Origin of the sequence: Nitratireductor indicus C115, assembly GCF_000300515.1 — a bacterium.
Lineage (GTDB): Bacteria > Pseudomonadota > Alphaproteobacteria > Rhizobiales > Rhizobiaceae > Nitratireductor > Nitratireductor indicus.
In genome coordinates this window covers 169431-282824 of sequence record NZ_AMSI01000005.1, presented here as the reverse complement: position 1 = coordinate 282824, position 113394 = coordinate 169431, and the positions used below count along the sequence as shown (strand labels likewise).

The 113394-nt window shown below is 60.7% G+C and carries 110 protein-coding genes, 3 tRNA genes and 1 pseudogene (1 of these 114 cut by a window edge); 51 read left to right on the top strand and 63 right to left on the bottom strand.

What is annotated here, in order from left to right; translation table 11 throughout:
- Positions 1-275 precede the first annotated feature (275 nt).
- Positions 276-1769 (top strand): leucyl aminopeptidase, encoded by a 1494-nt coding sequence (locus NA8A_RS09585; protein WP_009450239.1) that lies wholly within the window; start codon positions 276-278, stop codon positions 1767-1769.
- 1 nt (position 1770) lies between these two features.
- Entirely contained in the window at positions 1771-2220 is a 450-nt protein-coding gene (locus tag NA8A_RS09580; protein WP_009450238.1) for a DNA polymerase III subunit chi, read from the top strand.
- Positions 2221-2253: 33 nt separating this feature from the next.
- Here the strand turns inward: NA8A_RS09580 and NA8A_RS09575 are convergent, their stop codons facing one another.
- From NA8A_RS09575 to NA8A_RS09560, 4 genes are all read right to left on the bottom strand, one after another.
- Positions 2254-2946, bottom strand: a complete 693-nt coding sequence (locus tag NA8A_RS09575) for an HAD family hydrolase (protein ID WP_009450237.1) — start codon at positions 2944-2946, stop codon at positions 2254-2256.
- Positions 2943-4820, bottom strand: a complete 1878-nt coding sequence (locus NA8A_RS09570) for an ABC-F family ATP-binding cassette domain-containing protein (RefSeq protein WP_009450236.1) — start codon at positions 4818-4820, stop codon at positions 2943-2945. Before NA8A_RS09570 ends, NA8A_RS09575 begins: the two co-directional genes overlap by 4 nt.
- Before the next feature lie 244 nt (positions 4821-5064).
- Positions 5065-5679 carry a hypothetical protein gene (locus NA8A_RS09565; RefSeq protein ID WP_143087965.1) on the bottom strand — a complete coding sequence of 205 codons (615 nt, stop codon included), beginning with the start codon at positions 5677-5679 and terminating at the stop codon, positions 5065-5067.
- Between the two features lie 161 nt (positions 5680-5840).
- A complete protein-coding gene (locus tag NA8A_RS09560; RefSeq protein WP_009450234.1) occupies positions 5841-6353 on the bottom strand; it encodes a DinB family protein in 513 nt (170 codons plus the stop codon).
- 104 nt (positions 6354-6457) lie between these two features.
- Here NA8A_RS09560 and NA8A_RS09555 point away from each other — a divergent pair, with 104 nt between their 5' ends.
- Together NA8A_RS09555 and ndk are read left to right on the top strand one after the other, a co-directional pair.
- Complete coding sequence (locus tag NA8A_RS09555; RefSeq protein WP_009450233.1) at positions 6458-7150, top strand: glutathione S-transferase family protein; 693 nt, start codon at positions 6458-6460, stop codon at positions 7148-7150.
- 160 nt (positions 7151-7310) lie between these two features.
- Complete coding sequence (gene ndk, locus NA8A_RS09550; protein ID WP_009450232.1) at positions 7311-7733, top strand: nucleoside-diphosphate kinase; 423 nt, start codon at positions 7311-7313, stop codon at positions 7731-7733.
- A 221-nt stretch (positions 7734-7954) separates the two neighbouring features.
- Here the strand turns inward: ndk and NA8A_RS25650 are convergent, their stop codons facing one another.
- The 6 genes from NA8A_RS25650 to NA8A_RS09520 form a co-directional block, all read right to left on the bottom strand.
- Positions 7955-10207, bottom strand: coding sequence for a putative bifunctional diguanylate cyclase/phosphodiesterase (locus NA8A_RS25650; protein WP_009450231.1), 2253 nt, complete (start codon positions 10205-10207; stop codon positions 7955-7957).
- Positions 10208-10338: 131 nt separating this feature from the next.
- A complete protein-coding gene (locus NA8A_RS09540) occupies positions 10339-10806 on the bottom strand; it encodes a molybdenum cofactor biosynthesis protein MoaE (RefSeq protein ID WP_040672200.1) in 468 nt (155 codons plus the stop codon).
- Position 10807: 1 nt separating this feature from the next.
- Entirely contained in the window at positions 10808-11059 is a 252-nt protein-coding gene (gene moaD / locus NA8A_RS09535; RefSeq protein WP_009450229.1) for a molybdopterin converting factor subunit 1, read from the bottom strand.
- Between the two features lie 4 nt (positions 11060-11063).
- Positions 11064-11663 carry a CDP-diacylglycerol--glycerol-3-phosphate 3-phosphatidyltransferase gene (pgsA, locus tag NA8A_RS09530; protein ID WP_009450228.1) on the bottom strand — a complete coding sequence of 200 codons (600 nt, stop codon included), beginning with the start codon at positions 11661-11663 and terminating at the stop codon, positions 11064-11066.
- A 97-nt stretch (positions 11664-11760) separates the two neighbouring features.
- Complete coding sequence (uvrC, locus tag NA8A_RS09525) at positions 11761-13734, bottom strand: excinuclease ABC subunit UvrC (RefSeq protein WP_009450227.1); 1974 nt, start codon at positions 13732-13734, stop codon at positions 11761-11763.
- Positions 13731-14495: an SDR family oxidoreductase gene (locus NA8A_RS09520; RefSeq protein WP_009450226.1), complete on the bottom strand. Its 765-nt coding sequence runs from the start codon at positions 14493-14495 to the stop codon at positions 13731-13733. Before NA8A_RS09520 ends, uvrC begins: the two co-directional genes overlap by 4 nt.
- Before the next feature lie 278 nt (positions 14496-14773).
- On the opposite strand from NA8A_RS09520, the gene NA8A_RS09515 reads away from it, so the two are divergent.
- Positions 14774-15439, top strand: a complete 666-nt coding sequence (locus NA8A_RS09515) for an outer membrane protein (RefSeq protein ID WP_009450225.1) — start codon at positions 14774-14776, stop codon at positions 15437-15439.
- Positions 15440-15492: 53 nt separating this feature from the next.
- Here the strand turns inward: NA8A_RS09515 and NA8A_RS09510 are convergent, their stop codons facing one another.
- The gene (locus NA8A_RS09510; RefSeq protein WP_009450224.1) at positions 15493-16434 is read right to left on the bottom strand and encodes a calcium/sodium antiporter; all 942 of its coding nucleotides are present in this window, start codon (positions 16432-16434) and stop codon (positions 15493-15495) included.
- 326 nt (positions 16435-16760) lie between these two features.
- Between NA8A_RS09510 and NA8A_RS09505 the strand changes: the two genes are divergently transcribed.
- Complete coding sequence (locus tag NA8A_RS09505; protein WP_009450223.1) at positions 16761-17432, top strand: outer membrane protein; 672 nt, start codon at positions 16761-16763, stop codon at positions 17430-17432.
- Between the two features lie 273 nt (positions 17433-17705).
- On the opposite strand, the gene NA8A_RS09500 is transcribed toward NA8A_RS09505, so the two are convergent.
- The 4 genes from NA8A_RS09500 to NA8A_RS09485 form a co-directional block, all read right to left on the bottom strand.
- Positions 17706-18377, bottom strand: a complete 672-nt coding sequence (locus tag NA8A_RS09500; protein WP_009450222.1) for a ribonuclease T2 family protein — start codon at positions 18375-18377, stop codon at positions 17706-17708.
- A 93-nt stretch (positions 18378-18470) separates the two neighbouring features.
- Positions 18471-18914 carry a hypothetical protein gene (locus NA8A_RS09495; protein WP_338086162.1) on the bottom strand — a complete coding sequence of 148 codons (444 nt, stop codon included), beginning with the start codon at positions 18912-18914 and terminating at the stop codon, positions 18471-18473.
- 34 nt (positions 18915-18948) lie between these two features.
- On the bottom strand, positions 18949-19386 hold the full coding sequence (locus NA8A_RS09490; protein ID WP_009450220.1) for a hypothetical protein: 438 nt from the start codon (positions 19384-19386) through the stop codon (positions 18949-18951).
- Between the two features lie 105 nt (positions 19387-19491).
- Positions 19492-20355: a 23S rRNA (adenine(2030)-N(6))-methyltransferase RlmJ gene (locus tag NA8A_RS09485; RefSeq protein WP_009450219.1), complete on the bottom strand. Its 864-nt coding sequence runs from the start codon at positions 20353-20355 to the stop codon at positions 19492-19494.
- A 108-nt stretch (positions 20356-20463) separates the two neighbouring features.
- Between NA8A_RS09485 and NA8A_RS09480 the strand changes: the two genes are divergently transcribed.
- The gene (locus tag NA8A_RS09480; RefSeq protein WP_009450218.1) at positions 20464-22569 is read left to right on the top strand and encodes a molybdopterin-containing oxidoreductase family protein; all 2106 of its coding nucleotides are present in this window, start codon (positions 20464-20466) and stop codon (positions 22567-22569) included.
- Between the two features lie 108 nt (positions 22570-22677).
- On the opposite strand, the gene purN is transcribed toward NA8A_RS09480, so the two are convergent.
- Together purN and purM are read right to left on the bottom strand one after the other, a co-directional pair.
- Positions 22678-23352 (bottom strand): phosphoribosylglycinamide formyltransferase, encoded by a 675-nt coding sequence (gene purN, locus NA8A_RS09475; RefSeq protein ID WP_009450217.1) that lies wholly within the window; start codon positions 23350-23352, stop codon positions 22678-22680.
- Positions 23349-24416, bottom strand: a complete 1068-nt coding sequence (gene purM, locus NA8A_RS09470; RefSeq protein ID WP_009450216.1) for a phosphoribosylformylglycinamidine cyclo-ligase — start codon at positions 24414-24416, stop codon at positions 23349-23351. The genes purN and purM overlap by 4 nt, the downstream gene beginning before the upstream one ends.
- 277 nt (positions 24417-24693) lie before the next feature.
- Between purM and NA8A_RS09465 the strand changes: the two genes are divergently transcribed.
- From NA8A_RS09465 to NA8A_RS09435, 7 genes are all read left to right on the top strand, one after another.
- Complete coding sequence (locus NA8A_RS09465) at positions 24694-25251, top strand: CDP-alcohol phosphatidyltransferase family protein (protein ID WP_009450215.1); 558 nt, start codon at positions 24694-24696, stop codon at positions 25249-25251.
- The gene (locus NA8A_RS09460; protein WP_009450214.1) at positions 25223-26389 is read left to right on the top strand and encodes an AI-2E family transporter; all 1167 of its coding nucleotides are present in this window, start codon (positions 25223-25225) and stop codon (positions 26387-26389) included. The genes NA8A_RS09465 and NA8A_RS09460 overlap by 29 nt, the downstream gene beginning before the upstream one ends.
- Before the next feature lie 8 nt (positions 26390-26397).
- Positions 26398-27090, top strand: a complete 693-nt coding sequence (gene hdaA / locus NA8A_RS09455; RefSeq protein ID WP_009450213.1) for a DnaA regulatory inactivator HdaA — start codon at positions 26398-26400, stop codon at positions 27088-27090.
- Between the two features lie 77 nt (positions 27091-27167).
- Positions 27168-27374, top strand: a complete 207-nt coding sequence (locus NA8A_RS09450; protein WP_009450212.1) for a hypothetical protein — start codon at positions 27168-27170, stop codon at positions 27372-27374.
- Positions 27375-27521: 147 nt separating this feature from the next.
- Positions 27522-27598, top strand: a tRNA-Pro gene (locus NA8A_RS09445).
- A gap of 87 nt (positions 27599-27685) precedes the next feature.
- Positions 27686-27991: an ETC complex I subunit gene (locus tag NA8A_RS09440; RefSeq protein ID WP_009450211.1), complete on the top strand. Its 306-nt coding sequence runs from the start codon at positions 27686-27688 to the stop codon at positions 27989-27991.
- Positions 27992-28011: 20 nt separating this feature from the next.
- A tRNA-Arg gene (locus NA8A_RS09435) sits at positions 28012-28088 on the top strand.
- Positions 28089-28146: 58 nt separating this feature from the next.
- Here NA8A_RS09435 and NA8A_RS09430 read toward each other — a convergent pair.
- Together NA8A_RS09430 and NA8A_RS09425 are read right to left on the bottom strand one after the other, a co-directional pair.
- The gene (locus NA8A_RS09430; RefSeq protein WP_009450210.1) at positions 28147-29448 is read right to left on the bottom strand and encodes an NAD(P)/FAD-dependent oxidoreductase; all 1302 of its coding nucleotides are present in this window, start codon (positions 29446-29448) and stop codon (positions 28147-28149) included.
- Between the two features lie 31 nt (positions 29449-29479).
- Positions 29480-30136, bottom strand: coding sequence for a helix-turn-helix domain-containing protein (locus NA8A_RS09425; RefSeq protein ID WP_009450208.1), 657 nt, complete (start codon positions 30134-30136; stop codon positions 29480-29482).
- A gap of 114 nt (positions 30137-30250) precedes the next feature.
- Between NA8A_RS09425 and NA8A_RS09420 the strand changes: the two genes are divergently transcribed.
- The 3 genes from NA8A_RS09420 to NA8A_RS09410 all read left to right on the top strand — a co-directional run bounded on the left by NA8A_RS09420 (position 30251) and on the right by NA8A_RS09410 (position 32484).
- Complete coding sequence (locus NA8A_RS09420) at positions 30251-31033, top strand: ABC transporter substrate-binding protein (protein WP_009450207.1); 783 nt, start codon at positions 30251-30253, stop codon at positions 31031-31033.
- Between the two features lie 69 nt (positions 31034-31102).
- Complete coding sequence (locus NA8A_RS09415) at positions 31103-31756, top strand: amino acid ABC transporter permease (RefSeq protein WP_009450206.1); 654 nt, start codon at positions 31103-31105, stop codon at positions 31754-31756.
- Positions 31753-32484, top strand: a complete 732-nt coding sequence (locus NA8A_RS09410) for an amino acid ABC transporter ATP-binding protein (protein WP_009450205.1) — start codon at positions 31753-31755, stop codon at positions 32482-32484. The genes NA8A_RS09415 and NA8A_RS09410 overlap by 4 nt, the downstream gene beginning before the upstream one ends.
- Before the next feature lie 100 nt (positions 32485-32584).
- Here the strand turns inward: NA8A_RS09410 and NA8A_RS09405 are convergent, their stop codons facing one another.
- From NA8A_RS09405 to NA8A_RS09360, 10 genes are all read right to left on the bottom strand, one after another.
- Positions 32585-33403: a phosphodiesterase gene (locus NA8A_RS09405; RefSeq protein ID WP_009450204.1), complete on the bottom strand. Its 819-nt coding sequence runs from the start codon at positions 33401-33403 to the stop codon at positions 32585-32587.
- Positions 33400-34434: an ABC transporter ATP-binding protein gene (locus NA8A_RS09400; RefSeq protein WP_009450203.1), complete on the bottom strand. Its 1035-nt coding sequence runs from the start codon at positions 34432-34434 to the stop codon at positions 33400-33402. Before NA8A_RS09400 ends, NA8A_RS09405 begins: the two co-directional genes overlap by 4 nt.
- On the bottom strand, positions 34434-35222 hold the full coding sequence (locus tag NA8A_RS09395) for an ABC transporter permease (RefSeq protein ID WP_009450202.1): 789 nt from the start codon (positions 35220-35222) through the stop codon (positions 34434-34436). Before NA8A_RS09395 ends, NA8A_RS09400 begins: the two co-directional genes overlap by 1 nt.
- Position 35223: 1 nt before the next feature.
- The gene (locus NA8A_RS09390) at positions 35224-36027 is read right to left on the bottom strand and encodes an ABC transporter permease (protein WP_009450201.1); all 804 of its coding nucleotides are present in this window, start codon (positions 36025-36027) and stop codon (positions 35224-35226) included.
- Positions 36028-36115: 88 nt separating this feature from the next.
- Positions 36116-37132, bottom strand: a complete 1017-nt coding sequence (locus tag NA8A_RS09385; RefSeq protein WP_009450200.1) for an ABC transporter substrate-binding protein — start codon at positions 37130-37132, stop codon at positions 36116-36118.
- A complete protein-coding gene (locus tag NA8A_RS09380; RefSeq protein WP_009450199.1) occupies positions 37129-38241 on the bottom strand; it encodes a LacI family DNA-binding transcriptional regulator in 1113 nt (370 codons plus the stop codon). The genes NA8A_RS09385 and NA8A_RS09380 overlap by 4 nt, the downstream gene beginning before the upstream one ends.
- 319 nt (positions 38242-38560) lie before the next feature.
- On the bottom strand, positions 38561-39364 hold the full coding sequence (locus NA8A_RS09375; RefSeq protein WP_040672196.1) for an amino acid ABC transporter ATP-binding protein: 804 nt from the start codon (positions 39362-39364) through the stop codon (positions 38561-38563).
- Positions 39365-39414: 50 nt separating this feature from the next.
- Positions 39415-40572, bottom strand: coding sequence for an amino acid ABC transporter permease (locus NA8A_RS09370; RefSeq protein ID WP_009450197.1), 1158 nt, complete (start codon positions 40570-40572; stop codon positions 39415-39417).
- A 1-nt stretch (position 40573) separates the two neighbouring features.
- Complete coding sequence (locus tag NA8A_RS09365) at positions 40574-41764, bottom strand: amino acid ABC transporter permease (RefSeq protein WP_009450196.1); 1191 nt, start codon at positions 41762-41764, stop codon at positions 40574-40576.
- 85 nt (positions 41765-41849) lie between these two features.
- Positions 41850-42878, bottom strand: coding sequence for an amino acid ABC transporter substrate-binding protein (locus tag NA8A_RS09360; protein WP_009450195.1), 1029 nt, complete (start codon positions 42876-42878; stop codon positions 41850-41852).
- Between the two features lie 316 nt (positions 42879-43194).
- Between NA8A_RS09360 and NA8A_RS09355 the strand changes: the two genes are divergently transcribed.
- A complete protein-coding gene (locus NA8A_RS09355) occupies positions 43195-44364 on the top strand; it encodes a cystathionine beta-lyase (RefSeq protein ID WP_040672193.1) in 1170 nt (389 codons plus the stop codon).
- 249 nt (positions 44365-44613) lie between these two features.
- Here NA8A_RS09355 and NA8A_RS09345 read toward each other — a convergent pair whose 3' ends face one another.
- Both NA8A_RS09345 and NA8A_RS09340 read right to left on the bottom strand, forming a co-directional pair.
- On the bottom strand, positions 44614-45822 hold the full coding sequence (locus tag NA8A_RS09345; RefSeq protein WP_009450193.1) for an FAD-dependent monooxygenase: 1209 nt from the start codon (positions 45820-45822) through the stop codon (positions 44614-44616).
- A gap of 12 nt (positions 45823-45834) precedes the next feature.
- Positions 45835-46077 (bottom strand): zinc-finger domain-containing protein, encoded by a 243-nt coding sequence (locus NA8A_RS09340; protein WP_009450192.1) that lies wholly within the window; start codon positions 46075-46077, stop codon positions 45835-45837.
- 162 nt (positions 46078-46239) lie between these two features.
- Here NA8A_RS09340 and NA8A_RS09335 point away from each other — a divergent pair, with 162 nt between their 5' ends.
- Entirely contained in the window at positions 46240-48459 is a 2220-nt protein-coding gene (locus NA8A_RS09335; protein WP_009450191.1) for an RNA degradosome polyphosphate kinase, read from the top strand.
- Positions 48460-48472: 13 nt separating this feature from the next.
- Positions 48473-49990 (top strand): exopolyphosphatase, encoded by a 1518-nt coding sequence (gene ppx, locus NA8A_RS09330; RefSeq protein ID WP_009450190.1) that lies wholly within the window; start codon positions 48473-48475, stop codon positions 49988-49990.
- Positions 49991-50092: 102 nt separating this feature from the next.
- Here ppx and rnd read toward each other — a convergent pair whose 3' ends face one another.
- Positions 50093-51271: a ribonuclease D gene (rnd, locus tag NA8A_RS09325; RefSeq protein ID WP_009450189.1), complete on the bottom strand. Its 1179-nt coding sequence runs from the start codon at positions 51269-51271 to the stop codon at positions 50093-50095.
- Positions 51272-51326: 55 nt separating this feature from the next.
- Entirely contained in the window at positions 51327-52571 is a 1245-nt protein-coding gene (locus NA8A_RS09320) for an MFS transporter (protein WP_009450188.1), read from the bottom strand.
- A 253-nt stretch (positions 52572-52824) separates the two neighbouring features.
- Here NA8A_RS09320 and aspS point away from each other — a divergent pair, with 253 nt between their 5' ends.
- Positions 52825-54612, top strand: coding sequence for an aspartate--tRNA ligase (aspS, locus tag NA8A_RS09315; RefSeq protein WP_009450187.1), 1788 nt, complete (start codon positions 52825-52827; stop codon positions 54610-54612).
- Positions 54613-54791: 179 nt separating this feature from the next.
- On the opposite strand, the gene NA8A_RS09310 is transcribed toward aspS, so the two are convergent.
- Entirely contained in the window at positions 54792-55982 is a 1191-nt protein-coding gene (locus NA8A_RS09310; protein ID WP_009450186.1) for a hypothetical protein, read from the bottom strand.
- Between the two features lie 187 nt (positions 55983-56169).
- Between NA8A_RS09310 and NA8A_RS09305 the strand changes: the two genes are divergently transcribed.
- The 3 genes from NA8A_RS09305 (at position 56170) to parC (ending at position 59844) form a co-directional block, all read left to right on the top strand.
- Complete coding sequence (locus tag NA8A_RS09305) at positions 56170-57033, top strand: alpha/beta hydrolase (protein ID WP_009450185.1); 864 nt, start codon at positions 56170-56172, stop codon at positions 57031-57033.
- A 61-nt stretch (positions 57034-57094) separates the two neighbouring features.
- Positions 57095-57487 carry a GFA family protein gene (locus tag NA8A_RS09300; protein WP_009450184.1) on the top strand — a complete coding sequence of 131 codons (393 nt, stop codon included), beginning with the start codon at positions 57095-57097 and terminating at the stop codon, positions 57485-57487.
- A 98-nt stretch (positions 57488-57585) separates the two neighbouring features.
- A complete protein-coding gene (parC, locus tag NA8A_RS09295; RefSeq protein ID WP_009450183.1) occupies positions 57586-59844 on the top strand; it encodes a DNA topoisomerase IV subunit A in 2259 nt (752 codons plus the stop codon).
- A gap of 170 nt (positions 59845-60014) precedes the next feature.
- Here parC and NA8A_RS09290 read toward each other — a convergent pair whose 3' ends face one another.
- The 6 genes from NA8A_RS09290 to hemB form a co-directional block, all read right to left on the bottom strand.
- Positions 60015-60917, bottom strand: coding sequence for a DMT family transporter (locus tag NA8A_RS09290; RefSeq protein ID WP_009450182.1), 903 nt, complete (start codon positions 60915-60917; stop codon positions 60015-60017).
- Between the two features lie 56 nt (positions 60918-60973).
- Entirely contained in the window at positions 60974-61720 is a 747-nt protein-coding gene (locus NA8A_RS09285) for an arginyltransferase (protein ID WP_009450181.1), read from the bottom strand.
- 223 nt (positions 61721-61943) lie between these two features.
- Positions 61944-63755 (bottom strand): SLC13 family permease, encoded by a 1812-nt coding sequence (locus NA8A_RS09280; protein ID WP_009450180.1) that lies wholly within the window; start codon positions 63753-63755, stop codon positions 61944-61946.
- 191 nt (positions 63756-63946) lie between these two features.
- On the bottom strand, positions 63947-64486 hold the full coding sequence (locus NA8A_RS24325; protein ID WP_009450179.1) for an RDD family protein: 540 nt from the start codon (positions 64484-64486) through the stop codon (positions 63947-63949).
- A gap of 83 nt (positions 64487-64569) precedes the next feature.
- Positions 64570-65040 carry an RDD family protein gene (locus NA8A_RS09270; RefSeq protein WP_009450178.1) on the bottom strand — a complete coding sequence of 157 codons (471 nt, stop codon included), beginning with the start codon at positions 65038-65040 and terminating at the stop codon, positions 64570-64572.
- Between the two features lie 74 nt (positions 65041-65114).
- A complete protein-coding gene (hemB, locus tag NA8A_RS09265) occupies positions 65115-66161 on the bottom strand; it encodes a porphobilinogen synthase (RefSeq protein WP_040672272.1) in 1047 nt (348 codons plus the stop codon).
- A 166-nt stretch (positions 66162-66327) separates the two neighbouring features.
- On the opposite strand from hemB, the gene NA8A_RS09260 reads away from it, so the two are divergent.
- The 11 genes from NA8A_RS09260 (at position 66328) to NA8A_RS09210 (ending at position 76223) form a co-directional block, all read left to right on the top strand.
- Positions 66328-67365, top strand: coding sequence for an enoyl-CoA hydratase/isomerase family protein (locus NA8A_RS09260; protein ID WP_009450176.1), 1038 nt, complete (start codon positions 66328-66330; stop codon positions 67363-67365).
- A 20-nt stretch (positions 67366-67385) separates the two neighbouring features.
- Positions 67386-67787, top strand: coding sequence for a DUF6163 family protein (locus tag NA8A_RS09255; RefSeq protein ID WP_240532766.1), 402 nt, complete (start codon positions 67386-67388; stop codon positions 67785-67787).
- Positions 67788-68035: 248 nt separating this feature from the next.
- Positions 68036-68551 carry a transcriptional regulator LdtR gene (gene ldtR / locus NA8A_RS09250; protein WP_009450173.1) on the top strand — a complete coding sequence of 172 codons (516 nt, stop codon included), beginning with the start codon at positions 68036-68038 and terminating at the stop codon, positions 68549-68551.
- Positions 68552-68888: 337 nt separating this feature from the next.
- Positions 68889-70139, top strand: coding sequence for a L,D-transpeptidase family protein (locus NA8A_RS09245; RefSeq protein WP_009450172.1), 1251 nt, complete (start codon positions 68889-68891; stop codon positions 70137-70139).
- Positions 70140-70317: 178 nt separating this feature from the next.
- Positions 70318-71634, top strand: coding sequence for a serine hydroxymethyltransferase (glyA, locus tag NA8A_RS09240; RefSeq protein ID WP_009450171.1), 1317 nt, complete (start codon positions 70318-70320; stop codon positions 71632-71634).
- Positions 71635-71789: 155 nt separating this feature from the next.
- Positions 71790-72254, top strand: coding sequence for a transcriptional regulator NrdR (nrdR, locus tag NA8A_RS09235; protein WP_009450170.1), 465 nt, complete (start codon positions 71790-71792; stop codon positions 72252-72254).
- A gap of 1 nt (position 72255) precedes the next feature.
- Positions 72256-73377, top strand: coding sequence for a bifunctional diaminohydroxyphosphoribosylaminopyrimidine deaminase/5-amino-6-(5-phosphoribosylamino)uracil reductase RibD (ribD, locus tag NA8A_RS09230; protein WP_009450169.1), 1122 nt, complete (start codon positions 72256-72258; stop codon positions 73375-73377).
- A complete protein-coding gene (locus tag NA8A_RS09225; protein WP_009450168.1) occupies positions 73377-73991 on the top strand; it encodes a riboflavin synthase in 615 nt (204 codons plus the stop codon). Before ribD ends, NA8A_RS09225 begins: the two co-directional genes overlap by 1 nt.
- A gap of 45 nt (positions 73992-74036) precedes the next feature.
- Positions 74037-74504 carry a 6,7-dimethyl-8-ribityllumazine synthase gene (gene ribH, locus NA8A_RS09220; RefSeq protein ID WP_009450167.1) on the top strand — a complete coding sequence of 156 codons (468 nt, stop codon included), beginning with the start codon at positions 74037-74039 and terminating at the stop codon, positions 74502-74504.
- 1 nt (position 74505) lies between these two features.
- Positions 74506-75003 (top strand): transcription antitermination factor NusB, encoded by a 498-nt coding sequence (gene nusB, locus NA8A_RS09215; RefSeq protein WP_040672271.1) that lies wholly within the window; start codon positions 74506-74508, stop codon positions 75001-75003.
- A gap of 2 nt (positions 75004-75005) precedes the next feature.
- Positions 75006-76223, top strand: a complete 1218-nt coding sequence (locus tag NA8A_RS09210; RefSeq protein ID WP_009450165.1) for an MFS transporter — start codon at positions 75006-75008, stop codon at positions 76221-76223.
- 13 nt (positions 76224-76236) lie between these two features.
- Here NA8A_RS09210 and NA8A_RS25090 read toward each other — a convergent pair whose 3' ends face one another.
- Positions 76237-76431 carry a hypothetical protein gene (locus NA8A_RS25090; RefSeq protein ID WP_143087964.1) on the bottom strand — a complete coding sequence of 65 codons (195 nt, stop codon included), beginning with the start codon at positions 76429-76431 and terminating at the stop codon, positions 76237-76239.
- Positions 76432-76588: 157 nt separating this feature from the next.
- On the opposite strand from NA8A_RS25090, the gene NA8A_RS09200 reads away from it, so the two are divergent.
- Entirely contained in the window at positions 76589-78721 is a 2133-nt protein-coding gene (locus tag NA8A_RS09200; RefSeq protein WP_009450163.1) for a sodium-translocating pyrophosphatase, read from the top strand.
- A gap of 335 nt (positions 78722-79056) precedes the next feature.
- Here NA8A_RS09200 and NA8A_RS09195 read toward each other — a convergent pair whose 3' ends face one another.
- The gene (locus NA8A_RS09195) at positions 79057-79578 is read right to left on the bottom strand and encodes an outer membrane protein assembly factor BamE (protein WP_009450162.1); all 522 of its coding nucleotides are present in this window, start codon (positions 79576-79578) and stop codon (positions 79057-79059) included.
- A 122-nt stretch (positions 79579-79700) separates the two neighbouring features.
- Between NA8A_RS09195 and NA8A_RS09190 the strand changes: the two genes are divergently transcribed.
- From NA8A_RS09190 to NA8A_RS09165, 6 genes are all read left to right on the top strand, one after another.
- Complete coding sequence (locus NA8A_RS09190) at positions 79701-80246, top strand: ubiquinol-cytochrome C chaperone family protein (RefSeq protein ID WP_009450161.1); 546 nt, start codon at positions 79701-79703, stop codon at positions 80244-80246.
- 4 nt (positions 80247-80250) lie between these two features.
- Positions 80251-80832 (top strand): YceD family protein, encoded by a 582-nt coding sequence (locus NA8A_RS09185; RefSeq protein ID WP_009450160.1) that lies wholly within the window; start codon positions 80251-80253, stop codon positions 80830-80832.
- Positions 80833-80942: 110 nt separating this feature from the next.
- Entirely contained in the window at positions 80943-81998 is a 1056-nt protein-coding gene (plsX, locus tag NA8A_RS09180) for a phosphate acyltransferase PlsX (protein ID WP_040672188.1), read from the top strand.
- Positions 81999-82007: 9 nt separating this feature from the next.
- Positions 82008-82979: a beta-ketoacyl-ACP synthase III gene (locus tag NA8A_RS09175; RefSeq protein WP_009450158.1), complete on the top strand. Its 972-nt coding sequence runs from the start codon at positions 82008-82010 to the stop codon at positions 82977-82979.
- A gap of 111 nt (positions 82980-83090) precedes the next feature.
- Entirely contained in the window at positions 83091-83414 is a 324-nt protein-coding gene (locus NA8A_RS09170; protein ID WP_009450157.1) for an integration host factor subunit alpha, read from the top strand.
- A gap of 151 nt (positions 83415-83565) precedes the next feature.
- The gene (locus tag NA8A_RS09165; protein ID WP_009450156.1) at positions 83566-84087 is read left to right on the top strand and encodes a MerR family transcriptional regulator; all 522 of its coding nucleotides are present in this window, start codon (positions 83566-83568) and stop codon (positions 84085-84087) included.
- Between the two features lie 165 nt (positions 84088-84252).
- Here NA8A_RS09165 and NA8A_RS09160 read toward each other — a convergent pair whose 3' ends face one another.
- The 6 genes from NA8A_RS09160 to NA8A_RS09135 all read right to left on the bottom strand — a co-directional run bounded on the left by NA8A_RS09160 (position 84253) and on the right by NA8A_RS09135 (position 89677).
- Entirely contained in the window at positions 84253-84738 is a 486-nt protein-coding gene (locus NA8A_RS09160) for a GNAT family N-acetyltransferase (protein WP_040672186.1), read from the bottom strand.
- Between the two features lie 88 nt (positions 84739-84826).
- Positions 84827-84903: transfer RNA gene (locus NA8A_RS09155), tRNA-Pro, on the bottom strand.
- Between the two features lie 95 nt (positions 84904-84998).
- Positions 84999-86273, bottom strand: a complete 1275-nt coding sequence (locus NA8A_RS09150; RefSeq protein WP_009450153.1) for an O-antigen ligase family protein — start codon at positions 86271-86273, stop codon at positions 84999-85001.
- Entirely contained in the window at positions 86270-87808 is a 1539-nt protein-coding gene (locus NA8A_RS09145) for an undecaprenyl-phosphate glucose phosphotransferase (RefSeq protein ID WP_009450152.1), read from the bottom strand. Before NA8A_RS09145 ends, NA8A_RS09150 begins: the two co-directional genes overlap by 4 nt.
- A gap of 141 nt (positions 87809-87949) precedes the next feature.
- A complete protein-coding gene (locus NA8A_RS09140; protein ID WP_009450151.1) occupies positions 87950-89080 on the bottom strand; it encodes a glycosyltransferase family 4 protein in 1131 nt (376 codons plus the stop codon).
- Positions 89081-89113: 33 nt separating this feature from the next.
- On the bottom strand, positions 89114-89677 hold the full coding sequence (locus NA8A_RS09135) for a polysaccharide biosynthesis/export family protein (RefSeq protein WP_009450149.1): 564 nt from the start codon (positions 89675-89677) through the stop codon (positions 89114-89116).
- A 325-nt stretch (positions 89678-90002) separates the two neighbouring features.
- On the opposite strand from NA8A_RS09135, the gene NA8A_RS09130 reads away from it, so the two are divergent.
- Positions 90003-92156, top strand: a complete 2154-nt coding sequence (locus NA8A_RS09130) for a GumC family protein (protein WP_009450148.1) — start codon at positions 90003-90005, stop codon at positions 92154-92156.
- 81 nt (positions 92157-92237) lie between these two features.
- Here the strand turns inward: NA8A_RS09130 and NA8A_RS09125 are convergent, their stop codons facing one another.
- Both NA8A_RS09125 and NA8A_RS09120 read right to left on the bottom strand, forming a co-directional pair.
- Positions 92238-93434 (bottom strand): GNAT family N-acetyltransferase, encoded by a 1197-nt coding sequence (locus NA8A_RS09125; RefSeq protein WP_009450147.1) that lies wholly within the window; start codon positions 93432-93434, stop codon positions 92238-92240.
- A gap of 81 nt (positions 93435-93515) precedes the next feature.
- Complete coding sequence (locus NA8A_RS09120; protein WP_009450146.1) at positions 93516-93731, bottom strand: DUF2842 domain-containing protein; 216 nt, start codon at positions 93729-93731, stop codon at positions 93516-93518.
- A 145-nt stretch (positions 93732-93876) separates the two neighbouring features.
- Between NA8A_RS09120 and NA8A_RS09115 the strand changes: the two genes are divergently transcribed.
- On the top strand, positions 93877-95001 hold the full coding sequence (locus NA8A_RS09115) for a COX15/CtaA family protein (RefSeq protein WP_009450145.1): 1125 nt from the start codon (positions 93877-93879) through the stop codon (positions 94999-95001).
- A 113-nt stretch (positions 95002-95114) separates the two neighbouring features.
- Here NA8A_RS09115 and NA8A_RS24640 read toward each other — a convergent pair.
- The 7 genes and pseudogenes from NA8A_RS24640 to NA8A_RS09075 form a co-directional block, all read right to left on the bottom strand.
- Positions 95115-95866, bottom strand: a pseudogene (locus NA8A_RS24640) (IS5 family transposase).
- A 77-nt stretch (positions 95867-95943) separates the two neighbouring features.
- Positions 95944-96771, bottom strand: a complete 828-nt coding sequence (locus NA8A_RS09100; protein WP_009450142.1) for an aminoglycoside phosphotransferase family protein — start codon at positions 96769-96771, stop codon at positions 95944-95946.
- Between the two features lie 9 nt (positions 96772-96780).
- Positions 96781-97710: an N-acetyl-gamma-glutamyl-phosphate reductase gene (gene argC / locus NA8A_RS09095; protein WP_009450141.1), complete on the bottom strand. Its 930-nt coding sequence runs from the start codon at positions 97708-97710 to the stop codon at positions 96781-96783.
- Between the two features lie 88 nt (positions 97711-97798).
- Complete coding sequence (speB, locus tag NA8A_RS09090; RefSeq protein WP_009450140.1) at positions 97799-98746, bottom strand: agmatinase; 948 nt, start codon at positions 98744-98746, stop codon at positions 97799-97801.
- Between the two features lie 130 nt (positions 98747-98876).
- Positions 98877-99359, bottom strand: coding sequence for a 30S ribosomal protein S9 (rpsI, locus tag NA8A_RS09085; protein WP_009450139.1), 483 nt, complete (start codon positions 99357-99359; stop codon positions 98877-98879).
- Positions 99359-99823 (bottom strand): 50S ribosomal protein L13, encoded by a 465-nt coding sequence (rplM, locus tag NA8A_RS09080; RefSeq protein WP_009450138.1) that lies wholly within the window; start codon positions 99821-99823, stop codon positions 99359-99361. Before rplM ends, rpsI begins: the two co-directional genes overlap by 1 nt.
- Positions 99824-100074: 251 nt before the next feature.
- Complete coding sequence (locus tag NA8A_RS09075) at positions 100075-100542, bottom strand: PaaI family thioesterase (protein WP_009450137.1); 468 nt, start codon at positions 100540-100542, stop codon at positions 100075-100077.
- Positions 100543-100671: 129 nt separating this feature from the next.
- Between NA8A_RS09075 and NA8A_RS09070 the strand changes: the two genes are divergently transcribed.
- A complete protein-coding gene (locus tag NA8A_RS09070) occupies positions 100672-101493 on the top strand; it encodes an enoyl-CoA hydratase (protein ID WP_009450136.1) in 822 nt (273 codons plus the stop codon).
- A gap of 87 nt (positions 101494-101580) precedes the next feature.
- Here NA8A_RS09070 and NA8A_RS09065 read toward each other — a convergent pair whose 3' ends face one another.
- Positions 101581-101871: a hypothetical protein gene (locus NA8A_RS09065; protein WP_009450135.1), complete on the bottom strand. Its 291-nt coding sequence runs from the start codon at positions 101869-101871 to the stop codon at positions 101581-101583.
- Positions 101872-102112: 241 nt separating this feature from the next.
- On the bottom strand, positions 102113-102445 hold the full coding sequence (locus NA8A_RS09060; protein WP_009450134.1) for a hypothetical protein: 333 nt from the start codon (positions 102443-102445) through the stop codon (positions 102113-102115).
- 147 nt (positions 102446-102592) lie between these two features.
- On the opposite strand from NA8A_RS09060, the gene NA8A_RS09055 reads away from it, so the two are divergent.
- The 6 genes from NA8A_RS09055 (at position 102593) to hupB (ending at position 110252) form a co-directional block, all read left to right on the top strand.
- A complete protein-coding gene (locus NA8A_RS09055) occupies positions 102593-103114 on the top strand; it encodes a CoA-binding protein (protein WP_009450133.1) in 522 nt (173 codons plus the stop codon).
- 226 nt (positions 103115-103340) lie between these two features.
- Positions 103341-104624: an O-acetylhomoserine aminocarboxypropyltransferase gene (locus NA8A_RS09050; RefSeq protein ID WP_009450132.1), complete on the top strand. Its 1284-nt coding sequence runs from the start codon at positions 103341-103343 to the stop codon at positions 104622-104624.
- 199 nt (positions 104625-104823) lie between these two features.
- Positions 104824-105456: an ATP-dependent Clp protease proteolytic subunit gene (locus tag NA8A_RS09045; protein ID WP_040672183.1), complete on the top strand. Its 633-nt coding sequence runs from the start codon at positions 104824-104826 to the stop codon at positions 105454-105456.
- A gap of 313 nt (positions 105457-105769) precedes the next feature.
- A complete protein-coding gene (gene clpX / locus NA8A_RS09040; RefSeq protein WP_009450130.1) occupies positions 105770-107044 on the top strand; it encodes an ATP-dependent Clp protease ATP-binding subunit ClpX in 1275 nt (424 codons plus the stop codon).
- A gap of 269 nt (positions 107045-107313) precedes the next feature.
- Positions 107314-109743, top strand: a complete 2430-nt coding sequence (gene lon, locus NA8A_RS09035) for an endopeptidase La (RefSeq protein ID WP_009450128.1) — start codon at positions 107314-107316, stop codon at positions 109741-109743.
- 236 nt (positions 109744-109979) lie between these two features.
- A complete protein-coding gene (gene hupB, locus NA8A_RS09030) occupies positions 109980-110252 on the top strand; it encodes a DNA-binding protein HupB (RefSeq protein ID WP_009450126.1) in 273 nt (90 codons plus the stop codon).
- Between the two features lie 112 nt (positions 110253-110364).
- On the opposite strand, the gene NA8A_RS09025 is transcribed toward hupB, so the two are convergent.
- The 4 genes in view from NA8A_RS09025 to NA8A_RS09010 are tightly spaced (at most 9 nt apart) and all read right to left on the bottom strand, a layout consistent with a single transcriptional unit that may run on beyond the window.
- Entirely contained in the window at positions 110365-110709 is a 345-nt protein-coding gene (locus tag NA8A_RS09025) for a RidA family protein (RefSeq protein WP_009450125.1), read from the bottom strand.
- Positions 110706-111866 (bottom strand): NAD(P)/FAD-dependent oxidoreductase, encoded by a 1161-nt coding sequence (locus NA8A_RS09020; protein ID WP_009450124.1) that lies wholly within the window; start codon positions 111864-111866, stop codon positions 110706-110708. Before NA8A_RS09020 ends, NA8A_RS09025 begins: the two co-directional genes overlap by 4 nt.
- Before the next feature lie 9 nt (positions 111867-111875).
- On the bottom strand, positions 111876-113261 hold the full coding sequence (locus tag NA8A_RS09015) for an FAD/NAD(P)-dependent oxidoreductase (RefSeq protein WP_009450123.1): 1386 nt from the start codon (positions 113259-113261) through the stop codon (positions 111876-111878).
- On the bottom strand, positions 113258-113394 hold the end of the coding sequence (locus NA8A_RS09010; RefSeq protein WP_009450122.1) for a (2Fe-2S)-binding protein. Its footprint extends 163 nt past the window's final position; 137 of the gene's 300 nt are visible here — the last part of the coding sequence; its start codon lies beyond the right edge, outside the window; its stop codon occupies positions 113258-113260. Before NA8A_RS09010 ends, NA8A_RS09015 begins: the two co-directional genes overlap by 4 nt.

Below are 113394 nucleotides of genomic sequence, written 5' to 3'. Positions count from 1 at the left end.
TAGCGGCCTGTCTTCACAGGCACAATCTGCAATCGCAAGCGCTGGAGAGCGACCCACCAAATCTTGTCCCGCGGCCGACTCTGGTCGCCAATGGTTAGAAAAGCCGCAACAAACGCGGTTAACGCTGTGCTTACGTTTCGATAACCAACTGTCAGGCTGCCGCTGCATGGTCGAAAAATGGATTTGTGCCAACGGGCGGCCCTTGCCAATTCGCATAAAACCTCCAAGATCGTGAATTGTTCGAGTGCACAAATCACGGAAATCTAGGACATATCATGACCGATAGACCCACCGTCGCCTTCGCCAGATTTGCCATGCCTAAAAAAGGCAGTGCCGTCGTATTGGCCGGTGAGGGGGGAGGACTTGGGGAAAATGTTCGTGCCTGCGATCCCGAAAGTGTTCTGCCGCGCGCTTTTGAGGCTGCTGGCTTTTCCGGTGGGCTTGCAAAAAGCGTCGAGATTCTGGCTCCTGCCGGCACGGAGCTGGATCGGCTCTCCGCGGTCGGCACGGGCAAGGCCGATCTTCTTGGCGAGACTTCATGGCTGAGGATTGGCGGCGCTGCGATGGCGGCGGCGCGCTCTGCCTCCGATATCGTTATCGTGGCCGATCTGCCGACAGGCGCGCCGTCTGCGGAAGACGTTGCGAGCCTCGCACTCGGTATGATCCTGCGCGCTTATAATTTCGACAAATACAAGACCACGTCGCGTGAAAACGGCGATGAAAAGCCTTCTGGCAAGGTGAAGGTGACAATCCAGTGCGCCGATCCGGCTGCTGCGAAGAAGGCTTTTGTGCGCGCGGAAGCGGTGGGGGGCGGCGTTATCCTGGCACGCGATCTCGTCAATGAACCCGCCAATGTACTGGGACCGGTGGAATTCGCCGCGAAGGTAAAGGACCTTGAGAAGCTCGGCGCCAAGGTAGAAATCCTGACCGAGAAGGAAATGAAGAAGCTTCGCATGGGCGCTTTGCTCGGCGTTGCGCAAGGCTCCGTTCGCCCGCCGCGTCTGGCCATCATTGAATGGAACGGCGGCAAGGCAAAGGACAAGCCAGTTGCCTTCGTTGGCAAGGGGGTGGTGTTCGATACGGGCGGTATTTCCATCAAGCCCGCAGGCGGCATGGAGGACATGAAGGGCGATATGGGTGGTGCGGCGGCCGTTGTCGGCCTGATGCATGCGCTGGCCGCCCGCAAGGCGAAGGTCAATGCAATTGGCATGATCGGTCTCGTGGAGAACATGCCGGATGGCAACGCCCAACGCCCCGGCGATATCGTCACATCCATGTCGGGCCAGACCATCGAGGTGATCAATACCGATGCCGAGGGCCGATTGGTGCTTGCCGATCTCCTCTGGTACTGCAACGACCGCTATGCGCCTGGCTTCATGGTCAATCTTGCGACATTGACCGGCGCCATCATGGTGGCGCTCGGTCATCATCACGCGGGCCTCTTTTCCAATGACGATGCGCTGGCCGACAATCTGACCGAAGCCGGGATTGCCACCGAGGAGCGCGTGTGGCGCATGCCGCTCGGCACGGAATACGACAAGATGATCGATTCCAAAAATGCGGACATGAAGAACACGGGCGGCCGTATGGCCGGGTCGATCACGGCGGCGCAGTTCCTCAAGCGTTTTGTGAAGGAAACGCCCTGGGCGCATCTCGATGTCGCCGGTACGGCGATGGGATCGCCGCTCTCGGAGATCAATCGGTCATGGGGATCGGGTTTCGGCGTTCGCCTGCTCGACAGGTTGGTGGCCGACCACTACGAAAACTAGCATGGATGTCCTGTTCTACCACCTGACCGAATCGACGCTTGAGGAAGCGCTGCCGCCGCTTGTCGAAAAGAGCCTCGAACGGGGATGGAAGGTGGCGATACAGACCGGCAGCCGCGAGCGTTGCGATGCGCTTGATCAGCTTCTGTGGACCTGGCGCGACGAATCTTTCCTCGCCCACGGCACTGACCGGGAAGAGCATGCCGATCTTCAGCCGGTGCTCCTGTGCGACAACGCGTCGAACGGAAACGGCGCGCAAATCCGCTTTCTTGTCGATAATGCCGTGCCGGATGCGTTGTCGGGTTATGAGCGGGCCGTCTTTCTGTTCGACGGACATGATGTCGAACAGCTCGATTCCGCTCGCGCGCACTGGAAAACGATGAAGGGCGCGGGCCATGCCGTGACCTACTGGCAGCAGGGACCGGATCGCCGATGGCAGAAGAAAGCCGGATAGTCTTGGTACGTATGCTTTCCTAAGCGCCGTATCTCAACCGATCTGCCGCAGCAAATCCTCAACTTCGCCAATATGCGAGAGGCGGCGGAAGCGGGGAGCCTGTGCTGGTTCCTCGGCATGCTCATGCACCCAGGTGAGGTCATGCGGCACGAAAACGCCCCATGATCCTGCCTCGATGGCGGGGATGACGTCCGACTTCAGCGAGTTTCCGATCATCATTGCGCGTTCCGCGCCATCGCCATGCTGAGCGAAAATCCTTTCATAGGTCGCGCGGGACTTGTCGCTGACAATCTCGACCGCATCGAAAAGATCGCCAAGACCGGAGGCGGCAAGCTTGCGTTCCTGATCGAACAGATCGCCCTTGGTGATCAGCACCAGCCGATACTCGCCGGCAAGCCGTTCCAGCGTGTCGGGCACATGCGGCAGTGTCTCGACGGGATGCGTAAGCATCTCGCGACCAGCGTCCAATATGGCGCCGATGGTGGCGGCGGGCACGCGGCCTTCCGTCACTTCGATGGCTGTCTCGATCATCGACAGGGTAAAACCCTTGATGCCGAATCCGTATCGGGCAAGATTGCGCCGCTCGGCCGCCAGAAGGCGTTCCGCCAGATGATCGGCTTCGGCGAAATCGGCAAGCAGCTCGGTAAAGCGCGCCTCGGTCAGCCGAAAGAACTGCTCATTCTGCCAGAGCGTGTCGTCCGCGTCGAAACCGAGGGTCAGGCTCATTCCGCCATGCCTTCCTCATATTCGCCGGAAAGTTTCAGCCAGCGTTCTTCGTGCCGCTCCAGCATGGTGCTTAGATCGGCGCGTTCCTTGGCAAGCGTCGAAACCTTTTGCGGCTCCTTGTCGTAAAGGCTTGTGTCGGCAAGACGCGCCTCGATGGCATCGATGCGCTGGCGGGTACGCTCGATCAGCCCTTCCGTTGCCTTGATCTCCTTGGCAATGGGCTCGAGTGCCGCGCGCCGGCGTGCTGCCTCCTTGCGCCGGTCCGCCTTGGAAGCCTTGTCTGCCTCCCGCTTTTCCTTCGTGCGGCTGGTGCCGCCGGTCATCTGGGCGCGATAGTCGTCCATATCGCCATCGAAGTTCGAAACGCCGCCGTCGCGCACGATCCACAGGCGGTCAGCCGTCGCCTCAATGAGATGCCGGTCGTGGCTGATCAGGATGACTGCGCCGTCATAGCTGTTCAACGCCTCGACCAGCGCCTCGCGGCTATCGATATCGAGGTGGTTGGTCGGTTCGTCCAGAATGAGCAGGTGCGGCGCTTCGAACGTCGCAAGTCCCATCAGAAGCCGGGCCTTCTCGCCGCCTGAAAGGTCGCGTGCCGGTGTTGACATCTTCTCTGTCGTCAGGCCGAACTGGGCGACACGCGCGCGCACCTTGGCTTCCGGCGCCTCGGGCATGAGGCGGCGCAGATGCTGATAGGCGTCCTCGTCGGGCCGCAGGTCGTCGAGCTGGTGCTGCGCGAAGATCGAAACCTTCAGCCCGGGCGCCACCGTCATGGTGCCCTTTTCCAGCGGCAGCCGTCCGGCAATCAGCTTGGCGAAGGTCGATTTGCCGTTGCCGTTGGAGCCCAGCAGCGCGATGCGGTCGTCATTGTCGATCCGCAGCGAAAGATTGCGCAGGACAGGCTTGCCCGGCGTATAGCCGACCGCGCCGCCATCGAGGGCAATGATGGGAGAAGCGACCGCCTTTTCCGGATTGGGAAAGCGGAAGGGCTGTACCGTTTCGTTGACCACGGCGGCAATGGGCGTCATGCGCTCAAGCGCCTTGAGGCGGGATTGGGCCTGCCGTGCCTTCGAGGCTTTCGAGCGAAAACGGTCGACGAAGGATTGCATATGCTTGCGCTGCGCTTCCTGCTTGGTGCGCATCTTTTCCTGCAACTCGGCCTTCTCCGCATACTGCTTGGCAAACTGGTCGTATCCGCCGCGCCAGAAGGTGAGTTTCTTGCGCTCCAGATGGACGATGGAATTCACCGCCCGGTTCAGAAGGTCGCGGTCATGGCTGATAAGCAGAACCGTATGCGGATAGCGCGACAGGTAATTCTCCAGCCACAACGTCCCTTCCAGATCGAGATAGTTGGTCGGCTCGTCGAGGAGCAGGAGATCGGGTTGCACGAACAGCACCGCAGCGAGAGCCACGCGCATGCGCCAGCCGCCGGAGAAGGAGGAGGCCGGGCGCTGTTGCGCCTGCGCATCGAACCCGAGGCCGGAAAGGATCGCGCTGGCTCGTGCTTCCGCCGAATGCGCGTCGATATCGGTAAGCCGCGTCTGGATTTCTGCAATCCGGTGCGGGTCCATGGCCGTCTTGGCTTCCTCTATCAGGGCAGCCCGTTCGGTGTCGGCCTTTAGAACGATGTCGATCAGAGGTTCTTCTGTGCCCGGAGCTTCCTGCGCCACCTGGCCGATGCGCATGCCCTTGGGCAGGCTGATCGTGCCCGTTTCTGGGGCGAGGTCGCCTGTGATGGCACGAAACAGAGTAGTCTTACCGGTGCCATTGCGCCCGACAAGGCCAGCCTTGGCGCCGGTCGGCAGCGAAAGCGAGGCATGGTCGATGAGGAGGCGGCCCGCAATGCGGAGCGAAAGGTCTGATATCGTCAACATGCGCGCCTTGTGGCGCGTTGAGCGGGGCGTTGCAAGGGGGAGGATGTCACGAGGGGATCATAGTGGCCCTGCAACGCTGCCTGTGTTGCTCAAAGCAGACAGCAATCCCGTTTCAGGAGAGAAAAACCGCCCGATGATCGGGCGGTCGGTGGCGTAGCCAATGTCTCCTGGTCCGGCCGAGCCAGCTGATTGCCTTTCACTGCGCCGGGCAATGAAAGGCAATCATGACGGTTGATATCAGGCTCTAGCGGGATGCGGCCTGGCGCAGGGCCTTGCACATCTGCACGAGGTCGTAATCCCAGGCATTGGGGTCCCTGAGGATGCCGACGCAACGTTTCTTGTAGACCGCGATCTGCTTGTTGCTCAGGCCGGATGCGGCTGCTGCGCCGACATTGCCCCCGCCGAAGATGCCTCCGCCGCCGCCAATGCCGCCGCCGCCCGGATTGTTCGGACCTGGCGTGCCGGTTCCGGGTGTTCCAATACCGACATTTGCATTCACACCGCCGCTGCCGATATTCGCGCCGACATTGGCAGTCGTCCCGCCAACGGATGCTGTGGTGTTCGAATCGAGAAGACCGCCGCTACCGCCCACGCTGGTGTTGCTGGTAGCGCTGATCGAGCCACCCACATTCGCGTCAGCATTGACGTCAGCGACGCTGCCGCCGCCAACCGAGGCGCCGACATTGGCACTCGTACCGCCTAAATCGGCACTGACGCCAGCGCTGAGGCCGCTGCTTGTGTCTACGGAAGCAGAAATGCCGCCGACGCTGACATCGAGCGCCGAGGCCGGTGAAATGAGGGCAAAGGCAATAACACTGCCGGCAACCCCTGCAAGAATTTTGTCCCTGAGCCTAATCATCATATTCCTCCTGGATAACGACAAGTCGTTGACCAGAAGAAAGATAGAGCATATTTGCAGAAGTAAAGTGTTTTGATATTTCGAGCGTTTAAGTTTTAAGAATGTAATTTTACATATAAAGGAAAAGTATTTTAAAATTGAAAATACTTTAAGTAGATATCTTATGAGAACATTCCCCCATTGGTTGTTCTTTGGAAATAGGCAAGATCGAGAGCCGGGGGCTCGCTGCCGAGCAGCGAAATTATTGTATGTGCCTGGCCGCGATGATGGGTCTGATGATTGAAAAGATGACTTAAGGCAGGCGCAAGACGTTGTGAAACCGTTCTCACATCTGTCACCGTGACATAGGTGAAACGCCCGGCGAATGCCTCTTCATCGAGGCTCGAAATCCATTCTACGATTCTGCGGTCTTCTGCCTCGCGCGCAATGGTCAATGCGGGCAGGGGCGAGTGGAGAATGGCATCGAGTTTCATCGGCGCGTCGCCTTCGCCGGTGAAACGGCGCATCCAGATCCTGTCTGCCACGAGTATGTGGTTGAGCGTGCCGATCATGGACTTGAAATAGGCACCCACATTGCGCTCGAGCGCATCCTGCTCATGTTCGGTCGCGGCCGCATATATCCGCTCATTGGCCCATTGATTATAGGCCGCCATCATTTCGAAATGCTGTTTCATCAATTCGCTACCGTCTGAAATTGTTTGGGCGCTATCCTGCTTCTTCTTGTGGTTTAAGCCTTCTTCGGCGATTGTCGAACCCCAATCGCATTTCAGGGAAAAAAATGCCGATCACCCTCTATGAACTGGTAGGGCGCGATGAAGGGCGGCCCTTCAGCCCGCATTGCTGGAAGACCGCATTCGCGCTCGCGCATAAGGGCCTCGATTTCACGACTGTCCCGACACGGTTCCTCGATGTTCCGGCAATAGAGAATGGCGTGACGCGCCATGTGCCGTTGATCCGTGACGGTGATCGTCTCGTTTCCGATTCATTCGAGATCGCGCTTTATCTGGAGCAGGCCTATCCGGAGAGGCCGACGCTTTTTGCGGGCGAGGGCGGGGTGGCGTTGTCGCGCTTCGTGGAGCGCTGGAGCACTTCAACCCTGCACAGCTTCATCGGAAAGGCGCTTCTGCTCGATATTCATGATCGCCTCGGCGAGGCGGACCAGGCCTATTTCCGCAAGAGCAGGGAAGCGCGCATTGGCGCAACGCTTGAGGCTGCGTCGCAACAGCGAGAGGAGCGCCTTGAAGCCTTCCGCGCAAGCCTTGCCCCGCTACGCGGCATGGTCGAGGCACAGGCTTTCATCGGTGGCGAGGCGCCGCTTTTTGCCGATCACATCGTTGCCGGTGCCCTGCAATGGGCTCGCGTGATCTCACCCTTCCGCCTGCTGGAGGAAAGCGATCCGGTTGCCGTCTGGTTCGAGCGCTGCCTCGATCTTTATGGCGGGCTCGGGCGGCAGGTCGCGGCTGCTGCCTGAAACATAGATGTCATAAAAGCCGGGCTTGGCCGGCCTTTCGCGAAGATGCGGCCGCTTCTGTCGCTCCGGGGCTTCCCTTGTAGCCTTGGGGCCGCTATAGAGCGCGCCATCTCCGGATTGGGCTGCGTGCCCCGAATTTCATTCAATCGAAGGACTTAAAATGGCGATCGAACGCACTTTCTCTATGATCAAGCCGGATGCGACCAAGCGCAATCTGACCGGCGCCATCACGAAGAAGCTTGAGGATGCGGGCCTGCGCGTCGTGGCTTCGAAGCGCGTGTGGATGAGCCGCCGTCAGGCGGAAGGCTTCTATGCCGTTCACAAGGAGCGCCCCTTCTTCGACGAACTCTGCGAATTCATGTCGTCCGGCCCGACGGTGGTTCAGGTTCTGGAAGGCGAGAACGCCATCCTGAAGAACCGCGAAGTGATGGGCGCCACCAATCCGGCCGATGCTGCCGAGGGCACCATCCGCAAGGAATTCGCCACCTCCATCGGTGAAAACTCGGTGCACGGTTCGGACGCCCCTGAAACGGCGGCTGAGGAAATCCGCTACTGGTTCTCCGACACCGAGGTCGTCGGCTGATCTGAATGATCATAGCGGGCGGGCCGTGTTTCTTTAGAGCATTTTGCAGTCAGGTGGAATCACCTGACGTCTGCATAAATGCGGAAAAACAAAGAGATAGATCGGTTCAAGGTTTCCGATAAACGGTGAACCGATCTAGAAACGATGAACTGCTCGAATATCTTGAAGACTATCTTGAAGACCGGGGCCTTGCGCCCCGGTTTTTTATTGGGCTTGCGGCTTTATGCGCCCTGACGTGTGGAAGGGAAGCGCAGGATGGAGGTGGGGTTGCGTTTCATGACGAAGCCGACGAGCTCCTCCTCCGTCATGGCGGGCGCATAATGCCAGCCTTGGAAATAGGTGCAGCCCGACGCGCGCAGAAATGCTTCCTGCTGGCCGGTCTGAACATGTTCCGCGACAGCTGAAAGACCGAGTGTGGAGGCCATGTCCAGCATGGTTTGCACCAGCGCCCGGTCGGTTTCGCTTTTCTCGATATCGGTGATGAAGCTGCCGTCGATCTTCAGTTCGTCGAAGGGAAGCTTCTTGAGATAGGAGATGGAGGAATAGCCGGTTCCGAAATCGTCGAGCGACAGCCTGATGCCAAGCCCCTTGAGCTCCTTCATGCGCCGGGTGACCTGCATCTGGTCGCCGGCCAGAACGCGTTCGGTCATCTCCAGCGTTAGAAGTTGCGGCTCCACGCCATATTCGTCGAGCTGCTTTTGCAGGAAATCGATGAATTCGATATCCCGAAGCGACTGGATGCTGATGTTGATGGAAAGGCGCAATCCCGCCATTCGCGGATTGTGCTTCCAGCGCGCGAGGGCTTCCAACCCGTTTTCGATGACCGCGCGGCCCAGTGGCTCGGCAAGGCCGAACTGTTCCGAAAGGGCCACGAAGTCGCCGGGGGCGACAGGCCCGCGCGTAATATGGTTCCAGCGCAAAAGGGCTTCAGCGCCCACCACATGTCCCGTCGCGTTCACCTGCGGCTGGTAGTGCAGCTCCAGCTTGTTGCCGTTGAGCGCCGTGCGCAAGTCCTTGAGAAGCTGGAACCGTTGCCGTTCTGTCTCGAGCACTTTCGGATCGAACAGCGCCACACCGTTTCTGCCGGCGGATTTGGCCTGATACATCGCCATGTCGGCATTCTTCATGATGACCTCGGGGCCTGTTTCGTTGCCGTCGAAAACCAGAACGCCAACACTCGCCGATGTGTGGTGTACCATCTGCCCCAGATGGAACTCCTGCCGCAGGGCAGAGAGGACGCGATTGGCGGCCAGAATTGCGTTGCGCGTGGCGCCGGCAAGGCCACTCGCGGCAAGGCACAGCACGATAACGAACTCATCGCCGCCGATACGGGCAACCGTATCTTCCGGCCCGACGGTCGATTCCAGGCGTTCGGCGACTTGTTTGAGGAAGGCGTCGCCCACATCGTGGCCCATCGTGTCGTTGAGTGTCTTGAAATTGTCGAGGTCGATGAAGAGCAGCGCGCCCCTTTCGCCTTTCTGCGCGCAGCGGCGCATCTGCTGGCGTGTGCGTTCGAAAAGCAGGCGTCGATTGGGAAGGTTCGTCAGAGGATCGAAGAAGGCCAGCTTCTCGATCTTGATGTCGCTTTGCTTGCGGGCGGAGACATCGGCAAGGAAGCCGTGCCAGACAATGCCGTCCTTTGTGGCCTCGGGGGATGCGGTGACCCGCAGCCAGCGCTCGGTGCCGGTCATGCCGCCGGAGATGCGGAATTCGCAGTCCCATGAGCTCATCTTCAGGCCGGAATCGCGTAGCGTTTCCAGATAGCGCAGCCGGTCTTCCGCATGGATAAGATGGAGCAGCGAATTGGGATCGTTGGGGGCGGGAGCGTCCCCATATTCCAGAAGCCTTCGAAACCCCCTGGACGCGTAGAGGACGGTGAAACGCCCGTCCTCTCTGCGCATGAGCTGGAAGAGGCCCCCGGGAAGCTGTGAAGTGAGCTTCTCGAACATCTGCTGCAACTCAAGGCGCTTCACCGTTTCGGTGATTTCGCGCACCGACCCCTCGTAATAAAGGGGCTTTCCGGTGCGTCTGTCGGTGACAAGTCGGGCGGATTCGCTGATCCAGATGCGTTCGCGCGTTTTGTGGCGATAGATCTCGGAGATGAAATCCTCGACCTTGCCATCGCGCTCGAGCAGTTCCTTGAAGGCCGTTCGTCGATTGGGATCCACATACCATTCGCTGGCAATGTCGCGCACGCACTGCAGCATTTCGGCCTCGCTCTCATAGCCATTGAGGCGAACCAGTGCCGGATTGGCGCTGAGTTGCCGCCCGTTTGGCAGCGAGCGGTAGATACCTTCCGAAAGATTGTCGATGAGCTCGCGGTGATTACGCTGTTCGTCGCGGATGCCGTGATAAAGCTTTTTGACGTGGAAAAGGCGCCAGCCGAGAACCGTACAGCCTATGCTCCCCGCCGCCGCCAGCGCCAGTGCAAGATTGTTTCCACCCGAAAACACCGTTCCCAAAAGGTCGTACATCAACACCCCGGCGACCCCACTCAGCGAACGTATTTTTACACATCTGGCCTTGAGGAAGACCTCAACGGTGCGAAGAAACGGTACCTATGCTTACCGTAGCGTAAACTTAGCCAACTTTCTTCACAATCGTCTCATTTCCAGCGTTTGATATCTTCCTCGTCGCTGTCTTTTGCGGTCACCCATTGGGTGGCGGTACCGTCCACGGTATGCTCCTTTTTCCAGAACGGAGCCTTCGATTTGAGAAAGTCCATCAGGAAATCGGCGGCCTCGAACGCAGCCCGCCTGTGCTCCGATGAGGCAACGACGAGAACGATGTTGCCGCCGGGAAGAATTTTGCCGAAACGGTGAATGACCGTGAGACCCGTCAGGGGCCAGCGTCCTAAGGCCTCAGCCGCGATCCGGGAGATTTCAGCCTCCGCCATCCCCGGATAGTGTTCGAGTTCCAGCGCAGTCAGTCGACCGTTCTCGTCGCGGCAAAGACCGGCAAAGCTTACCACGGCACCCACGTCGCGACGCCCGGCCGTGAGAGCCGCAACTTCTTCGGAAAGATCGAAATCCTCCTGCTGCACGCGCACTGTCGGGATGCAGGGGGTATTCAATTCATCCCCCCGTCATGGGAGGGAAGAGCGCAATCTCGCCATCCTTCGGCAATGGAGTGTCGTGCTCGACATGCTCCTGGTCGATGGCCACACGGATCGTCTCCGGGCGTTCGAGCGCTGCCGCATAGCCTTCGCCCCGTGCGGCGAGCCAGGCGATGAGGTCTGCCACCGTGGTAATGTTGGTCGGAAGCTCGACCCTTTCCTCCGCGCGGCCGATGCGTTCGCGGACCCAGGCAAAATAGACGAGCTTCATGGGGTTATTCCTCCACGATGTGCTTCAGGCCAGCACGGAAATAATCATAGCCCGTGTAGAGCGTGACAATAGCCGAAATCCACAGAAGAGCGATGCCGGTCTGGGTGGTATAGGGCAGCACCTTGTCGCCCGCGGGGCCTGCAAGCAGGAAGCCGATCGCCAGCATCTGTATCGCTGTTTTCCATTTTGCGAGCTGCGTCACCGGTACCGAAACCTTCAGCGCCGCCAGATATTCCCGCAAACCCGAAACCAGAATCTCGCGGCAGAGGATGATGATGGCTGCCCACAGCGTCCAGCCGGCAATGGTGCGGTCGGTATCGGCGGCCAGAAGAAGCAGGCAGGTCGAAACCAGGAGCTTGTCAGCGATGGGATCGAGCATGCGCCCGATATTGGAGGTCTGCTGCCAGGTGCGCGCCAGATAGCCGTCGAAATAATCCGTGACGCTTGCCGCGATGAACAGACCGAGCGCGGACCAGCGGGCGAGGTCGCTGGATTGCAGCCTGCCTTCCATGAAGAAGCACAGGACGATTGCCGGTACGGCGAGAATGCGCCCATAGGTCAGGAGATTGGGGATATTGAATGCGCGCGATGTGCGTTTGGCCATGAGAATGCGATCCCGCCTGAACTTTCACCTGTCAAATCAGATGGCGGCACGAGCGGTCAAGCTCCTGCATGGTCACCCGCGACGAAACAACGCCCTTTCAGCCCTTTTCATGGAAGTGATTGTAGATTTGCCGCGCAATTGCTTCTGAAATGCCTTCAACGGCTGTCAGATCTTCCATGGCAGCGCGACTGACGGCCTTTGCCGTGCCGAAATGATGCAGCAGCGCCCGCTTGCGGCCCGGCCCGATACCGGCAATCTCGTCGAGCGGGTTTTTCACCATTTCCTTCTTGCGCCGGGCCCGGTGCGAGCCGATGGCGAAGCGGTGTGCTTCGTCGCGCAGGCGCTGTACGAAATAAAGGACGGGATCGCGCGGTGGCAGGGTGAAGGAATTGCGCCCCGCCATGAAGAAGCGTTCGCGGCCCGCATCGCGATCCACTCCCTTCGCCACGCCGATGGCGGTGACCCGGTCGGTGATGCCGAGTTCGTCCAGAATCAGGCTGGCGGCGGCAAGTTGCCCCTGTCCGCCGTCGATCAGGATGACGTCGGGCCAGGCCGGCATGTCCGCGCGATGCCCGGCATCGTCTGCCTCCGCTGCGCCCGCGCTGTCGTCCGGCAGGCCGTTTTCCTTGAGCAGCCTCGAAAAACGTCGCTGCATCACCTCGCGCATCATGCCGTAATCGTCGCCCGGCGTGATGTCGGTCGAGCGGATGTTGAACTTGCGATACTGGTTCTTGGCAAAGCCCTCCATGCCGGCGACGATCATGCCGCCAACGGCATTGGTGCCCATGATATGGGAGTTGTCATAGACCTCGATGCGGCGTGGGGCGCTGTCGAGTCCGAAGGTTTCGGCGAAACCTTCCATGAGACGGGCCTGGGACGAGGTTTCGGCCAGCCGCCGCCCCAGCGCCTCGCGTGCATTCTGCAGCGCGTGTTCGGTGAGGTCCTTCTTTTCGCCCCTCTGCGGCACGAGCACCTGCACCTTGCGGCCTGCACGGGTTGAAAGCGCCTCGGCGAGAAGCTCCTGCTCCTCCACCTCGTGCGACAGAAGAAGAAGAGGCGGGCAGGGCTTGTCATCGTAGAATTGCGCGAGGAAGGCTCCCAGCACTTCCGCTGAACCGAGCGCCGGATCAGCCTTGGGGAAGTAGGCGCGGTTGCCCCAGTTCTGACCGGTTCTGAAGAAGAACACCTGGATGCAGTTCTGCCCGCCTTCCTGATGGATGGCGATGACATCGGCTTCCTCGACACCTTGCGGATTGATGCCCTGGTGGCTTTGCACATGGCTCAACGCCGAAAGGCGGTCGCGATAGACGGCTGCCCGTTCGAAGTCGAGCGCGCTGGATGCTTCCTGCATCGCCTCGGCGATATGCGCTTTCACTTTGCTGGAGCGGCCCGACAAGAATGCCTTCGCCTCGTTCACCAGCTCCATATAGTCGGTCGCGCTGATTTCGCCGGTGCAGGGCCCCGAGCAACGCTTTATCTGGTAGAGCAGGCAGGGGCGGGTGCGGCTTTCGAACACCGAATCCGTGCAGGTGCGCAACAGGAACGCCCGTTGCAGTGAATTGATGGTCCGCCCGACGGCGCCCGCGGATGCGAAGGGACCGAAATAATCACCCTTGCGCGAGCGTGCGCCGCGATGCTTGAAAATTCCGGGCGCAGCATGATCTCCCGTCAAAAGTATGTAGGGAAACGACTTGTCGTCGCGCAGCAACACGTTGAAGCGCGGCCGCAGGCGCTTGATGAGATTGGCTTCGAGAAGAAGTGCTTCGGTTTCCGTCCGCGTGACCACGAATTCCATCGACGCGGTTTCGCGAACCATCCGTCCGATGCGGTTTGTGTGGCCGCGGCCTTGCGCGTAATTGGTAACGCGTTTCTTCAGATTGCGGGCCTTGCCCACATAAAGCACGTCCCCTTCCGCATTCATCATGCGGTAGACGCCTGGCGCGTTGGGAAGCCGCTTCACCGCCGCCTGGATCACCTCGATGCCCACCACCCCCGTAGGCGCATCGCCGGCGTACCAGTCGAGGGCGTTGCCAGCTGGGGTGGAAAGCTCAATGTCGGTCGTATCGCTCATTCGGGAATACCTGCTATATCGGGCGTCTCCCACGCAAGATGCTGACCGCCGTCGAGCGCGATCATCTGCCCGGTGACCGAGCGCGCTTCCCAGAGATACCGCACGGTGCGGCCGAATTCCTCGAGCGCCGGTCCGCGCCGAAGCACGAGCGCGTCGGTCTGCCGGTCGAAATCCGCCTGTTCCTGTCGCTGGTTAGGCAGGGTGGGGCCGGGGCCGATGGCATTGACCCGGATCGAGGGGCCGAGTGCCTGAGCCATGGTCCGGGTTGCCGTCCAGAGTGCCGATTTGGACAGTGTATAGCTGAAAAAGCGTGGGTTGAGGCGCCAGACGCGCTGGTCGATCATGTTCACGATCAGGGCTTCCCGACCTGCGGGAAGCGTGTTGGCCAGCGCCTGCGCGATCAGTGCCGGGGCTTTGAGATGAACAGCGAAATGCTTGTCCCACATGGCTTCATCGAAATCGAACACGGAATCGTCCTCGAAGACGGAGGCGTTGTTGACGATGATATCGGGCAGGCCAAGCGCCGCCTGCGCTTTGCCGATCAGTCCGGCCGCATCTGTGCTTCTGGCCAGGTTCGCCTGCAGCGGTACCGCGCTGCCACCCGCTGCGATGATCTCCGAGACAAGCGTTTCAACCGCCTCGCTTGAACTGTCGTAGTGGATGGCGATTGCAAATCCATTCGCCGCGAGATCGCGTGCAATCGCGGCGCCGATACGTCTTGCGCCGCCGGTAACAAGCGCTGTCTTACGAGCTTCAGTCATGCTGCATCCGTTGTGAGCGTGCGTTGGTCGCGAATCCAATTCATATCCTTCACGGGCAATCTATCATGTAGTCCGAATGCGGCCTGTCTCCAAGTTTTGCATGTGGTGGTCGTTGGATTGAGGATTGAAAGTAAATAGTATTTTTTACATTATAAATATTATACGAAAATCAAGTTGAGGTCATGATTCAAACAATATTTGATGGGATCGCGATGCAGCTGGAAAAATCTAATATGAGTAATCCAGTTGTTATTTAATAATATAATTTGGAGCTTCTAATGAAGACGGAATATTTTCGTGATTATTTTTATATTTCAGCAATTATTCTAGGGATTGGGTATTCCTTTAACGCTAACGCCGCCGATGTTGTCAGGCATGTTCCCGCTGTTGAAATGGCGCCTGTTCCAATCCTGTCTCCATCACCGGTCAAAACCTGGGAAGGGGGCTATGTCGGTATCTCCGGCGGTAAAACCTTCAAGGGGCGAAACCCAGGCGATGGTTTGACCCGTCTGGACGGATATTTTGGTGGGATTTTTGCCGGCACGAACTTCCAGAATGGCAATGTTGTCTATGGTGTCGAGGGAGACCTGGGTTACGATCGATTGAAGGGAAGTCAGGGTGCTTACAGCTTCAAGGGCGGCGTTGATGGTTCTGCACGTGCTCGGCTGGGCTATGCTCTGACTGACAGTGTTCTTCTCTACGGCACTGCGGGCGGCGCAGCCCAGCGCCTGAGTGTGGCAGAGGCAAGTAAATCCGATACCAACACCATGCTTGGTTGGACAGCCGGTGTTGGCGTTGATGCCAAGTTGACCGACAGCGTTTTCGGGCGGGTCGAGTACCGATATACAGATTTCGGCAGCAAGACCTTTTCCACCGGCAGTGGAAATAGTGAATTCGGAGCGCGCGGTGGCAAGATCAAGGTTGGTCTAGGTATCCAGTTCTAGTTACTAGAATTTGGCGGCGCCGGATTCCCCGGCGCTGCTTTGATGCGCTTGTTTCAAAATATGGTAGCAACATAACCTGCAAAACCCGCAAGCATTGCCCCGCCGACCATCTTGCCAACGGGAATGCGCGCAAAACCGATAATGGCGAGGATCACCGCCGCGGCGAGCATCACCCACATGTCTATTGACACGACGCGAGGTTCCACGGGGATGGGGGCGATCAATGTGGTGATCCCCATGATGCAGGCAATGTTGAAGATGTTGGATCCCACGATGTTGCCGAGGGCGACAGAGTTCTGGCGCTTGAGGGCTGCGGTAAAGCTCGTGGCGAGTTCAGGCAGCGAAGTGCCGATGGCAACGACCGTGAGACCTATGGCCGTGTCGCTGACACCGAAACTTTCGGCAATCCGCGTTGCGCCGGCGACCGTCAGTTGTGCGGCGACCGGCAAGCCGATCGCGCCACCGATGAGGAAGCCAAGAACCTTCTTGCGGTTGCGCGGCGCCTGCCCGATATCGTCGTGGAAATCGTGATCGGGGGGAGCGGAGCCGTTTCGCGCGTCGCGAATCTGCCAGGCGATGAAGGCGCACAGGCCTGCAAACAGAATGGTCCCGTCGAGGCGGCCCAGATGGCCGCTCCCCAGCATGACCATGAAAATCGCGGTGGCGGCAAGCATGGCAATGAGGTTTCTGCGCATACCGGGGCCATCAGCCCTCAAGGGCATCAGAAGTGCGGGCAGTCCGAGTACCAGGAGGATGTTGGCGATGTTGGAACCGACGACATTGCCGATTGCAAGTCCCGGCGCTCCTGAAAGGGCAGCCTGAATGGAAGTGAAGAGCTCGGGCGCGGATGTGCCGAAGGCAACGACGGTCAACCCGATGATGAGCGGCGACACGCCTATGCTTTCGGCAAGACCTACCGCGCCGCGCACGAAAATGTCGCCGGCGAAGAAGAGCAGTGCCACGCCGACCGCCAGGATCAAAAAGCTGAAAAGCATGAAAAACCTCGGGTTGGGCGCGAATTGGGCCCGGAGCGGAATCGTGTCGCAGATATAGGTCTGATCCGCTTTTTTCCAAGGTCATGTACCGATGTTGCTGTTCTGCAACATCATTTTTCTGCCGTATTCGCGCCGCCGAAAGACCCTTATTTGGGGCGCGTTCAGCCGCATTTTCCCACCAGATAGAACCATGCGATGCCTCGGCCGTTCCCTCCCCATGCGGCCGGGCGGGTCGCGAGTAAGTAGGTGTGCATTGATGGCGCACGACTTGCCCATGGGGCGCCACGAGTTTCTGCAATTTGCATGTGGCTTAAGGAGTATGGACTATGAAAGCCAACAAGAACCTTTTTCTGTCTGCGGCCGCCGCCGTTGGTATTCTGAGCGCTGCCGGCGTTGCGCAGGCTGCTGATGCGGTGATGGACCCGCCGCCGGCTCCGCCTGCTGCCCCGGTGATTTCCACCCCGATCAACGGTTGGGACGGTGGTTACGCCGGTATTGCGCTCGGCTACGGCTTCTCCGGCACGACGGCTGCCGGGCTTCCGGCTCCAGGTAACGACATCGACACCGATGGTTTCGTCGGCAACGGTTTTGCCGGTTGGAACTGGCAGAACGGCAGCTTCGTCTACGGTATCGAAGGCGATGTCGGTTACAATGGTATCAAGGGTTCCAACGCCGGCGTTGAATCGAAGAGCGGTGTCGATGGCACTCTGCGTGCCCGTCTGGGTGTCGCTGCCACCGAAAACCTGCTGATCTACGGTACGGCAGGTGGTGCCGCTGAGCGTCTGAAAGTTTCCGACGCTGCCGGTTCCGACACCAACACCATGCTCGGCTGGACGGCCGGCGCGGGCGTTGATGCCAAGCTCACCGACAAGATTTTCGGTCGTGTTGAATATCGCTATACGAAGTTCGGTAGCGAAACCTTCAACACCGGCAGCGGTTCGCAGGACGTGAAGGACAGCAACAACAAGATCCTTTTCGGTCTTGGTATGCAGTTCTAGAGCATCACCTGACGTCTGCATAAATGCGAAAAAACAAAGAGATAGATCGGTTCAAGGTTTCCGTGAAACGGTGAACCGATCTAAGTCGCAAGACATATCGCATTGTGGAAAAGCCGGGCCTTGTGCCCGGCTTTTTCTTTCTCAAGCATCCATGGGCTCTTACCGATGCGGGCGCTCCCAAGAGCCTGCACGATGCTCTGTTGCATCGAACCACGCACAATCATGATGCCACGAACTTGAGCTCTTTTCCGGAAGTCGGCTGTCGGGCCGATCCTAACGCCCCCTTGCGGGCGGCATGAGCATTCTGTCGGCGCGGCAGCCCTTTGCGTCGAGTTCATCACAGGCGCGGAACGCCAGATCCTTCGTCATGCAGATGCGCACTTCGCGGAGATAACGGCGGTCGCAGGTAACGGCGAAATCGTGCTTCTCAAGCCCCGGATTAGCGCTGACGAAGCGCTCCTCAACGTCCTTTGGAGAAATCAGCAGAGGAGCGGTGAGCCGTAAGAACTCCGGCGGAATATTGATCTTCGCCCGCGCCTTTCGGGCGAGGGCGAAATATGTTCCCTGCCTTAACCCCGTGCAGCTTCCGTGCTTGCGCCATTGATGTCCCATCAATCCGCCCGATGGCATGATGTCCTGGTAGGAATTTACCAGATTGCCCGGTACGTGGCCCGATTGCTGCAGCCGGCAAAACTCGGGATAGCCAGCCTCATATTGAGGCCAAAGCCCATGCACGACGAACGCATAGGGGCGCGCGCTGCCGCATTGCTGGCGGTTGGCTTCAGCACCCTCGGCCGCGCAATAACTGGGCGACCAACTGAGCGACAGGACATAGAAATCGAATTTGCCGGGCTCGGCGCCTCTTTCACCTGAAAGCGCAGCCGAAGAAGGCGCGAGAAGCACACCCGCCGCCACCAGCTTGGCTATGAGGCCGGGCAAACGCATCTTCTCTCTCCGTTCTGAATGAAACGGGCGGTGGGTGAACGCACAAGCACGTCCGTGCCTATTTTCCGAATCGGAAAATCCGAAAACCGCCCGTCAATCAGCGTCAGGATTGTCGACCTCACAGCCTATGCCGTGGCAGCCCTGATAATTGCCCTGTGTGTCGAAGTTCGGATTGCCGTCTCTGTCGAAGCTCGGCCTTGTATCGATATCATCGTCGCTGTTGCGCCGCGCCGCCTTGCGCTCACGGTCTCTTTGCTCCTGGGCGCGCATACGGTCCAGTGAGCGCTGTTCATCTTCCGCGCGTTGCCTGTCCTGAGACATCATGCATTTTGCGAAATTGTCCGTTCCGGGCCGAAAGCCGTAGGAGGAGCATTTGTCCTGGTCCATCGCATGTTGCTCTTCCGGGCTTATGCAGCCTCCAAGAGTCAGCGGCAGCAACACGATGGGCAGGTATTTCAGCTTGAAACCGTACATTTCATTCTCCTCGCCTGGGCCTGAGTAGCAGTGCAGAAACTGCCAAAATCCGATCTCCTGCATGCAGGAGATCGGAAAATTCGTTCTCTTGGATGTCTCAGCGAAGGACGCGGCAGTGGCTGTCATAGACGTTCCAGCGGTCGAAGCCGGAAACGCAGAATTCCACATTGTCGCCGATGCCGGCAAAACCCTGGCCGTACTCGATAAGATACCAAACCGTGCGATCCCTGCCGTCCGAGAGACGCGCCGTTGCGCGGCAGTAGCGCCGTGCGATGGGGCTGTTCTCCGTGGCGGGATGATAACGGGTCTGGTAGGCGCCGTAGAAATCGACGATATCGACATCGGCAAGCTGCGGCACATGGGTGACCTGATAGCGGAACCGGTGCTTGATGGTCGAGCGAACGGCGCTGTTGGCGCAGACGTCGTCATTGACCGCATAGCTGCCGAGCGGGTCTGCGGCCTGCGCCGTCATCGGTGCAAGCGTGGCGGCGAGCGAAGCCGCCATGCCGGCGGCGAGGGCCTGAAGGCGTGCCATAACGGTATTCTCCTGAATCGTTCAAAACGCGCGTTGTGCAGAGTTTTGCGTCAGCCTGGTCGATGGGTCAAGCGCGGGGCTGCAACGCTGCCGGGTAAACCCTTTTCAGGCGGCCCGTCCGTCTTCGCCCGTCAGCCGCTCCAGAAAGGCGTGCCCCTGACCGTTGTCTCCCAGTATCGCGGCAAGGGCGGGGAGCAGCCTGCTCATCTCCTCTTCAAGCACATAGGGCGGATTGACGACGATCATGCCTGTGCCGTCCAGCCTCGGTTCGGGCGAGGGTGGCCGCAATTCCAGCCGTATGTCGACGATGTCGGCAATGCCGCTTTCGGCAAGCAGCCGGCGGAACGATGCGACGGCCTTGTGATCCTTGATGGGATACCAGACCGCGTAGATGCCGCCCGGCCAGCGTTGATAAGCCTTTTTGAGGCCGGCGACGATCCGCTCGAACTCGCCTTCTTTCTCGAAAGGCGGGTCGATCAGAACGAGGCCGCGCCTCTCCTTTGGCGGCAGATGGGCGCCGAGCGCCAGCCAGCCATCCAGAGCGATCACGCGCGTCTGGTAATCGCCGGAAAACCCTGCTTTCAGAACTTCGGCGTCCGCCGGATGAAGTTCGATCGCCGTCAGCCGGTCTTCGCGGCGCAGGAGATGCCGGGTGACACGGGGAGAGCCGGGATAACGCAGAAGCTCGCCTTCCGGATTCATCGCATGAACGGCCTCCAGCAAGGGATTCAAAAGATTCCGTGTTTCGTCTTCGAGATTTGCATCGATAAGCCTGCCGATCCCCTCGCGCCATTCGCCCGTTTTCTGCGCTTCCTCCGACGAAAGATCGTAAAGGCCGATGCCCGCATGCGTGTCGATCACGCGGAAGGCTTTGTCCTTGCGCTTCAGATATTCGACGATGCGCGCCAGCACGGCATGTTTCACCACATCGGCGAAATTGCCCGCATGGTAGGCATGGCGATAGTTCATGGCTTTGGATGCCCCGTCTTTGAATGGCGAAATGGGCCGGGAATGGCGAAATGGGCCGGATCAAACTGGCTCTACTCGTCCGGGCACAAATTCGCTAGTCTCAACCGCATGAACACACATGCCGACATCCAAATAGGCCATTCGGCCTGTCCGCACGATTGCCCATCCACTTGCGCGCTTGACGTCGAGGTTAAGGATGGCCGGATCGGCCGCGTGCATGGTGCGCGCGACAACAGCTACACAGCCGGTGTCATCTGCGCCAAGGTCGCCCGCTATGCCGAGCGCATTCACCATCCCGACCGTCTTCTGAAGCCGCTCGTCCGCGCGGGCGCCAAGGGCGAGGGGGCATGGAAGGAGGCGAGCTGGGAGGCCGCGCTGGACCATGTGGCGGAAGCCTTCCTGAAGGCGGAGCAGGCGCATGGCAGCGAAGCCGTCTGGCCTTATCAGTATGCCGGCACGATGGGCTTGGTGCAGCGCGATTCCATCCATCGCCTGCGCCATGCCAAACGTTATTCCGGCTTTTTCGGCACCATCTGCACCAATCCGGCCTGGACGGGCTGGATGATGGGCGCCGGCAAGCTCGCTGGTCCCGATCCGCGCGAGATGGCGAAAGCCGATTGCGTGGTGATCTGGGGCACCAATGCGGTGGCCACGCAGGTCAATGTGATGACGCATGCCATCAAGGCCCGCAAGGAGCGCGGTGCGCGGATCGTTGTCGTCGATGTTTACGACAACGCCACGATGAAACAGGCCGACCTCGGCATCGTCGTCAAGCCCGGCACCGATGGCGCGCTCGCCTGCGCGGTGATGCATGTGCTGTTCCGCGACGGTTTTGCCGACCGGGCCTATCTCGAACGCTATACGGACGATCCCCGTGGACTTGAAGCCCATCTCGCCACGCGCACGCCCGAATGGGCATCCGCCATCTGCGGCGTCCCGGTCCCGGAGATCGAGGCCCTTGCCCGCCTCGTGGGTGAGACGAAGCGCACCTTCTTCCGCCTGGGCTACGGTTTCACCCGTAATCGTAATGGCGCAGCCAATATGCATGCAGTCCTTTCCATCGCCGCCGTGACGGGGTGCTGGCAGTATGAGGGTGGCGGCGCCTTTCATTCCAATTCGGGCATTTTCGGCCTCGACAAGTCGCTTATCGAGGGGCATGCGCTCGCCGATCCTGCGATCCGCTCCCTGGATCAATCCCAGATCGGTCGCGTCCTGACCGGCGATCCGGCGGCGCTCCATGGCGGTCCTCCGGTCGCGGCCATGCTGATCCAGAACACCAATCCGGCCAATGTTGCGCCCGAGCAGCGGCTGGTGAAGCAAGGCTTCCTGCGCGAAGATCTCTTCACCTGCGTGCACGAGCAGTTCATGACGGATACGGCGAAGCTGGCCGATGTCGTTCTGCCGGCCACCATGTTCCTGGAACATGATGATATCTATCGCGGCGGCGGCCATCAGCACATCATCCTTGGACCGAAACTCGTCGATGCACTAGGTGAGGCCCGGCCCAACCTCTTTGTGATCGAGGAATTGGCCAAGCGTCTCGGCGTTGCGGATCGTCCAGGTTTTGGCCTCTCGGCGCGCGAGCATCTGGACTGGATGCTGGGTCGGCGCGGGTTGGGCACATTCGACAGTTTCCGCGAGGAGCGCTGGGCCGATGTGCAACCGGATTTCGAGACATCGCATTTCATTCACGGTTTTGGCCATCCCGACGGCCGTTTCCGCTTCCGGCCGGACTGGCAGAACACGCCGTCGCCCGACCGCCCGCCCGAATCGATGGGCATACAGGGCGATTATGCCCGCCTGTCTGAATTCCCCGATCATGTGGAACTGATCGAACTGGCGGATGCACGGCATCCCTTCCGGCTCGCCACGTCACCGGCCCGCACTTTCCTGAATTCGAGCTTCACCGAAACGCCCGGTTCCCTGAAGCGTGAGGGACGGCCGGAACTGATGCTGCATCCCGAAGATGCCGAGAGCCTGGGTCTTGCCGAAGGCGACCGCGTCGAGATCGGCAATCACCGGGGCGAGGTCGTGCTTCATGCGAAATTCTTCGACGGCGTGCGTCGTGGCGTGGTGATCGCCGAGGGCATCTGGCCGAACAGCGCCCATGAACGCGGCGAGGGGATTAATGTTTTGACCGGTGCCGATGCCGTCGCGCCCTATGGCGGTGCTGCCTTTCATGACACGAAGGTGTGGGTGAAGGCGGCCGGCTGAGGTGTCACGCAAGGCACGACGCCGCTTCGCTGCGCATGGATTGTAGCGTACCGGTGGAGGCACTGGGCGGAACCCCAGGCACCGGGGAAATTGGCTGTAAAGCGGCTCTCAGCCGCGCCGTTCTCCCGGCGAGACGATGGCAAGTTCGCCATTCTCGTCTGCGACATTGGAAAACACCGCGGCGCCGCTCGACATACGAACCCTGCCTTCGGCAAGAAGTCGCAACGCAAGCGGATAAAGCCGGTGTTCCGTTTTGAGCACGCGCTCGCCAAGCGCATCTTCCGTATCGCCGATCAGTACGGGAACCGCAGCCTGGGCGATGATCGGGCCGTCGTCCATTTCCGGTGTCACAAAGTGCACGGTGCAGCCATGCACGCGCACACCGGCGGCAAGCGCCCGCGCATGGGTGTCGAGGCCACGGAAGTTCGGCAGCAGGGCAGGGTGGATGTTGATCATCTTGCCCTTCCATTTCTGAACGAAGCCAGGCGTCAGGAGGCGCATATAGCCCGCCAGGCAAACGATGTCGGCCTTGAGTTCGCAAAGCGCGGCGTGGATCGCCTCGTCATGGGCCTCGCGGCCATCGTAATCGCGCGGCAGGATCGCTCGTGTCGCGATGCTGTGCTTGGAAGCCACTTCGAGCCCGCGCGCATCGGAGCGGTTTGAGATCACACCCACGATCTCGGCCGGAAAGGACGGATCCATCGATGCAGCAATCAGCGACGCCATATTGGAGCCGCGGCCGGAAATGAGCACGGCCACGCGCTTGCGGGCGGTTTTCTTCATAGATCGAGCGCCCCGAGATAGGAGACGCCGCTCGCTTTGCGCTGCACCATCTGGCCAAGCATGGTCACCGTCTCACCCGCCTGTTTCAGAAGGGCTGCGATCTGCGCTGCCTCACCCGAGGCGACCACGACGATCATGCCGATCCCGCAATTGAAGGTGGAAAGCATTTCCGATTCCGCAACACCTCCTGCCTTTGCGAGCCACGAAAATACGGGCGGAACCTCAATGGCGTCGAGATTGATTTCGGCAGCGAGCTTTTCGGGCAAAACGCGTGGAATGTTCTCGGGGAAACCACCGCCCGTGATATGGGCAAGGGCCTTGATGCCGCGCGATGCCTTCAGGGTCGAAAGCAGGGGCTTCACATAGATGCGGGTTGGCTCCAGAAGCGCCTCGCCAAGGGTGAGACCGGGCGCGAAGGGCGCCTTGTCGTCCCAGGAAAGCCCCTGATCGGCAATGATGCGCCGCACCAGCGAGAAACCGTTCGAATGCACGCCGGAAGAGGACAGGCCGAGGATCACGTCGCCCTCGACGATGTCGCCGGTCGGCAAGAGCGCGTCGCGCTCCGCAGCGCCGACGGCAAAGCCGGCAAGGTCGTAATCGTCGCCATGATACATGCCGGGCATTTCAGCCGTTTCCCCGCCGATCAGCGCACAACCTGCCTGCTTGCAGCCTTCTGCGATACCCGAAACGATATCGGCCCCCTGGTCAGGGTCAAGCTTGCCCGTGGCGAAGTAATCCAGAAAGAACAGCGGCTCTGCGCCCTGCACCACCAGATCGTTGACGCACATGGCAACGAGGTCGATGCCGACCGTATCGTGCTTGCCCGCCTCGATGGCGATCTTCAGTTTTGTGCCGACGCCGTCATTGGCTGCGACCAGAACCGGGTCTGAAAATCCCGCCGCCTTCAGGTCGAACAAGCCGCCGAACCCGCCGATTTCGCTGTCGGCGCCCGGTCGCCGCGTTGCGCGGACCATGGGTTTGATCTTCTCCACCATCCGGGCGCCTGCGTCGATGTCGACGCCCGCATCCGCATAGGTGAGGCCGTTTTTCCGTTCATCTGCCATGATGTTCTCGCCGCCGTTTATCCAAGGCTGGTGACATGCCGGGCTTCTGACATGAAGGAGCGTTATCCGCAAGGCGCGAGATGGCAAGTCCCCCTTCTAATCCCGCCTCGCGAACCGGGAGGGCCAAACTGGCCCATTGAAAGTTGCAGCCTCTCCCCCAATCTGTGAAACCCTGTCATAAGCATGTGCCATGGCGCGGGAGGAGGCCTGCGTCGCGACATGGGCGAATTTTGCGCTGTGACAGCTTGTCTTGGCGCTGTTTTGCTGGAGAGGACCATTGACGATCCCCAACATCATTACGCTGCTACGCTTTTTGCTGGTGCCGGGTGTCATTTTCGCGCTCCTTAAGGGGGAATTCGGCTGGGCCTTCGCCGGCTTCCTCATCGCGGGCATTTCCGATGGCGTGGACGGTTTCATCGCCCGTCATTTCGACCAGCGCACCGAGCTTGGCGCCTATCTGGATCCGATTGCCGACAAACTGCTGCTCGTCAGCGTCTTCGTTGTGCTGGGTTATATGGCGGTTCTTCCGCTGTGGCTCGTCATCGCAGTCGTGTCGCGCGATGCATTGATCGTCGGCGGCGTGCTATTGGCCAATGTCATGGGCAATCCCGTCGCGATGAAGCCGCTGCTGGTCTCCAAGGCCAACACGCTGGTGCAGATACTCCTTGCGCTTCTGGTTCTCGCCGAACTGACCTTTGCTTATAATTCGGGTTCGGTACGTCTGGCGTTGATCGTTGCCACGGGCCTCTTGACCGTGGCTTCCGGGGCTGCGTATCTCGTTTCCTGGATAAAGCACATGGGTGGTTATGCCGAGAGTGACGCCGAAAGGCGCTGAAACAGAGCCGGTCACCGTGACCCTCACCCCGCCGGGACGGCCCATCGGCCGCAACATTGCCTTCTGGCTGCTGGCGACGGCGGGCCTCATCCTGTTCCTCTATGTGTTCAGCTCCATTCTTTTGCCTTTCCTGGCAGGGCTGGTCCTTGCCTATTTTCTCGATCCGGTGGCCGACCGGCTGGAGCGTCTGGGCCTGTCGCGAACGTCGGCGACCGTCGTCATTTTGATCGCTTTCATCGTTGTGCTGCTGCTGGCCTTCGTCATCGTCGTACCCGTGCTTGGCAAGCAGCTCGCGGATTTTGCCGGCAGGCTGCCCGATTATCTGTCGCGTTTGCAGGCCTTGCTTCTGGAACTCGAACCCAAATGGTTCGAAAGCGTCCTCAATGGCGAGACGCAGGCCGTGCGCGACAATCTGAGTTCGATATTGGCGCAGGGAACAGGCTTTCTCGCCACGCTCTTCAAGTCGGTCTGGAGTTCCGGCGTTGCTCTGGTCAATCTCGCCAGCCTTTTCGTGGTCACGCCGGTGGTCGCCTTCTACATGCTTCTCGACTGGGACCGCATGATCGACAAGGTCGATAGCTGGGTGCCCCGCGATCATGTGGAAACGGTGCGCCAGATCGCGCGTGACATCAATGTCGCCACCGCCGGTTTCGTGCGCGGGCAGGGCACGCTCTGTCTTATCCTTGGCATCTTCTACGCGGTGGGCTTGTCTCTGGTCGGGCTGAATTTCGGCCTGCTGATCGGTCTGTTCGCTGGTCTCATCAGCTTCATCCCCTATGTTGGGTCTCTCGTCGGTTTCGGCCTTTCCATCGGCATTGCGGTGGTGCAGTTCTGGCCCGAATGGTGGTGGGTGCTCGTTGTGGCCGGCATCTTCTTCTCCGGCCAGTTTCTGGAAGGCAATATCCTGCAGCCGAAACTGGTTGGAAAGAGCGTGGGCCTTCATCCTGTCTGGCTCATGTTCGCGCTCTTTGCCTTCGGCTATCTCTTTGGCTTCGTTGGCCTTTTGATTGCTGTTCCGGCTGCGGCCGCCGTCGCGGTGCTCGTTCGTTTCGCCCTCGGCCGCTACCTGGCCTCGCCCCTTTATGCGGGGCATGGCGAAACGCCTGCGCCGCCGCCCGCCAGCCAGGGCAGAGACTGAGGCCTGCGATGTCGCGCCAGATTCCCCTCGACCTCGCTCATCAGGAAGCGTTCTCGCGCGATGACCTGATTGTCACGCCGGCCAATGCACGCGCCGTCTCGCTCATCGAGAACTGGCCCGAATGGCCGGCTCCGGTGGTGATTCTCGCCGGCCCCGCAGGTTCTGGGAAAACGCATCTTTCGGCCATATGGCGCGAGGAAGCCGACGCCTTCGACGTGAAGGTCGATGCCATCGGCCCGCGTGAGATCCAGTGTGCCGGCAATCGCCCGGTTCTGATCGACAATGCCGATGGCGCGGGGCTTGATGAGAACGGTCTCTTCCATCTGATCAACGCCGCGCGGGGCGGCGGCCAGCCCATGCTTCTAACCGCGCGCCGTTTTCCGGCTGCATGGGGCGTGAAACTGCCCGATCTCCTTTCGCGCCTGAAGGCAGCGGCAACCGTTGAGATCGATGAGCCCGACGACATACTCCTTGCCGGGGTGATCACCAAGCTTTTCGCCGACCGTCAGATCGAGGTCGAGCCGCATGTGGTGCAATATCTTGTCCGGCGGATCGAGCGCTCTCTGTCGAGCGCCATCCGGGCGGTGGAACTTCTCGACCGTGCGGCGCTGGAACGCAAGAGCCGCATCACGCGCGGGCTCGCCTCCGAGGTGATCGAAGCCATGGAGCATGGCGTGACGGAGGATATTTCCAACGCCTGAAAGGGCGGGGAGGGAACCAAAACCGGGGTTGTTTTGTTTTTCAGGGCGAGAAAGCCAGAAAACGAAAGGACCCGAAAATGGATCATGATCAGAGGGAGCGCACCACCGTCGTCACTTCGGGTGGCGGGGGCGGCGCCGGGTGGTTCATCGCCGGAGGTCTCGTCGTGGCGCTGATTATCGGCATATTTCTTTATTCAGGCGGTTTCTTCGGCGGCGGCTCCGGCGGGGTCAATCTGGATATTCCTGATAAGGTGACCATCGAAGTGCCCAAGACCTCGGAATAATCATCGACACCTCCAAGGTGGAGGAGGAAACACACCCCGTCCGCCACCGGCTGACGGGGTGTGTTTTTTGTTGCTTCCATATCACGCAGGAAATCCCCATTTTCGGGCTTGCGCCAACCCCTTGGAGAATATAGGGGTTCAGCAGCTCGGAGCGTAGCGCAGCCTGGTAGCGCATCTGGTTTGGGACCAGAGGGTCGCAGGTTCGAATCCTGCCGCTCCGACCAGCCTATTCCGGGCCGGGCGGTTTCCGTGCGGCCCTTGCAGTTCGACACGACGTGGTTCGACACGACGCAAGCGACGAGGTAGCTAAAGTGTCTGCGCGCATTTTCAGCCCGGCCAAGACGGCCATGCAGTCCGGCACCGCCAAGACCGGTTACTGGGTTCTGGAATTCGAGCCGGAGGCGCCGCGCAAGATCGACCCGCTGATGGGCTACACCTCCTCTTCCGATATGAAGAGCCAGGTGCGCTTGAGCTTCCAAAGCAAGGAAGAGGCCGTCGCCTATGCGGAGCGCAACGGCATTCCCTTCCGCATCGAGGAGCCGCACAAGCCGAAGCGCCGTCAGGTTTCCTATTCCGACAATTTCCGGTATGACCGCAAAATCCCCTGGACGCACTGAGCGTTCCTTTCAGGGCCAGCGGCCCCGTAGCTCAGCTGGATAGAGCACCGGCCTTCTAAGCCGATGGTCGCAGGTTCGAGTCCTGCCGGGGTCGCCATAAATCTCAAGAACTTGATCGATAATGGCTGCAAACGGCCATCTTTTTCATTCGCCAATCAAGAGAAACGGTCGCGGAAGCGGGACCATGCGACTGCGGCAGCGACGGCGTAGCGGCGCATGAAATAGAAGGGGATCGGGTTCACCTGCGAAACGGGAAAATCGAGTTCTTCCTCTGGCGTTCCCATTGCCGCGTCGGCAAGAACCTTGCCCAGTGCCGAGGCCATCGCGACGCCGCGGCCATTGAAGCCCGATGCCGCCCAGACGCTCGAATTCATGCGCATCAGCTGCGGGTAATGGCTGACAGTCATGGCCACATACCCGCCCCAATGATAACGCCATTCGGCGCCGGCAAGTTGCGGATAAAGGGCAATGCTTGCGCGGCGCAGCACCTCGAACTGGTGCTCCGTGCCGGCTTGCGAGTAATCCCCGCGCCCGCCCATGATGAAACTGTTGTTCGGCCCGAGGCGGAAATAGCGCAGCAGGCGCCGCGTGTCGGAGGCGGAATTGCCTTTCGGAAGGATCGAGCTGCTGATCGCCTTGTCGAGCGGAGCAGTGGCGACCTGAACCGAACGAATCGGAACCACGGTGCGCCCGATGGCGCCGGAAAAACCGTCGCCGTAGCCGTTAGTGCATATCAGGACTTTCCGCGCCGTCAGTTGCCCATTGTCCGTATGAACGACTGCATGGTCGCCCTTATGTTCAAGGCGCATGGCGCGGCTCATGCCATGGAGCCGCGCCCCGGCGCGGTCGGCGGCCCCGGCAAGCCCAAGGGCGTAGTTGAGCGGATGCAGATTCCCGCCGCGCTCGTCCAACATGCCGCCGAGATAGGAATCGGTGCCGAGAAGAGCTGCCGTTTCCTTGCGGTCGAGCATCCGCAGTGGCGCGCCGCGGCGCTGCCACTGTTCCGCACGGGTGCTGACGGTCGCCATTGCCGTTTCGCTGTGGATCGGCTGGATCCAGCCGGCCTGCGAAGCTGCGCAATCGATGCCAAGCCGTTTGATGAGGTCGAAAACGAAGGTTCCCGCATTGCCTGAAAGGCGCACCATGCGTCCGCCCATATCGGGGCCGAAACGGCGCTCGATCTCGTCGGGATCCTCCTTGAGCCCCGGAACCACCTGGCCGCCATTGCGCCCGGAAGCGCCCCAGCCCGGTGTTTCCGCCTCCAGAAGACAGGTGTCGAAGCCGGCCTCCGCCAGATGAAGCGCCGCCGAAAGCCCGGTAAACCCACCGCCTATGATCGCGATGTCGCAGTCCTGCGACCCGGAAAAGGGGTTGAACTGCGGTGTTGCATTGGCCGTCGCGTTCCAGAGCGAGCGCGAGATGAAGGTGGCTTCATTGGCAATCACGGCCTCTTGCATGGTCTGCTTCCTCGGAATTGATGGGACGGGGTCAGTAAACGGCGGGGGTAACGATCCAGAGCGCTTCGGTGCCGTCATCTCCCTCGCACCAGAAGCGGATCAGCGCACTTGCGGGAAAGGCAAAACTGTCGCCCGGGTGCAGGACGACCGTGCGTCCGTCGATTTCCAGGCCGAGCGCGCCGCGCAGCACCGTTCCGCATTTGGCGCCGGTCTCGTGGCGATAGGGTGTATTGCCGGTCGAGCCTCCGGGCTGGATGATGAGGCGCATCATCTGAATATCGGTGATGTCGTCGGGCGTCATCAGCTCCTTGCGCATGCCCTTGGCGCCGAGATCGAGGACGCGACGCTGGTGCGCCCGCACCACATATTCTTCATGCGGGTTGCCGCCTGGGTCGAACAGCCAGCCCACCGGCATCTCCAGGGCTCCGCAAATGGCACTGAGCGAATTGACGGAAGGCATGGTCAGGCCGCGCTCGATCTGGCTCAGCAATCCGATGGAGACACCGGCCCGCCCGGAGACGGTTTGCAGGGAAAGGCCGCGCACCTTGCGGCGCTGCCTCAGGCGTGCGCCCAATTCGTTGCTGCGCCATGCAGCACCTGCCGGTCGGGCAGCAGCTTCCGATCCCGTCTCATCGCCCTGAAAAGCGTTGCTCTGCCCTGCCGCTCGATCGTCTGACGTCTCGATCATGGCGTTGACAAGTCTCCTCTGTTTCAAGCATTATGAAATAACGGTGCGAAAATTTCAATATCAGAAAAAACAGACGACGCACCTTTCACGGAGCGAACACGAGAGGAGAATCCCATGAACCAGCCTCGCTTCTGCAGCATCCGCCGCCGCCTTCTTGGGGCTGGCGCGGCGGTTCTGATCGCTGCAACGGGCTATCTGACCCCGGCAATCGCGCAGGAAGATACCTTCAAGGTAGGATCCACGCCGACAGGCGTCCCCTTCACCTTTCTGGATGTGAATTCGAACAGCATCCAGGGTGTGATGGTCGACATCGTCACGGCAATCGGCGAACAGGAGCATTTCAAGCCCGACGTTCAGGCCACCCAGTGGTCGGCGCTGATCCCGTCGCTGACGAGCGGCAAGATCGACATTATCGCGGCAGCGATGTACGCGACCGAGGAACGTGCCAAGGTCGTGGATTTCACCGACACGGTCTATTCCTACGGCGAGGGGCTGTTCGTCTCCAATGATGATACGACCGACTACAAGAGTCCGAAGGAACTCGAGGGCAAGACCATCGGCGTGCAGGTGGGCACGGCCTATATCGAGCCCATGAAGGCGCTCGGCGTATTCAAGGAAGTGAAGATTTACGACAGCATTCCCGACATCATGCGCGACGTGCAGCTCGGCCGCATCGATGCCGGCTTCGGCGACCGGCCGATCGTTGCCTACCAGCTCTCCAAGGGGGCTGCCAAAGTTCGTCTCGTGAAGAGCTACGAATCGACCGTCTCGGGTAATGTCGCCATGGCCGTGCAGAAGGGGAACGACGCCCTGCGCACGCGGCTGAACGACGGCCTCAAGAAGGTGAAGGACACGGGCAAGCTCGACGAGATTCTCGCCAAATGGGGCCTGGATTGATCCTGACGACGCGGTGCGGGCTTCTGCCCGCGCCGCATTTTCCTTCCGCACGACAAGCAGGATAAAGCCATGTCCGAGGCACTTGCGCGCGCCTCCGCCTATCTTCCCGTATTGCTGGAAGGTGTCTGGGTCACCATTGCGGTGACCGTCCTCTCGCTTCTGGTAAGCACGGTTCTGGGCCTGTTCTGGGCCATTCTGGGCTGGACCAAGGTTCCCGCCTTCCGGGCGATCAGCCGGACCTTCATCACCGTGATCCGCGGCATCCCCATCATCGTCCAGCTCTTCTATATCTACTTCGTCATGCCGGACATAGGCATCAACATGACCGCCTTCCAGGCGGGCGTGATCGGTATGGGCATTGCCTATTCCGCCTATCAGGCCGAGAATTTCCGCGCCGGCATCGAGGCCATCGATCGCGGGCAGATCGAAGCGGCCCAGTCCATCGGCATGAGCGATTCCCTCATCATGCGTCGGGTCATTCTTCCGCAGGCGTTTCGCATCGCGCTGCCACCCTATGGCAACACGATGATCATGATGCTGAAGGACAGTTCGCTGGTCTCCACCATCACCGTTGCTGAACTGACCCGTCAGGGCCAGCTGATTGCAGCCTCTACCTTCGACAACATGACCGTCTTCACCCTGGTGGCGATCATCTATCTGATCATGGCACTGCCGCTCACCTATCTCGCCCGCCAGCTCGAGAGGAGGTACAAGAAAACATGATTTCCGTCAGGGACATCCACAAGAGCTACGGTTCGGCGGAAGTGATCCGCGGCATCAGCTTCGACGTCGAACCGGGTGAGGTCGTGTGCATTATCGGCCCTTCCGGCTCCGGAAAATCCACGATCCTTCGCTGCATCAACGGGCTGGAGACCTATCAGAAGGGCGATATCCTGATCGACGGCACGCGCGTCGACCCGGAAGACAAGTCGATCAAGGCCATCAGGCAGCGCGTTTCGATGGTTTTCCAGCGCTTCAACCTGTTTCCCCATCGCACGGCCATCGAGAACGTCATGGAAGGGCCTGTCTATGTGATGGGCATGCCTAGGGCGAAGGCCCGTGAACTCGCCGCCAGCTACCTCGACAAGGTGGGGCTCGGTGACAAGATGGACAGCTACCCCGACAATCTTTCCGGCGGCCAGCAACAGCGCGTCGCCATTGCCCGTGCGCTTGCCATGCAGCCGGAAGCGATCCTTTTCGATGAACCCACTTCCGCACTCGATCCCGAGCTTGTCGGCGATGTCCTGGGCGTCATGCGTCAGGTCGCGGAGGAGGGGATGACCATGGTCGTCGTCACCCACGAGATGGGATTTGCCCGCGAGGTGGCAGACCGGGTCCTGTTTCTGGAAGGCGGTGTGATCGTGGAGCAGGGGCCGGCGGGTGAGGTTTTGCGCAATCCCCAGGAGCTGCGCACCCAGAGCTTCCTCAAACGCGTTTTGAACCCACTATAGGGTTTTGGAGTCCGGCTGAAACGCCTGAAGTCCGCACGATGGCGGAAAACACTGAGATAGAACGCCGTGCGCCCGAAAGGATGCACGGCGTTCTCGTCTGTCAGCCCAATGACATGTCGAAGGGCGAGCGTTCGTCCACGAAGCGTCCGGCAAGCTGATGCGATACGATGCCGTTATCGCGCCATTCATGCATCATGAAGGCGCCTGGTTCCTTGGAAAGCGTATGCGGCGGATCGTTTTCCCGCTGATCGAGTGTTACCGCATGCGAGGTGCCCGGCGCGATCAGGGCAATCGCCTTTCCAAAAGTACGTGTCACGTTGCGATGGACATGGCCGCAGATGATCCGGACTTCACCCGCATGGGTGTCGATCAGATTGAGCAGCGCCGGCGCGTTGCGCAGATTGTTGATGTCCATGGCCTCGATGCCGGTCGCGAAGGGCGGGTGATGCATGGCCACCAGAACGGGCTTTCCCGAAAGCGCGTCGAGCTCGGCTTTGAGAAATGCCAGCGTCTCGTCTTCCAGAAGCCCATACGGCGCTCCCGAAACGAGTGAATCGAGACCGATCACCGAGAAATGCTCAAGATGGGCGACCCAGTTGATAGGGCCGCTCTCCGGCATCCAGTCTGCCTCGGCAAAGGCACTCCGCATCATCTCCCGGTCATCGTGATTGCCGGGCAATGCGCGGTAGGGAATGCCGAGCGGCGCCATGAGGCTCTTGAAGCGTTCATACTCTTCCTCGATCCCATAATCCACGAGATCGCCCGTCACCACGGCAAGATCGACCGGGCCGACGAGCGGCAGGCTGCGCCTTGCAGCCTCCACCACTTCGGCAAGGGCGGCGCCGGTGTCGACCACGCCATAGGCGCGGTGGCCTTCCCGGACGATATGCGTGTCCGAGAGCTGCAGTATCTTGCTCATGCGGCATGCCTTTCGCGCGGAAGAAGAAGCAGCGCCTCGGGTGCGATCTCCATCCGAACGGTGTCGCCCGGCTTGGGCGGCGTGGTGCCGGTGTGATTGGCATAAAGAAGGCCCTGGACCACGCCGCTGACGCCGACCCGGTAATGGGTGCCCAGGAAGGTCACGCTTTCGACCGTGCCTCTGAGCGATCCATCCTGCGAAAGCTTCACGTCGTCGGCCCGCACATAGACCTGATAGTCGGCGTCAGTTCTGGGCAGGGCGAGACGTCCGCCGGGCGTGTTGAGCTTGCCGTCTTCCACCGTGCCGCAAAGCTCCACTGCGTGGCCGACGAATTCGGCCACGAAGGGAACGCGTGGATTGTGGTAGAGGTCCTCAGGCGTTCCGATCTGCATCACGCGACCGTTGCGCATGACCGCCACCCGGTCGGCAATGGCCAGTGCCTCGTCCTGGTCGTGAGTCACGAAGATCGCGGTGATCTTGAAGCGGCGCAGAAGGGCTGCCAGTTCGTCGCGCAGTTTGTCGCGCAGGGCGGCATCGAGGGCGGAAAGCGGCTCGTCGAGAAGCAGGATGCGCGGGCGCGGCGCAAAGGCCCGCGCCAGCGCCACGCGCTGTCGCTGGCCGCCCGACAGCGCGTCGATGCTGCGATTGGCATAGGGTTCGAGCTGGCACATCTTGATGACTTCGTCCGCCCGAGCGCGGATTTCAGCCGCCGGCAGCTTCTGCATCTTCAGCCCGTATGAGATGTTGGCGAGCACCGACATGTTCGGAAACAGCGCATAGGACTGGAACACCATGCCGACGCGGCGATGCTCCACCGGCAGCCGGGTCACGTCGTCCGTGTCGAAATGGATGCTGCTTCCCGCATCCGGCCGTTCCAGGCCGGCGATGAGGCGCAGAAGCGTGGTCTTGCCGCAGCCCGAGGGGCCGAGCAGGGAGACGATCTCCCCGGCGCGAAACTCCAGATCCGTCGGCTGCAGCGCCTTTGTGCCGTCCGGATAGGTTTTCGCAACATTCTTGAGTGCGATGGACATTACTTGATCCTTTGAGCCCTCTGCGACGCCCATTGCATGGCGACGAGCATGGGAATGATGATGACGAAGAAGATCAGCGTGTAGGCCGAGGCGATTTCCAGCCGCATCGAGGCGTAGCTGTCGGCAAGGCCCACGGGCAGCGTCTTCAGATAGGGGGTGTGCAGCATCCAGGTGAGGTTGAACTCGCCGATGGAAAGCGTAACCACCGTCAGCGCGCCGGCCAGAATGCCGGGCATGGCGTTGGGAACGACGATGTCGGCGAAACGCCGCCAAGGGGAGGCCCCCAGAGAAGCGGCCGCATCCTCAAGCGTCTTCAGGTCCATTGCCGAAAGCACCGCCAGCACCGAACGCACCATGAAGGGCAGGGTGTAGAGCACATGGCCGACCAGAATGAAGGTCCAGCTTGTGCGAAACCCCTTCATGGAGCCGTAAAGCTGCAACAGCGCCAGTGCCAGCGCAAGGCCAGGCACTGCAAGCGGCAGAGAGATGAACTCTTCCAGAATGCGGCTGACGCGGCCGGGATTTCGCGCCAGCCCGTAGGCGGCGGGAATGCCGATCACCAGCGTGCAGGCAAGGCAGGCAATGGCGAGCCAGATCGACAGGAAGATGCTGTCGGCATAGAGGTCCCACACCTGGGCGACCCATTTCAGTGTCAACCCGGAGGAAATGCCCCGGAAGTAATTCGCGGTCAGGCCCGCGAGCACCGATTGCATCGTGGGAATGAAAAGGAAGGCGCAGGCAAGAAGCGTGACCGCAAGTTGCAGCGTTTTGGCAAATGTCAGTCTCATCTCAGCCCCCTCCCGCAACGGTCGCGCCGGAGAAGTTGCGCGCGAGCACCAGGAGAACCCAGGTCACGATGCCGAGCACCACAGAAAGGGCGGCGGCCATGGCGACATTCGCCGACAGGGTGAATTCCGTGTAGATGACCATCGGCAGCACATCGATGTCGGTGGCGAGCGTGAACGCCGTTCCGAAGGCGCCCATGGCCGTTGCAAAGGCGATGGCGCCGGCAGCGACCAGCGACGGGGCGAGGCCAGGCAGGATCACGTCGAGCACGACGCGAGCGGGCGAAGCGCCAAGCGAGCGGGCGGCTTCCTCAAGGGCAGGGTCGAGCTTCTCCGTTGCCGCCATCACCGTCAGGAGAACGCGCGGTATCGAGAAATAGAGATAGCCGAGAAACAGCCCGAAGAGCGAATAGGCAAAGACCACGTGGCCCGATGTAAGCTGGTTTACCAAGCCTTGCCGTCCGCCCAGGAGAATGATGAGGAAGCCGATCACGACACCTGGGAAGGCGAGCGGCAGGGTGAGGATGGCGAGCAGGATGCCGCGGCCGGGAAATCGGTTGCGCGCCAGGAAAAGCCCGGCCGTCGTCGAGATCACGAGGGCAGCCGCCGTCACGGCGAGAGAGACCAGCACTGTCTGCACGAGGGTTTGCAGATAGCGCGGTGTCGTCAGGATCTCCAGATAGATGCCCCATCCCGCGCTGCTCTCGCTGGAAGCGAAGAACAGGCGCACCAGGGGCAGCGCCAGAAACGCCAGCGTGAAGGCGATCAGCGGCACGAAGCAGAGCCTGACGAAGGTTGCGGAGGACATGGTTCCGTATCCTTGGTTCAAAGGGGGCCGCGTTCCCCCGGACCTTTCGGCCAGGGAGAAGAGCGCGGCCCCCGAATGCTTGCGTCGTTTAGTTCACTTCTTCGAGGTAGCGCTTGCCGAAGCCTTCCTGGGCTTTTTCCATCTCGGCATAATCCACAGCGACGGCGCGCTCATATTCGGAAGCGGGCAGGAATTTGCTGGAGATTTCCTCCGGCAGTTTCACCGGGCGCGCAGGCTGCAGATAGGCATTCGCCCAGATTGCCTGACCCTCGTCCGACAGAACGAAATCGAGCACCTTCTTGCCTTCCTCGGCATGCGGTGCGCCTTCCACGAGGCTCATCACATAGGGAACGCGCAGCGATCCCTCGCAGGGAAGCACGAATTCGAAATTGCCGTCTTCCTCATACTTGGCGCGATAGGCGTTGAAATCATAATCGAACAGGATCGGGATTTCGCCTGAAACCACGCGGGCATAGGAGGTCTGCTTGGGAACGATCGGGCCGTTCTTGGCGAGATCCTTGAAGAATTTGATGGCCGGGTCGAAATTGGTGAGATCGCCGCCCATGGACAGGTTGACGGCCACGGCGCCGGCATAGCCGACAAAGGCCGAGGACGGATCGAGATAGCCGACCATGCCCTGATATTCGGGCTTTGCAAGATCCGCGAAGCACTGCGGAACCGGCGCGCCGCCCAGCGCATCGACATTCACGAAAAGGCCGATGGTTCCATAGTGAATGGCAAACCAGTGGCCTTCGGGATCCTTCAGCCCTTCAGGAATATCATCGAAACCGGCGGGCTTGTAGACTGCGGCCACACCTTCCTTGCCCGCCTTGATGCCCGTCGTCACGCCATAATATGCGACATCGGCCACGGGGTTGCTGCGCTCGGCAAGAAGCTGGCTCAGGGTCTGGCCCGAGTTCTTGTTGTCGTGCGGCATCTGGATGTCGAGCTTTTCCTTGATGGCCTCGAGCATCGATGCCCAATCCGCCCACTGCGGCGGGCAGTTGTAGCAGACCGCGTCAGCAGCCATTGAAGGAGTGGCGATGGCCGACGACGAGGCGAGCCCGATTGCGAACACCGCAGAATAAACCATATTGTATTTCATGCTTCGTTCCTTTCAGCGATTCCATGTCTGGAGAATTCGGAGCACTGGCGGAGAAGTTGCAGCTTCTCCGCCACACTTTTTCCGGAAGGCGGCCGCCCCAAGCTGCCTCCCTCTCGGAAACTGTAGGGCGCCTCCGCTTCCGGAGGCGCATTTTCCACATCGACATTGAGCTCCATCAGAAGCCGGAGTGCTGAAACACCCCCCATGCCGCGCGGGTCCGTGACGATGGTCGCAAGCGGCGGATCGACCAGCAGGCCCATCTCGATACCGTCGAAACCAACGACCGAAAGGTGCCGGGGAACACGTAGCCCCAGCCGGCGCGCCGCAGAAATAAGCGACAGCGCGATGAAATCGTTTGATGCGAAGAAGGCGGTCAGGCCACTGTTGGCGCACAGATAGTCGCACAGCTCGTCCTGCGTCTTGGTGCTCGCATCGCTCACTTCGACAATGGTCGGGGCGTTGAGGCCGAAATCCTCGCATGCTTGCCGGAACCCCTGCAGGCGCTGCTGAGAACGGTCGGAACCCGACAAATTGACCGATACATATCCGCAAGCCTTATGACCGAAGCCCGCAAGCCGCCGTCCCACCTCGTAGCCGGCCGCGCGATTGTCGACGGCAACGCCCGAAACCGAGCCGGGGAGATAGTTGAACAACAGGCTGTAGGGAATCTCGCGCTCCTTCAGGAGATTGAGCGAGGCATTGCCCTCAAGCCGTCCGGTGGTGATGATCAGCCCCGCCACCTTCTTCTGCAGAAAGGTGCGGACTGCATCGAGTTCGTGCTTGAGGTCGTAATCGGTGCAGGTGAGAAGCAGCTGATAGCCGTTCTTGTCGAGCTCGTCCTGAATGCCCTGAAGGGCAGAGGCAAAAACTGGATTGATGAGCGATGGGATGACGCAGCCTATGGCCTGCGTTCCCTTGCGCTTCAAGGAACGACCGATCTCGTTGAATTCGAAGCCCAGATCCTTGGCCGCAGCGAGCACTTTTTCACGGGTCTCCTTGCTGGAAAACCCGCTCTTGTTCAAGACGCGGCTTACCGTCGCGATGCCGCATCCGGCCCGCTTGGCGACGTCCTTGATCGTGACTTCTCTGTATTTCGAAGAACCACTCACGGATTCTCCTCCTCCCTATGGAAACGTTTCCACATTTAGCCGGGTTTGTCTACGGTTTTGTGACAGGCGAGGTGTTTTCGGTGGAATTCCGGGAAAATTTTGCGCTGCAGCGCATAAAATGTGGAAATTGCGCCGCGTTTTACGGGAAAAGCCGGGCAGGGCCCGGCTTTTCCAGATAGCGACACCCCCAAGGCGTCTGCCTTCGAGAGAGAGGGCGACGCTCTTGAGTATTGTGCAGTCAGGCGGAACCACCTGACGTTTGCATAAATGCAGAAAAACAAAGAGATCGGTTCAGGGTTTCCGTGAAACGGTGACCGATCTAATGCAATATCTGGCTGAGGAACAGCTTGGTGCGTTCGTGCTGGGGGTTGTCGAAGAACTCGACGGGCGTGTTCTGCTCGACGATCTGTCCCTGATCCATGAAGATGACGCGGTTGGCGACCTGACGCGCAAAGCCCATCTCGTGGGTGACGCAGATCATGGTCATGCCTTCCTCGGCGAGATCGACCATCGTGTCGAGCACTTCCTTGATCATTTCGGGATCGAGCGCGGAAGTGGGTTCGTCGAAAAGCATGATGCGCGGGTTCATGCACAGGGCGCGGGCGATTGCCACGCGCTGCTGCTGGCCTCCCGAAAGCTGGCCGGGATACTTGTTCGCCTGTTCGGGAATGCGCACCCGTTCCAGAAAATGCATTGCCGTGGCTTCAGCTTCCTTCCTGGGAGTCTTGCGCACCCAGATCGGGGCGAGCGTACAGTTTTCCAGAATTGTAAGATGCGGAAACAGGTTGAAGTGCTGGAACACCATCCCCACTTCGCGCCGCACCTCGTCGATCTTCTTGAGATCGTTGGTGAGCTCGATGCCATCGACGATGATCCGCCCCTTCTGGTGTTCCTCCAGCCGGTTGATGCAGCGGATCATGGTCGACTTACCGGAGCCGGAAGGGCCGCAAACGACGATGCGTTCGCCCCGCATGACCTTGAGATTGATATCCCTCAGCACATGAAAGTCGCCATACCATTTGTTCATGCCGATGAGCTCGATCGCCACATCGGTCTCCGAGATCTGCATCTTGCCCCGGTTGGCCTGGATTTCGTCGGCCTTGACGGTGTTTTCTGCAACCATTGGGTTCCCCTTGGGTCCATTGACCCTGTCATTTGCCGGGTCCGGTGACCCTATCGTTTGTGGCCGGTATCGAGCCGGCGTTCCATGAATATTGAATAGCGCGACATGCCGAAGCAGAACAGCCAGAACACGAAGCCGGCAAAGACCAGTCCCGTGATCGGTGTCTGGGGCGAGGCCCAGTTGGCGTCCGAGAAGTTCTGGCGCACGGAGCCCAGAAGATCAAACATGCCGATGATGTAGACGAGGCTTGTATCCTTGAATAGGCCGATGAATGTGTTCACGATGCCTGGAATGACGAGCTTGATCGCCTGCGGCAGCACCACGAGGTTCATCTTCTTCCAGTAGCTCAGGCCGAGGGCGTCGGCGCCCTCGTACTGGCCTTTCGGAATGGCCTGCAGGCCGCCGCGGATAACTTCCGCCATATAAGCCGAGGCAAACAGCGCCACGCCGATAAGGGCCCGCAACAGCTTGTCGAAGCTCGTCCCTGGCGGCAGGAACAGCGGCAGCATCACGCTCGCCATGAAGAGCACTGTGATGAGCGGTATGCCGCGTATTGTCTCGATGAAGACAACGCAGACAAGCTTCACCACGGGCATGTGCGAGCGCCGCCCGAGTGCGAGCAAAACGCCGAGCGGCAGCGAAACGGTGATGCCGACATAGGCGAGAACCAGTGTCACCATCAGGCCGCCCCAAAGCGGGGTTGCGACCCTCACGAGGCCGAAGGCACCGCCCACGAGCAGGAAATAGGCCACGATCGGAAAGACGATGAAGAGCAGGATCGCATTGAGCCCTTTGCGCGGCACGCGCGGTGCGAGCATCGGAACGAGCAGGATCACGAACAGGAAAGCCGCCAGGTAGACGCGCCAGCGCTCATCCACCGGGTAACGGCCGAACATGAACTGCTGGAACTTCGCGTCAACGAAGGCCCAGCACGCGCCGGACCAGCCATCAGGTTGGTTGCCGCCCTGCGCAACGGTGGCACAGGCCGACCGGTCGGTGCCCGTCCATTGGGCATTGATGAACGCCCATTGGATGAGGGGAGGAACGATCATCACGACAAGGGCGATGCCGATAATGGTGAAGATCGTATCGGTCGCGCTGGCAAAAAGGTTGCGCCGCATCCAGGAGACAAGCCCGCGATCTGCCGTAGGCGGCGGCTCGACGGCTGCCATTTCGGCGCGGACGAAGGAAAGATCGTGCTCTTGCATCTTATCGCTCCACCAGCGCCATGCGCGCATTGTACCAGTTCATCAGGCCGGCTGTCGCAAGGCTGAGGCCCAGATAGACGATAAGCCAGATGGCCACGATTTCGATGGCCTGACCTGTCTGGTTGAGGGTCGTTCCCCCTGTCGCCACCAGGTCCGGATAACCGATGGCCACGGCCAGCGACGAGTTCTTGGTCAGGTTGAGATACTGGCTGGTGAGCGGCGGAATGATGATGCGCAGAGCCTGCGGGATCACCACCAGGCGCAATGACTGGCCGTTGCGCAGCCCAAGCGCATGGGCCGCTTCCGTCTGTCCCCGGCTTACCCCGAGCACGCCCGCCCGCACAATCTCGGCAATGAAGGCCGCCGTGTAGAAGGAGAGGGCCAGATAGAGGGACAGGAACTCCGGCCGGATCTGCACACCGCCGCGCAGGTTGAAGGTCGACAGCGCCGGGAACTCGAAGTTCAGCGGAAAGCCGGTGACGACGAAGGCCAGGAGGGGCAACCCGATGATGAGCGCCACCGACGTCCAAAGCACCGGGAACGGTTCACCCGTCGCCATCTGTCGTTTGTACGCCCAGCGTCTCACGAACCAGGAGAAGACGAGCGCAAGACCGAGCGCCAGAAGCACGAGCCAGGAGCCGTCCCCCCATAGGAATTTCGGAAAATAGAAGCCGCGGCTATTGAGATAGGAGCCGAAGGGCAGGCCGATGGAATCACGCGGCAACGGGAGCACCGAGAGAACGCCGAAATACCAGAAGAAGATGACGAGCAATGGCGGGATGTTGCGGAACACCTCGACATAGACGAGGCAGATGCGGTTGATGAGCCAGTTCTTCGATAAGCGCCCGATGCCAACGAGAAAACCGACGATCGTGGCCGTGATGATGCCGAAGAAGGCGACGCGCAATGTGTTCAGGAAACCCACGACCAGAGCGCGGCCATAGGTGGAATCGGAAGAATATTCGATCAGGCTGTCGCCGATGTCGAAGCCGGCTCGTCCTTCGAGAAATCCGAAGCCCGAGGCGATATTGGCCCGTTGGAGATTGGCGGCTGTATTGCCGATGATCCAGTAGACAAAGGCGAACAGGCCTATGAAAACCAGTAACTGGTATGCGATGCCTCGCACACGCGGATCATAAAAGAGCGGCACGCGAGGCGCCGCGCCCTCCGCAATGGTTTGCCGGGTGGCCATGGCTATCCTCAATGTGGATGGTGAAAGGCGGAAATGCCCGCCTTTCACGCATCGGTTGGTCCGTTATACAGCGGCTTGTGCGCGATCAGCGGATCGGCATGCCGTACTGCAGGCCACCCTTGGTCCACAGGGCATTGATGCCGCGTGAAATCTTCAGCGGGCTCTCGGCGCCGACATTGCGCTCGAAAATCTCGCCGTAATTGCCCACATGCTTGATCACCCGCACGACCCAGTCATTGGTCAGGCCGAGATCGGTGCCGAGTTTGCCACCTTCTTCCGTGCCAAGCAGGCGGCGGACTTCCGGCTTGTCGGACTTGAGGCTTTCTTCCACATTGCCCTGGTTGATGCCGAGCTCTTCCGCATTCAGCAGCGCGTAATAGACCCATTTGGCAATGTCGAACCACTGGTCGTCGCCATGGCGCACCACCGGGCCGAGCGGCTCCTTGGAGATGATCTCCGGAAGCACGATATGGTCATCGGGGCTGGAGAGCGTGAGGCGGATGGCATAGAGGCCGGACTGGTCGGTCGTGTAAACGTCGCAACGTCCCGAATCATAGGCGGTATTGACCTCTTCGAGCTTCTCGAAGACGACCGGATTGTACTCCATGTTGTTGGCCTTGAAGTAATCGGCCAGATTGAGCTCGGTCGTCGTTCCGGCCTGCACGCAGACCGCCGCTCCCGAAAGCTGTAATGCGGAATTGATCCCCTGGAGCTTCTTCGAATTGATCATGAAGCCCTGGCCGTCATAATAGGTCACGCCCGCGAAATTCAGGCCAAGCGCGGTGTCGCGGCTGATGGTCCATGTGGTGTTACGCGAGAGAATGTCGACTTCGCCGGACTGCAGGGCGGTGAAGCGCTCCTTTGCGGAAAGCGGTGTGAACTGAACGGCATTTGGATCATCGAAGATCGCGGACGCGACCGCGCGGCAAAAATCCACATCGAGGCCCGTCCAGTCGCCCTTGTCGTTCGGCGCGCTGAAACCGGCCAGACCCGTGCTCACTCCGCATTGGACGTGGCCCTTGGCCTTCACGTCGTCGAGCGTCGCCGCTGCTGCGGGCGCAGCCATCCACGCCACCACTGCCGAACCGAGCAACGCCTTGTAGATTGTCTTCATGTCATGAACCCTTTGATCTTTATGTTTTAGGGCTTATCCCCTGATCGTCATGCGGAAGCAGGCGAATGTCTCATTTCCACCCGAACCGGGCGATGCCTCTCAGGGCAGGCGGACACGCGCTTCCTCTCCCACGCACTAGCAGTATCGAAGGGCATAAATCGGTTTGGGTCAAGAGCGAATGACGCTTGCTCCAGGCAGGCCAGCGGTTGACGCCGGACGGACAATACCGTTCCATCCGCTCCGGCTTCCGGCCGGGTATGCCCCCTGACCTTGCCCCCGAAAAATCGCCCGTCGCGCAAGCATGCATCGAGGAATCATGAGCAAGAAAATCGAAATGAACGCGGGAGCCAACACCCGGCTCGCGCATATCGGCAACGACCCGCACGACTATTTCGGCTTCGTCAATCCGCCTGTCGTGCACGCCTCGACGGTTTTGTTTCCGGACGCGGAAACCATGGCTTCCCGTAAGCAAAGATACACTTACGGCACACGCGGAACGCCGACTTCTGATGCCTTGGCCGACGCGATGAACGAATTGGAGGGGGCTGCCGGAACCATCCTCGTGCCCTCGGGCCTCGCCGCGGTGACGGTTCCGCTGCTCGCGTTTTTGTCGTCTGGAGACCACGTTTTGATTGTGGATTCGGTCTACAATCCAACCAGGCATTTTGCCGATACGATGCTCGTCCGCCTCGGCGTCGAGGTGACATATTACGATCCCATGGTGGGTGCGGGGATCGCGGATTTGATGAAATCTAATACCAAAGTTGTACTCACCGAGGCGCCCGGTTCGGGCACTTTCGAGATGCAGGACATACCCGCCATCGTCGAAGCGGCGCACAAGGGGGGAGCCGTGGTGATGCTCGACAACACCTGGGCGACACCGCTTTTCTTCCGTCCGCTGGACTTCGGGGTCGACATTTCCATTCAGGCCGCCACGAAATATCCCGGCGGACACTCCGATATTCTCTTGGGCACCGTCTCGGCCAACGAAGCCACCTGGAAACAGCTGCTCGCCTGCCATGGCGCGCTCGGCATGTGCGCTGCGCCCGACGATGTCTATCAGGTTCTGCGCGGGCTCAGGACCATGGGCGTGCGTCTGGAACGCCATCAGGAAAGCGCGCTTGCCATTGCCCGATGGCTGGAAGGGCGGGCGGGGGTGGCGCGTGTGCTGCATCCCGCGCTCGAATCCCATCCTGGCCACGCGATTTGGAAGCGCGACTTCAAGGGGGCGAGCGGCCTGTTTTCCATCGTTTTGGACGGCGGCGATGCGAAGAAGGCCCACGCCTTCCTCAATGCGCTGCGGATATTCGGCCTTGGTTACTCATGGGGCGGTTATGAAAGCCTTGCCGTCCATGTGCAGCTCGACGATCGGCAGGTGGCGCATGCGCCGCAGGAAGGTCCGGTCGTCCGGTTGCAGATCGGTCTGGAGAATGTGGAAGACCTCAAGGCCGATCTCGAACGTGGCCTGGCCGCTGCCGGGCATTGAGTGAGAGGGAACCGGCGGGAGAAGCTCGTGTAGCTGAGCCGTTCCGGCATGGATCCTCGGGTCAAGTTCGGGGATGACTAACGACAAGGGCGTTCAGGTCATCCTCCAGCCGTCGCGATGGCAGCATTCGTTCATACAATTCGTCATCCTCGGGCTTGCCCCGAGGATCCATGCCGGAACCTGCGATGGCAATGTTGCCCTCGGGTTTCACGGCCCACCCGAAGCATCTGATGACCTTGCGAAGCCACTCTAAATTCCGGCTTCGGCGTCGAAGCCGTAAAGCCAGTCGAAATCGCCCATGAGTTTGCTGCCGCTGCGAAGCCTGAGGATTGCATCGCGTGCAATTGCGACAGGCCCGCCCGCATGCCAGGTGAAGCGATTGAAGGCGCCGCGCTTTGCCACGGACGTGACGCGGGGCTTGCGGATACGTTCATAAGCGGCAAGCGCCTGGGCCGGATTGTCCCTCTGCCGGGCAATGAGCCTGGCAAGCACCACCGCATCTTCGATGGCCATGGCCGCGCCCTGCGCGGCAAAGGGCGGAACCGCGTGTGCTGCGTCTCCGATAAGCGCCAAGCCCTCGGGCCGTGTCCATGCATCGGCTGGATCGACCTGATGAACCGGCCACACAGTCCATGAGGGCGTGGCGGCGGAAAGCCTGGCCAAAAGGGGATGGGCTGCCGTCAGAACCTTGCGCAGGGGAGCATCGTCGGCATCCTGCTCCCAGGCGTTCAGGGGCACTTCGCCCGGTATGATAGCCACGAGATTGATGAGGCGCCCACCGCGCACGGGATAGGCGATCATATGAAAACGCGGATCGAGAAAAGCCGTCACACGGTCGGTCGGCACGAGTTCGGAAAGGTTGTCTGTGTCTGCGGGCAGGGTAGCCCGCCAGGCGATATAACCGGTGAAACGGCTGCGCACGGAGGTGCGGGCAAGCCGCCTCAGATGCGACCAGACGCCATCCGCCCCGATCAACAGGGGAAAATTGGCCTCTTCGCTTTCTTCGCCTCGGCGCAACACGGCGCGGATACCGCCATTGCGGGCGAACTCCGCCTTCTCAACGAGTACACCCGTGACAAGCGCGATTCGCTCGTCTGAACGCACGCGTTCCGCAAGGGCTGCCTGCAGATCGGCCCGGTGCGCCACCATATAGGGAGCGCCCCAGCGGGTCTGTGCCGCCTCGCCAAGCGGCACTTCGGCAAGGGTGGCAAGCGTTGAAGCCTTTTTGAGGGTGACCGAAACGGGCTGCACCGCCTGCGGGGCGAGCCCTTCGAGAACGTCCAGCCTTTCGAGAAGGCGTGTCGCATTGGGCGAGAGCTGCAGGCCGGCTCCCACTTCGCGCAGACTTTCCGCGCGTTCGTAGACGCGCACGGGAATTCCCTCGCGCGACAGCGCAAGCGCTGCTGTCAGGCCGCCGATACCGGCGCCCGCGATGACGATAGCCGGATCCGCAACCATGGGAGGAACCGCTTACGCCGCTTCGTCGAAAATGCAGCCTTCCGGCTTGGTTTCGGCAGGCTTGAGGGCCGCATTATAGCGGTACAATGTCGAGCAATAGGGGCAGACGCGCTCGTTTTCGTCGCCCATGTCGAGGAAGACATGCGGATGGTCGAAAGGCGGGTTTGCGCCGACGCACATGAATTCCCTCACGCCGATCTCGATCACCCGGTGGCCGCTCGTATTCTGAAAATGGGGAATGGCCGATCCTGCCATCGTCGTCTCCAGCTTGCCTTGTTCGCATAGGAAGTTGCTAGCGTTTGTAGCATAAAGCGCATCTTTGCAAGCCTATGATATGAAACTGTCGCAAAAGCGTGTCACCAGATAGGATGACCGGCAGGATACCGGCCAGCGCATGAAAGGGGGCGCGAGCAGACGATGAATGAACTGAAGCCTGTGCACACAGATTTCTCCGTAGACACGGGGCCCAAGGGTGAGATCGCCGGCGCGAGCCCGGACCGCTTCGTGAATCGCGAGTTTTCCTGGCTCCAGTTCAATCGCCGGGTGCTGGACGAGGCGCAGAACCCCAATCATCCGCTGCTCGAGCGGGTCCGCTTCCTGTCGATCTCGGCCGACAATCTCGACGAATTCTTCATGGTGCGCGTCGCCGGGCTTGCCGGTCAGGTGCGCGAACATATCGCAACCCGCAGCGCCGACGGCCGCACGCCCGAAGAGCAACTGGAACAGGTCCTGCGTGAAGTGGGCCGCCTGCAGCACGACCAGCACCAGAGCCTGACGGTTCTATTGGATCTGCTGAAGGCCGAAGGCATTGAGCTGGTGCGCCCGGATGTGTTGAATCAATCTGACATGAAATGGCTGGAGGACCATTTCATGGAAACGATTTTTCCGGTTCTGACGCCGCTTTCAATCGACCCGGCGCATCCCTTCCCCTTCATCCCCAATCTCGGCTTTTCCATCGCCCTGGAGCTTCAACACGAGGGCGAGCGCGAGACCATGACGGCGCTGTTGCGTCTGCCGGTCGCGCTCAAGCGCTTCATCGAATTGCCCGAGCGCGGGGCTTCGGTGCGCTTCATCACGCTGGAGGATGTGGTCAATCTCTTTATCGGCAAGCTCTTCCCGCGCTACCAGGTCATAGGGTCAGGCACGTTCCGCATCATTCGCGACAGCGATATCGAGGTCGAGGAAGAGGCCGAGGATCTGGTGCGCCTCTTCGAAACGGCGCTGAAACGACGGCGGCGCGGATCGGTGATCCGCATCGAGTTCGACAATGAAATGCCCCATGCCCTGCGTGAATTCGTGGCCAGCGAACTGGGCGTCGCGGAGAACCGTGTCACGGTTCTTGAGCGGCCGCTCGCCATCAACCAGATTTCCGAGATCGTCAAATTGCCGCGTGGGGACCTGCTTTTCGCGCCCTACAATCCGCGTTTCCCCGAGCGCATTCGCGAGCATAATGGCGATTGCTTCGCCGCCATTCGCGAGAAGGACATCATCGTCCATCACCCTTATGAATCCTTTGATGTGGTGGTGCAGTTCCTGCGTCAGGCCTCGCTCGATCCCGAAGTGGTAGCGATCAAGCAGACGCTCTACCGCACATCGAACGACAGCCCCATCGTGCGCGCGCTGATCGAGGCTTCGGAGGCCGGCAAATCGGTAACGGCGCTGGTCGAGCTGAAGGCCCGTTTCGATGAGGAGGCCAACATCCGCTGGGCGCGCGATCTGGAGCGCGCAGGCGTTCAGGTGGTGTTTGGCTTCATCGAGCTGAAAACCCACGCGAAGATGTCGTTGGTGGTGCGGCGCGAGGATGGAAAGCTGCGCAATTACTGCCATCTGGGCACGGGCAATTACCACCCCATCACCGCGCGCATCTACACCGACCTGTCCTATTTCACGGTCGATCCGGAAATCGCCCGCGATGTGGCGCAGATCTTCAACTTCATCACCGGCTATGCTGAGCCGGATCATGAAATGCGCATTGCGGTCTCTCCCTTCTCGCTGCGCAACCGACTATTGGAGCACATTCGCGGCGAGATAGACCATGCGCGCGCCGGCCGGCCCGCGCAGATATGGATGAAGATGAATTCACTCGTCGATCCGCTCGTGATCGATGGGCTCTACGAGGCGAGCGCTGCCGGCGTCGAGATCGATCTCGTTGTGCGCGGCATCTGCTGTCTGCGTCCGCAGGTGCCGGGCCTGTCCGAGCGCATCCGCGTCAAGTCCATTGTGGGGCGCTTCCTGGAACACAGCCGCATCTATTGCTTCGGCAATGGTCACGGCCTGCCTTCCGATGAGGCGATTGTCTATATCGCGTCTGCCGACATCATGCCGCGCAACCTCGACAGGCGCGTGGAAACCATGGTGCCGATCACCAATCCGACTGTGCATGAGCAGGTTCTGGGCCAGATTATGCTCGGAAACATCATGGACAACCAACAAAGCTTTGAAGTATTGCCGGATGGAACCTCTCGGCGCATGATGCCGGAAGAGGGGGAAGAACCGTTCAACGCTCAGGAATATTTCATGACAAATCCGAGCCTTTCCGGTCGCGGCAATGCCTTGAAGTCCCATGCGCCAAAGCGGATTGCCGCTTTCAAGAAGCGCAGGAAAGCGGACCTCGAACAGAACGCACCGGTGGAATAGCAGGCCGCCTCGTTTGGGTATTCCAGAATCTCAGGGCCGTCTTAGGGACCGCCGCCCCGTCTCGGTCATCGATATCGGGTCCAACTCCATTCGTCTCGTGATCTACGAGGGAGTTGTCCGTGCGCCGACCATGTTGTTCAACGAAAAGATGCTGGCCGGCCTCGGCAAGGGCATCGTCACTACGGGTGAGCTCGATCCGGAGGGCGTGACACGCGCCGTCGCTGAGTTCGGCCGTTTCCGCGCCCTGTCGGAACAGGCCGGCGCCGAGGCGCTGCATGTGCTCGCTACGGCTGCCGCACGTGAGGCGCAGAACGGGCCAGATTTCATCCAGCGTGCCGAGGAAATACTCGGCACGGAAATCCATGTCCTTTCCGGTCGCGAGGAGGCGAAATATTCCGCCTTCGGCATCATGTCGAGCTTCCACCGGCCGAATGGGATCGTTGGCGATCTTGGCGGCGGCAGTCTCGAACTGGTGGAAGTGGATGGCCGTTCCATGGGCGATGGCATCACATTGCCCCTCGGTGGCCTGCGTCTGCGCGAAATGGCGAAAAGCTCGGTCGCCCGCGCTGCGCGCATCGCCCGCAAGGAACTGGCCCGCGCCCCGTGGATGAAGGAGGGAGCAGGGCGTCCCTTCTATTGCGTAGGCGGCACCTGGCGAAATCTCGCCCGCCTGCACATGCTTGAAACCGGCTACCCGCTGGAAGTCATGCATCACTACGAACTGGGTATCGAACAGTCAGCCGATTTCCTCCAACGGGTCGCGACCGACGCCGACAAGATTCAGGGCATCGACCGCATCTCCAAGAACCGTCGCTCGCTTTTGCCCTATGGTGCGGCGGTTCTGCAGGAGATCATCCGCGCCTCCCAACCCTCGAGCATCATCTTTTCCGCGCTGGGCGTCCGCGAGGGCTATCTCTATTCCCTGCTTTCGGAAGAAGAGCGGGATGTCGATCCGCTCATTTCTGCGGCCGAGGAACTGGCGATCCTGCGTTCGCGCTCCGTGACCCATGCGCGCGAGCTTGCCGACTGGACGGGCACGGCACTTGCCGCACTCGGTGTCGAGGAAACGGAAAACGATGCGCGCTATCGCCGGGCGGCCTGTCTGCTTGCCGATATCGGCTGGCGGGCTCATCCCGAATATCGCGGCACGCAATCGCTCAACATCATTGCGCACGGCTCATTCATCGGCATCGATCATCCCGGCCGGGCCTTCATCGCGCTCACAAATCTCTTCCGCCATGAAGGGCTTTTCAACGATGCCCTTTCGCCGCAGATGCGCGAACTGGCAACGCCGCATTATGTGGAGCGTGCGCGGTTGCTCGGCGGCATTCTGCGGGTGGTCTATCTGCTCAGCGCATCCATGCCCGGCATTATTCCCAAGCTGAAATGGGAAAAGCGGGACGGCGGCAAGATCGTCCTTGTCATTCCCGCGTCCCATGCGGCGCTGATGGGGGAACGCCCGGTCGGGCGTATGGCGCATCTGGCTAGGCTGACCGGTCTTGACCTTGCTCTTGAAGTGGCCGAGAGCTGAGAGACGGCATGTTTCGGCCGCCGTATGGATACGGCGGCCTCCTTGGATTTCGGAATACTCGTGATCGCGCCCCGCTGGGCAGCGAAGCCCGCCGGGTACAGGTTATTCCGCGGCTTCGTTCTGCCTGCTTGCCGGCTCGAATATCTCGATCCGTCGCTTGTTGAAGCGCAGGGCAAGCTCGCCGCGCACAAGCCTCAGAGCTTCATTGCCGAACACGTCGCGACGCCATCCCGACATGGCCGGAACCTGTGCGTCTTCGCCATCGGCGGCGATGCGGTCGATATCATCACTGGAGGCGAGCATTTTGGGTGCAACGCCTTCGCGGTCGGCCACAAGCTTCAGAAAGACCTTCAGAAGTTCCGCGGCTGCCGCTGCACCCTCGGGCGCCTGCTGCGGGCGCGGCAGGCGCGGCAGTTCTTCCTTGGGGGTCGCCACGGCACGCGCCACGGCGCCGAGCAATGACGCGGCGGTGGAGGAGCGCTCCCACCCCTTGGGGATTGTGCGCAGACGGCCAAGCGCCTCGGTGTCCTTCGGTTGCTGCTGGGCGACCTCGTAAATCGCGTCGTCCTTCAGAACGCGACCGCGCGGCACATTGCGTTCGCGCGCCTCGCGTTCGCGCCATGCCGCCACCTGCTGCAGCACCGCAAGCTCGATCGGCTTCTTGATGCGCAGCTTGAGCCGCTTCCAGGCATCGTCGGGATGCGGGTCGTAGGTCTCGCGCGCCGTCAGAACCGCCATTTCCTCGTTGAGCCAGTGAGCGCGGCCTTCCCGTTGCAGTTCTTCGCGCAGATGTTTGTACACGTCGATCAGATGCGTCACGTCGGCGGCGGCATAGCTCAGCTGCTTATCGGTCAGCGGGCGGCGGCGCCAGTCGGTGAAACGCGACGACTTGTCGATATGCGCACCAGTGATCTTGGAGACGAGCTGATCGTAGGAAACGCTGTCGCCAAAACCGCAAACAGTCGCAGCCACCTGGCTGTCGAAAACCGGATGCGGGATGAGACCGCCCAGATGATGGATGATTTCGATATCCTGTCTTGCGGCATGGAAAACCTTGACCACATTCTCATCGGCCATCAGCTCGAAGAAGGGTTTCAGGTCGATGTCGCTCGCCAGTGGGTCGACCAGAACCGTTATGTCCGCGGTGGCCATCTGGATGAGGCAGAGTTCTGGCCAGAAGGTCGTTTCGCGGATGAATTCCGTGTCGACAGTGACGAAATCGGACTTTTTGAGCGCTGCAATTGCAGCTTCCAGGTCTTTTTGCTTCGTAATTAGGTCCATTTCGCTTCTTTATGTCATGCTCGGCCAAAAGGAAAGGAAGCGTTTCGCGGGGGCTTCAATGATCGTCCGCCGCGTCCCGGTTTCGCCCACGGCGCGCCATGCGCATGAAGACGGGCGAAGTGCGCAACAGGGCGGCAAAGCGCCGGCGCTGCGAAGCAGGAACCGACGGGCGCACACCCATGCGGTAGAGCGTGACGGCGATAAGAGCCGCATAGACGACTGACGTATAGGAAAACAGCGCCTGCGGGCCGAACATCTGCATCAGGAAGGAGGCCGCCGGCGGCCCCGCTATGGCGCCCGCCGAATAGAAGAAGAGTAGTCCGGCTGCCAGAAGCACGAACTGGTCCTTGCGCGCATGATCGTTCGCATGGGCGACGGAGAGCGAATAAAGCGACATGGCGAAAGCGCCGAACAGAAACACCAGCACCATGTTGGCGGTATAGTCGTCGCCTGCAAACCAGGTGATGGCCACCGCCGAAATCAGCGCGCCGATGGTGGTGAAAAGAAACACCACCCGCCGGTCATAGCGGTCGGAAATGGCGCCGAGCGGATATTGCATGATCGCCCCGCCGACAATGCCCGCGCTCATGAAGGTCGCGATGCCGGAAACCGAAAGGCCGATGCTCTGCCCGTAAATCGGGCCGACAATTCGGAAAGCCGCATTGGTGAGACCGACGGCCAATGCACCGATTGAGGCGAGGGGCGAGATGCGCCAGACCTCGTAAAGGTCGAGCCGAAACTCTGCCGGAGGCTGCGGGTTGGAACGGTCCGCCATGGAAACGGGCACGAGCGACAGGGTGATCATCATCGCCATGACCGCGAATGTCGTGAAGCCTTCGATGCCGAGGCCCGGAATCATGTATTGCGAGCCGGTGACGGCGCCGATGTCGATGATACGATAGATGGCAAGGACGCGGGCACGATTGGAATTCGTTGCCGCCGAGTTGAGCCAGCTTTCAATCGTGGTGAAAAGACTCGAGAAGCAGATGCCCGACAGGAAGCGAACCACGATCCAGGCTACAGGGTTTACGAAAAGCACGAGAAGCAGCGCGCCGGCGGCGCCGATTGCGGCAAGCGTGGCGAAGGCGCGGATATGGCCGACGGCACGCAAAAGGCGCGGCACGTAGAGACAGCCGATCAGGAAACCGGCGAAATAGGCGCTGCCCATGAGGCCGATGAGAGACGGCGAAAAGCCCTCCGCCGCGCCGCGCAGCGCGATCAGCGTTCCTTGCAAGCCGTTGCCGGCCAGAAGAATGCCGGCTGCAAGCAGAAGCGGGATCAGCGGGCGAAGATCGGTCATGAGGGCAGGCCCGTTGAAAGCTCCGGCAGCGCGCCAGTCGCACCACCTGAGAATCCCCTATAGGATGCTCTGGCTTAATCTGCTTGGGCCAAATGTCGTGGCCCATGGTTACAGCATGGGCCGAACGCGCGCCGGCTTTGCGGGCATTGGCGCCTGCACCTTGACAAATCGCACCCCACATGCGCTTTTCCCGCCGATCTTGAGGCTGGCTTTCGCCGGCCCGTTACGCATTCCAGACACGGACGATTTGACCATGCATCGCTACCGCAGCCATTCCTGCGCCGAACTCAGAAAATCGAATGTCGGCGAAACGGTCCGCCTTTCCGGCTGGGTCCACCGGGTGCGCGACCATGGCGGCCTTCTGTTCATCGATCTGCGCGACCATTACGGTCTCACCCAGATCGTCGTCGATCCGGACTCGCCCTCCTTCAAGACCGCCGAGACGGTGCGCGGCGAATGGGTCATTCGCGTCGACGGTGAGGTGAAGGCTCGCACTGCCGAAACCGTGAACGCGAACCTGCCCACCGGTGAGGTGGAGATTTTCGCCCGCGACATCGAGGTGCTTTCCTCCGCGAAGGAACTGCCGCTGCCCGTGTTCGGCGAGCCGGACTATCCCGAGGACATCCGCCTCAAATACCGCTTCCTCGATCTGCGTCGCGAGACGCTGCACAAGAACATCGTGCAGCGCACGAAGATCATAGCCGAGATGCGCCGCGCCATGGGCGAGGCGGGCTTTACCGAATATTCGACCCCTATCCTGACGGCGTCCTCGCCGGAAGGCGCGCGCGACTTCCTGGTGCCCTCGCGTCTGCACGAAGGCAAGTTCTATGCGCTGCCGCAGGCCCCGCAGCAGTACAAGCAGCTCATCATGATGTCGGGCTTCGACCGCTATTTCCAGATCGCGCCCTGCTTCCGCGACGAGGACCCGCGCGCCGACCGTCTGCCGGGCGAATTCTATCAGCTCGATCTGGAAATGAGCTTCATCGAGCAGGAAGACGTGTTCCAGACGATGGAGCCTGTCATGCGCGGTATCTTTGCGGCCTTTGCCGACGGCAAGCCGGTGACAGATGTATTCCCGCGCATTCCCTATGACGAGGCGATGCGCAAATACGGCTCCGACAAGCCGGACCTGCGCAACCCGATCGAGATGGAAGCCGTCTCCGAGCATTTCCGGGGTTCGGGCTTCAAGGTGTTCGCCAACATTCTCGCCAATGACGAGAAGGCCGAGGTCTGGGCCATTCCCGCCAGGACCGGCGGAAGCCGAGCTTTCTGCGACCGCATGAATTCCTGGGCGCAGGGCGAGGGTCAGCCGGGCCTTGGCTATATCTTCTGGCGCAAGGAAGGTGAGACGCTCGAAGGTGCGGGGCCGATTGCAAAGAACATCGGTGCGGAACGCACCGACGCGATCCGCACGCAGCTCGGTCTTGAAGATGGCGATGCCTGCTTCTTCGTGGCAGGCGATCCGAAGAAGTTCGTCGCTTTTGCCGGCGCTGCGCGTACACGCGCAGGCGAGGAGCTTGACCTCGTCGACAGGGAGCGCTTTGCGCTTGCCTGGGTTGTCGACTTCCCCTTCTACGAATGGGACGAGGACGAGAAGAAGGTTGAGTTCGGCCACAACCCCTTCACCATGCCGCAGGGCGGTATGGAGGCACTCGAGGGTGCCGATCCGCTGACCATCAAGGCCTATCAGTATGATCTGGTCTGCAACGGCTATGAGATCGCCTCCGGTGGCATCCGCAACCATCTGCCGGAAGTCATGGTAAAGGCCTTCGAGATCGTTGGTTTCGACAAGGCGGAAGTGGAAGAACGCTTCGGCGGTCTCTACCGTGCCTTCCAGTATGGCGCACCGCCCCATGGCGGCATGGCGGCAGGCATCGACCGCATCGTCATGCTTCTGCTCGGAGCGCGCAATCTACGCGAGATCACCATGTTCCCTATGAACCAGCAGGCGCAGGATCTTCTTATGGGCGCGCCTTCCGAGGCAACCCCGGCGCAACTGCGCGAACTGAACCTGAGACTTGCGCCCACACGCAAGGACTGACCGCAGGCGGTTTGGGCCGCATCGACTTTGAATTTTTGCCGCCGGGTCCCATAAGGGATCCGGCGGCGGCGTTTCTGCCGGGTGCTGTGCGGCTGAAGCATAAAGAACGCCGCGCATCCGGTCGGGATACGCGGCGTTCGCTGTTCTTGGATTTAGGTTTCCGGTGGCCGAAGCCGGGCCTACTGGTTTGCCACGACCTCAAGCCCAACCTGTTTGGCGAGTGTCTCCGGCGAGCCCATCGCGGTGCCCATTAGCACGGCAAAGGGCATTGGCTCGGGCGGTGCCGCGCGGATCTCGATATTCTTCGGGTTGTCGATATAGCTGGCCACCGCCTTGGAAAGGCTCTGTGTCAGGTCCGACCCAAGATACTGTGCGGCCAGAAGCGGAACGATGGCCTTGGCCTGATTGGCGACGTCGCCCGGCTGCACGCCCTGCTGTTTCGCAACGAGTGCCAGAACCTTGTTGGTGAGCGAGGCATCGTCGAAGCGCAGCGAAAGACCGTGCAGGTTAAGCTGCTGCATCAGGCCGAGCATGGCGAGACCCTGAGCCTGTTTCTGCTCCGGTGTCGCGCTTTCCATCTTGTTCTGCATGTCCTGAAGGGTCTTTATGAAGTCGGGCGTGTAGCCGCTCACTTCTCCGGTGATGCCCAGGGCCCCGGCCTTGTCCACGACGATGTCATATTTGGAGATGGTCATGAGGCCATCTTCCAGCCGCCAGTCGCCCACCATGTCGACGTGCCCGTTCAGTTCCTTGTACCCGAATTCCTCGATCACCGAGCGGCCCTTGGCATCTTTGACAAGCGCATCCAGATTGACCCAGAAATCCCTGACATTGGCGTTGAACTTCATCGTCCCGTCATTGTCCTGCAGCCCGGTATCTGCCTTCAGGTCATTGAATGAGAACACGTCGTTGCTTCCCATCGCCAGCTTGAAGGAACCGAGCGCGAAGGTCTTGTAGGTGGTGATGCCGGCATAGGGGCTGTTGGACCCTTCCTTGGGGATCAGGACGCCGGTCATTTCCAGCCCGTCCAGGGCGACGGTTGCCTCATCTTCGGTATGTTCGAAGGAATCGACTTCGATCAGGCCAACCTGATAGGTGTCGTCGGTCTCGCTGACATTCTGAAGTGCGAATTCCCCGATCTCTACGGGTTTGCCAATGGTGGCGAGCGCGATCTTGAACCCGTCGAAAAGCACGGAATCGCCGTCCTTGCTGACGTTGCTCCAGCTGAGCGTGACGCCCTGGCGCCCCATCAGGTCCTTGTAGCGCTCGGCCACTTCCTCGGCCTCCCATGCGAAGGCCGACTGCAGCGCTGTTGCAGAGAAAAGTGCCGCAACCGGAAATAACTTCAGCTTCGAAGAGGGGCTAAGCATGGGGTTGTTCCTTGCAATAACTTGGAATTACGATTGGTTTTCGACCTTTTGGTCGAAAATTGCGTTGGGAAGATGACGATTAGCGAAGGCTGTGTCAATTTCGAGTGTAAGTTGATTCAACGCCGTTTTCGCGGAAATTCCGACCGCAAAACAACTTTTGGAAGGCGAGGGGCAGAAGGAACGATCGATGCGGATGGCATGGCATGTGGGGCTTGCAATTCTGGTCATGTTTTTGGGGACCCTGTCGGTCCGGGCGGAAGAGCTGTACGAGGGCATCACATATCGCGCGGGTCTCAAGCTCGATATCCACGCCCCCGACAAGCCGGGCGGTGCCTCGCGCGCCGGCATGAACCTCTTTTCTTTCGCAGGCGGTGGTCAGCGGGTGCCTGTCGTCATCTACGCGCATGGCGGAGGCTGGGTTAAGGGGTCGCGCAAGAAGGTCTATTCCATGCCGCAATGGCTGACCTCGCGCGGATACATGCTTGTCGCCATAGACTACCGCAAGGTTCCAGAGACGACCATCGACGGACAGGTGAACGATTTGTCCTCGGCGATTGCCTGGGTGCGCTCGAACATCTCGCGTTATGGCGGCGATCCGTCGCGTATCGTGCTGATGGGGCATTCGGCCGGCGCCCATCTGGTCGCCATGGCCGCCGCGCGTAATCTTGCGGGGTCCGTTCGCGGGGTGATCCCCAACGATGTTCAGGCTTACGACATGGTGGCCTATGCGGGCATGCGTGGTTCCCTGGGCTATCCCTATCTCGATGCCTTCGGTTCCAATCCGCGCGATTGGGTGCGCTGGTCCCCGGTGACCTATGCGCGCCAGCGTTCGGGCTTTCCGCCGCATCTTTTCATGCATTCGGGCTCCGATGGCGCGCGCCGCAAGGCGCTTACCAACGGCTATGCAAATCTGCTGCGGTCGCGCGGAACCCATGTCAGCGTCTTCAACGGCGGGCGCTATACTCACGGTTCCATTGCCCGCAAGCTTGGTCAGACAGGCGATGCGGCAACGGCGGCGGTCGAGCGTTTTCTGGCGCAGGTCACGCGATAAAGGCGCCGGTTGGGCGTTTAAAAAGACGCTCGGCGCTCCCGCTTTTTCAAGGAGCAAAAGCATGAACCGGGTTACGGGCGGTTGCCTCTGCGGCGATGTTCGGATGGCACTCACGGGGCGCCCCCATCGGGTCGGTCTTTGCCATTGCATGGACTGCCGCAAGCATCACGGCGCTCTTTTTCACGCCTCGGCGATCTTTCCTGAGAGTGCCGTGGAGATTGAAGGCGAGACGCGCCATTATCAGGGGCGGCATTTCTGTCCGCGCTGCGGTTCTTCCGTGTTTGCGCGCACCGGCGATGAGATCGAGGTGAATCTGGGATCGCTCGATGCGCCTGACCTGTTCATGCCGACGTATGAGAGCTGGACCATTCGCCGCGAATCCTGGTTGCCACCCTTTCCGCTGGCCCGGCGCTACGAGCGCGACCGCGATCATTCCGCGCGCCATGAGGAATAGGCGGCGCCGAACGTCAATCGCGTCGTGAACCCGTGAAATACCGGCCTTTTTCAATGCTGCGGCTTGCCGCGAATCAGCCGGTGGTCTAACCGGAACCCATGGGAAAAGATCTAATTCCGCCCGGCAGCGACGGCGGAGATGCCATCGAGCCTGTTGACCTCAAGAAGGCGCTCGAAGAGCGGTATCTCGCTTATGCGCTGTCGACCATCATGCACCGTGCGCTGCCGGATGTGCGCGACGGCCTGAAACCCGTGCACCGCCGCATCGTCCACACGATGCGCCTTTTGCGCCTAAGCCCGGATCAGGGGTTTGCCAAATGCGCCCGTATCGTGGGCGACGTGATGGGCAAGTTCCATCCGCATGGCGATCAATCCATCTATGACGCGCTGGTGCGCCTCGCCCAGCCCTTCGCCATGCGTTACCCGCTGGTCGACGGGCAGGGTAATTTCGGCAATATTGACGGCGATAACGCTGCGGCGATGCGCTACACCGAAGCGCGCATGACCGAGGTGGCCGTGGAGATTCTCTCCGGCATCACCGAGGACGCGGTCGATTTCCGCTTGACCTACAACGAGGAAGACGAGGAGCCCACCGTGCTCCCCGGCGCTTTCCCGAACCTGCTCTGCAATGGGTCCTCCGGCATTGCCGTCGGCATGGCGACCTCGATCCCGCCGCACAATGCTGCCGAAATCTGCGATGCAGCGCTTGCCATCATCGACACGCCCGATGTCGAGGAAGACAAGCTTCTTGAGTTCGTCAAGGGTCCCGATTTCCCGACCGGCGGCATCATCGTCGAGGATCAGGCCTCGATCCGCGAGGCCTATGCGACCGGGCGGGGCGGTTTTCGCGTGCGCGCCCGATGGCACAAGGAAGATCAGGGAAGGGGCACCTGGAATGCGGTTGTCACCGAAATTCCCTACGGCGTCCAGAAGTCCCGACTGATCGAGAAGATCGCCGAACTGATCATCGCGCGGCGGCTGCCGCTTCTAGAAGACATTCGTGACGAGAGCGCGGAAGACATCCGCATCGTGCTCGTGCCGAAGAGCCGCACCGTTGAAGCCGAAATCCTGATGGAATCGGTCTTCAAGCTGACGGATCTGGAAAGCCGCTTCCCGCTCAACATGAACGTCCTTTCGCGCGGCAAGGTGCCGGGCGTCATGTCGCTCAAGCAGGTGCTGCGCGAATGGCTCGACCATCGACGCGATGTGCTTCTGCGCCGCTCGCGGCATCGCCTGGCCGAGATCGAGAGACGGCTGGAAATCCTCTCGGGTTACCTGATCGCTTATCTCAACATCGATGAGGTGATCCGCATCATCCGCGAGGAGGATGAGCCCAAGCAGGTCATGATGACCCGCTTCAACCTCACCGATACACAGGCCGAGGCGATCCTCAACATGCGCCTGCGGGCCTTGCGGAAGCTCGAGGAATTCGAAATCCGCACAGAGTTCGACAAGCTGTCGGAGGAAAAGGCGGGCATCGAGGCGCTGCTTGCTTCCACCGAGCGCCAGTGGAAGACCGTGCGCTGGGAGGTGGCGAAAGTCCGTCAGACCTTCGATCCGGAAAAGAATCCAGGCCTCGGTGCGCGGCGCACCACTTTCGCCGATGCGCCCACCCACGATCTCGAAGAGGTGCATGAGGCGCTGATCGAGCGCGAGCCGATCACCGTGGTCCTGTCGGAAAAGGGCTGGCTGCGCGCCATGAAGGGGCATTTGTCGGATTATTCCTCGCTTTCCTTCAAGGAAGGCGATGGGCTGAAGCTGGCATTCCCGGCACAGACCACCGACAAGATCCTTTTGTTCACCACGGGCGGAAAGTTCTACACGCTCGGCGCCGACCGCCTTCCGGGCGGGCGCGGCCATGGCGAGCCGGTACGCATCATGGTCGACATGGAAAACGACCAGGCGATTGTGACCGCCTTCGCGCATGATCCGGAGCGCAAGCTCCTGGTTGCCTCGCATCTGGGCAATGGTTTCGTGGTGGCGGAGAAGGAGATCATCGCCAACACCCGCAAGGGCAAGCAGGTGGTGAATGTGAAGGCGCCCGACGAGGCGCAGATTTGCGTGCCTGTTACGGGCGATCACGTGGCGATTGTCGGCCAGAACCGCAAGCTCCTCGTGTTCCCGCTGGCGGAGGTGCCGGAAATGGGGCGTGGCAAGGGCGTACGTCTCCAGCGTTACAAGGATGGCGGCGTTTCCGACATCAAGACCTTTGCCATGGAGCAGGGCCTGTCCTGGCAGGATTCGGCCGAGCGAACCTTCGTGAAATCGCGCGAGGAACTGGCCGAGTGGATCGGTGCCCGCGCATCGGCCGGCCGCATGACCCCGAAGGGCTTCCCGCGTACGGGCAAGTTCGGCTAGGGCATTTTGCAGTCAGGTGGAATCACCTGACGTCTGCATAAATGCTGAAAAACAAAGAGATAGATCAGTTCAGGGTTTCCGTGAAACGGTGAACCGATCCAGGGCATTTTGCAGTCAGGGCAAGCAGGGTTCAGCGCTTCGAATCATGCAGAAGGCTATTGCGGGGCACATCACACGGGATGCCTTATCGCGCCCCGTGCACGCTTTCTCTGACCATCGCGAAGCTGCCAGAGCGAGTGGGCGATCAAGGTGAGGATGAGAACGGCCCCGCCGGCAAGCGTTGCCTGGCTGGGCACTTCCGCAAAGATCATCCACACCCAGACCGGTGCGAGCACCGTTTCAAGCAGGTAGAACATCGCCACTTCCGGGCTGGAAATATATTTCGGCCCGTTGGAGAGGCAGAAAAAGGCGATGGGCATGACGACCGCCCCGTTGAGGATGATCCACCAGGGCGCTTCGATGCGATAGCCCGTTCGCATAGTCATGAAAGCGGCAATAACAAAAGGGATCGCCACCGCGATCAGTGCTGTGAAACCCATGTCGCGCCCGCTTCCACGTGTCACTGTCAGGGCCGAGGCGAGCAGGAAGGCAGTGGCAAGCGCCATGGCGTTGCCGAACAGATTGCCGCTGCCGATGCCTCCACCGACGATGATCGCAACACCCGCGATCATGGCCCCCATGGCGAGAAGCGTTGCAGGCTTCGGGCGTTCCTTCAGGAAAACCCAGGAAAGAAGGGCGGCAAATACCGAGTTGAAGGCGAGGATGAACACGAGATCGGCAGTCGTGGTGTTGTAGACCGCAATGATGAAGCACAGGCCGGAGAGCGCATAAAGAAGCGCGACGATAAGGCCGGTGCGACCCGGAACGAGCGGCGGTGCCTTGCTTGAGATCGAGCGCCACACGCTCCACATCACCAGCGCCGCCAGCACGGTCATGCCACTTCGGACCATGAGGATCGGCCAGAGATCGCCCCCGGCGAGGCGAATAAGCGGAATATCGATGGTCAGGATCATGCCGCCTATGGCGGTTATGGCCAGCCCCTTGGCGTGCGTGAAGGAAGCGGGGTCTGACACGGCGGTGCACCTCGGCAAAAAATCTTGCGATGCGGGAGAGGTGCCGCTTTGGGCTGTCACTCGAAGCGGGCCCAGCCTTGCGGCCCCAGATGCTCCTGCGGCTTGAAGCGCACCTTATAGGCCATTTTGCGCGAGCCATTGACCCAATAGCCCAGATAGACATGCGGCAGACCGGCGGCAACCGCGCGCTGGATGTGATCCAGGATCATGAATGTGCCGAGCGAACGGTCTGTGAGCGCCGGATTGTAGAAGGAATAGACCATCGAGAGCCCGTCGCTCATCATGTCGGTCAGCGCAACCGCCAGAAGCTCGCCTTCGCCTTTGCCGGTGATGAAGCTGTCGGGGCCGCGGCGGCGATACTCGATCACCTGCGTGCCCACATGGGTGTCTTCCACCATCATGGCGTAGTCGAGCACCGTCATGTCCGACATGCCGCCCTTCTTGTGGCGGGCGTCCAGATAGGAACGGAAAAGCGAATATTGCTCGCTGGAAGGTTCGGCGCCATGGGCAGTGCCGATCAGATCGGCATTTTGCTTCAAAACCCGGCGCATGGTTTTGTTCGGCTCGAATTCCTGCGCCAGTATGCGCACGGAAACGCAGGCGCGGCATGTCTCGCAAGCAGGCCTGTAGGCAATGTTCTGCGACCGGCGAAACCCACCTTGCGTCAAAAGGTCGTTCATTTCCGGAGCCTTGTCACCCACCAGATGGGTAAAGACCTTGCGCTCGAATTGCCCCTCAAGATAGGGGCAGGGCGACGGCGCGGTCAGGAAAAACTGCGGGGATTGAACGGGTTGTTGCGTCATTTCTGTCGGGTGGTGCTCCTGGGCATTCTGCAGTCGTGCGGGCCAGCCGGCGCTCGCACGAACGCGCAAAATAACAAAACAAGGCGTTCCTTCGACACATGGCGCGCTCGCGCATAAGCAAGGCACCCTGAACGAGTATGCTGCGCGGCGGAACCTCTTTATGCCGTACAATTACGGCGAAACAATCGCGGCGTTGAGGCCTGCCTGCGCCCTGATATTCCTGTTACAGCCCATAATACCATGGCCCGACAAAAGAAAACGTCAACCAAATTATTACGACCAGCGGCATGCCGGCCTTCATGAAGTCGCGGAACGAGTAGTGGCCGGGACCCATGACCATGAGATTGGTCTGATAGCCGATGGGCGTGGCGAAGGAGCAGTTAGCGGCAAAGATCGTCGCGGCGACGAAGGCTTCCCCCGGCACGCCGATGGCCGAAGCGATGCCGAGCCCGATAGGCGTGAAAAGCACTGCCGTCGCGTTGTTGGAAAGAAAATTGGTGAGCACTGCAACGATGAGGAAGTAGCCCGAAAGGATGATTGCCGGTGCTTGCCCGGAGAGAATGCCGACAGCCGATTGCGCAATCAGGTCGGCACCGCCCGTCCGCTCCAGGGCGGTAGCGGCAGCGATAGCCGATCCGACGAGAAGGAATATCTGCCGGTCGAAGGAGCGACCCGCTTGGGCAAGGGTTAGGCAGCCCGTGGCGATCATAGCAAAGGCGCCGGCAATAGAGGTCGCCACGATAGGCGCCAGGTCGAGGGCCGCTGTGGCCACGATGCCGGCGAATATGACGAAGGCGATCCAGGCCTTGCGGCGCTGAGGAACGGGTTCTGCCGACCATTCCAGAACGAGGAGGTCATGGCTTTCGCGCAATTCCTCGAAAGCGCGGTCGGAACCGCCGATGAGGATGGTGTCGCCTGGTTCCAGTCTGATCTCGGCGACGGGCGTGCGTCCCATCCGGCTCTTGCGCTGCACGCCGAGCATATGCACGCCATGCTCTGTCTCGATACCCGCATTGCGAATGGTTCTGCCCGCGTGGCGTGAACCCGGCGGGATGACGGCCTCGGCGATATGGTAATCAGGGCCGACGGTTGTTGGGCCGTTGTCGTCATCCGTGTCGGCCATATGGCCGGCAGCCCCCCGCGACAGCGCTTGCGTGAAAGCGCGGCGCGTGGCCGTCACCATCAGCCGGTCGCCTTCCGAAAGGACGACATTCTCGAAGGGGGGATGAAAACTCATCCCGCGCCGCACGATCAGCCGCGGCATCAGATCGCCCAGTCCCTGGAAAAGGCCGGCCCGCGATTCCTTGCCAATGAAGGGATGGCCGGGGCCGATTCGGATTTCGCCGATGAACTGCGTGCCCGACTGCATCTGTCGGAAGCCCTTCTCGGTGCTTGAGTCGCGCAGGATGCGAGGCATCAGGGTCAGTACATAGAGGCTGCCCGCAAAGGCAAGCATCAGGCCGGGAATGGTGATGTCGAAGAAGCCGAGACCTATCCCGGCCTTGGCGGCGACACCCGCCACCAGAAGATTGGTCGAGGAGCCGATCAGCGTCGTCATGCCGCCCAGTATCGTCATGAACGACAAGGGCATGAGCGCTTTGGAGACGGCAAAGCGCTTCTGTGCGGCAAAGACGATCAGGATCGGGATGAAGATCACCACCACCGGCGTGTTGTTGAGGATGGCGCTCAGGGAGGCGGCCGTCAGCAGCGATATGGCGATGGTGCGCCCGGCTGATCCGCCTGCCGAACGCGCCAGAAGCCGGGCTGGCCGGTCGAGCGCGTCGGTCGCAAAGAGGCCTTGTCCGACGATGAGCAGGGCAAGCACCGTAGCAAGCGCCGGATTGGCGAAACCGGTCAAAAGGTCGTCAGGACGCAGGCTGCCAGCAGACCCTTGATAGGGAAAGAGCGCAAAGAGTACCAGAAAGGCGACAAGACTGCCGAGTGCCACAAGCTCAAGCGTGAACCGCTCGGAAACATAGGCAGCCACCGTGGCGGCAATGATCGCATAGGTGGCCCAGAGATGAAAATCCGCCATTCGGTTCCCGTAGCAACATGAACAGGCAATGCCGCCTTGTGCGGCTGCTCACTGGCTCGGAGCATAAGCACGAGATGGCGCGCCGCAAGCATCGATTTACCTTTGGAAACAGGAAGTCAGTGGTGACGATGCCGCAGGCGCCGGATATGGAGAACCGTTTTGCTTCCTTTTGATTACGGGCCTGCCTGCAATCATTTGTTGATGGCCACCGTATCGAGAAGGCGGTCGTGCAGGGTCTGTTTGCGGGACAGGAAAAGCGGCGCAAGCAGGAAGGGCGCGAAGATCGCCGTCAGGCCTATAAAGAGCAAGCCGTGGGCAAGGGCATAACGCGGCGTAATCGGTCTGTCGTCGAGCCTATGTAATCGCAGCCCCAACAATCGCATGCCCCAGGTCGATTGTGCGGGGCCTCCTAATGTTCTTGCGACATAAATGCCGGCGACCGCCAGAGCAGCCAATCCGGACACATAGCGTGTCAGATCATAAAGACTGTCGGCTGTGTGTGTGCCAAGCCCGTTAACGCCGTTTCCCTCGGATGGGTCGAGAAAAAGCGACACGAGATTTTCCATGGCGAGGGTCAGAGCTATCGATAAGCCGGCGGCAATAAGCCCGTAGAGAACGAAATCGATGAGGAACGCGATTGCCCGCTTCAACCGGACCCATTTCAGATCAGGTCCGTTCGGTCGCTCGTCCAAATCCAGCATACCCGAACCCGAGAACCGATCCAGCATCATGGGGTCTCCGCATTTTGTGCGGAACCTGTGTAAGCGGGATTTTCGGTGATGGTTTAATCACCCTTCGCGGGCGCGTGTCCCGTTCAGTGCGACGCGCGCACCACCACCGTTCCAAGAAGCAGGTCGTGCAGCGTGCGCTTCTGGTCGGTGAAAAGCGTGATCAACAGGATCAGCGGTGTCAGAACGGCGTTTCCTGCCCAGAAAAGCACCGTGTGCACCACGGCCAGCAAAGAATCCACGCGTGCGCCGTCCAGGCGCACCAGCCGGATATCGGCGAATTGCATGCCGAGCGTCGCCTGGTTGCGCCCGCCAAGCGTGCTGGCGACATAGAGGAGGGCGGTCAAGGGAGCGAGAATGCCGAAAAGAAGCCAGCCGAGGCCAAGCGTCATGATGCCGAGAAAGCCGACCAGGATGGCAACCGGAATCATCAAAAGCCCGATCAGCAGGTAATCGATCAAGAAGGCTAGGACGCGTCGCGTGCGCACCCCGCGGAAAAGCCATGGCTCATCCAGCATATTCGTGCCTGCATCGTGCTCGATAATCTGTGCACCCATCACAAAACCTTTCCTTCCTGCAGGAAAGAGATGGGGATTTGCCCGGTTACTTCAAGGTATCGGCACAAACGGTGTCAGAGCTTTTCGGCCACATCCAGCGCGAAATAGGTGAGAACCCCGTCGCAGCCGGCGCGCTTGAAGGCGAGCAGGCTTTCGAACATGGCCTTCTCGCCGTCGATCCAGCCATTGGCCGAAGCGGCCTTGATCATCGCGTATTCGCCCGACACCTGATAGGCGAAGGTCGGTACGGCGAAGGTGTCCTTCAGCCGTCGCGCGATGTCGAGATAGGGAAGGCCTGGCTTCACCATCAGCATGTCGGCGCCTTCGGCAAGGTCCTGTTCTGCCTCGCGCAGCGCTTCGTCCGTGTTGGCGGGGTCGATGTAATAGGTTTTCTTGTCGCCCTTGAGCAGTGAACCGGTGCCGATCGCCTCGCGATAAGGGCCGTAGAACGCGGAAGCGAATTTGGTCGCATAGGACATGATCGCGACATTCTGGAAGCCATTGCGGTCGAGCGCGTCGCGGATGGCGCCGATGCGACCGTCCATCATGTCGGAGGGGGCGATGATATCCGCGCCGGCGGCCGCCTGTTCGACGGCTGCCGCCGCCACCTGGCTCACCGTTTCGTCATTGATGATCTCGCCATCGCGCAGAATGCCGTCATGACCGTGGCTCGTGAACGGATCGAGGGCGACATCCGTGATGATGCCGATTTCCGGCACCGCTTGCTTGATGGCGCGGGTGGCACGGTTGATAAGGTTGTCGGCGTCGAGCGCATGCGATCCCGTTTCGTCGCGAAGGCTCTGCTCGATGCGGGGAAAGGTGGCGATTGCCGGTATGCCGAGCTTTGCGGCGCGCTCCGCCTGGCGCACCGCCCGGTCGATCGTATGGCGCGCAACGCCGGGCATGGCCGAGATGGGCTCTTCGGCGTTTGATCCTTCCATCAGAAACAGCGGCCAGATGAGATCGTCCACCGTCAGGTGGTTTTCCTGAACCAGCCTGCGCGACCAGTCGGCCTTGCGCATGCGGCGCAGGCGGCGGCTTCCGGTAATCTCGTCGACGCTGCGTTCGGGCGTGATGGCTATCGCCGGCGTCGTGGCGGGCGAACGGCTGAATTTGTTCACGACATGATGCTCCTGATGCGCCGCCTGTCTATCATAGCGGGCATAATCAACCAAGTCAGGCAAAAGTGTCCTGTGGTCGCAGCCGCCTGTGCCATTGACGGACCCCTGCCGCCCCAATAATCACGGATATGGTGGTTTTCGGCGTTGGGATGAGGAGGATGTGACTGTGGACTTCGGCGGCGCTGACGACATTCTCTTCGAAGTCCGGGGCAGGGCGGGGATTGTGACCCTCAACCGGCCCTCCGCGCTGAATGCGGTGAACGAACGAATGGTGGCGGCCCTTTCGCGCGCTCTCGATGCCTGGCGCTCGAACGATGCGGTGGCTCACATCGTTCTGAAGGCCGAGGGGCGGGCCTTTTCCGCCGGCGGCGATATTCTGGATGTTTATGAGGCCGGGCGTGCAGGACAGCCGAAACCCGGTTTCTTCGCTGACGAATACCGGCTCAACGCCTCGATTGCCCGTTATGAAAAACCCTATGTCTCGCTGATCGACGGCATTGTCATGGGTGGCGGGGTCGGTATTTCCGGCCACGGCTCACACCGGGTCATGAGCGAAAAGGCCGTTTATGCAATGCCGGAAGTGGGCATCGGCTTCTTTCCCGATGTCGGGGGGAGCCACATCCTGTCGCGGCTGCCCGGCGAATTCGGCATGTATCTCGCGCTTACCGGAAGCCGCATTCGCTGGGGCGATGCCGCAGCTGTTGGCCTTGCCACGCATGCGGTGCGCTCCGAACGGCTTCCCGAACTGCTTGAGGCGCTTTGCGAGGCCGGCAATTTGGATGCGGCGCTTGCCGGATTTGCCGAGGATATTCCGCGCGAGACGGACGATGCGCGTATGCATGCGATAGCCCGCCATTTTTCCTATGACGCGCTCGACGATATCGTCGCAGCCCTCAGGGATTCGGGTGATGAGTGGCTGCACTCCGTGCATGACACGATCCTCTCGCGATGCCCAACCAGTCTTCGCGTTGCCTTTCGGCAGGTTCGCGCCGGCGCAGCCATGACCATGGATGAATGCATGCGCATGGAATACCGCATTCTTCAGCGCATGCTGGAGGGGCACGAATTCTATGAGGGCATTCGTGCGGCACTGATCGACAGGAGTACTCCGCCGCAATGGCGTCCCGCACGTCTGGAGGATGTTTCGCAAGACGACGTCGATGCCTATTTCGCTCCTCTCGATGAGGGGGATTTGGTGCTGTGATGGGAGATGGCGTGGCAGGCATGGCGGCGATGCGGCCATCGCAGCTCGACAGCGCCTATAGCTGGTTTCACCGGCTGGTGGCGCTTGCCTGCCTCGCAATGGGTGTCTTTTACTGGATTCGCCTGATCGGGTTTTACCCCGGCCTGCTCTGGCGCTTCGACCTGATGCCGATCCACTGGAAGATCGCAAGCGTCGTTCTGTCCGTACTTTATCCTTTCGCCGCCGTGGGTCTCTGGCTTGTCGCATCCTGGGGGCCCGTCATCTGGTTCCTGTGTGCGGGTGCTGAACTGGCGATGTATGGACCGCTGTCGAGCTATTTCGGCACGCGCACGCCGCTTCTCGTTTTTCATCTTTGCGTCGCCGTTATTTATGTCGGCCTGCGCCTCGCGCTTTATCGGCGCAACCGCCTCGCCCAGAAATAGGGCGCTCCCTGCCGGAATATCTTTCTCGAAAGTGTGTGCCGAAAACCCAGCATTGGCGCGGGTTGGCAGCATGCCGTGCGGCAGGCCGTTCGAATGCAATTGAGGGGATTTACCGCCCGTTAGCCCTGTTCATCCGTAAGACGTTGTTAAGCTTGGCGTTTAAGTCGAATTTTAGAGGCATTCGATAGGGTTGGGCCAAGGTGAGACAAAAAACAAAAATCACCGGCGTCAAACGAGAGGCTACAGTAATGATTAATTCGCGCCCCGCGGCGAATAATGCCGCACCGAAAGAAGAACACAAGGACGCTCTGCGTTCGCTTTATCTTGAATCCCTGCAGTTGGTCGAGCGTCTGCATCGCCGTCTGCTTGATGTGATCAAGGATGAATTCGAACGCAACGGCCGCAGCGACATCAATGCCATCCAGGCATTGCTCCTTTTCAATATCGGCAATTCGGAGCTTACGGCAGGCGAGCTGCGCTCGCGTGGCTATTATCTTGGCTCCAACGTGTCGTACAACCTGAAGAAGCTCGTCGATCTCGGCTTCATCAACCACCAGCGTTCGCGTGTGGACCGTCGTTCGGTTCGCATTAGCCTGACGCCGAAGGGTGCCGATATCGCCAAGGTGGTGGTCGGCCTCTACAACCGGCATATCGGGTCCATCGAACAGGTCGGCGGCATCAGCACCGACGAGTTCGAGCAGATGAACCGTGCCCTGCAGCGGCTGGACCGCTTCTGGAACGACACCATCGCATACCGCATGTAGGTCTCGCCTTTGATTCACCTTGGCTGCTCGCCGGTGTGCAGCCGAAAATGGAAGGTCGGCGTGGCGGGACGCCGGCCTTCACACTTTCGTTATTCTCCCCGATTTCTCAACCCCGTGACGCCTGGTCACGTTAAGGTCATAATCCGATGGAATTGGAATGGTTGAGAGGCCGCCTCAGGCGAGCCCTTAAAGGCGCGCGCCGGGTGGGGCCGCCGGGCAGGGGGCTTTCCCGAAGAGGGTTGGCGAATTCTTAACGCTGTGGCGCCATTGTCCTGGCGCATCGATTGCCCCGCGTCATCCTGCAAAGGGATCGGGCATGGAAAGTTCGGGAAAGCGAATGAAGACCAACCGCCGCATCTTCCTCACTGCCGCCAGCGCGGCTGCCCTGTCTGCCGTTGCAGGCGGTGCGAGCGCACAGAACCTTATCGATCAAATCATCCGCTCGCCGCGTCGCGGCGCATGGAATGATCAGTTCGACGCCCGCGTGAGCCGTGGCGGACGCGTTTCGTCCAATCAGCCCATTTTCAGCCAGGAGACGGTGTTCTACGTCCAGCAGGCGATCATGGAATACCAGAACATTGCGGCTCAGGGCGGCTGGCAGCGCGTACCCGACACCAAGAAATTACAGCTCGGCGTCGTGGACCCCGATGTCGAGGCATTGCGCCGCCGCCTGATGGTGTCCGGCGATCTGTCGCAGAGCGCGGGCATGTCCAACGCTTTCGATTCCTATGTCGATTCGGCGTTGAAGCGCTTCCAGGCGCGCCATGGTCTGCCTGCCGATGGTGTGACCGGCCGCTACACCTATTCCGCCCTCAACGTGCCGGCTGCCGTTCGTCTCGGCCAGCTCCAGACCAATCTGGAACGCCTCAGCTCGATCACCGCTTCCCTGCCAAACCGTCTGGTGATGGTGAACATTCCCGCAGCCGAGATCGAAGCTGTCGAAAACGGCCGCGTCGCGCTGCGCCACACCGCTATTGTCGGCAAGGTCGACCGCCAGACGCCGCTCCTGACTTCGAAGATCAACGAGGTCATCATCAATCCCTATTGGAATGCGCCGGTGTCGATTGTCCGCAAGGACATCATTCCGCTGATGCGCAAGAACCCCAATTATCTGACGGACAACAACATCCGCCTGATCGCGCCCGATGGCAACGAGGTGGATCCGTTGACTGTCGATTGGTCCACGGATGATGCCGCACAGTACCGTTTCCGCCAGGATCCGGGTCGCATCAACGCCATGGCCTCGATCAAGATCAATTTCCCCAACGAACACGCCGTCTATATGCACGACACGCCGCAGCAGGCGCTGTTCCGCGATCTGGACCGGTTTTATTCGTCCGGCTGCGTGCGCGTGCAGAACGTGCGCGATCTGGTTACCTGGCTTCTCAAGAATTCGGGCTGGGATCGCCGGCGCATCGAGCAGACGATCCAGTCTGAAGAGGATGTGCATGTGGCGCTGGCCGATCCGGTGCCGGTCTACTTCACCTATGTCTCGGCATGGTCCACCGGCGATGGCGTCGTGCATTTCCGCGATGATATTTATGGTCGGGACGGCGCGAGCGAACTGCAGATTTCGACGGCTCTCTGAGCCGTCACGGCATAAAAGTCCGCCGGAAGGCCCTGCCGCATATCCACAGCCGCCCCGCAATGGGCGGCTGTCGTGCATTTGAGAACGAATTTTCGTTCGGGGGCGTGGTGGCTTTCAAAGAAAAGTGCTAGAGGCCCCATTCCGCCATTCGATACATTGCGCAAGGGGTAAATCCGCCATGGCAACCGCGACCGCCGCCGCTTCCGTCGAGGCCGATCCGTTCTTCACCCGGCCGCTCGAAGAAAGCGATGCCGAAATCTTCTCCGCGATCCGCCAGGAGCTGGGCCGTCAGCGTCACGAGATCGAGCTGATTGCCTCCGAAAACATCGTTTCTCGCGCCGTCATGGAAGCGCAGGGAACGGTGCTGACCAACAAATATGCGGAAGGTTACCCAGGCAAGCGCTATTACGGCGGTTGCCAGTATGTCGATATCGTCGAGGAACTGGCGATCGAGCGCGCCAAGAAGCTGTTTGGCTGCAACTTCGCCAACGTTCAGCCGAATTCCGGTAGCCAGATGAACCAGGCCGTGTTCCTGGCGCTTCTCGAGCCGGGCGACAGCTTCATGGGTCTGGACCTCAATTCCGGCGGTCACCTGACCCATGGTTCTCCGGTCAACATGTCGGGCAAGTGGTTCAACGTCATTTCCTATGGCGTGCGCAAGGACGACCACCTCCTCGACATGGACGAGGTGGCCCGCCTTGCCCGCGAGCACAAGCCAAAGCTCATCCTTGCCGGCGGCACGGCCTATTCGCGTGTCTGGGACTGGAAGCGCTTCCGCGAGATCGCCGACGAGGTCGGTGCCTATCTCATGGTCGACATGGCCCATATTGCGGGCCTCGTCGCGGGCGGACAGCATCCGTCGCCGCTGCCGCACGCCCATGTGGTCACCACCACCACGCACAAGTCGCTGCGCGGTCCGCGTGGCGGCATGATCCTGTGCAATGACGAAGCATTGGCCAAGAAGTTCAATTCCGCTGTCTTCCCCGGTCTGCAGGGCGGTCCGCTGATGCATGTCATCGCCGCAAAGGCGGTGGCGCTCGGTGAAGCGCTGAAGCCCGACTTCAAGACCTATGCCCGCGACGTGGTTGCCAATGCGCGTGCGCTCGCCGAAAGCCTTAAGGAAACCGGCCTCGATATCGTTTCGGGTGGCACCGATAACCATCTGATGCTGGTCGACCTGCGCCCGAAGAACGCCACCGGCAAGCGGGCCGAAGCTGCTCTTGGCCGCGCCAACATCACCTGCAACAAGAACGGCATTCCCTTCGACCCGGAAAAGCCGTTCGTTACGTCGGGTATTCGCCTGGGGACGCCGGCTGGCACGACGCGCGGTTTCGGTACGGCCGAATTCCGCGAGATCGGACAGCTCATCGCCGAGGTTCTGGATGGCCTGAAGGTGGCAAATTCCGACGAGGGCAATGCGGCTGTCGAGGCGGCTGTGAAGGAAAAGGTCATCTCGATGACCGACCGCTTCCCGCTTTACCCCTATCTGGGCTAGAGCCTGTATGCCCTTTCGGGCGTTTTAGGAACGCTATAGGTTCTTGAACGCGCATCGGCCCGAAAAACGATACCGGTTTTCGGGCCAATGCGTTAAGCCTCACGCAACGCGGATTTGTTTTGCGTTGCGATTGCCCTCGCATTCGAAAGGCGATTATGCGCTGTCCGTATTGCCAGTCTGAAGACACGCAGGTGAAGGATTCCCGCCCCGCCGAAGATGGAGCAGCCATCCGCCGCCGCAGGGCCTGCCCTGTTTGCGGTGGACGTTTCACCACTTTCGAGCGTGTGCAGCTGCGTGATCTCGTCGTGGTCAAGAAGACGGGCCGCAAGGTGCCTTTCGACCGCGACAAGCTGATGCGCTCCTTCGATATCGCCGTGCGCAAGCGCAATGTCGATCCCGAACGCATCGAGCGCGCGGTGACCGGCATCGTCCGCCAGCTGGAAAGTTCCGGCGAAACCGAGATTGCATCCGACGACATTGGTCTTCTGGTTATGGATGCGCTTAAGGGCCTCGACGACGTCGCCTATGTCCGCTTTGCTTCCGTCTACCGCAATTTCCGCGAGGCGAAGGATTTCCAGGATGTATTGGGCGAGTTGAAGGGCAAAGAGGACGAGGATTGAGATGACGGAGGCGGGGGCCTTAGCGGGTGACGCCGACCGGCGCTTCATGGCCGCTGCGATCCGCCTGTCGCGCCGCCATCTTGGCCTGACCGGCACCAACCCTTCCGTTGGCACGCTGATTGTCCGCGATGATGGCGCAGGCCCGCGCATCGTCGGGCGCGGCGTGACCGCCATCGGCGGACGCCCGCATGCGGAGCCGCAGGCACTGGAAGAAGCCGGGGAAGCCGCACGTGGCGCCACCGCCTATGTGACGCTTGAGCCTTGCGCCCATCATGGCCGCACGCCTCCCTGCGCGAATACGCTTGTTGCAGCCGGAATCAGTCGGGTGGTGGGCGCCGCCTCCGATCCCGATCCGCGTGTCAGCGGCAAGGGATATGCGATCCTGCGCGAGGCGGGCATCGAGGTCTTCGAGGGCGTTCTTGCCGATGAGGCCGCCGACCTGATGCGCGGTTATCTCACGCGTTCTCTGAAAAAACGCCCTGAAGTGACTCTCAAGCTTGCTCTTTCCGCCGATGGCATGATTGGCCGCCGGGGGGAAGGGCAGGTCGCCATCACAGGCGCGATATCGCGCGCTCAGGTGCACATGATGCGGGCTGAAAGCGATGCCATCCTCGTGGGCATAGGCACGGCACTTGCCGATGATCCGGCGCTGACCTGCCGCCTGCCGGGCCTGTCCGCGCGCTCTCCGCTGCGCATTGTGCTCGACCGTGACACACGCCTGCCGCCCGGCAGCGTGCTGGCGCGGACGGCGCGCGAGGTGCCCGTTCTTGTGACGGCGGCAAGCGATTGCCCGACGCCGCGGCGGATCGCCCTGGCTGAGCAGGGCGTCGATTTTCTTGCGGTGGATGTTCATGAGGGGCACATCGCCTTGCCCGAGCTGCTGGAAGACCTGGCCGCGCGCGGCATCATGACCCTGATGGTGGAAGGCGGCGCCTACACGGCTTCGGCCTTTCTTGACGAGGATTTGGTGGATCGGCTGTGTCTTTTCACAGGACCAGCCGAAATCGGCCCTGGCGGCATTGCTGCGCCGCTCGATCCGGCTCATGGTCCGGCTGGCTTTCGTCTGCTGCGCGAGGCGCGGTTCGGCGATGATCATTATCGTGAATATGTGAGGGCCGGCTGATGTTCACCGGGATTGTGACCGATGTGGGAACCGTTCATTCGGTTTCTCCGCTCGAGAAAGGCGTTCTCCTGCGCATCGAGACGAACTACGATCCGTCGACCATCGACATTGGCGCTTCGATCGCGTGCTCAGGCGTCTGCCTGACGGTGGTGAGCCTTCCCGAGGAGGGGGCGAACCGGCGCTGGTTCGAGGTGGAGGCATGGGAGGAGGCTTTGCGGCTCACCACGCTCGCCACCTGGGAGCCTGGCTGTCGCATCAATCTGGAGCGCGCCCTGAAGGTCGGTGATGAACTGGGGGGCCATATCGTGTCCGGTCATGTGGATGGCATGGCGCGCATTGTGGAGCGTCGGGAAGAGGGGGAGGCCGTGCGCTTCGTCCTGGAAGCCCCGGCGGAACTGGCAAAGTTCATCGCCCCCAAGGGTTCGGTGGCTCTTGACGGTACCTCACTCACCGTAAACCGCGTGGAGGGCAATCGTTTCGACGTGTTGCTGATCCATCACTCGCTCGCCGTCACCACCTGGGGCGAACGCGCCGAGGGCGATATGGTGAATATCGAGATCGATACCATGGCGCGATACGCAGCGCGTCTTGCGGATGCGGCCAAAGAGGCTTAAGGCAGCGCTTTCCCTTCTGGAACTGTTTGCGAGCGGAGTATTTCCATGGCCGATGCGCGCCCTTTACGGCTGTTGATTGTCGAGGCCCGGTTCTACGATCATCTTGCCGATGGTCTTTTAGCGGGCGCCAAGGCAGCGTTGACCGAGGCTGGAGCGGCTTATGATGTCGTGACCGTGCCTGGGGCGCTGGAAGTGCCCGGTGCGATTGCCTTTGCCGCCGGTGGCAACAGCGGCCCCCTCTATCATGGTTACGTGGCGCTTGGCTGCGTGATCCGTGGCGAGACCTATCATTTCGACATTGTCGCAAATGAATCTGCGCGTGGGTTGACGGATCTGGCGATCCACAAGGGGCTGGCCATTGGCAATGGCATTCTTACCGTCGAAAACGAGACCCAGGCACTGGCCCGTATCGAACGCAGCGAAGGAACAACGGGCGAGGCGATGGGCAAGGGCTATTTCGCCGCCATGGCCGCCCTCAAGATGATTGCGCTGAAACAGCGCTTTGGAGCCTGAAGTGAACGAACCGACCGCCGAACACCCCCGACCGGCCAACAAACGCGGTGCAGCCCGTCTCGCCGCCGTCCAGGCGCTCTATCAGATGGATGTGGCCGGCACGGGCCTCCTTGAGACCACCTCCGAATATGAGCTCTTCCGCCTCGGCAAGGAAATCGACGGCGAGCTTTACCGCGATGCCGATCCGCAATGGTTCCGCGCCATCCTTGCGGGCGTCGTGGAAGATCAGAAGGTCATCGACCCGATCATCCGCCAGGCGCTGATGGACGATTGGCCGCTGTCGCGTCTCGATTCGACGCTGCGCGCAATCCTGCGTGCCGGCGTCTATGAATTGACGCGGCGCAAGGACGTGCCCGTTGCCGTGGCGGTATCTGAATACGTCGATATCGCCAAGGCCTTCTACACGGAAGACGAGCCCAAGCTCGTCAACGCGGTTCTCGACCGTGTCGCAAAGCGTTGCCGCGACGAAGGCAAGGGCAAGGAAAAGAGCAGGGATTAGGCATGTTGGCGGAGCGCGGCGATCTTTACAGGGAAGCAAAGCGCACCGCGCTCATTCTGGCTGTCTCGCAGGCCGTGGTCGGATCGGCGGCTCCCATCGCCATTTCCATGGGCGGGCTTGCGGGTTTTTATCTGCTGGGCAGCGACAAATCCCTGGCAACGGCACCGGTTACCGGTTTCAACATCGGGGTTGCCGTGGGCGCTCTGCCCGCCGCCGCTCTGACAAGGGCCATAGGCCGGCGCAACAGTCTCATGTCGGGAGGGCTCGTCACAGCCTGCGGTGGTTTCGTGGCCGCACTGGCGCTGTTCCAGGCCAATTTCTGGCTCTTTGCCCTTGGCTTGCTGCTGGTGGGAATGGGCAACGCCTTTCTCCAGCAATACCGTTTTGCCGCAGCCGACAACGCACCGTCCGACTTCAAGGCACGGGCCATATCGTGGGTTCTGGGCGGCGGCGTCTTCGCGGCCATCATAGGTCCCCAGATCGTGATCCATACGCGCGATCTTTTCGCCCCCATCATGTTTGCGGGTGCTTTTGCCTCACTGATCGTGATCGGCCTTTTGGGGGCAGCCGTTCTGTCGCTGCTGCGCGCGTCGAAGGATGCGCCCTCAGCCAAGCTCGACGATCATCAGCCCGCCCGCCCGCTTCTCGCCATCATGACGCAGCCGCGCTTTCTGGTGGCGCTTTTATGCGGCGTTGCAGCCTATGCCCTGATGAGCTTCGTCATGACCGGCGCGCCGCTGGCCATGGTCGGTTGCGGGTTCACACCGGACGAGGCGACGCTGGGCATTTCCTGGCACGTCATGGCCATGTTCGCGCCAAGCTTCGTCACCGGCAGGCTGATTGCCCGTTTTGGCAAGGAGACCATCGTCGCCACCGGTCTCCTGCTTCTCATCGGTTGTGCCGTCGTTGCCTTGTCGGGCATTGCGTTGTGGCAGTTCTGGACGGCGCTTATCCTGCTTGGCGTAGGATGGAATTTCGGCTTCATCGGTGCGACGGCCATGGTGGCCGATTGCTATCATGCATCCGAAAAGAGCGCCGTGCAGGGCGTGCACGATTTCATTCTCTTCTCGACCACGGCGGTTGCTTCGCTCATGTCCGGCCAGATTTACAATGCCTATGGCTGGGACATGCTGGCCATCATCGTCCTGCCGGTTTCGATCTTCTGCCTTGCCGCACTTGGCGTGCAGGCCCTGAGGCGCCGCAGCAGGGCCGTCGCCTAGAACGTTTCCGCAGTCAGCCGATTTTACCTGACGTGCGCATGAATCCGGAAAACAGGAAGATCAGCATCCTGGGGCTTTGGGGGCGTCGGGCGCTTGGTCCCGTTTGTGCCGGATCCAGCTCATCCGGCGCCATTTTGCCGTTTTCCAAAGCCGGGTAACCCTTGAATTCCCTGATTTCGGTCCGAAACGGCGGATTGCGATCACCCAAAAGCGGGGCAAATTCCCGAACTGGTCCTTGACGTTGCGTTATCGCATCGCCCAAGCTGCGACAATTAGACCGGGAGGGGCGCGAATGCCGACGGTCTTTTTCAGCGTGGCCCGGGAGGGGTTTCAGTCGCGGGCCGAAATCAAGGGATAGAGTGGCAATGACAATGCTTTACGTCGTCATGGCCTGCGGTGTGCTTTCTGTCATCTATGCCATATGGGCAACCCAGTCGGTGCTGGCCGCCGACCAGGGCAATGCACGCATGCAGGAAATCGCCGGTGCCATCCGGGAGGGGGCGCAGGCTTACTTGACAAGGCAATACACCACCGTCGCCGTTGTTGGCGTCGTGGTCTTCCTCATCGCCTGGTGGCTTCTGACGCCCGTGGCGGCCATCGGCTTTCTGATCGGTGCGATTCTTTCGGGCGTTGCCGGTTTCATCGGCATGAATGTTTCGGTGCGTGCCAATGTGCGCACGGCCCAGGCTGCATCCAACAGCCTGGCGGCCGGTCTGGACATCGCCTTCAAATCCGGCGCCATCACCGGGCTTCTGGTGGCTGGCCTCGCGCTTCTGGGCGTGTCGGTCTATTTCTGGGTGCTCACGGGTCCGCTGGGCTATACGGCAACGGAACGCACGGTGATTGATGCCCTTGTGGCGCTTGGTTTCGGCGCTTCGCTGATTTCGATCTTCGCCCGCCTTGGCGGCGGCATCTTCACCAAGGGCGCCGATGTCGGTGGCGATCTCGTAGGTAAGGTGGAAGCCGGTATTCCCGAGGACGACCCCCGCAACCCCGCAACCATCGCCGACAATGTGGGCGACAATGTCGGTGATTGCGCCGGCATGGCCGCGGACCTGTTCGAAACCTATGTGGTGACGGTGGTGGCGACCATGGTGCTCGCCTCGATCTTTTTCACCGAAGCCACAGCTCTGACGCTGATGCTGTTCCCGCTGGTCATCGGGGGCGCCTGCGTGGTCACTTCCATCATTGGCACTTTCTTTGTGAAGCTCGGTGCGAACAATTCGATCATGGGCGCCCTTTACAAGGGGTTCTGGGCCACTGCCGCTCTGTCCGTGGTGGCGCTTGCCATCATCGTATGGGGTTGGCTCGGTGGCGCGACCACTTTCACCGCCTCCAATGGCACCGCCTTCACCGGAGCGACGCTGTTCTGGTGTGGTGTGGTCGGCCTGGCGGTCACCGGTCTCATTATCTGGATCACTGAATACTATACCGGTGTCGGCTATCGCCCGGTCCGCTCCATCAGCCAGGCATCGGTTACAGGCCATGGCACCAACGTCATTCAGGGCCTCGCCGTTTCACTGGAGGCGACGGCGCTACCGGCCATCGTCATCATCGCCGGCATCCTGCTTTCGTTCAATCTGGCGGGCCTGTTCGGCATCGCGATCGCCGTGACGACCATGCTCGCCCTTGCCGGCATGGTCGTCGCGCTCGATGCCTTTGGCCCGGTGACAGACAATGCCGGCGGTATCGCCGAGATGGCCGACCTGCCGCCAGAAGTGCGCAAGACAACGGACGCACTTGACGCGGTAGGCAACACCACCAAGGCTGTTACCAAGGGCTATGCCATCGGCTCGGCGGGTCTCGGGGCGCTGGTCCTGTTCGCCGCATACACGGAAGATCTGAAGTTCTTCTCCGCCAACGCTCAACCTGGATCCTTCTTCGAAGGCGTGAGCGTCGATTTCTCCCTCTCGAACCCCTATGTGGTGGTCGGTCTCCTGTTCGGCGGCCTTCTGCCGTTCCTGTTCGGTGGCCTGTCGATGACGGCCGTTGGCCGGGCTGGCGGCGCCATCGTGCAGGAGGTGCGCAGGCAGTTCCGGGAAAAGCCGGGCATCATGGCGGGGACGGAAAAGCCGGACTATGGCCGCGCCGTCGACCTGCTCACCCGGGCAGCGATCAAGGAAATGATCGTTCCTTCGTTGCTGCCTGTGCTTTCGCCGCTGGTGGTCTTCGCGGTGATCTATGCGATTGGTGGCAAGAGCGAGGCCTTCTCCGCCCTTGGCGCTATGCTTCTCGGTGTGATTGTCACGGGCCTTTTCGTGGCGATTTCCATGACTGCGGGCGGTGGTGCATGGGACAACGCGAAAAAGTCCTTCGAGGATGGCTTTGTCGATGCCGATGGGGTGAAGCACGAGAAGGGCTCGGAAGCTCACAAGGCCTCGGTCACAGGCGATACTGTCGGCGATCCTTACAAGGATACGGCGGGTCCTGCCGTAAATCCGATGATCAAGATCACCAACATCATCGCGCTTCTGTTGCTTGCGGTGCTGGCGCACTAGCGCATTTTGCAGTGAGGTGGAATCACCTGATGTCTGCATAAATGCGGAAAAACAAAGAGATAGATCGGTTCAGGATTTCCGTGAAACGGTGAGCCGATCTAGGATATTCAGGTTTCAGTTGCGCCCGCGCTTCACCTTACCTTCTCCCCGCGGGGGGATGAGGGCGGGTGCAACAACCTGAACTGTAAGCGTGCCAGCATTTTACACCGCGCAGCCGGGCATTCGTGCCCGGCTTTTTTGTTCTGCTTCTTCCTGAACGAGGGCATGAAAAAGTTGGAGCCCGCAGACTTGGGGTCTGCGGGCTCCGTTGTTGCCTGAGAAAACTGTTGCTTCGGTCAGCCCCCGCCGCCGAACATGCCCGAGGGTGGGCCGCTCTTCGATGCACCGGCCAGAATCTGACCGATGAATGTCTGTTCCTTGCCGCCTGTGGGCGTGGCGCTCGAGATGAAGTCGAACACCTTGCCGTCCTTCAGCCCATAATTGGCGATCTTGGACACGCGTTCGTCCGGTCCGAAATAGACGGCCAGAATGCGTTGGTCGACCAGTCGCGGGCGCATGAAAGCTGCGCTTCGAACCCGCTTCTGTGAAATATAATAGAAAGCCTCATTGTCGAATGTGGCCGTGGTGGATGGCGTACCGAGCGCCAGCGTCACCTGTTCGCGGCTGGATCCGACCGGCACGAGCTCGATGGCCTGTTCGTCGATGACATAGCCCTGCGTCAACGTTTCACTCGCATCGAGCGTGTGTGCTGCGTTACAGCCGGATAAGACTGCGGCCGCGCCGGCAAGACCGGCCGCCAGAACCAAACGCCCAACAGGATTGCTGTTGATTTTAATCACCTGCAACGACATCTCCATAAGTCCCCGGCGCCTGGCATTTTGGCAAAAGCCTTGTCCCCGCCGGCAAAACGGGTAAACCAGCTAACGCGCCGATGCAACCTGATCCTGTCCCAATCGAGCCCCAAGGGAGGGCGTTTTTCATGTTCCAGAAGCTGTTCGGCTTTGGGCAACGTTCGCGCCGCGTGGTTATCGACGCCTTGTATGAACGAATCGTGGCGGCCTCGCGGCAGCCTGTTTTTTATGCGGACTGGCAGGTTCCGGATACGCCGCTTGGCCGTTTCGAGATGATCGGCGTGCATATGATCCTGTTTTTGCGCCGCCTGCGTGAGGAGCCGGGGACGGCCCGCGATGTCGCCCAGGAAGTGACTGACGTCTTCTTCCGCGATGTGGAACATGCGATTCGCGAACTGGGCATCGGCGATCTGGGGGTCCCCAAGCGCATCAAGAAGCTGGCCCGGATGTTTTATGGCCGCGCTGCAACCTATAGCGAGGCCATCGATGCGGGCGACGCCGATGCGCTTGCCCAGGCGCTGGCAAGAAACGTCAAGCCGGATCTGGCCGATTGGGACGGGGCCGCGCCGATTGCAGCCTATGCGCTGAAGGCGGCCGATGCTCTTGCTTCCCAGCCGCTTGAGCGCCTGCTGGCTGCCGATATATCCTTTCCCACTGCAAATGCGGAGGATTGAGGCTATGGCGACAAGACGGAACAACAATGCTGGTGGCGCTCTTTCTCTCGACACACCCGTTTCCTTCAAGGTGAATGTGCTGCGGTTGCCGCGCAAGGGCATGCCGGTTGAGATTGAAGCCGATGAAGCGCAGCGTCAGGCGCTGGCGGAGCAACACGGGCTTCTTTCGGTCGAATCGTTTCGTGCCGAATTGACGGTTCGTCCCTGGAAAGCGGATGGCATCCGCGTTCTCGGTCACGTCAGCGCGCGCATCACGCAGGAATGCGTGGTGACGCTCGAGCCGCTCAGCGCCAAGGTTGAGGAAGAGATTTCGGCGACCCTTGTTCCGGAAGGATCGCGGCTTGCTCGCAACGATATCGAAGGCGGCGAGTTCGTCCTCGATGCCGAAGGGGCGGACATGCCCGAGCCTTTTGTCGGCGATACGGTGGATCTCGGCGCGCTCGCGGAAGAATTTTTCGAGCTTGGCATCGATCCCTATCCGCGAAAGCCGGGAACCGCGCTTGCGGCGTCATCTCCTCCCGATGAGGGCGAGGAACATGCCGGCCCACTCTCCGAAGGGTTGCGGAAGCTGGGGCAAAAAGACTGAATCGGCATTGCGTGTGGTAAAACGTGGTTGTGCGGGCGGGTAAAAACGCTATTTTCGCCGCACCTTTGAAGCCGGAACCGGCATCGAACAAATTTTGAGGCACTTCGCGCGTGGTACGCATTTCGATTGACGCTATGGGCGGGGATCACGGCCCCGAGGTCACGCTCCGTGGCCTGGCCAAGGTGATCGAGCGCCGCCCGGACGCGCGCTTCCTGATCTACGGTCGCGAGGAAGCGGTTCTGCCGATCCTCAACGCGCTTCCCTCGGTCAAGGACGTGAGCGAGTTCACCCATTGCGATGTTGCTGTTCGCATGGACGACAAGCCGAGCCAGGCCTTACGGCAGGGGCGCTGGAAGTCATCCATGTGGCGCGCCATAGAGGCCGTGAAGAACGGCGAGGCGGACACATGCATCTCAGCGGGCAATACCGGCGCGCTGATGGCCATGTCCAAATTCTGCCTGCGCACCATGGCCGATATCGAGCGCCCCGCCATCGCAGCCATCTGGCCGACCGTACGTGGTGAGAGCATCGTTCTCGATGTGGGCGCCACCATCGGAGGCGATGCGCAGCAACTCGTCGATTTCGCCATTCTGGGTGCCGGCATGGCGAGCGCTCTGTTCGATGTGGAGCGGCCTACGGTGGGCCTGCTCAATGTCGGCGTCGAGGAAATCAAGGGGCAGGAAGAGGTGAGGGAGGCCGGCCGCATGCTGCGCGAGGCTGCCCTTGGCTCCATGCATTATGAAGGCTTCGTCGAGGGCAATGACATCGGCAAGGGCACGGTTGACGTCGTCGTTACCGAGGGCTTTGCCGGAAACATCGCGCTCAAGACCGCCGAAGGCACGGCGCGCCAGATCGCCACCTATCTGCGCGAGGCCATGAGCCGCACGCTGATGGCGCGTATCGGTTATCTCTTTGCCCGTGCGGCGTTCCGCCGGCTCGGCGAAAAGATGGATGTCCGCAAGATCAATGGCGGTGTCTTCCTTGGCCTGAATGGCATCGTTGTGAAAAGCCATGGCGGAGCGGATGCTGAAGGCTTCGCGGCTGCCGTGGAACTTGGCTATGAAATGGTGCGCGCCCGTCTTCTGGAGAAGACCCGCACGACCCTCGATCTCTATCATGCCCGTAAGCCGCAATCCCCGGCCGGCATGACTGCCCTGAATGAGTAGGACGTTGTGATGATCAGATCCGTGGTGCGTGGCATCGGTTCGGCCCTGCCGCGCCGCATCATGAAGAATGCCGAATTCGAGACGCTTGTCGACACGTCCGATGAATGGATCGTCCAGCGCACCGGCATTCGTCAGCGTCACGTTGCCTCCGAGGACGAGACCACGGCATCGCTCGGTGAGGCCGCAGCGCGCCGCGCGCTGGAAAGTGCGGGCCTCACGCCGGACGATGTCGATCTGATCATTCTGGCGACGGCGACACCCAACAACACGTTTCCAGCCACTGCGGTCGAAATCCAGGAACGGCTCGGCATGCGCCATGGCTATGCCTTTGACATGCAGGCGGTTTGCAGCGGCTTCGTCTATGCCATGACGACCGCTGATCTTTACATTCGGGGCGGACAGGCAAAACGCATTCTGGTCATTGGCGCCGAAACCTTTTCGCGTATTCTCGACTGGAACGACCGCACCACCTGCGTCCTGTTCGGCGACGGCGCAGGCGCCGTTGTCCTGGAAGCAGCAGAAGGCGAGGGGACGCTGGACGACCGCGGCATCCTCGCATCGAGCCTGCGCTCCGACGGCACCCAGCGCGACAAGCTCTATGTGGATGGTGGCCCCTCGACAACGGGCACGGTCGGTCATCTGCGCATGCAGGGCCGCGAGGTGTTCAAACATGCTGTCGGCATGATTACGGATGTGATCGAGGATGTCTTTTCAAAGGCAGGGATCACGGCAGACGATATCGACTGGTTCGTGCCGCACCAGGCCAACAAGCGCATCATCGACGCATCGGCCAAGAAGCTCGGCATCGCCGATGAAAAGGTAATCATAACCGTGGACTTGCACGGAAACACCTCCGCCGCCTCTGTCCCGCTCGCCCTTTCCGCAGGCGTCGAGCGCGGTCAGATAAAGAAAGGCGATCTCGTCCTTCTGGAGGCCATGGGCGGCGGCTTCACCTGGGGCGCGGTGCTGGTGCGCTGGTAAGAGGAATCAATTCGCCTGCATCGTCCTTGACCGCAGGGAAACAAGTTTTGTAACGTCACGACCGCATATTAAGGCTAAGCACTTTTTTCAAAACATGGATGGGTAGGCCCGATGGGGGGAAAGACACTGACGCGCGCCGAACTGGCGGAAGCCGTTTATCGCAAGGTTGGCCTGTCGCGTACCGAATCCGCCCAACTCGTTGAAATGGTGATCCAGGAAGTGTGCGACGCTGTCGTTCGCGGTGAAACCGTGAAACTCTCCTCTTTCGCCACGTTTCAGGTTCGCGACAAGAACGAACGCGTTGGACGCAATCCGAAAACCGGTGAGGAAGTGCCGATCCTTCCCCGCCGCGTCATGACCTTCAAGGCCTCGAATGTGCTGAAGGAGCGCATCTTGAAGGCGCATCAGGGCCGTAAGTTGCGCAAGAGCGCCTGAGGCGCTTCCACATCTCTCTGGACGGCGCGAATTCTTCTGCGCTCGAAACTGGGTTAAACTCCACGAATCGCAGGCTTATGGCCGTGCATGTGCGCGCGTGCATTTGCCTGCCCAGTGATCGTGTTGTCCATAATGGAGATGTACCCGAGTGATGGACAAGAGCCCGGATGCCTTCCGCACCATCAGCGAAGCGGCTGAGGAACTGGATTTGCCCCAGCATGTGCTGCGTTTCTGGGAAACGCGCTTTGCGCAGATCAAGCCGCTGAAGCGCGGCGGTGGCCGTCGTTACTACCGGCCTCAGGACATCGATCTGATCAAGGGCATCCGGCATATGCTCTACGATCAGGGATATACCATCAAGGGCGTCCAGAAGCTTCTGCGCGACAATGGAAACCAGTTCATCGTCGCGGTCGGTAAGGGCGATGTGGCGGCCGTCGAGGCGATAGCCCAGACCAAGCAGGCCGAAGCTCGCGAAAAGGCTTCCGATGAGGAGCAGTTGATCGGCTCGCCCAAGGTGAAGCCCAACAAGCGCTTTTTCGGGCTTGGTCGCGGCGAGGGCGATGGCCCGGTCGCTGCGGACAATTCGAGTCTGTCGCGTGACAATCGCGCGCTTCTTCAGGAAGCCCTGTTCGACCTTCTGGAGTGCAAGCGGCTGCTCGATCAGGTGCGTTGACGCATCAACGCATAAGCTGAAAGCAACATAATTGCCGGATGCCGGTTTGCTGGGTCTGCCAGGAGGGCGCAGCGGTAACTTTCATGCTGAAGATCAGCCTGAGCCGACCTGTTCCACCCAAAGGGGCTGCCTGCTGTCTTGGGGGTGTCATTTGTCGCGCTTCGTTTACCGTCTCGCCAGCATTGGCAGGATCAATCCCCACGATGTCCTTTCAGGTCGTCCGAATGTTTCGAAGCCCAGTTTCCGGTAAACCGAGATGGCGCGCTTGTTCTCGGGGTGCGGGTCGGTGGCGATCACTGGCGCGCCCGCATCAAAGAGAGCCTGCATTCGTGCTCTGATGAAAGCCGACCCATGCCCGCAGCCAAGCATTTTCGGGTCGCCGATATATTGATCGATACCCCGCGATCCCTCGGGAAGTCCGGAAAAATGATGATTGTCCCATCCGTGCACGGTGTAGTCCTGCATGAACGCAAAGGGTTGTTCGTCTGTTGAGACGATCCAGCGCGAAACGCGCGTGTCGCTTAGTTCCTCATGATCGTATGGTTCGTCTCTTTCCCACCATTTGCGTACATGCGGATTCGCCTGCCACTTCATCAGAAGAGGCAGATCATCCATGCATATCTGGCGAAAATCGTATCTTTGGTCAGCCATCGCTCTGACAGCCTAGCACAGAGCTTTCTCTGTGCGCCAAAAGGGCGCCTGTGCCCGTGATATGTCTGACGGAAGACAATGAAGGAAATGGTCGGAGCGGCGGGATTCGAACCCACGACCCCTTGACCCCCAGTCAAGTGCGCTACCGGGCTGCGCTACGCTCCGAACCGCGAGCAGCCATATAGGGTCGCCCGATGTGGCGCAAGACCAAAATCCGCTGCGGTCGCAAAAAGCTATTTTTGCGAACCGAAAACAGGGGATTACCGCGATGCCCCAAGGGGCTGAAGCGTCCCGCGCCACCTCTGCGCCATGTGCTTCTGTTCGAGGGCGATCATGCCCCACAGGAGACCGAGCAGCAGGTAGAAGTGACGCCAGTGATCGGTGTCGATCACGGTTCCGAGCGCCACGTGGCCGACAAAGACGATGTAGACGCAGATGAGATAGGGTTGCCAGGGGCGTGGGCGGAAAAGGATGCGGAATCCCGCCGTCAGGGTCCACAGTATCAGCGTCAGATAGCAGGCAAAGCCGAGCCAGGAGTAATCGAGCAGCGCCTTCAGCCAGATATTGTGCGTGTCTTCGCCGAGAATCTGGCCGAACTGCAACGGACCGATGCCGAGGGGATGTTCCGTCGCCCAGAGAAAGCCGATGCCGAAGCGGGCGAAGCGCCCCAGCCGCGCGCCATCGTAATCCTGAACGAGCCGGGCCCGTTCTGAAAAGAGGTCTGCCACGGCAGGAATCTGCAAGGCCAGAAGCAGCGCCAGTGCAAGACCGGCCGCGGCAAGTATCGCAATCATGGTCACGCGCAGCCGCTCTTTGCCGGTGCGCGCGTTGAGGAAGACCACGAGCACCGTCAGCATGGAGGTGACGGCCAGAAGGCCCCAGGCGCCGCGCGAGAAGGAGAAGAAGACGCCGCCTGCGATCACCAGAAGTGCCGGCACTGCCACCGTCGCCAGAAGCGGCCTGGCCGTGAGAATGAGATAGAGCAGATAGACCGCCGGCAATGTGAGGAAAGGGCCGAACACGTTCGGGTCCTGAAAGGCACCGGCGGCGCGGCCGAACTTCGTGAACATCGAGGCCCCCGGAAAGGCCCCGAAATAACCGAGAATACCGAGGCAGGCGGTTGCCACAGCCGCCAGAACCCATGCCGTGAAGATCGTTCCGAGCAACGCGTCTTCGGATTCCACGATGGCCGCGAAGAAGACGGAGGTGAGGGCCAGAAACAGCGAAACGGCGATATAGAGCGGAATTGTACCGAGCTGCGCCAGCTGCGACATCGACACCACCCCGCCCACATTGAAAAGAATGAGCAGGGTCAGGAGCGGCGCGATGCGCCGTGAAATCTTGAGGTTGAACAGCGCCCAGATCGCGATCAGCCCCACCATGTAAAGCTCATAGGGGGCGGGTTCGCGGATCACGAAGCCTGACAGCAGAACGCCAAGTCCGATGGCGCCCGTCTTCAGAAGCGAGACGAGCTTCGCATCGACCACAGCCCGGGGCAGGGCAGGCGCCGGCGTAAGGTTGAGGAGCGCGCTCAATAGGCGTTTTCCGTGTTGAGGAGCCGGATCGGCGTCAGGAACAGGATTTTCAGGTCGAACCAGAGCGACCAGTTCTCGATGTAGTAGAGATCGTATTCGGTGCGCTTGCGGATTTTCTCATCCGTATCAACCTCACCGCGCCAGCCATTGATCTGCGCCCAGCCGGTGACACCCGGCTTCACACGATGACGCGCGAAATAGCCGTCCACGACCTCCTCATAGAGGCGATTATGTGACTGTGCTGAAACCGCGTGCGGGCGAGGCCCGACCAGCGATAGACTGCCGAACAGGGCATTGAAGAACTGCGGCAATTCGTCGATCGAGGTCTTGCGCAATATGCGCCCGACACGGGTGACCCGGGGATCGCCCTTCGTCACCGCGGCACGGGCCGTGGGATCGCACATATCCGCATACATGGAGCGGAACTTGAAGACCTCGATGGCCTCGTTGTTGAAGCCATGGCGCTTTTGCTTGAAGAGCACGGGTCCCTTGCTGTCGAGCTTGATGGCGATTGCCGCCGCCAGCATGACAGGCGAGAAGACGATGATCCCGAGCAGACTGAAGACGATGTCGAAAATGCGCTTGGCAACCGAATCCCAATCGTGGATCGGCCGGTCGAAAATATCGAGCATCGGCACCGAGCCGATATAGGAATAGGCACGCGGCCTGAAGCGCAGATGGTTCGAATGGGCCGAAAGACGGATATCGACCGGCAGCACCCACAGTTTCGACAGGAGCGAAAGAACGCGTCCTTCCGCGGAGATGGGCAGCGAGACGATCAGCATGTCGATGCGCGCGATACGGGCAAACTCAACCAGTTCGGCGATGTTGCCGAGCTTGGGATAGCCGGCCACCACGGGCGGCGAACGGCGGTCGTCGCGATCGTCGAAGATGCCGCAGATGCGGATATCGTTATAGGGCTGCTGCTCGATGGAGCGGATCAACTGCTCGGCATTGGCGCCTCCACCCACGATGACGGCGCGCCGCTCGATGGTGCCATTGCGTGCCCACCGCCGCATCATCTGGGAGGCGATGATGCGCAAAATCAGGAGTGACAGGAAGCCGGTGACGAACCAGGCGCCGAACCAGAAACGCGAATAATCCGCCGAAATCTTGAGAAAGAAGCCGGTCAGGGCGAGTGCGGCGAAAGTGGCGATCCATGCCAGCAGGATGCGCCCGAGACTGCCTGTTGGGTTGCGCAGCGCCGGCATCTGGTAGCAGTCGGAAAACTCGCTGATGGCCACATGCAGAAGCGAACCGCCCGCGATCACCACCATATAGTGCCAGAACCGCAATTCGGAAAAACCCACATAGTGAATATAGAGGGCGAGGCCGGCGACGATGAGCACGCCGAGCTCAACCATCCGCATGACGCCGCTCACCATCACGGGCGACATGGTATCGCGCTTGTATTGCTGGGCCACTTGCATGGCGACCGGGTTCAGCGTTGCGCGCTTGCCCTTGGCGGGTTCCTCAGAAGCAGCGTTTTCCTTGGCCTTGGAGGCGAAGTAGCGCTTCGGATCGAACTGGTTCATGAAACTGTCTGCCCCTGGATTGTTGGTGGCAGATTATATTGGTCGCGCTAACGTTCTGTTTCGGGAACCGGTTAACCGGAAGTTTTCATAAAAGACTTGTTTCCGGTGTTTAAGGAATTTGAAGAAAATATTTCGGGACGATCAGCTTGATAGGCAGGCCAGATAGGCCTCTTCGATTTCCCGGGCCATCACATCGGCACCAAACCGGGCACGCAGCTCCGCTGTTGCCGGCATGGCCGCGAGATAGGCGGTTTCGTCGGCAAGCGCGAGACTCATCTTCGCTGCAATGGCACTTGCATCCGGCGCGGTCAGGGCGGGGGAGCTTTCCTCAAACACCTCGGGAATGCCACCCACCGCGCTTGCGATCATGGGTTTGCCGGCTGCCAGTGCCTCCAAGACAATGTAGGGCATGGCTTCGGCGCGCGAGGGCACCACCATGATCCTCCCGAGCGCAAAGGCTTCGCGAGCCGGCATGGCCGGCAGAAACTGGACACGCTCGCCAAAACCCAGCTCTCTTGCCTGGGCGGTGTAGCGGTCGAGACCGTCGCCATCACCGACCATGACGGCTGTGAGCCTGCGGCCGGTTGATTTCTCGGCCAGGGCGAGCCCGTCGATGAAGAGGTCCGGCCCCTTCAGGTCGCGCATCATGCCTATATAGAGGAAATCGGCCGCACCCGTTCTGGGCGGAACGGGAATGAATTCGTCGGCGTTCAACCCGTTATGGACGAGATGCGAGGGGGAGTGCGGCTTGCCCACTTTCGCCTCGAAAGTCCGTCTCTCATAATCCGATACAAAGAGGATCTGGTCGGAAAACCGGTCCATCAACCGTTCGAGCGCGAAGAAGATGCGGCCCGTCGTCGTCCCCGCATCATAATGCAGGCTGCCGCCATGGGGGGAATAGACCCGCGCCGGCTTTTGCCCGGAAAGGCGCATCATCGTGCCGAAAAGGCGGGCATAGACACCGCCCTTGGCCCCATGGCCGTGCAGGATGTCGGGGCGCATGGCCTTGACGATACGGTAGGTGCGCCATGCGGCAAGAAGATCGCCTATGCCAACATGCCGCTGCATGGGTGTGCGCTTGACGCCGAGTTCCAGCGTCTTCTCCACCTCCGCAAAGAGGCGCGCTTCGAAGTCGCCGCCGGTCGTGGAATCGCACACGATGCCGACCGCGTGGCCCGCCGCCGTCTGCGCGGCTGAAAGATCGCGCACATGGCGGAAAATGCCTCCCACCGGTGAGCGGAAGCAATGAACGATCCGCAATTTCCGGGTCATGGAAGCCTGTCCGGGCAAGAAAGGTCGAAATCTCTAGAAAAGTCGCTCGCGCACATAAACCGTATCGCCGGGAAGAAGCGGGTCGGAGGTCACCACGCGGCCGGTCATCACCTTGCCGTTGATGGTGCGTGTGATATCGGCGCTTTCCTGGCTCGCGCGCGGGCTGTAGCCGCCTGCCGCCGCCACCGCCTTCTGGACGGTCATGCCGGGCACATAGGAATATTGCCCCGGTGCTCCGACCTCGCCCATGATGAAGACCGGACGATAGCGCTCGACTTCCACCGAAACGTCGGGGTCGCGCAGATAGCCTTGGCGCAGCCGCGCCGCTATGCCCTGTTCGACCTCCTTCGTGGTCTTGCCGCGCGCGGGCACCGACCCGATGAGCGGGAAGGCGACATAGCCCGACTGGTCGACGCTATAGGTGTTGGTCAGGTTTTCCTGGTCGAACACGGTGATGCGCAGATTGTCGCCCGCGTCGAGCACATAGGGCTGGTAGAGGGCCTCATGGAAGGCCGCAGGCGCGGGGCGATAACCGGAACAGCCGGCAAGCGCCGCAATTGCGACAAGGGCCGGCAAAATGGAAACGGTTTTCTTCATGACCGACTGCAAACCTCTGACGTCATCAGCGCCCCATGAGGGCTGTACCTGTCCCTTATCGTTCCGTTAGGGTTAATGCCCGGTAAAGCCAGCGCTGATGCGGCCATAAGCTTTGGGAAGGGGCCGGTGGCACCCTGGGGGCGCACCGGGGGCGGGCGCAGGCCGGCTGCATCTTAACCGTGTGGTTACTATAACTGTTTACCGTGCCGGTCGAGCCTGAGTGCCCGCGCCTGTCCTTGCGCGGGCGGGTGATTTGATTTCGTGCATCGTGTCTGGCCTGTAAGCATAGCGTTCGCAGCCACGATGTAACGTTGGGAGCGTTTGCATGAGCAATGGCAGCATGGCAGCGGGCGATGTGGATGTCGATCTCGGGCGGCTTTTCGCCGGCATCCGACGCAAATGGCTGCGCCTTCTCCTCGCTGCGCTGGTCATAACGGGGCTTGTGTTCGCGCTGTTGTCCATGGCGACGCCGAAATACAAGGCCGAGACCCGACTGCTCATCGAAACGCGAGAATCCGTCTTTACCCGGCCGCAGGTCGGCACGGGCGGCGATCAGAACAATATTGACGGGGAAGGGGTGGCGAGCCAGGTGGAGCTTTTGACTTCCACCGAGCTTCTGGCCCAGGTGGTGGACAAGCTCAAGCTTGCCGACCGTGAGGAATTTTCCGGTGGCGATGGTTCGCTGGCCACCCGGGTCATGGTGATGACCGGCCTCAAGAGCGATCCCGGCAATGCTCCCCAGGAAGAGCGGGTGCTGCGCGCTTTTCGCGAGCGCCTGACCGTCTATCGTGTCGAGAATTCCCGCGTGATCGTGATCGAATTCTCCTCGCAGGACCCGCGCCTTGCCGCAGAAGTCGCCAATGCGGTGGCTGATGCCTATGTCGCCATGCAAGGCGAGGCCAAGCTGCAATCCAACAACAGCGCCACCCAGTGGCTGGAGCCCGAGATCGAGGATTTGCGCAAGCGCGTGAAGGACGCTGAATCCCGCGTCGCCGAATACCGCGCGCAATCCGATCTCCTTCTTGGCCAGAACAATACGGTGCTTGCCACGCAGCAGCTTGCGGAAATGTCGAGCGAACTGTCGCGCATGCGCGCCAATCGGGCCGATGCCGAGGCAAAGGCGTCGGCGGTGCGGTCTGCGCTGTCGAGCGGCGCACCAGTGGATTCCCAGCCCGAGGTCCTTGCTTCTCCGGTGATCCAGAGATTGCGCGAGCGCCAAGCAGAATTGCAGGCGGAGATCGCCGATCTTTCCACCACGCTTCTGGGCAATCACCCGCGTATCCGGGCTCTGCGTTCGCAGCTTGGCGATATCGACGGGCAGATTCGCGCGGAGGCCGGTCGGGTCCTGGGCGCGCTTGATGCAGAAGCCGAAACCGCCCGGCGGCGCGAGACGGAACTGACCGCGGAAATGAACCGCCTGAAGGTGGTCTCCGCCAAGGCCGAGGAAGAGCAGGTGGAACTGCGTGCGCTGGAGCGCGAGGCGGCTGCCCAGCGCGAATTGCTGGAATCCTATCTGACCCGCTATCGCGAGGCGGTGTCGCGCAGCGATCGCAATTACCTGCCTGTCGACGTGCGTATCTTTTCGCGCGCCATCACGCCGGGCGAGCCCTATTTCCCGAAGGTGGTTCCGATCACCGTTGCCGCCTTTATCGCATCCTTGCTGGTCATGGCGGTCATCACGCTGTTGCAGGAACTTTTCAGCGGCCGCGCGATGCGCCCTAGCGACGAGCGCGATCATGTCGAGCCGGTGCCTGCCGTCCCGATGGAGCCCGCCGAGCCCGCCGAAATTGACGACAAGCCTGCGCGGAATTCGCTTCTTTCAGGGCGCTATGCCACGGTTGACGAGCGGCATGAGAGCGAACGGCCCCTTGTGCCGAAGATCGGCGAGATCGATGTGGAAGAGGCCTCCGACAAGCTCATCTCCGGCGGCGCCTCGCGGGCATTGTTCATTTCGCCTGAGGGGGATGAAGCCGCGGCCGCATCGGTTCTCGTGGCGCGGGAAGTGGCCGATTCCGGCCTGCGCGTCCTCTTGCTCGACCTGACCTCATCGGGCGCTGCCTCTCTTCCCATGCTTGAAAGCATCGCTTTCACCGGCATTACCAATCTTCTGGCTTCCGAAGCTCAGTTTGCCGATGTGATTCACTCGGACCATTTCTCCGAAGCCCATGTCATCCCGGTCGGAACCGCCGACCCGGTTCGGGCCATGCGGGCTGCCTCGCGCCTGCCCATCATTCTTGAATCGCTCGGCGCCGCCTATGATGTGGTGATCGTGGAGTGCGGGCCTGCCGATGCGGATGCCATCCGTCAGCTTATCGCTGCCGACACGGAAGTCATGGTTGCCGTCCTCGATCCGGATCATGGCGAGATTGCCGTGGAGACGCTTGAGGAGTTGCGTGCAAACGGCATTGAAAGCCCCACGCTGGTAACGCCTTCCGGCGTAACCCTTCCGCCAGCTCCTCCCGGCCGTGACGCTGCCTGATCTCTCCACCAGGGCTGGCCCACGGCCTCCCTCAAAAGCTGGGTGAGGGGGATCACCCCGGCGCCTGCTCGAAAGAGAGCCTTACTGCCCGCCGAGTGATGCGATGCGCCTCCGCAGGCTCTTGGCGGCGGCAAGCAGGCGAGGGTTCGACGTAACGGTCCGCTTCGCTGCGGCAAGAGCAACGCGCCCCGCCGCAAGCATCCTGCCCTTTGTCGTGAGGGGGATCAGCGTGTCGAATTGCACCGTTTCGATATCGCACCACAGGCGCTTGTAATATTCGTCGCCGACGCTGAAATCGTAGACGGACAGCCCCTCCTGACAGGCTTCCTGAATGTTCTCGTAGAACAGATAGGCGCCGGGACTGGCGTCGGTCAGTTCGTCTTCGCTGATTGAGCTGAATTCGCAGATGAGCCTGTCGCGGATACGGCTTGAGCCGGTCACGGCGCGAAGCTTTCCCCCCACCTCCAGGCCGTGCATGACGAATCTGGGATCGGCTTCAGCGGTTGCCGCACCGAAAAGCTCGCGAAAAGCGTTTTTCACCTCCGCGGGTGCAAAAACGTCATGGATGCCCATCTTTGCGAAACGCACTTTCTTCATGGCGAAGAAAGCGTCGAGCAGGGCGTCGCTTTCAGCCCGCGAGGTGGCGGCCATGCGGCGGAAGCCGCCTGCGCTCTCGAAACGGCGCACCTGCGCCCTGTTCTGCTTGCGTTTGCGCTTTCCGCTGGAGCGGGCAAGAAGGGCATCGAAACCACCGTCAAGGTCGACGGCGAGCGACACATTCGGGCTTGGCCGGTGCGGATAGGCAAGAAGCGGATTGTCCAGGCCCTCGATTTTCTCGATCTGGCGTTCCAGCATCAGAAGATCGATATCGGGCCGTTCGCGCCGCGCAGCTTCGGTCATGGCCGAAACGATCTCCTGCGAAGAGACAGCAAACTCGGTTCGCGCGCGCAGTGGAAAATTTCCATTGGCGTGGCTGCCTCCCAGGAAGCGGGCGACCTTGAAGGGACCCTGGCGTACCACTTCGCAAAGAAAGCTCGTTATGTGCCTTTGCCCGTCGGCGACGCGGATGATGACGATATCCGCGCTCTCGCCTGCCATGGATGCGCCCAATGCCCAGGCTTGCGCCCATTCGGGGCTCTGGGCGGGCATATAAAGCGCCTCCGCGCTGTCGGCACGATAGCGCATCAAGCCAGCATCATCGGCGCGTGCGATTGTTGCGCCAAGCCCTCGCGGGCTGACGGCAGGCCGTTGTGTCTGCTTTCCGGTTTCGGTGTTCATCTCGTGTCGCGCGCTTTTCCGCCCGCCGCGCAGCGGCAGTCGAAGCAGGCTAGGCCGAAAAGATGAAGGAATGATCGACGGTCAGGCGCTGGGATCAGGCTTGCCGACCATCCAGCTGATGATGCCCATGGCCGGAACGACCCAAAGAAGTCCCGTCAGAAGATAATAGAGCAGGTGCACGAGCGGGCCGGATTCGGCAAGCTGCGCCACCGCCACGGCGGTTGAAAGCACTGCATAGACGATGACGAGCGCCACGAGCGCGACCATGCCGATGAATTTCCTGAGGCGTACGGGCATTCGAAAAACCTTTCCCCCCGCTTCATAAAAGGCCGCAGGCGCATATGCAATCGCGCGTATGGCGCGGCGGCTTGTCGCGCGAAGGCGGCTTCTTCTTGCAAGATGCGCGTCATTGGTTCACCTAACCTGCAACACATCAACAAAGATGGTTGCCACATTGGACATGACCGTTTCCGCCGCCACGCCTGCGCCTGTTGCGCAGGACCAGCTCCTGCGCAACCGCAAGCTTGTGCGCTATTGGCTGTATGTCGTTCTCCTGACGCTCTTTGCGCTGGTGCTCGTGGGCGGTGCGACCCGTCTGACCGAATCGGGCCTGTCGATCACCGAATGGAAGCCGATCCACGGCGTCATTCCCCCCATCGGTGAGGCCGAATGGCAGGAAGAGTTTGCCAAATACCGGCAGATTCCCGAATACCAGCAGGTCAACAAAGGCATGAGCCTGTCGGAATTCAAGACCATTTTCTGGTGGGAATGGGCGCATCGGCTTCTGGCCCGCAGCGTCGGCTTCATCTTTGCCCTGCCTCTCGCCTTCTTCTGGTTGTCGGGACGCCTGGAAGACCACTTGAAGCTCAAGCTTCTGGGCATTCTGGCCCTCGGCGGTTTCCAGGGCGCAGTCGGCTGGTGGATGGTGGCGTCCGGCCTGGTCGACAGGGTGGATGTCAGTCAGTATCGGCTTGCAACCCATCTCACCATCGCCTGCCTGATCTTCGCCGCCACGGCGCTCGTGGCGCGTGGGCTCGCACCGCATTCTGGCGGTCGGGCCGGTGAGGGCGTGCGCCGTTTTGCTGGCTGGATGGTCGTCGCCGTGCTCTTTCAGATCTATCTGGGCGGTCTGGTGGCGGGCCTGCGGGCCGGCATGACCTACAACACCTGGCCGTTGATGGACGGCTCGCTGGTGCCCGGCGGTCTGTTCGTCCAGTCGCCCTTCTGGATCAATCTCTTCGAGAATCCGAAGAGCGTTCAGTTCGTGCATCGCCTTGGCGCTTATCTGCTTCTGGCGCTAGCCATCTGGCAGGCGGTCTTCGTGCTGCGCGCCGAACCGCGCACGACGCACGCGCGGCGTGCCGTGTTGTTTGCTCTTCTGGTGGTGGTTCAGGCGGCCATCGGCATCACCACGCTCTTGATGGTTGTGCCCATAGATGTAGCGCTCACCCATCAGGGCATTGCGCTTATCCTGCTCTTCTTCGCCTGTGCCCATTGGCGGGCGGCGAAGGGATCTTATCCCATGCCGGGTGACGTGCCGCAGGCTGAGGAGGAGGCGATCTATTAGAGCGGTTCATCGTTTCGCAGAAACGCTGCTCCGTTCTATCTCCATGCTTTTGCATTTGTGCGGACGTCAGGTGATCCCAGTTGACTGCAACATGCTCTAGGGTCGAGACTCAATCATGCCCACCATGTGAAGATTGCGGCTATGTAGCAGGTTGCTGCGAAGTTGATTGCGAGCTTGTCATATCGGGTCGCGACGCGTCTCCAATCCTTGAGACGGCAGAAGGTTCGTTCGATGATGTTTCTGCGCTTGTAAGCTTCAGCATCGAATGGCTGGATGTTCTTTCGAGTTGGATTGTTGGGGATCACCGGCTCGGTGCCGCGCGCGATGAGAAACGCGCGCAAGACATTGCTGTCATAGGCGGTGTCGGCGGCACATAGGCGGGCGGGTGGCAGGGTTGCGAGCAGCGGCACGGCAATGGGCGCGTCCCCCCGCTGTCCCGGCGTTATATTGATCGCGAGGGGACGGACGCAGCTATCGACAACAGCATGGATTTTTGTCGACCTGCCGCCTCGCGAGCGGCCGATTGCCTGGCCGTCTGCCCCCCTTTTCCGCCCGCTGCCGATCGATGGGCCTTGGACGTGGTGCTGTCGATCATGTGGATGTCCCGATCGCTCGATTGCACCAGGGCGTCAAACAATCGTCGCCATATTCCGCGCGCCGACCACCGATGGAAGCGGTTGTAGATCGTCGTTGGCGGTCCGTAGCAGGCAGGACAATCCTGCCACCGGCAACCCGAGCGCAGCACGTGAATGATGCCACTGATGACCCGGCGGTCATCGGTGCGATGAGCGCCGGGTTGGTTGGTTGGCAGATGCGGCTCGATCACCGCCCAAGCCTCGTCGCTCAACCAGAAAAGCCTGCTCATCAACGCCTCCATCATGCCTTGGCACGAAGAGAATCTGATTTGCCAAACCTGTTCAATACTCTGATTGGGTTTTAGCCCTAAAGCGCGGCGTGCACGGCGCGAGCAACGTTGAGGCTGCGTTCGGCCTCTTGCCGGTTGTCGTCCCCAAGATGCCATGAAGCCGAAAGACAGGCATGCACGAAACCATAGAGGAGAAAATCGCTCTCCTCGCGCCCGAGCCGGCGCGCAAGCTGACGGGCGAGCCTTTCGGCGCGGGCGGGATCGCCGCGCAGATCATCCCTGTCGAGCGGGTTGTAGAAGAGATTGGCCGCATCGTAGCAGGCATCGCCGTAAACGCCTGCGGGGTCGATCAGGAGCCAGCCGCGCGGGCCGTGAAGCATGTTCTCGTGGTGGAAATCGCCATGCAAGGGACGCAGGTCGCGCTGGTTCGCGATGAGCTTGCGCGCGCAGTCCGCGGCATCCGTGAAGAGTGTCTCGCGACCGTTTTGCCGATCATGGTCGGCGCGGGTAAAGAGGCTGCGGAAATGCTCATCGAGGGGAGTCAGCCCTTGAGGGGTGTCAAGGGCTGAATCGTCGCCCAGTCGGACGAGCATTTCAATGGCGAGTTCGCTTGCCGCTTCGTCACCCTTCTCGTTCAGTTCGTCGAGCAACGTACGGTCGCCGGCATACTCCAGCAGATGGGCCTGGTTTTCCCAGCCCAGAAGCCTGACTGCATCGCGGCCATTGCGCCATTGCAGGAAGCGCGCGCCGGTCTTCTCGTTTTCGAGACCGGCGGGCTTCATGTCCTTGACCACGGCGCGGCTGCCGTCAGCGCGACGGACCTCCCAGACGAAGCTTGCGGGCGTATCGGCCATGAGCTGAGCCGAGACGATGTTCCACGCGACGGGAAAGGCAGGCGGTTTCAAGGAAGGGCCTCAGTCGCGCCCTTCCAGCATCAGGTCCATGTTCTGCACGGCCGCGCCGGAGGCACCCTTTCCGAGATTGTCGTAGACGGCAATCAGAAGCGCCTGTGCGCGGGCGTCATTGGCAAAGACATACAGTGTCATGTCGTTGGTGTCGTTATGGCTTTCGGGATCGAGACCGCCCGTGCGCTCCATGTCACCGAGCGGAGCGACCCGCACCACGCCGCCGACCGAACCATAGTGACCAGCAAGTGCGGCATGAAGCTCTGCACCCGTCGGCACGCGGTCCAGATGGCCGAGCTGAAGGGGCAGGGCCGTCAGCATGCCCTGCGCGAAATTTCCGACGGCAGGCTGCATCAGCGGTGCGCCGGAAAGGCGCGAATAGGCCTGCAGTTCAGGCACGTGCTTGTGCTTCAGCGTCAGTGCATAGGGCATGAACTCGGGCGCGTCTTCGCCCTTGGCCTCGTAATCCTCGATCATGGTGCGGCCGCCGCCCGAATAGCCGGAAATGCCGTTCACCGTGACAGGCAGGCTGTCGGGAAGAAGCCCAGCCTTGATAAGCGGGCGCAGGAAGGCGATCGGGCCCTGCGGCCAGCAGCCCGGATTGGCAACGCGGCCGGCCGAGCGGATGGCATCCGTCTGGGTTTTGTCCATCTCGGCGAAGCCGTACGTCCAGCCATCGCTCACACGGTGCGCGGTGGAGGCATCGATGACGCGTGTCGTGTTGTTCTCGATGAGCGAAACGCTCTCGCGCGCCGCGTCGTCGGGCAGGCACAGTATGGCGATATCGGCGGCATTGAGGAATTCCGCGCGGGCGTCGGCGTCCTTCCGCTTTTCCGGCGGGATGGAAATGACCTCGATGTCGCGGCGCTCGGCAAGCCGTGTCCTGATCTGCAGACCCGTGGTGCCATGTTCGCCATCGATGAAGATTTTCGCCGTCATGTCTTGTTCCCGAAAAGAATCGTATTTCAATTGGTTGCGCCGCGATGCGGAATCAATGCGCGAGCGCGTTGAATCTGTCTGTGAGCTCTTATCTTCGTCGCTTTTCAGCGAGAAGCCCCAGATAATGCATGGCGATGGTTGCGCCCGCGATGGCCGTGATGTCGGCATGGTCGTAGGCCGGGGCCACTTCCACCACATCCGCGCCGACCATGTTCAGCGCGCCGAGCTGGCGTATCACCGAAAGCATCCGGGCGCTCGAAGGTCCTCCCGCGACCGGCGTGCCCGTGCCCGGCGCGAAGGCCGGATCGAGGCAATCGATGTCGAAGGTCACATAGGCCGGGCGGTCGCCCACCCGCTCAAGGATCGCTGCCGCGATCTCGGCGGAGCGCATTTCCTCGACCTCGAAGCCGTGAACGATGCGGATGCCGCAATCCTCCGGCGCGTGAGTGCGGATGCCGACCTGGATGGAAGCGGCAGGATCGATCAGCCCGTCACGCACCGCACGTCCCACGAAGGAACCGTGATCGATGCGCTTTCCATCGTCATGCCAGGTGTCCTGATGAGCATCGAACTGGACGAGGGCGAGTGGCCCGTGAACCGCCGCATGGGCCTTGAGAAGCGGCCAGGTGACGAAATGGTCGCCGCCAAGCGACAGAAGAAAGGCCCCGGATTTCAGGATCTTTGCCGCTTCCCGCTCGATTGTTGCCGGCGTCTTCTGGTGATTGCCGTAGTCGAGCAGGCAATCGCCATAGTCGATCACGGCCATTTCGGCGAAGAGATCGCGCTCAAAAGGATATTGCGGATCGTTGTCGAAGATGGCGGAGGCGCGGCGGATCGCCTGCGGCCCGAAGCGCGCGCCTGGCCGGTTGGAAACAGCCGCGTCGAAGGGAATGCCCCATATAACCGCATTGGCGCCCTTGAGATTCTTGGAAAACTTGCGGCGCATGAAGGAGAGCGCACCCGCATAGGTCGGGTCGCTGGCGGCTCCCGTCAGGGAGCGGGCTGCGAAGGCGTGGTCGATGGAATGCGACGGCATGGCGCTTCTCCGTGCAAGGGCTTCAGCATACCGGCCCTTGGCTGGGGCCAATGGGTAGGGGCAAGCAGAAAACCGCGCAACAAAAAAGCGGACCCGAAGGCCCGCTTTTTCGTTCGGTCTGTCCTGAAGCTTAGCGCTTCGAGAACTGGAACGAGCGACGGGCTTTCGCCTTGCCGTACTTTTTGCGCTCGACCACGCGGCTGTCGCGGGTCAGGAAGCCGCCCTTCTTGAGAACGCCGCGCAGTTCCGGCTCATAATGGGTGAGAGCCTTGGAAATGCCGTGGCGCACAGCACCGGCCTGACCGGAGAGACCACCGCCGACGACCGTGGCGACGATGTCGTACTGGCCGTTGCGGCTGGCGGCAACGATCGGCTGCTGCAGGATCATTTGCAGAACCGGGCGTGCGAAATAGGTGGCGAATTCCTTGCCGTTGACGGTGATCTTGCCGGAACCCGGCTTCACCCACACACGGGCAATGGCGTTCTTGCGCTTGCCGGTGGCGTAAGCGCGGCCCTGTGCGTCGAGCTTCTGCACATGGACCGGAGCCTGCTGCTCGGGAGCCTGAGCGGCGGTTGCCGCGCCCAGTTCCTGGAGAGAGTTGATTTCGGCCATTACTGGGCCCTCACATTCTTCTTGCTCATGGCGGCGACGTCGAGCGTCTCCGGGTTCTGGGCGACATGCGGATGCTCAGCGCCGGCGTAGACGCGCAGATTCTTCATCTGGCGGCGGCCAAGCGGGCCGCGCGGGATCATGCGCTCGACGGCCTTCTCAAGAACGCGCTCCGGGAAACGGCCCTCGATGATCTGGCGCGCGGTGCGCTCCTTGATGCCGCCGGGATGGCCGGTGTGCCAGTAGTACTTCTTGTCGGTGTACTTCTTGCCGGTGAAGACCACCTTGTCCGCGTTGATGATGATGACATTGTCGCCATCGTCCACATGCGGGGTGAAGGTGGGCTTGTGCTTGCCGCGCAGGCGATTGGCGACGATGGTGGCGAGACGGCCGACGACGAGACCTTCGGCGTCGATCAGGATCCACTTCTTCGTCACCTCCGCAGGCTTCTGCGAAAAGGTTTTCATGGGTTTTTCCACTTTCATGATCCCTGCCGGAAGGCTGGGCGTTTCTTGTTGCTTTTGTTTGTGTCGCGAGAAGAAAAAACTGCAACCCAAACAGGAACTGCCCCGAAAAGCCGGAGCAGCTGGGGTTTCCTACCCGTGCGGGGCGATTACGTCAAGCACTGGTATGCGTAGTTCTGTAAAAATAAATTAGCAAAATCAATGGCTTAATTTTGTGGTAATTGGATACCGTAAATTTCGCCTTGAATTTCCCTTCAGCTGCCTGCTCGAACGGGCGGAATAGAGTAGGTGCCGGTCGCATGTGCGACGATTTCCGAGTGTTCACCGGCCACGATTTCGGCTTCGAAAATCATCAGCCGCCGTCCGAGCTTGAGGATGCGGCAATGGCCCTCGACCGTGCCCGCCACGGCCTTGCGCATGAAATTGATGTTGAGATTGGTGGTCACCGCCAGCGCTTCGGGCCCGATATGGGAGAGGGCGCAGACATACCCGCCGATATCCGCAAGGGCAAAGAGCGAAGGGCCGGAAACCGTGTTTCCGGGGCGTAGATGCTTGAACCCGGCATCGAGGCGCACCGTGCAGCAGCCGGGGCGAATGTCCGTCGCCCGGTATTCCTGCGGGTCGCCGCCGCAGGCCTGGGGGAAAACCTCCCGCAGAAAGCGGTTCACTTCCTCGGCCCCCATTACAGGAACATAGGCACCAGGTAATTGCCGTTGATCCATTCACCGTCCTCCCGCAGATGTCATTGCTGGCGCATGAGGTTCAGACAATTGCCGGATTGCAGCCGCCAGACAAGGCGCACTATGCTGAAGCCGAGTATTCAAGGCAAACATTCGTCCGGGAGGAAAACGATGGGTGAAGCGGCATTGGCAGGCGAACATGCGGTGAAGCCGCTGGTTTCTGCGTCGAGCGCGGAAGGATTATTGACGCTGACCATGGCGAATCCTCCGGCGAATGCCCTTTCCATTGCCATGATGGAGGCTTTGAAGGGGGCTTTGGAGCGTGCGCGCGACGATGCCGGCGTCCGGGTTATCGTCCTGCGCTCGGGCGAGAAGCTCTTCTCGGCGGGCCACGACCTCAAGGAATTGACGGCGCATCGCAAGGATACTGATCGCGGTCGGGCCTTCTTCGAAAAGACCATGGAACTGTGTGCCGGTCTCATGCAGACCATTGTGCGCCATCCCAAGCCGGTGATTGCCGAGGTGGATGGCGTGGCGACGGCAGCCGGCTGTCAGCTCGTGGCTTCCTGCGATCTGGCGGTGGCGAGCGACGTGTCACGCTTTGCGACGCCCGGCGTCAATATCGGCCTGTTCTGCTCAACGCCCATGGTGGCGCTGTCGCGCAATGTCTCCCGCAAACACGCCATGGAAATGCTTTTGACCGGCGAGATGATGGACGCAGAGACAGCACGAAGCTTCGGTCTCCTGAACCGCGTGGTCGCCCGCGATGCTCTGGGTGAAACGGTGAAAGGCATGGCGAAGCTCGTCGCCTCCAAATCCTCCTTGACGGTGAAGATCGGTAAGGAGGCTTTCTATCATCAGGCGGAGATGAACCTTTCGGAAGCCTATGATTATACGGTTCGGGTAATGGTCGAGAACATGCTTGCCCGCGACGCGGAGGAGGGGATCGGCGCCTTCATCGAGAAGCGCGCGCCCGAATGGCAGGACAAATAGAGGAATTTCGGCCTTTGCCGGTTTGGAGGAGGCAGGCCTGTGGCCTGCCTCCTTTGATATCCGGCATTGCAAAGTGTCCGGCAACGGTTAGGCGCCGTTTGCTTTGCAGTCGACCGGAGCGCAGGCCAAGGCCTCCGTTTCAGGGATGTATAAGACTTCGTCGGGAAGGCCGGCGAGGGTGCAGGCCGGGGCCTTTTCGGCAAAGCTCTGGTAGCGTGGAGCAATGAACCCGCCTGGCGATTTGAGCTGGAACAGAGCTGTCCCCTCGGTTTCGACGGCTGCGCGGGCCTGACGGCAGCTGTTTTCTGCCGCATTGAGCTGTTGGGCTGAAATGGAGAAAAGGGCCACACCAAGGGCAAGGGCGTGGGAATGGCGCATGGAACGTCCTTTCGATCTCGCTGTTGATGACAACCCCCGCGATGAAATCGGCGCGATGCCGGCGCGGGATGGCGAGATGTAAAGGGCGCTGGTTTGTGGTTAAAAGTGCATATAAACATAAATAAACGATAGGATTTACTATCGTTTATTTATGTTATTGAAACTTCTTTTCCTGTTGTCGGACAAGGGCATTGCGGTCGGAAAGAAGCAGATCGTTTCCGGCCGGAAGGGTGCTTTGCGCTCAGTTGTCGAAGAACCAGGGATGCCGCAGCGAGCGGTCGCGCATGTCGAGCTTGCAGCGCAGGACAGGGCATTCCGGCGTATCGGCAGTGGGAATATGGGCACGCACCGCTATATGCCCGCTGGGACAGAGATTTCCGTTGATCACGTAGCGGTCGTAGAGGGTAAGGCCTTTCGTGAAGCGCGCCGGGTAGCGCATGATCACGGCGCCCTCGCGGGCGATCCTTGCTTGCGCGTTCGCGCAGCTCATGGCAGTTGAATTGTAACGCGATATGGCCTCCGCCGGCCCGGCAAGGACCAGCAGGGACAGTGCGGAAACGAGATAGCGCACCATGGGTGACACTCCGGCATTTTCGGTTGATGGAGGGTCAGCGTAGCATGACCGGCCCGGGGCGGATATGTTCGGCCGGATTTCGGGGTGCCAGACGGTCCGCGAAGCTTTGCAGGCACGTTTTGACAGGCATGTTTTGAGAGAGTGACGATGAACCACGACGACTACGACAACGCCTATATTTCGGGCATTCTGACCTCGGTGAAGAGCATTGCCATAGTCGGCGCTTCGGCAAACGAGGTGCGTCCGAGTTTCTTCGTCACGAAATATCTGCTCGACAAGGGCTATACGGTCCACCCGGTCAATCCCGGCCAGGCCGGCAAGGAAATCCTTGGCAGGCCTGTCTTCGCGACGCTTGCCGACTTGCCGGAACCGGTCGACATGGTGGACGTGTTCCGCCCTTCTGCCGCCGTGCCGGGTGTTACGGACGAGGTTCTGGCCATGGACCCGTTACCCAAGGTGGTCTGGATGCAGCTCACCGTGCGTGACGATGCGTCCGCCGCGCGCCTTGAGGAAAAGGGTATCAAGGTCGTGATGAACCGCTGCCCGAAGATCGAATATGCCCGCCTTGCCGGCGAAATCGGTTGGAATGGTGTCAACAGCAGGGTGATTTCTTCGAAGAAGCCGCTGATGCGCAAGGGTTTCCAGAGCTTCGGCATTCGCCAGCGCTGATTTTCCGCTTTGCCCATGCCCATGGGACAAATCTTCTTTGCTTCGCCCCGATGGCCTCTGTATTGATGCCCGAACATTTATGCGCAGAAGCAGTAGGGCCAGTCTTTGGCCGGATCAGAGCATCCGCCACCCGCGTGAATGCGAAAAAGCAACCAGACAGGGCGCCGTCCGGCCGGCATGGCTGCGGGGCGTTTCCGGAACGAAGTCGTAATTTGGAGGAAATGTCATGAGTGAGCGTACCCCCGGTTTCAACACGCTGGCCGTTCATGCCGGCGCCCAGCCGGATCCCGCGACAGGAGCGCGCGCGACGCCGATCTACCAGACGACTTCCTATGTGTTCGACGATGTCGATCACGCGGCTTCGCTGTTCGGCCTGAAGGCGTTCGGCAACATCTACACGCGCATCATGAACCCCACCCAGGCGGTTCTCGAGGAACGCGTGGCGGCCCTTGAGGGCGGCACGGCGGCTCTTGCAACGGCTTCCGGCCACGCGGCGCAGCTTCTCACCTTTCATTCCATCATGCGCCCGGGCGCCAATTTCATCGCGGCGCGCAAGCTTTACGGCGGCTCGATCAACCAGTTCGGCCATGCCTTCAAGAATTTCGACTGGCATGTGCGCTGGGCCGACCCGGAAGACCTGTCGAGCTTCGAAAGCCAGATCGACGAGAACACCCAGGCGATCTATGTGGAGAGCCTTGCAAACCCCGGCGGCACTTTCGTCGACCTCGACGGTATTGGCGAGATTGCGCGCCGTCACGGACTGCCCTTCATCGTCGACAACACCATGGCGACGCCTTACCTGCTGCGCCCGATCGAGCATGGCGCGGACGTCGTGCTTCACTCGCTGACCAAATTCATGGGCGGCCACGGCAATTCGCTGGGCGGCGTGCTGGTCGACGGCGGAACATTCGACTGGTCGAAGTCGGGCAAATATCCGATGCTCTCCGAGCCGCGCCCTGAATATGGCGGCATGGTTCTGCACGAGACCTTCGGCAATTTTGCCTTTGCCATTGCCTGCCGGGTTCTTGGGCTTCGCGATTTCGGCCCGACCATCTCGCCGTTCAACGCATTCCAGATTCTGACCGGGATCGAGACGCTGGCACTGCGCATGCAGCGCCATTGCGACAATGCGCTGAAGGTGGCCGAATGGCTGCGCGGGCAGGATCAGGTCTCCTGGGTTTCCTATCCTGGCCTGCCGGAAGACCCGAACCACGCTCTGATGCAGAAATATTCGCCCAAGGGTGCCGGTGCGGTGTTCACCTTCGGCCTGAAGGGTGGCTTCGACGCAGGCGTGAAGGTGGTGGAGGGTGTCGAGCTCTTCTCGCACCTTGCCAATATCGGCGATACCAAATCGCTCATCATCCACCCGGCCTCCACAACGCACCGTCAGCTCACCGACGAGCAGAAGGTGGCGGCAGGAGCTGGCCCCGATGTGATCCGTCTGTCGGTTGGTATCGAGGATGTCGAGGATGTGATCGGCGATCTGGAGCAGGCGCTCGCCAAGATCTGAGACATTTGCAGAAATGGCTGAAGCGGCGTGGAAATCCTTCCGCGCCGCTTTCGTATATGCTGTAAATTAAGGCTTTGCGGCTCCTGCTCTTGCGCGAAGGGAAGGGGGCGTCCTATCTATCGATAGGTCAAAAACGATTCCGACATGTTGCGCGCGCCCCAGAGGCCGGCACGCAATTCCAAACCGAAAAAGGTGCTTTATGCCGAATCCCGTCGATACAGCCATGAATCTGGTGCCCATGGTCGTCGAGCAGACGAACAGGGGCGAGCGGGCTTACGACATCTTTTCGCGTCTCCTGAAGGAGCGCATCATCTTCCTGACCGGTCCCGTAGAGGACGGCATGGCCTCGTTGATCTGCTCGCAGCTTCTCTTCCTCGAGGCGGAGAACCCGAAGAAGGAGATCGCCCTCTACATCAATTCGCCCGGCGGTGTCGTCACCTCGGGCATGGCGATTTACGACACGATGCAGTTCATCCGTCCGCCGGTCTCGACCCTGTGCATCGGACAGGCGGCCTCCATGGGCTCTCTGCTTTTGTGCGCCGGCCATAAGGATATGCGCTTTGCGACGCCCAATGCGCGCATCATGGTTCATCAGCCTTCGGGCGGCTTCCAGGGTCAGGCCTCCGACATCGAGCGCCATGCCCAGGATATCATCAAGCTGAAGCGCCGGTTGAACGAGGTCTATGTCAAGCACACGGGCCAGGAGTACGAAACCATCGAGAACACGCTCGACCGCGATCACTTCATGACCGCTGACGAAGCACTCGATTTCGGTCTGATCGACAAGGTCTTTACCTCGCGTGAGGACCAGGAAAAACCGGCAGAGGCCTGATTCGCTCGGGGGTAGCCTCAGGGCGGCTTTCGGTCGGAACCGGAATGATGCGCGCCGTGGACAACAGGCCACAGGCGCGCATTTGTCGTCTGGTTGCGGCATTTCTGTCATAAATTTGTGTTTGCAGGTTACGCGCGAACGCCTACGTTAAGCCTATGTTGAGTTTCCACCGACAACTTCTCTAAGGGGGCTTGGCATTGTTGCCGCAGTTTCGGATTTGTGTTTCGTTTCGAAGCGGAGGCAGTAGCGCTATGAGGGCGCTCGAAGCGCTTCAACCGTCCGGGATGCCGGTGGTAGTGAAAGGACGTAAGACATGAGCAAGGTCAGCAGCGGCGGCGGAGATTCCAAGAATACGCTGTACTGTTCCTTCTGTGGCAAGAGCCAGCACGAGGTCCGCAAACTGATTGCGGGACCGACCGTCTTCATTTGCGATGAGTGCGTCGAACTGTGCATGGACATCATCCGCGAGGAAAACAAATCCTCGATGGTGAAGTCGCGCGAGGGCGTGCCCACACCGCAGGAAATCATGACGGTGCTGGATGACTACGTTATCGGTCAGTCGCATGCCAAGCGTGTTCTGTCCGTGGCGGTCCACAACCATTACAAGCGGCTTGCCCACGCTTCCAAGAGCGCGGATGTCGAGCTGGCGAAATCCAACATCCTGCTGATCGGCCCGACCGGTTGCGGCAAGACGCTGCTTGCCCAGACGCTCGCCCGTATCATCGATGTGCCCTTCACCATGGCCGACGCGACGACGCTGACCGAAGCCGGCTATGTGGGTGAGGATGTAGAGAACATCATCCTGAAGCTGCTTCAGGCCGCCGACTACAATGTCGAGCGCGCCCAGCGCGGCATCGTCTACATCGATGAGATCGACAAGATTTCGCGCAAGTCCGACAATCCCTCGATCACTCGTGACGTTTCGGGCGAGGGCGTGCAGCAGGCGCTTCTGAAGATCATGGAAGGCACCGTTGCTTCCGTGCCTCCGCAGGGTGGGCGCAAGCATCCCCAGCAGGAGTTCCTGCAGGTGGATACGGCCAACATCCTCTTCATCTGCGGCGGCGCCTTTGCCGGTCTCGACAAGATCATCTCCGACCGCGGTCGCAAGACCTCGATTGGCTTCGGGGCGACCGTAGCCTCCCCGGAGGATCGCCGCACGGGTGAATTGTTCCGTCAGGTGGAGCCGGAAGACCTTTTGAAATTCGGTCTGATCCCGGAATTCGTCGGCCGTCTGCCGGTTCTGGCGACGCTGGAGGACCTCGATGAGGCTGCTCTGGTGCAGATTCTGAGCGAGCCGAAGAATGCGCTCGTGAAGCAGTATCAGCGCCTGTTCGAGATGGAGAATGTCGAGCTGACGTTCCATGAAAACGCGCTTGCCGCGATTGCCCGCAAGGCCATCGAGCGCAAGACGGGTGCGCGCGGTCTGCGCTCCATCATGGAAGCGATCCTCCTCGACACCATGTTCGAGCTCCCCGCGCTTGAGGGCGTTCAAGAAGTTGTGATTTCCGACGAGGTCGTCGCTGGCAATGCCCGACCGCTCTACATCTATGCGGAGCGGGAAAAGGAAAAGGGCAACGCAAGCGCCTGATTTTCAAGCACCGGCCTCTCATATGGCCGGTGTTTTTTCTTCGGCTACTGACCTTCTCCCGCACATCCTTTGCCGGCTTTGCTGCAGGAGCTCCACAGCGGGCCTTGATCTTGCCGGCCTGCGCCTCCAACTAATGGAGGAACGAGGGCGGAGTTTTGTTCCTGTAAGCGTTGCGCAACATGCGGATGATGCTGGAATATAAGGCTCTGGCCGTTTAGACTCTGTTCCGTGGCTGGCTCTTGAGCGGCCACGGTTTGAAAGGCTGAAAAATGACGCAATCCCCCAAGACTGCCGGTGGTGATACGCTGTATCCGGTGTTGCCCCTCAGGGACATCGTTGTGTTCCCCCACATGATCGTTCCGCTCTTTGTCGGTCGTGACAAGTCGATCAAGGCCTTGGAAGAGGTGATGGGGGCCGAACGGCAGATCCTTCTCGCAACGCAGATGAACGCTGCGGACGACGATCCGGAACCGAGCGGTATCTACGACGTCGGTACGCTTGCCAATGTGTTGCAGCTTCTCAAGCTGCCCGACGGCACCGTGAAGGTGCTTGTGGAGGGCACGGCGCGTGCGCGCGTCAAGACCTTCACCGAGCGTGAGGAGTTTCACGAGGCCTATGCCGATGTTTTGCCCGAGCCGGCCGAGGACGAGGTGGAAATCGAGGCGCTGGCGCGCTCCGTGGTTTCCGACTTCGAGAATTACGTAAAGCTCAACAAGAAGATTTCCCCCGAGGTCGTCGGGGCCGCAAGCCAGATCGAGGATTACTCGAAGCTGGCCGATACGGTCGCCTCGCATCTTGCGATCAAGATTCCCGAGAAGCAGGAAATGCTGGCCACGCTTTCCGTGCGTGAGCGCCTGGAAAAGGCCATGGGCTTCATGGAAGCCGAGATTTCCGTGCTGCAGGTGGAAAAGCGCATCCGTTCGCGCGTCAAGCGCCAGATGGAGAAGACCCAGCGCGAGTACTATCTGAATGAGCAGATGAAGGCCATTCAGAAGGAGCTCGGCGAGGGCGAGGACGGTCGCAATGAAGCCGCCGAGCTTGAGGAACGTATCGCCAAGACGAAGCTCTCCAAGGAAGCGCGCGAGAAGGCCGATGCGGAGCTGAAGAAGCTCAAGACCATGTCGCCAATGTCGGCGGAAGCGACGGTTGTGCGCAATTATCTCGACTGGCTCTTGTCCATTCCGTGGAAGAAGCCGAGCAAGATCAAGAACGATCTGAGCTTTGCCGAGGAGGTGCTCGATTCCGATCACTTCGGTCTCGACAAGGTCAAGGAGCGCATCGTCGAGTATCTGGCCGTGCAGAGCCGCCAGCGTAAGCTGAAGGGGCCGATCCTGTGCCTCGTTGGACCTCCCGGCGTCGGCAAGACCTCGCTCGCCAAGTCCATCGCAAAGGCCACTGGCCGCGAATATGTGCGCATGGCGCTGGGCGGTGTGCGTGACGAGGCCGAGATCCGCGGTCACCGCCGCACCTATATCGGCTCGATGCCCGGTAAGGTCATCCAGTCGATGAAGAAGGCGAAGAAGTCCAACCCGCTCTTCCTGCTCGACGAGATCGACAAGATGGGCATGGATTTCCGTGGCGATCCGTCGTCGGCCCTGCTGGAGGTTCTGGACCCTGAGCAGAACGCGACCTTCATGGATCACTATCTCGAGGTGGAATACGATCTGTCGAGTGTGATGTTCGTCACCACGGCCAACACGCTCAACATTCCGCCGGCCTTGATGGACCGCATGGAGATCATCCGTATCGCGGGCTACACCGAGGACGAGAAGGTGGAGATCGCCAAGCGGCATCTGCTGCCCAAGGCGATTCGCGAGCATGCGCTTGAGCCGAAGGAATTCTCCGTCACGGACGATGCGTTGCAGGAGATCATCCGCACCTACACCCGCGAGGCGGGCGTGCGTAACCTCGAGCGCGAGCTGATGAAGCTGGCGCGCAAGGCGGTGACGGAAATCCTGCGCAATTCGAAGAAGGATGGTGGCAAGAAGTCCGTAAAGGTAACGGCGAAGAACCTTGCCGATTATCTGGGCGTGCCGCGCTATCGCTTCGGCCAGGCCGAGGGCGAGGATCAGATCGGTGTCGTTACAGGCCTTGCCTGGACGGAAGTCGGTGGCGAACTGCTGACCATCGAAGGCGTCATGATGCCCGGCAAGGGCAAGATGACAGTCACGGGCAATCTGCGCGACGTGATGAAGGAATCGATTTCTGCCGCGGCCTCCTATGTCCGTAGCAGGGCCGTCGATTTCGGCATCGAACCGCCGGTCTTCGACAAGAAGGACATCCACGTGCACGTGCCGGAAGGCGCAACGCCCAAGGATGGTCCCTCTGCCGGTGTCGCCATGGCGACGGCGATCGTGTCGATCATGACGGGCATTCCGGTGCGCAAGGACATCGCCATGACCGGCGAGATCACCCTGCGTGGCCGCGTCCTGCCCATCGGTGGCCTGAAGGAGAAGCTGCTCGCTGCCCTGCGCGGCGGCATCAAGAAGGTGCTGATCCCGGAAGAAAACGCCAAGGACCTGGCCGATATTCCGGAGAACGTGAAGAACGGTCTTGAGATCGTGCCGGTCAGCCGGGTGGGCGAGGTGCTTCAGCACGCGCTGACCCGCATGCCTGAGCCCATCGAATGGGTGGAGCCTGTGGAAAGCACCGGCAAGGTTGATGTCACCGAAGCGGGTGGTCAGACGATCGCTCATTGACGCTACGGCAGGTCGAGGAGGCCGTTTGCCTTGCGATGACGCCGTATGCTCAAGCAAAAGCGAAAAGTATAAAGCCGGGCTTTCGAGCCCGGCTTTTTTTGTCGAAAACCCCGGAAAACGTGGGGTTTCAGCCCGTTTTGAAACTTTTCTCTCTTGGTCATAAACGCACTTCTCCCTAGAGTGTGCCGAGCCAAGTGAGTCGCATCACTTGGCCCTTATCAGGAAGGGGTAATTTCATGAACAAGAACGAGCTCGTATCCGCAGTCGCGGATTCTGCGAACCTTTCGAAAAGCGACGCCCAGTCTGCGGTCGATGCGGTTTTCTCCGTCATCGAAGGCGAACTGAAGAATGGCGGGGACGTCCGCCTCGTAGGCTTTGGCAATTTCTCGGTTTCGCGCCGTGAGGCTTCTACGGGCCGCAACCCGCAGACCGGTGCCACCGTTCAGATTCCGGCGCGCAACGTGCCGAAATTCTCGGCTGGCAAGGGCCTGAAGGACGCGGTCAACTGATCGTATCCCTTACGGGACTTTACAGAAAAGCCGGGCCTTGGGCCCGGCTTTTCTTTTTGGGTGCGCACATCGCGCTTTCCGCAAGTCGATCCCGATGTTCGGGCGCGATGCGCTAGCGCGCCGCCGAAACCACCACTTCGATCAGCGTATCCTTGCCGAGTTCGGCCACGCCGATGGTCGCCCGCGTCGGCAGATGTTCTGCGGGCATCCACTCCAGCCACGCTTCGTTCATCCCGTCCTTCTGTGAGAAATCGGAGATGTAGATCATGGCCGTCAGAAGCTTGTCCTTGGAGGAGCCGACTTCGGCCAGGAGGGCGTCGATTTTTGCGCAGATCTGCTCCGTCTGTCCCTTCATGTTGACGGATTTGTCGTCGGCCACCAGGCCGCCGAAATAGAGAACGCCATTGTGTTCGACCACCCGGTGATTGATGCGGGTCTGGATATGTCTTTTGATCATGAAAGCTCCTCGTTTGGCTTGGTTGAAACTTGAGAAAAACGGCCGACCGAAAATGGGGCGATCGGCGCCTGGGTCCTGCCCGTGGCGATGAGTTCGGCGACGATGTCGCCGACACCCGGACCGAGCTGAAAGCCGTGGGCGGAAAAACCGAAGGAATGAAAGGCACCTTCCGCATGCAGGGCAGGGCCGATTACCGGAATGCCATCCGGCATCAACCCCTCGATGCCTGCCCATGAACGCACGATCTGTGCGCCCCGCATGATGGGAAATATGTCTATCGCCGTCTGGGCGGAATGGCGCAGTTGAGCCATTTGCATATGGGTCCGGTTGGTCGCGGGATCAGGAATGCCCGGCCGTCCGCCGCCGATAACGACGGTGCCGTTGGGCATCTGCTTGAAGGAAAGGGGCCGGCCCGTCGCTCCCACCACGGCATCGCAGAAGGGCCGAACGCGTTCCGTTACGATCATCATCGGCGCATAGGCGGAGACGGGTGCGTGATCACCGATCTGGCGGGCGATCTCGCCGCCCCAGGCGCCAGCGCAATTCAGTACAAAACGGCCGGTGAACGTCTGGCCGCCCGCAACCACCTTCCAGTCCTTTCCGGTTTTGAACACCCGGTCCACCGGTGTATTTTCCAGAAACCGCACACCCTTCTCGATCCCCTTGCGCTGGAAGGCAAAAGTGGTCTGGTAAGGTTGTGCAAAACCGTCCTGGAGCGAGGCAAGAGCGCCCACGCAATGTTCGGCGACCGCCGGCAGATAGCCACGCATGGTCTTGCGGTCGAGAATGACTTCATGGGTGTAGCCGAGCCCGTTGAGTTCGGCGACCCGTTCGCGCAGCGTGTCGAGCTCATCTTCGGTCTCTGCGATCTTGATCTGCGGCGCTGGCTGAAAGCCGCAATCGTCGTCCAGAAAATCGGCGATACGGTTCCAGATCGACATGGAATGCAGCGAAAGGGGGATTTCGGCGACGTGCCTTCCGAGTTTGCGCACTCCGCCGGCGTTCACGCCCGAGGCGTGGCGCGCCACTGTGTCCTTCTCGAAGACGACGACCCGCATGCCACGCAGCGCTGCATTAAGCGCTGCCGAGCAACCGTGAATGCCGCCGCCGATCACCAGAAGATCGGTCGTTATGTCCTGGGATGATCCCGCAGCCATTGTCTTGCCTCAGAGCGGTTCGCTGCGCGTTGCTTCCGGTTCGAGCTGCGCAAGTTCAGACAGCAGCAGCGGCTTCAATGGCGGCCGGAGGCGATAATAGCCGATGGCCTCCGGCTCTTCCTTGCGCCGTTCTGCGATGATGGCGCTGACGGCAAGGCCGCACATGCGCCCCTGACAGGGGCCCATGCCGCTGCGCAGGAAGGATTTCACCTGATTGGGGCCTGGAGCGCCAAGGTCGACTGCTCTGCGTATGGCCCCCGCCGTCACCTCTTCGCAACGGCATACGATCGTCTCGTCTGCCGGCTGCAGGATGTCTCGCGATGGCGCATAAAGAGCTTCGAGAAAGGGCCGCACGGCCTCGTCGCGCTTGAGGTCGGCCTGCAGCGCGCGAATATCCGCGCCGTTGGAATGTCCGAGCTTCTGCGCCACCCGAAGTGCGGCCAGCCTTCCACGCATCGCCGCCGATTTCGCACCTGCGATGCCTGCGCCGTCGCCTGCGACGAACACGTTCTCGATGCTGCTTTCCAGGAAGACGTCGAGTTTCGGCACGAAGCAGCGCTGGCTTTCATTCCAGGCATGGTCGCAGCCGAGCAGGCGTGTTGCCTGCTGGTTCGGTACCACGCCCTGATGTAGTGCTACGCTGGTTGTCTCGATCCGATGTGCCTTGCCGCCCACCGAAAAGACCACCGCTTCGGCGCGATGCACGCCCTCTATGCGAATGTCGTGAGCGCCGGAAAAGCGCGGCACGCCTGCCTGCCGGATCTGCCGCATCATGGAAAGCCCCTTGCGCAGATAGCCAAAGCCGGCGAGCGCACGGGGCAGATGGCGCGCAGCCTTGATATAGCGCTCCCTGTCGATGGTTTCGACGATGGCCTTGGGAGGCTTTCCCGCGGCAATCATCTGCTGCGCAAGCAGATAGAGCAGAGGCCCGCTTCCCACGAGCACCACGTCGTCGCCGACGCCCCCATGCGCCTTGAGCAGAATTTGCAATGCACCTGCCGTGGTCACGCCGGGAAGGGTCCAGCCGGGCAGGGGCGTGGGACGTTCCACCGCGCCGGTGGCAATAAGCAGATGTTTGGCCGATACCTGAGCGGACCCGCCATGGCGCGAATAATCGATGCTGAGATCGGGGTTGATGTTCCAGACAGTCGCCTCGGGGATGTAGGTGGCGCCGCAGTTGCGAAATGCCTGTGCGATGCCGGCGCCATGGGCATAGTCCGGTCCGAGTATCTTGCGCCGCTCCTCCGGAACGGTCTCTATCGCACGGTAGATCTGTCCACCTGGGGCAGGTTGCTCGTCGAGGACAATGACGGAAAGGCCGGCATTGGCAGCTTCCGTTGCCGCGGCCATGCCGGCCGGGCCGGCGCCGATGATGGCGAGATCGCACGCTTTCATTCGGTTTCAACTCCAATGGCGCCTTTTTGCCGACGCACCACCATGCCCTCGCGCACGGGGATCATGCAGGCTTGACGGTTCGGTATCCCGTCGATCTCGACCAGGCATTCGAAGCACACGCCCATCATGCAGA

What these genes read in the sequence shown, in the direction of transcription:
- NA8A_RS09585 (WP_009450239.1), top strand. Translation starts at nt 276, where the DNA reads ATGACCGATAGACCCACCGTCGCCTTCGCCAGATTTGCCATGCCTAAA.
- NA8A_RS09580 (WP_009450238.1), top strand. Translation starts at nt 1,771, where the DNA reads ATGGATGTCCTGTTCTACCACCTGACCGAATCGACGCTTGAGGAAGCG.
- NA8A_RS09575 (WP_009450237.1), bottom strand. Translation starts at nt 2,946, where the DNA reads ATGAGCCTGACCCTCGGTTTCGACGCGGACGACACGCTCTGGCAGAAT.
- NA8A_RS09570 (WP_009450236.1), bottom strand. Translation starts at nt 4,820, where the DNA reads ATGTTGACGATATCAGACCTTTCGCTCCGCATTGCGGGCCGCCTCCTC.
- NA8A_RS09565 (WP_143087965.1), bottom strand. Translation starts at nt 5,679, where the DNA reads ATGATTAGGCTCAGGGACAAAATTCTTGCAGGGGTTGCCGGCAGTGTT.
- NA8A_RS09560 (WP_009450234.1), bottom strand. Translation starts at nt 6,353, where the DNA reads ATGAAACAGCATTTCGAAATGATGGCGGCCTATAATCAATGGGCCAAT.
- NA8A_RS09555 (WP_009450233.1), top strand. Translation starts at nt 6,458, where the DNA reads ATGCCGATCACCCTCTATGAACTGGTAGGGCGCGATGAAGGGCGGCCC.
- ndk (WP_009450232.1), top strand. Translation starts at nt 7,311, where the DNA reads ATGGCGATCGAACGCACTTTCTCTATGATCAAGCCGGATGCGACCAAG.
- NA8A_RS25650 (WP_009450231.1), bottom strand. Translation starts at nt 10,207, where the DNA reads ATGTACGACCTTTTGGGAACGGTGTTTTCGGGTGGAAACAATCTTGCA.
- moaD (WP_009450229.1), bottom strand. Translation starts at nt 11,059, where the DNA reads ATGAAGCTCGTCTATTTTGCCTGGGTCCGCGAACGCATCGGCCGCGCG.
- pgsA (WP_009450228.1), bottom strand. Translation starts at nt 11,663, where the DNA reads ATGGCCAAACGCACATCGCGCGCATTCAATATCCCCAATCTCCTGACC.
- uvrC (WP_009450227.1), bottom strand. Translation starts at nt 13,734, where the DNA reads ATGAGCGATACGACCGACATTGAGCTTTCCACCCCAGCTGGCAACGCC.
- NA8A_RS09520 (WP_009450226.1), bottom strand. Translation starts at nt 14,495, where the DNA reads ATGACTGAAGCTCGTAAGACAGCGCTTGTTACCGGCGGCGCAAGACGT.
- NA8A_RS09515 (WP_009450225.1), top strand. Translation starts at nt 14,774, where the DNA reads ATGAAGACGGAATATTTTCGTGATTATTTTTATATTTCAGCAATTATT.
- NA8A_RS09510 (WP_009450224.1), bottom strand. Translation starts at nt 16,434, where the DNA reads ATGCTTTTCAGCTTTTTGATCCTGGCGGTCGGCGTGGCACTGCTCTTC.
- NA8A_RS09505 (WP_009450223.1), top strand. Translation starts at nt 16,761, where the DNA reads ATGAAAGCCAACAAGAACCTTTTTCTGTCTGCGGCCGCCGCCGTTGGT.
- NA8A_RS09500 (WP_009450222.1), bottom strand. Translation starts at nt 18,377, where the DNA reads ATGCGTTTGCCCGGCCTCATAGCCAAGCTGGTGGCGGCGGGTGTGCTT.
- NA8A_RS09495 (WP_338086162.1), bottom strand. Translation starts at nt 18,914, where the DNA reads ATGCAGGAGATCGGATTTTGGCAGTTTCTGCACTGCTACTCAGGCCCA.
- NA8A_RS09490 (WP_009450220.1), bottom strand. Translation starts at nt 19,386, where the DNA reads ATGGCACGCCTTCAGGCCCTCGCCGCCGGCATGGCGGCTTCGCTCGCC.
- NA8A_RS09485 (WP_009450219.1), bottom strand. Translation starts at nt 20,355, where the DNA reads ATGAACTATCGCCATGCCTACCATGCGGGCAATTTCGCCGATGTGGTG.
- NA8A_RS09480 (WP_009450218.1), top strand. Translation starts at nt 20,464, where the DNA reads ATGAACACACATGCCGACATCCAAATAGGCCATTCGGCCTGTCCGCAC.
- purN (WP_009450217.1), bottom strand. Translation starts at nt 23,352, where the DNA reads ATGAAGAAAACCGCCCGCAAGCGCGTGGCCGTGCTCATTTCCGGCCGC.
- purM (WP_009450216.1), bottom strand. Translation starts at nt 24,416, where the DNA reads ATGGCAGATGAACGGAAAAACGGCCTCACCTATGCGGATGCGGGCGTC.
- NA8A_RS09460 (WP_009450214.1), top strand. Translation starts at nt 25,223, where the DNA reads ATGCCGAGAGTGACGCCGAAAGGCGCTGAAACAGAGCCGGTCACCGTG.
- hdaA (WP_009450213.1), top strand. Translation starts at nt 26,398, where the DNA reads ATGTCGCGCCAGATTCCCCTCGACCTCGCTCATCAGGAAGCGTTCTCG.
- NA8A_RS09450 (WP_009450212.1), top strand. Translation starts at nt 27,168, where the DNA reads ATGGATCATGATCAGAGGGAGCGCACCACCGTCGTCACTTCGGGTGGC.
- NA8A_RS09430 (WP_009450210.1), bottom strand. Translation starts at nt 29,448, where the DNA reads ATGCAAGAGGCCGTGATTGCCAATGAAGCCACCTTCATCTCGCGCTCG.
- NA8A_RS09425 (WP_009450208.1), bottom strand. Translation starts at nt 30,136, where the DNA reads ATGATCGAGACGTCAGACGATCGAGCGGCAGGGCAGAGCAACGCTTTT.
- NA8A_RS09420 (WP_009450207.1), top strand. Translation starts at nt 30,251, where the DNA reads ATGAACCAGCCTCGCTTCTGCAGCATCCGCCGCCGCCTTCTTGGGGCT.
- NA8A_RS09415 (WP_009450206.1), top strand. Translation starts at nt 31,103, where the DNA reads ATGTCCGAGGCACTTGCGCGCGCCTCCGCCTATCTTCCCGTATTGCTG.
- NA8A_RS09410 (WP_009450205.1), top strand. Translation starts at nt 31,753, where the DNA reads ATGATTTCCGTCAGGGACATCCACAAGAGCTACGGTTCGGCGGAAGTG.
- NA8A_RS09405 (WP_009450204.1), bottom strand. Translation starts at nt 33,403, where the DNA reads ATGAGCAAGATACTGCAGCTCTCGGACACGCATATCGTCCGGGAAGGC.
- NA8A_RS09400 (WP_009450203.1), bottom strand. Translation starts at nt 34,434, where the DNA reads ATGTCCATCGCACTCAAGAATGTTGCGAAAACCTATCCGGACGGCACA.
- NA8A_RS09395 (WP_009450202.1), bottom strand. Translation starts at nt 35,222, where the DNA reads ATGAGACTGACATTTGCCAAAACGCTGCAACTTGCGGTCACGCTTCTT.
- NA8A_RS09390 (WP_009450201.1), bottom strand. Translation starts at nt 36,027, where the DNA reads ATGTCCTCCGCAACCTTCGTCAGGCTCTGCTTCGTGCCGCTGATCGCC.
- NA8A_RS09385 (WP_009450200.1), bottom strand. Translation starts at nt 37,132, where the DNA reads ATGAAATACAATATGGTTTATTCTGCGGTGTTCGCAATCGGGCTCGCC.
- NA8A_RS09375 (WP_040672196.1), bottom strand. Translation starts at nt 39,364, where the DNA reads ATGGTTGCAGAAAACACCGTCAAGGCCGACGAAATCCAGGCCAACCGG.
- NA8A_RS09370 (WP_009450197.1), bottom strand. Translation starts at nt 40,572, where the DNA reads ATGCAAGAGCACGATCTTTCCTTCGTCCGCGCCGAAATGGCAGCCGTC.
- NA8A_RS09365 (WP_009450196.1), bottom strand. Translation starts at nt 41,764, where the DNA reads ATGGCCACCCGGCAAACCATTGCGGAGGGCGCGGCGCCTCGCGTGCCG.
- NA8A_RS09360 (WP_009450195.1), bottom strand. Translation starts at nt 42,878, where the DNA reads ATGAAGACAATCTACAAGGCGTTGCTCGGTTCGGCAGTGGTGGCGTGG.
- NA8A_RS09355 (WP_040672193.1), top strand. Translation starts at nt 43,195, where the DNA reads ATGAGCAAGAAAATCGAAATGAACGCGGGAGCCAACACCCGGCTCGCG.
- NA8A_RS09345 (WP_009450193.1), bottom strand. Translation starts at nt 45,822, where the DNA reads ATGGTTGCGGATCCGGCTATCGTCATCGCGGGCGCCGGTATCGGCGGC.
- NA8A_RS09340 (WP_009450192.1), bottom strand. Translation starts at nt 46,077, where the DNA reads ATGGCAGGATCGGCCATTCCCCATTTTCAGAATACGAGCGGCCACCGG.
- NA8A_RS09335 (WP_009450191.1), top strand. Translation starts at nt 46,240, where the DNA reads ATGAATGAACTGAAGCCTGTGCACACAGATTTCTCCGTAGACACGGGG.
- rnd (WP_009450189.1), bottom strand. Translation starts at nt 51,271, where the DNA reads ATGGACCTAATTACGAAGCAAAAAGACCTGGAAGCTGCAATTGCAGCG.
- NA8A_RS09320 (WP_009450188.1), bottom strand. Translation starts at nt 52,571, where the DNA reads ATGACCGATCTTCGCCCGCTGATCCCGCTTCTGCTTGCAGCCGGCATT.
- aspS (WP_009450187.1), top strand. Translation starts at nt 52,825, where the DNA reads ATGCATCGCTACCGCAGCCATTCCTGCGCCGAACTCAGAAAATCGAAT.
- NA8A_RS09310 (WP_009450186.1), bottom strand. Translation starts at nt 55,982, where the DNA reads ATGCTTAGCCCCTCTTCGAAGCTGAAGTTATTTCCGGTTGCGGCACTT.
- NA8A_RS09305 (WP_009450185.1), top strand. Translation starts at nt 56,170, where the DNA reads ATGCGGATGGCATGGCATGTGGGGCTTGCAATTCTGGTCATGTTTTTG.
- NA8A_RS09300 (WP_009450184.1), top strand. Translation starts at nt 57,095, where the DNA reads ATGAACCGGGTTACGGGCGGTTGCCTCTGCGGCGATGTTCGGATGGCA.
- parC (WP_009450183.1), top strand. Translation starts at nt 57,586, where the DNA reads ATGGGAAAAGATCTAATTCCGCCCGGCAGCGACGGCGGAGATGCCATC.
- NA8A_RS09285 (WP_009450181.1), bottom strand. Translation starts at nt 61,720, where the DNA reads ATGACGCAACAACCCGTTCAATCCCCGCAGTTTTTCCTGACCGCGCCG.
- NA8A_RS09280 (WP_009450180.1), bottom strand. Translation starts at nt 63,755, where the DNA reads ATGGCGGATTTTCATCTCTGGGCCACCTATGCGATCATTGCCGCCACG.
- NA8A_RS24325 (WP_009450179.1), bottom strand. Translation starts at nt 64,486, where the DNA reads ATGATGCTGGATCGGTTCTCGGGTTCGGGTATGCTGGATTTGGACGAG.
- NA8A_RS09270 (WP_009450178.1), bottom strand. Translation starts at nt 65,040, where the DNA reads ATGGGTGCACAGATTATCGAGCACGATGCAGGCACGAATATGCTGGAT.
- NA8A_RS09255 (WP_240532766.1), top strand. Translation starts at nt 67,386, where the DNA reads ATGGCGGCGATGCGGCCATCGCAGCTCGACAGCGCCTATAGCTGGTTT.
- ldtR (WP_009450173.1), top strand. Translation starts at nt 68,036, where the DNA reads ATGATTAATTCGCGCCCCGCGGCGAATAATGCCGCACCGAAAGAAGAA.
- NA8A_RS09245 (WP_009450172.1), top strand. Translation starts at nt 68,889, where the DNA reads ATGAAGACCAACCGCCGCATCTTCCTCACTGCCGCCAGCGCGGCTGCC.
- glyA (WP_009450171.1), top strand. Translation starts at nt 70,318, where the DNA reads ATGGCAACCGCGACCGCCGCCGCTTCCGTCGAGGCCGATCCGTTCTTC.
- nrdR (WP_009450170.1), top strand. Translation starts at nt 71,790, where the DNA reads ATGCGCTGTCCGTATTGCCAGTCTGAAGACACGCAGGTGAAGGATTCC.
- ribD (WP_009450169.1), top strand. Translation starts at nt 72,256, where the DNA reads ATGACGGAGGCGGGGGCCTTAGCGGGTGACGCCGACCGGCGCTTCATG.
- NA8A_RS09225 (WP_009450168.1), top strand. Translation starts at nt 73,377, where the DNA reads ATGTTCACCGGGATTGTGACCGATGTGGGAACCGTTCATTCGGTTTCT.
- ribH (WP_009450167.1), top strand. Translation starts at nt 74,037, where the DNA reads ATGGCCGATGCGCGCCCTTTACGGCTGTTGATTGTCGAGGCCCGGTTC.
- NA8A_RS09210 (WP_009450165.1), top strand. Translation starts at nt 75,006, where the DNA reads ATGTTGGCGGAGCGCGGCGATCTTTACAGGGAAGCAAAGCGCACCGCG.
- NA8A_RS09200 (WP_009450163.1), top strand. Translation starts at nt 76,589, where the DNA reads ATGACAATGCTTTACGTCGTCATGGCCTGCGGTGTGCTTTCTGTCATC.
- NA8A_RS09195 (WP_009450162.1), bottom strand. Translation starts at nt 79,578, where the DNA reads ATGGAGATGTCGTTGCAGGTGATTAAAATCAACAGCAATCCTGTTGGG.
- NA8A_RS09190 (WP_009450161.1), top strand. Translation starts at nt 79,701, where the DNA reads ATGTTCCAGAAGCTGTTCGGCTTTGGGCAACGTTCGCGCCGCGTGGTT.
- NA8A_RS09185 (WP_009450160.1), top strand. Translation starts at nt 80,251, where the DNA reads ATGGCGACAAGACGGAACAACAATGCTGGTGGCGCTCTTTCTCTCGAC.
- NA8A_RS09175 (WP_009450158.1), top strand. Translation starts at nt 82,008, where the DNA reads ATGATCAGATCCGTGGTGCGTGGCATCGGTTCGGCCCTGCCGCGCCGC.
- NA8A_RS09170 (WP_009450157.1), top strand. Translation starts at nt 83,091, where the DNA reads ATGGGGGGAAAGACACTGACGCGCGCCGAACTGGCGGAAGCCGTTTAT.
- NA8A_RS09165 (WP_009450156.1), top strand. Translation starts at nt 83,566, where the DNA reads ATGGACAAGAGCCCGGATGCCTTCCGCACCATCAGCGAAGCGGCTGAG.
- NA8A_RS09160 (WP_040672186.1), bottom strand. Translation starts at nt 84,738, where the DNA reads ATGGCTGACCAAAGATACGATTTTCGCCAGATATGCATGGATGATCTG.
- NA8A_RS09145 (WP_009450152.1), bottom strand. Translation starts at nt 87,808, where the DNA reads ATGAACCAGTTCGATCCGAAGCGCTACTTCGCCTCCAAGGCCAAGGAA.
- NA8A_RS09140 (WP_009450151.1), bottom strand. Translation starts at nt 89,080, where the DNA reads ATGACCCGGAAATTGCGGATCGTTCATTGCTTCCGCTCACCGGTGGGA.
- NA8A_RS09135 (WP_009450149.1), bottom strand. Translation starts at nt 89,677, where the DNA reads ATGAAGAAAACCGTTTCCATTTTGCCGGCCCTTGTCGCAATTGCGGCG.
- NA8A_RS09130 (WP_009450148.1), top strand. Translation starts at nt 90,003, where the DNA reads ATGAGCAATGGCAGCATGGCAGCGGGCGATGTGGATGTCGATCTCGGG.
- NA8A_RS09125 (WP_009450147.1), bottom strand. Translation starts at nt 93,434, where the DNA reads ATGAACACCGAAACCGGAAAGCAGACACAACGGCCTGCCGTCAGCCCG.
- NA8A_RS09120 (WP_009450146.1), bottom strand. Translation starts at nt 93,731, where the DNA reads ATGCCCGTACGCCTCAGGAAATTCATCGGCATGGTCGCGCTCGTGGCG.
- NA8A_RS09115 (WP_009450145.1), top strand. Translation starts at nt 93,877, where the DNA reads ATGGTTGCCACATTGGACATGACCGTTTCCGCCGCCACGCCTGCGCCT.
- argC (WP_009450141.1), bottom strand. Translation starts at nt 97,710, where the DNA reads ATGACGGCGAAAATCTTCATCGATGGCGAACATGGCACCACGGGTCTG.
- speB (WP_009450140.1), bottom strand. Translation starts at nt 98,746, where the DNA reads ATGCCGTCGCATTCCATCGACCACGCCTTCGCAGCCCGCTCCCTGACG.
- rpsI (WP_009450139.1), bottom strand. Translation starts at nt 99,359, where the DNA reads ATGGCCGAAATCAACTCTCTCCAGGAACTGGGCGCGGCAACCGCCGCT.
- rplM (WP_009450138.1), bottom strand. Translation starts at nt 99,823, where the DNA reads ATGAAAACCTTTTCGCAGAAGCCTGCGGAGGTGACGAAGAAGTGGATC.
- NA8A_RS09075 (WP_009450137.1), bottom strand. Translation starts at nt 100,542, where the DNA reads ATGGATCAACGGCAATTACCTGGTGCCTATGTTCCTGTAATGGGGGCC.
- NA8A_RS09070 (WP_009450136.1), top strand. Translation starts at nt 100,672, where the DNA reads ATGGGTGAAGCGGCATTGGCAGGCGAACATGCGGTGAAGCCGCTGGTT.
- NA8A_RS09065 (WP_009450135.1), bottom strand. Translation starts at nt 101,871, where the DNA reads ATGCGCCATTCCCACGCCCTTGCCCTTGGTGTGGCCCTTTTCTCCATT.
- NA8A_RS09060 (WP_009450134.1), bottom strand. Translation starts at nt 102,445, where the DNA reads ATGGTGCGCTATCTCGTTTCCGCACTGTCCCTGCTGGTCCTTGCCGGG.
- NA8A_RS09055 (WP_009450133.1), top strand. Translation starts at nt 102,593, where the DNA reads ATGAACCACGACGACTACGACAACGCCTATATTTCGGGCATTCTGACC.
- NA8A_RS09050 (WP_009450132.1), top strand. Translation starts at nt 103,341, where the DNA reads ATGAGTGAGCGTACCCCCGGTTTCAACACGCTGGCCGTTCATGCCGGC.
- NA8A_RS09045 (WP_040672183.1), top strand. Translation starts at nt 104,824, where the DNA reads ATGCCGAATCCCGTCGATACAGCCATGAATCTGGTGCCCATGGTCGTC.
- clpX (WP_009450130.1), top strand. Translation starts at nt 105,770, where the DNA reads ATGAGCAAGGTCAGCAGCGGCGGCGGAGATTCCAAGAATACGCTGTAC.
- lon (WP_009450128.1), top strand. Translation starts at nt 107,314, where the DNA reads ATGACGCAATCCCCCAAGACTGCCGGTGGTGATACGCTGTATCCGGTG.
- hupB (WP_009450126.1), top strand. Translation starts at nt 109,980, where the DNA reads ATGAACAAGAACGAGCTCGTATCCGCAGTCGCGGATTCTGCGAACCTT.
- NA8A_RS09025 (WP_009450125.1), bottom strand. Translation starts at nt 110,709, where the DNA reads ATGATCAAAAGACATATCCAGACCCGCATCAATCACCGGGTGGTCGAA.
- NA8A_RS09020 (WP_009450124.1), bottom strand. Translation starts at nt 111,866, where the DNA reads ATGGCTGCGGGATCATCCCAGGACATAACGACCGATCTTCTGGTGATC.
- NA8A_RS09015 (WP_009450123.1), bottom strand. Translation starts at nt 113,261, where the DNA reads ATGAAAGCGTGCGATCTCGCCATCATCGGCGCCGGCCCGGCCGGCATG.